Origin of the sequence: Streptomyces sp. L-9-10 (assembly GCF_004151105.1) — a bacterium.
In the GTDB taxonomy this organism is placed as follows: domain Bacteria; phylum Actinomycetota; class Actinomycetes; order Streptomycetales; family Streptomycetaceae; genus Streptomyces.
This window is the reverse complement of record NZ_PHRF01000027.1, coordinates 165936-273905: the sequence shown is the minus strand read 5'-3', so window position 1 is coordinate 273905 and position 107970 is coordinate 165936. Positions and strand designations below refer to the sequence as shown.

Below are 107970 nucleotides of genomic sequence, written 5' to 3'. Positions count from 1 at the left end.
ATCAGGCCGGATCAGGGGGTCTGGTGGAGGGGGTCCCTCCCGTGCCGTTCAGGCTACGGGGGAGGATCGCAAGGCGGAGGAGGGAGCCATGGCGGAGCATGGTGACCGACGACAACGCGGCGAGGCGCGGCCCGCCGCGGCAGCGGCTGATGTCACCGCGGGCACGCGAGCCCGGCATGATCCAAACGAGAGGCCCTAGGCCCCGGCCGCGTCCACGGCGTCGGCGACCGTGTGGAGGAACCGGGCATGCGCGCGGTGGCTGACCGGCGCTTCCGGGTTCCACGGCACGATCCGCGCCCGCTCCTCAAGTGCACGCCAGTGCGTGTTGCCCCGGAGTTCTTCGCGCGGCGCCGCGTTCGCCCGTACGTCGGCGAGCACGATGTCCGCTTCCAGCGCTGCCGCCTCGGCCCACTCGGCCGTACGCCAGTTGGCCCCGCCGCCCTCCGCGGGCTCGACCAGCGCCACCCCCAGCTCACTGACGGCCCGTAGATCGGGCCAGGTCAGCGGCCGGGCCAGATACGCCGTTTCCGGTCCCGCCGCCGAGAGAGCCAGCACCCGGGGCGCGCCGGGGCGGGCCGCCGCGGTACGCAGCCGGGACTCCGCGCGCTCCAGATCGGCCTCCGCGGGCCGCAGCGGCGTCCGCAGCGAGCGGGCCAGCGCGGTGAACCGGTCCCTGATCCCGTCGAGCGAGCGGTCCTTCCCCACGTCGAGAACGACGACGGGCACCTGCTCCTCCAGATGCTTGGCCGCCTCCGGGTCGATGCCGTACACCTGCCCGCCGCCATAGCTGACGGCGACGACGAGATCCGGCTCGGCCGCGACCAGTGCGTCCGGATCGAGGGCGCTGCCCGCGCCGAAGGAGCGCAGTTCGGCGAGGGGCAGTTCGCCCGCCTTCGCCGGATCGGGGGTGTCCCCGTCATGGTGGGATCCGAAGATCCCCAGGGGACGCAGACCGTGGTCCCAGAGGGTCGCGCCCGCCTGTATGTAGGCCACCACCCGCGTCGGGTGGGTTCGTGCCACGGTGAGATGGCCGCGGTCGTCAGTGAACTCCCAGCTGTTGCCCGGGTTCATGCCTCGCCTCGTTCCGCTCGTGTTGGTGCGGTGTCCTGGGCGCCGAATCCGTACGCGGGTTCGTACGGGCGCCACCCACTCTCTGCCCAGCACGGGGCGCGCGGACTCCCGCCGCGTGCCGGGCGTTCCCGGGTGGGCGGGACTTCGAGGACAGGCCCTACGGCTCGATCAGACCGGCCCGGATCGCGTAGCGCGTGAGCTCCAGCCGGTCCCGCAGCCCGAGTTTCTGGAGGAGGTTGGCGCGATGGCGCTCGACGGTCTTGGCGCTGATGACCAGGATCCCGGCGATCTCCTTGGACGTGTGTCCCTCGGCCACCAGCTTGAGGATCTCCTCCTCGCGGGGCGTGATCGCGCTGTCGGGGATGCCGTCGCCCTGCCGTACCCGGTCGAGGTAGTTACGGATCAGAGCGGTCACGGCCCCGGGGTAGAGGAACGGTTCGTCGCGCATCGCGGCCCGGCACGCCTCCACCAGGTCCCGGTCGGCGACGGACTTGAGGACGTAGCCGCTCGCCCCGGACTTCAACGCCTCGAAGAAATACTGCTCGTTGTCGTACATCGTCAGCATCAGGATGCGGGTCTCCGGCTGGAGCCCGGCGAGTTCGCGCGCCGCCTGGAGGCCGGTCAGCCGGGGCATCGCGATGTCCAGGATGGCCAGGTCGGGCCGGTGGGAGCGGGCCAACTCCACGGCTTCCGCGCCGTCGCCCGCCTCGGCGACGACCGTCAGATCCGGTTCGTTGTCGAGGATCAGCCGGACGCCCCGGCGGACCAGGGCGTGATCGTCCGCCAGGAGGATGCGGGTCTGGGTCGCCTCGGGCATGGTCAGTCGCTTCCTTTGATCTCGTCGCTCGTGGCGCTCCGGCCGCTGATGCCGCTGTCGCCGCCGCTTCCGCTGTCACTGCTGTTTCCGCTGCCCCCGGCGTTTCCGCCGCCTTCGGCGTCCCCGCTGTCGCGGGCGTCTTCGCCGATCGGCACGCGCAGCCGTACGTCCGTTCCGCCGCCGGGGGCACCGCTCCGCGCGCTGCCGCGCCCCACCGACAGCTCGGCGCCGATGAGCAGGGCCCGTTCGCGCATCCCGCGGATCCCCGCGCCCTCGGCCGCCGTACCGATCCCGTGTCCGTCGTCCCTGAGACGCAACTCCACCACCCCGGTGGTGCGCCGGAGCGTGAGATCCACGTGCCGCGCGTCGGCATGGCGCACGACATTGGTGAGACCCTCCTGCGCGACCCGGTAGAGCACCAGCTCGACATCCTCGCCCAGCCGGGGCAGCGCGCTGTCGAAGCCGCTCCGGACGGAGAGGCCGGAGTGCGTGGTGATCTCGCTGGTCAGTGCCTTCAGCGCGCTGATGAGCCCCAGTTCCTCCAGGACACCGGGGCGGAGCCGACGGGCTATCCGGCGGATCTCGTCCAGACTGCCCCGGGTCGTCTCCTGCACATGGCGCAGTTCGTCGCGCAGCGGTGCGGGCGCCCGGTCGGCGACGCGCTTCAACTCGAGCAGCACCGCCGTGAGGGTCTGGCCGATCTCGTCGTGCAACTCCTGCGCGATCCTTCGGCGTTCGGCCTCCTGGGCGGAGAGCGCGAGCCCGCTGCTGGCGGCGCGTTCGGCCTCCAGCCGGTCGAGCATGGTGTTGAACGTCTCGATCAGCCCGGCGATCTCGCCATGCCCCGAGACCGCGGGCCTGCGTCCGGGGCGCAGCAGATCGGTGGTGGTCATGGCCCGGGTGAGCCGTTGCAGCGGAGCGAGCCCGATCCGCAGCAGCGCGGCGTTGGCGACGAGCATGGCCACCAGCCCCAGGGCCATGATCAGCGCTTCCGTGAGCAGTACGGGGGCGGACACGGTGACGGGGCCGAGCAGGAGCAGGGCGGTGGCCGCGAACAGGACCGCGGCGTTGAGCAGAAAGATCCGCCAGAACAGGGACACGGAGCAGGGCCTCCTCGCAGTAGACGCCCTCCACTATCGCCCGCCCGGGGAGCGCGGTCCGACGGCCGCCACGGGCGGGCGCCCTCCATGGGGGCGTACGCCCGCGCGTCTACATGTCGGCCACCCCCGGATATGGGTGTCGGCTCCGATGGCGCCCTGGTGCCCGGACGGGTGATCGTGTGAGGGACCCGATGGGAAGGGAACTCGTGGCAGCCTTCGAAGAAGACCGACGACTCGGCGATCTCGCCACACGGCTGCGCCAGGACGACCCCCGGTTCGCGCGCGCCCTGGAGGCCGGCTCCCCCTGCCGTCCGCGTGAGTACCGGCACGGCGTCGCCTGGCTGCTGGTGGCCGTCGCGCTGGGCGGATTCGTCCTGGGTGTCGTCGTCGGTCACGGACTTCTCATCGCCGGCGGACTGGTGCTGGCCGGCGCGGCCGCCCATCTCTTCGACCCCGACCGGGGCCGCGTCCGGCAGGGCATCGCCCGCACTTCGCAATAGCCTTTTCCGTATCAGATTTCCTTTTCTTTCCCATAAGGGTCAATCAGCACATTTTATTTTACGTTAAAATGGCAAGCGGGTGACCGACGCTTCCTTGAGTGCCGGTGTGCCCATGGCAGTGATTCTGGGCGGACGGTCGGTCACGCGGGGCTTGAGGGGGCGGTTTCCATATGCGCGCTCCCCTGCCCGTTCGCCACGCCGGATCGACTGACGCCGCGTCGGTCCCGTCGCCGGTGCCCTTACCGGAGTTTCCCGCACCGTCGCCTTCCGTGACGGTGCTTCCGCACGGCGCATGACGCACGGCGCGTGACGCATGACGCGGAATCCCTGTCCGGTGGTGGGCGACGGACCGTCACGCCCGGCCGCCAGGTGGGCCCGTCCACGGGACCGCCGTGCCCGCACCCCCTCACATCACGCCCGTATGGAGCGTTCTCATGGAGCCCACAGCTCACGTCAGCAAAACCTCCCTGCCCGGGGTCGGTACCCGCTACGACCTCAGCACCGACGCGGGCAAGCATCTGTCGGTCGTCGTGCACCAGGACGGCCGCCGCATCCTCGCCTTCCACGATCCCGAGGACGACGACAACTGCCGGGACGCCGCGACGCTCGCCCCGCACGAGGCGACCGCGCTCTCCAAACTCCTGACGCCCGATCCCGTCGCGCATCTGCACCAGCACCTCGAAATCGATCTGCTCACCGAGCACATCCAGCTCACCAAACGGTCCCCGTACGTGGGCCGGACACTCGGCGCCACCCAGGTGCGGACCCGCACGGGCGCCTCGATCGTCGCCGTCCTGCGCCGCACCGACGCCTTTCCCTCACCCACCCCGGACTTCCGCTTCGCCCTGGGGGACACGCTCGTCGTCGTCGGCACCCGGGAAGGCGTGGACGCCGTCGCCGAACTGATCACCGGAGGATAAGCGCCCGTGCACGACACCACCGCTCTGCTCATCGAACTCGGGGCCATCATCCTGGGCCTCGGGATACTCGGCCGGCTCGCGGGCCGGGTGGGCTTCTCCGCCATTCCGCTCTATCTGCTCGCCGGGCTCGCCTTCGGCCAGGGCGGGCTGCTTCCGCTCAACGCGAGCGAGGAGTTCGTCGCCACCGGCGCGGAGATCGGCGTCATCCTGCTGCTGCTCCTGCTGGGGCTGGAGTACAGCGCCTCCGAACTCGTCTCCAACCTCAAGACCCAATACCCCTCCGGCATCGTCGACTTCGTGCTGAACGCCGTGCCGGGCGCCGCCGCCGCGCTGATCCTGGGCTGGGGTCCCGTCGCCGCGGTGGCCCTGGCCGGTGTCACCTGGATCTCCTCGTCCGGCGTGATCGCGAAAGTCCTCGGTGACCTCGGCCGGCTCGGCAACCGTGAAACACCGGTGATCCTGGGTGTCCTGGTCATCGAGGACCTCGCCATGGCCGTCTATCTGCCGCTTCTCACGGCGCTGCTCGCCGGACTCAGCCTCGCCGGCGGGAGCCTCACGCTGCTGATCTCGCTCGGCACGGTCGGCGCCGTCCTCTATCTGGCCCTGCGGCACGGCCGGCTGATCAGCCGTGCGGTCTCCTCCGACAACCCGGAGATGCTGCTCCTGGTCGTCCTCGGTCTCACGGTCCTGGTCGCCGGAGTCGCCCAGGAACTCCAAGTCTCCGCCGCCGTCGGCGCGTTCCTCGTCGGTATCGCGCTCTCCGGCGAGGTCGCCGAGGGCGCGCACAACCTGCTCGCCCCGCTGCGCGACCTGTTCGCCGCCGTCTTCTTCGTCTTCTTCGGTCTGAACACCGACCCGGCCGCCATTCCGCCGGTCCTCGTACCGGCACTGATCCTGGCGACCGTCACCACCCTGACGAAGATCGGCACCGGCTGGTACGCGGCCAAGCGGGCCGGGGTACGGACCGCCGGCCGCTGGCGCACCGGCGGCACGCTCGTGGCGCGCGGTGAGTTCTCCATCGTCATCGCCGGACTGGCGGTCGGCGTGGAGCCGCGGATCGGGCCGCTGGCCACCGCGTACGTACTCATCCTGGTGATCCTCGGCCCGCTGGCGGCGCGCTGGACGGAACCCCTGGCCCGCCGCCTGACCCGCAAGGCCGCCCCGGCCCCCGCCGGGCCCGTGCCGCCCGTCGCGGCTGCCTCGGCACCGTCGGAGACGTCCGCCTCACCCGTGGCGGAACCGCCCGCGACGGAAGCGAACGACACGGAAGCCACCGACCCGGCGCCCAGCCGCCCCTGAGCCCCGGCCGGTCCGCCTCTGGAGCGACGAAGGCGGGGCACGAGCGGCGCATTCCACCAGCGACGAGCACGGGGCACAGGACGCGCGCCCTGCGCCCTGTGCCCCTGCGCTGCCGGTCGGGTGTCCGGCGTGCTGTCGGACCCCGACGCCGGAATCCCGCCGAGACGCCGGCGGGCCCGGACCGGTGGCCCGAGCTGAAATCTACAGGACTGTAGAAGATTCCGGGAGTGCTCCTCGCGTGAGCGCGGGGCACTCCGGGCTCAGTAGCATGGACGACCTGCCCCCGTGCCGTGACGGCGCGGCAGGAGGGAGACATCGTGAGGGTGCACGGCAGTCCGGACGAGCGTCCCCGCCGGCGCGGCCAGGGCGAGCTGGAGGCCCAGGTACTCGCCGCGCTGCGGCAGGCGCCGGGGCCCGTCACGGCCGCCTGGGTGCAGGACCGGATCGGCGGGCAGCTCGCGTACACGACGGTCATGACCATCCTGACCCGGCTCCAGGCCAAGCGGGCGGTGACACGGGAGCGCGCGGGCCGTTCCTTCGAGTGGCGCGCGGCCTCGGACGAGGCGGGACTCGCCGCCCTCCGGATGCGCAAGGTGCTGGACGGGGAAGCGGACCGCGAGGCCGTGCTGGCGCGATTCGTCACCGCGCTCTCCCCGGACGACGAACGGCTGCTGCGCGACCTGCTCGTCCTCCCCGAGGACGGCCCGGAATCCGGGGACGGCCGGTCATCCGGATCCGGACCACGGGGCGGCTCCGGCGACACTCCCGGAAACGGGGCGGGGGGCTGACGGAATGGGGCTGTTCGTCTTCCTGCCGCTCGTCCTGCCGCTGACCGCACTGCCCATCGCGCGCCTGGCCGAGATCCATCTCCATCCCCGTGTCGCCACCCGGCTGCTCTCGGCACTGGCCGGCGTCCTGGCGCTGTGCAGCACCGTCTGTCTGGGGCTGCTGGTGGTGGTCGGTACGGCGCAGCTGCCGGGCAACCCCCTGCCCGACGGCTGGTCGGACCCGGAGGTCAGAGAGGCGGTCCCGTACGACGAGATAGCGGGCAAGGCGGCCATCGTCGCCCTGGCCGGGGTCGCCGTCAGCTGCACGGCCGCCGCCTGGCGCCATCATCGGGTGCGCCGCCGCGCGCAGCACGCGCTGGCCGGGCTGCCGGACGGTGAGCTCGCCGTACTGACCGACGACGCGCCGTACGCCTACGCGCTGCCCGGCCCCCGGGCCGCCGCAGGGCCCGCCGTCGGCCCCGGCGTCGCCGCGCCGGGGCGGATCGTGGTCTCCACGGCGATGCTCGCGTGCCTGGACGACCAGGAACGTACCGCCCTGATCGCACATGAACACGCGCATCTCAGCGGCCGGCACCACCGGTTCCTGCTGGCGGTACGGCTCGCCGCGCGGGCCAATCCGCTGCTGCGGCCCCTCAGGGCGGCGGTGGCGTACACCACCGAACGCTGGGCGGACGAGGAGGCGGCCCGCGCCACCGGCGAGCGCACGGTCGTGGCCCGCGCCATCGGCAAGGCCGCGCTGGTCTCCCGGGGCACCCCGACGCCGACTCTGGCCGGTTTCGCGGCGTCGGGACCGGGGCCGGGACCGGTACCGCGCAGGGTGGCCGCGCTGCTGGGGCCCGAGCCCTCGGCCGTCCGCTGGCCACCGATGTTCACCGCGGTGGGGCTGGCGGTCTGGGCGGCGGCTGCCGGAACGCTCGGCTCCGCCCTCTCCTCGGCGAACGCGACCGTCACGCTCTTCCTCGTGCTGAAGGCCGCCACACCCCTCTGACGGAGCGCCGCCACGCCTCTCGACGGAGCGCCGCCACGCCCCGGACGGTCTCAGGTCCGCGCGGGCTCCTCGGCCCCGGTTTCCGCCGCGGCCCCGGTCGCTTCACGGGCCTCGGCCGCCCGCGCGATATTGCGGGCCATCCCGCCGAACACCAGCGCGTGGAACGGCGAGACGCTCCACCAGTACGCGTGGCCCAGCAGCCCCTGCGGATGGAACACCGCCCGCTGCCGGAAGACCGTACGGTCCCGGTCGTCACGGTCCGCGCGCAGCTCCAGCCAGGCGAGCCCCGGCAGCCGCATCTCCGCGCGCAGCCGCAGCAGCCGGCCCGGCTCGATCTCCTCCACCCGCCAGAAGTCCAGCGAGTCACCGACCCGCAGCCGCGCGGCATCGCGTCTGCCCCGGCGCAGTCCGACCCCGCCGACGAACCGGTCGAGCCAACCTCGTACCGCCCAGGCGAGCGGGAACGAGTACCAGCCGTTGTCACCGCCGATGCCCTCGATGACGCGCCACAGCGAAGCGGCCGACGCGCGCACCGTCAGCTCGCGGCGGTCGGTGTAGAGGCTGCCGCCCGCCCAGTCGGGGTCGGTGGGCAGCGGATCGCTCGGCGCGCCCGGTACGGACGCGGACGACCAGCGGGTGGTCACCTGGGCGTCCTGGATACGCCGCAGGGCCAGTTCGACCGCGCGGTCGAAGGGGACGGGACCGCCCGGCGGATCGGGGAGGTACCGCGTGATGTCCCGTTCATGGCAGACGACCTCATGGCGCAGGGACTCCGTCAGCGGCCGGGCGATCGAACGGGGCACCGGCGTCACCAGACCGATCCAGTGGCTGGACAGCCTCGGTGTCAGGACGGGCACCGGAAGGATGAGCCGCCGGGGAAGCCCGGCCACGGCCGCGTACCGCCGCATCATGTCCCGGTACGTCAGCACGTCGGGGCCGCCGATGTCGAAGGCCCGGCAGACCTCGGCGGGCAGCAGGGCGCAGCCCACGAGAAGCCGCAGCACATCACGGACCGCGATCGGCTGGATGGATGTACGCACCCAGCTGGGCGTCACCATCACCGGCAGCCGCTCCGTCAGATAGCGCAGCATCTCGAAGGAGGCGGACCCCGAGCCGATGACGACAGCGGCGCGCAGCACCACGGTCGGCACTCCTGAGCCGAGGAGGATCCGGCCGACCTCGGCGCGCGACCGCAGATGCGGGGAGAGCTCACGCTCCGGGACCCCGGCCGGGGTGAGCCCGCCGAGATAGACGATGCGCCGTACGCCCGCGGCCTTGGCCCGCTCCGCGAAGATCCGGGCGGCCCCGCGGTCCGTGGCCGCGAAGTCCCGTCCCGTACCCAGCGCGTGCACCAGGTAGTACGCCACGTCGATGCCGTCCATGGCCGCCCGGACGGACCCGGGGTCGGTCACATCGCCGCGTACCACGTCGGTACGGCCGGCCCAGGGGTGATCACGCAGTTTGCCGGGCGACCGGGCCAGGCAGCGGACCGTGTGCCCCGCGTCCAGCAGTTCGGGCACCAGCCGGCCGCCGAGATATCCCGTGGCGCCGGTGACCAGACAGCGCGCCCGCCCGCCGGGCTCCGTCCCCGGTTCCGCCTGCTCCGAAGCGGCCGGGAGGTCCGGCCCGTCCGATGCCATGTGCCACACACCCCACTCCCAGGGTTTCCATTAGAGGTTCCTCAAGAGTGAGCCTGTGCCCGGAACGGACCGTCGGCAAGGCGACGGCACCTCGCGTGCTCATGCTCCTTCCGGCCGCACCGGCGGATCCGCCGGTGCCGGCAGAGGAGGCCCGAACAGCACCGCGCGCGCCACCCTCGGCGCGAAGAGCCCGCTGACCGGCCCGGTCAGCGCGCACGCGGCGCGGAACGCCGCTCCGACCACCGGATCGCCGGGGGCGCGGTCCACCACCCGTTGGACGTACCAGGCACCGGCACGGTCCGCCGGCCGCGTCCGCGCCGCGTTGCCGGTCGCCCCCGGCAGCTCCCTGTCCGCGCCGGCCGCGACGTCCCAGGCCTGCCGCGCGGCCCCGAGCACCGCCCGCTGTACGCGCCGGGTCGTCGGCGTACGGCGGGGATCGGCGAGCGCGTCGCGCAGCGCGAGCGCGCCGAGCGCGGCGACCGCCATCCCCTGCCCGTACACCGGATTGAAGGCGCACAGCGCGTCGCCCACGGCCAGGAACCCGGCCGGCCGGCGGCCGTGGAGGTCGTAGCGCCGCCGGACATTGGCCGTCGAGCGGAACGCGTGGACCGCCGAGTCCGGCCGGGCCTTCAACAGCCATTCGTGCAGCGCCGGATGGGGGAGCAGGGCCGCGAACTCGGTGAACGCGGCACCGTCCGAGGGCGGTTCGCTGCCGCGCAGCCCGGACAGCGTGACGAGATAGCGGCCGTTCTCGATGGGCAGGGCGACCGCGCCGCGCGGCTCGCCACGGCCCGGGACGAAGTAGTAACCGGGACAGTCCGTCTTCAGAGCGGTGGCTTCCGGTGCGTGATAGACCCTGGTCGCGTAGGCGAGTCCGGTGTCGAGCGTCTCCTCGTGAGCGGGCTCGGCGCCGATCCCGGCCAGCCATTCCGGCGCGTGGGTGGCGCGTCCCGACGCGTCCACGACCAGATCGGCGGCCAGTGACCGTACGTCGAGACGGCCGCCGGCCCCGCGCTCGCGCAGCCGTACGCCCCGGACGCGGGCCGCGTCGCCGATCAGGCCCACGACCTCCGTGCCCTCCTGAACCGTGATCCGCGGATCCGCCAGGACCCGGCGTCTGACGAGCCACTCCAGCACGGGCCGGGTGCCGGTGAGGAGATGGACGGTGGAGGGCGTACGCCGGTAGAAGCGTCCGTTCTGCCACTGCGCCAGGTCGCGCGGCATCCCGATCCGGGGCGCGCCGTGCTCCTGGAGTTCGGCCACGATCCCGGGAAGCAACTCCTCCAGCGCCCGCTGTCCGCCCTCCAGCAGGCCATGGATATGCCGGCTCTGCGGGACGCCGGCCCGGGGCTCCGGTCCTCCGGGCAGGCGATCGCGTTCGACGAGGGTCACCCGGTCCGCGTGGGCGCTGAGCGTCCGGGCCGTCAGCAGGGCCGCGATGCTTCCGCCGACGACCACGGCGTGGCGGGTCGGGCGGTCCGTCGAGCCGGCCGGTCCGTCCCCGCCGGCCGGGTCCGTCTCCACGTCCACCGCGTTCACCATGCCGGTCCCTCCGGGGCCATGCCGACGGGCCATGCCGACGCCAACGGGGCGGTCGGCGCCGCCGATCCGTGAGGGTTCAGTATTCCTGTGAGGTGATGCGCCGATCACGACGACTATGCGCCTTTTTCCACGCTTTCTCCGCCATGCGTCACCTCGGCAGGGGGCGTCCGGAAGTGCCGACCCGTCCGCCGGTCATTGCTTGCGGTACTGGTACGCCTCCGCCGCCGCGGCGGCCACCGCGTCCAGGTCGCCGCCGGCCGAGGCGGTGACCATCGCGGCCACCGCGCCCTCCACGAAGGGCGCGTCCACCAGCCGGGCACCCTCCGGCAGTTCGTCCCCCTCGGCGAGCAGCGACTTCACCGTCAGCACGGCACTGCCGAGATCCACCAGGATCGCGATACCCGCCCCCCGGTCCACCTCTGCGGCCGCCGCCACGATCAGCTCGGAGCTGGTGCCGAGCCCGCCGTCGGGGGTGCCGCCCGCCGCCGCCACCGGAGCGGTCGCACCGCCGCCCGCCAGCCCCCGCGCCAGCGCGGCGACGGCCACGGCGACCGGTCCGCTGTGCGACACCAGCACGATGCCCACCGGCGCCTCGATGCTCATTCCGCCGCCCCCGCCGTTTCCGCGAGCGCGCCGATCAGCAGGGCGGAGGACGTGGCCCCCGGATCTTGGTGCCCGATGCTCCGCTCGCCCAGATAGCTCGCCCTGCCCTTGCGCGCCTGGAGGGGGACGGTCGCCAGCGCTCCGTTGTCCGCCGCTTCCGCCGCCGCCGCGAACGAGGTGCCGAGCGCCTCGACCGCGGGCTCCAGCGCGTCCAGCATCGTCTTGTCACCGGCCTTCGCCCCGCCCAGCTGGGCCACCGCCGCCACCCCCGTACGCAGCGCCTCGGTCAGCTGCGCGGACGTCACCTCGCCGGCGTCGCCGAGTGCCTTGCCCGTACGCCTCAGCAGCGTCCCGTACAGCGGCCCGGACGCGCCGCCCACCGTGGAGATGAGCAGACGTCCCGCCAGCATCAGTACGGCGCCGGGCCCGGCCGGCTCCTCCTTCTCCAGAGCGGTCACGACCGCCCGGAAACCGCGCTGCATATTGCTGCCGTGGTCCGCGTCGCCGATGGCCGAGTCCAGCTCGGTGAGCCGGTCCGCCTCACGCTCCACCGCGGCCGCCGCCGCGGTCAGCCAGCCGCGGAAGAAGCCGGTGTCGAGCATCCGGCCGGGATTCTGATCGGTCACGTGATCTCCTCGCCCCGTGGGTCGTGCCCTGCCGACCCTGCTGTCCGTCCCTGCCGTACCGGGTTCCCCTCGGTGCTCAGCGGCCCCAGCGGAGCGCGGCGGTCTCGACCGGCGCGTCCCACAGCCGCAGGAGTTCCTCGTCCACCTGGCAGAGAGTCACCGAGCAGCCTGCCATGTCGAGCGAGGTCACATAGTTGCCGACGAGAGTACGGGCCACCGCCACACCCCGCTCGCCCAGCACCCGCTGCACCTCGGCGTTGAATCCGTACAGCTCCAGCAGCGGTGTGCCGCCCATGCCGTTGACCAGAACGATCACCGGGCCCGACGGCCGCAGATCCTCCAGCACCGCGTTCACGGCGAAGTCCGCGATCTCGTGCGACGTCATCATCGCGCGCCGCTCACGGCCGGGTTCGCCATGGATCCCGATACCCAGCTCCAGCTCGCCCTCGGGCAGGTCGAAGGTCGGACTGCCCTTGGCGGGCGTGCTGACGGCGGTCAGGGCGACACCGAAGCTCCGCGCGCTCTCGTTCACCCGCCGGCCGATCGCCTCGACCCGCTCCAGCGGCTGCCCCTCCTCGGCCGCGGCCCCCGCCAGCTTCTCGACGAACAACGTCGCGCCCGTACCGCGCCGCCCTGCCGTAAAGAGACTGTCGGTCACCGCCACATCGTCGTTGACCAGCACCTTCGCGATCTGTACGCCCTCGTCCTCGGCCAGCTCGGCGGCCATGTCGAAGTTCAGGACGTCCCCGGTGTAGTTCTTGACGATGAACAGCACCCCGGCGCCGCTGTCCACCGCCGCGGCGGCCCGCACCATCTGATCGGGCACCGGGGACGTGAAGACCTCACCGGGACAGGCGGCGGAGAGCATCCCGGGCCCGACGAACCCGGCGTGCAGCGGCTCATGCCCGGACCCGCCCCCGGAGACGAGCCCCACCTTCCCCGCCACGGGCGCGTCGCTCCGTACCACCACACGGTTGTCCACATCGACGGAGAGCTTGGGGTGCGCGGAGGCCAGACCCCGCAGAGCATCCGCGACGACCGTCTCCGGCACATTGATGAGCATCTTCATGGGTGACTCCTAGGTCGGCTGGCAGATCGGTGCGGCACGCCTCCTGATTCAGTATCGATCCAACGAGCCCGCGCGGCACGGTCTGTGGAATGACCACTCGTCCCCGGGCACGCGGCGGTAGGCTCGCGCGCGGGCCCACCGCTCCGTGCCGAACAGCGGCACTCCCGAGGTCAGTTCGGCTGCCGGCGGACCCGCTTCATCTCGCGGTCGATGGCCCAGGCGTCGGCGACCGGCCCGATGTGGCCGATCTTGTCGGGATTGATCACCGCCCGGACGGTCTGGATCTGTCCGTCGAGGACGTCGAGGACCAGGACATGGAGCACCTTGCCGTCCCGGTCGCGGAAGATCGCACCGGGCTGGCCGTTGACCTCGTGCGGCTCGAACGACACGTCGATCCGGATCAGCCAGGGGAAGACCGTGCCCAGCACCCGGGCCACGTTCTCCGCGCCCATGACGGCCCTGGCCAGCTGCGGGGCCTTCCCGCCGCCGTCCCCGACCATCCGCACATCGGCGGCCAGCAGCTCCCGCAGCCCGCCCACATCGCCGTCCTTGAGCGCGTCGAAGAAGCGCGTCGCCAGCTCCCGCCGCGCCTGGCGGTCCGCCGCGAACCGCGGCCGCCCGGCCTCCATGTGCCGCCGCGCCCGCACCAGCAGCTGTCTGCACGCCGCCTCGGAACGCCCCACCGCCTCGGCGATCTCGTCGAACCCGAAGGCGAACACCTCCCGCAGGACGAACACCGCCCGCTCCAGCGGGCTGAGCCGCTCCAGGAGCAGCAGCGCCGCCATCGACACCGAGTCGGCCAGCTCCACCGACCGCGCCGGATCCTCGTACGGGTCACTCAGCAGCGGCTCGGGAAACCACGGCCCGACATACTCCTCCCGCCGCACCCGCGCGGAACGCAGCACATCGATCGAGATCCGTGTCACCACGGCCGACAGAAAGGCCCTGGCCGACGTGGGCCGGGTCGCCGAGCCGTCGAAGCGCAGCCAGGTCTCCTGCACCGCGTCCTCGGCCTCACCCACACTGCCCAGAATCCGGTACGCGATCGAGAACAGCAGCGGCCTCAGCTCCGCGAACTCCTCGACCTTGCTCACGCCGTGTCCCCTTCCCTCGACATTCCCTCGAAGCGCCGATGCCGTTCAGTGGAGCTGTCCGGGCCGGTAGTCGCCGGCCGGCTGCCGCGTGATGATGTTCAGCCGGTTCACCGTGTTCATGAAGGAGACCAGGATCACCAGGGCGGTGAGCTGCTCCTCGTCGTAGTGCTCGGCGGCGGACGCCCACACCTCATCGCTGACCCCACCGGCCGCGTCCGCGACCCTGGTCCCCTCCTCCGCCAGCTCCAGCGCGGCACGCTCGGCGCCGGTGAAGACCGTGGCCTCCCGCCAGGCCGCGACCAGGTTCAGCCGCGGCGAGGTCTCGCCGGCGGCCGCGGCATCCTTGGTGTGCATGTCGATGCAGACGGCGCAGCCGTTGATCTGACTCACGCGAAGCGCCACCAGTTCCTGTGTGGCGGCCGGCAGCGGCGAGTCCTTGAGCGCCTTGCCGATCGACATGAAGTGCTTGACGGTCCTGCCCGCGGTCGGGTCGGCGAGGTAGTTCAGTCGCGCGTCCATGGTGTGCTCCTCCGTGGTCGTCTGTGGCTACACCCCTGAGACGAGGTGGCCCGACCCCCTGTGACACGGACGCGTGTGACCTGCGTCTCCTGGCCCGCTCGTACGCCGGCGTACGGCCGGGCGGGGCGGACCGCCCCGCCCGGCGGGCTGTGTCCCGCGGCTCCGACGCGTGGCCGTAGCCTGGTGACCGAATTGAGCAGGGGCACGACAAGCCCCCTGCGCGGGGATGGGGACGGGTGTGGGGTCGGGCGTGGCGCGTACGGCATGGGTTCGGTGGACGGCGTGGACGGCGGGGGTGCTGGCCCTTGTACTGCTGGCGGCCTGGATCTGGTGGCGGGAGAGCGACACCGGGAACCGCTGGCGGTTCGAGGAGACCATGAAGACCTTCTGCGGGGGCCTCCTGGCCCATGAGAAGAGCTCTCTGTTCGAGGGCCTTCAGCCGCACACGTCCCTGGCGAACGACCGTTCCGTCGCCCGGGACGCCCAGTACTGCCAGGTGAACCGGACGGAGGTGACCGTGGCGCTGCTCAGGGCCGAGGACAACGAGTTCAGGGACTGGGAGGAGGTCCTGCCGTCGTTCGGCGGCAGCCTGCTGCCCGTGTCGTTGACGGGTGGCTGGCGCGGGGCGGCCGACGGCGGTTCGGTCCGGGTCCTGCTCGGCTGCCGGGGAACCGACGACGTCGTCGCCGTCACGATCGGCTCGTACCTCTCCATGACCTCCTCCGAGGAGGACACGGAGCGCCGGGCGCGGAAGGACGGATGGCTCGACGGTGACCTGTACTGGGCGCGGTTCGCCACCGCGACGGCAGTCAAGGCTTCGGCGCGATGGGGCTGCGAGGCCGAGAAGGGCGACGCCGTCCGGTCGTTGCCCGCGGTCCGGGGCGATTCCACGTCGACGGCTGCGGCGAAGGGCACCTGCGCGGGCCTGCCGTTCGGCCGCGACGAGCGGCTGGACACGGTGTGGGAGACCGGGACCAGCGCCGCCGCCGTGTACGAGAGGTGCGAGGTAGGGGCCTACCACTACTTCGACGAGCGTTATGAGTTCACCGCCCGCTTCGGCCCGTACGCGTGGAAGGCGCGGGGCGATTCCCGTGGCGGGAGCCTGGTCGAGTCGCGCGAGGCGGCCGGGGCGGACGCGCGCGGACAGTGGGCCAGCGCCCGCTGTCCCGGTCATTCCGGGCGGGCCCTGTTCACGGGACACGTGCCGGTCGAGGCGGCCACCGTATGGCTGCCCGGCGAGAAGGGCGAGGAGACCTTCGGGCTGCCCGCGTTCCGGGAGTTCGCGGAGCGGTCGGCGAAGCGGCACGGCTGCACGGATCTGCGCCTGCCACCGGCCGGCTGAAGCGCTGTCGCGTGCCACCGCCGGCTGAAGCGCCGTGGCGATCCGCGCACGGTCCGGGGCGCGTACGTCGCGCCCCGGACCGGCAGGCATCAGAAGCGGGCGGCCGGAGCCGGGGGACGGGGCTCTACCCGTGTCGGCGCGGCATGCCGCACATGATCGCCAGGACGGGCCTCAGCGAACCTGGACGAAGACGGGGTTCGAGTAGAACCACAGGTCGTCCCAGGGGCTCTCCTTCCCGTCGGCGAGCGGCTCGGCCTCGTCCGTGCTCGTGCCGCGCACACGGGCGTAGAGGTCGCTCTCCACGTTCCGCAGGGTGTGCCGGATGACGTAGTCCTTCCCCTGCTTGCGCCAGTCGCGGGGGCCGAAGCGGGCGACGACCTTCGTGGTCGGGTTGGTGTCGGTGTCGAGGCTGGGACTCGGGCCGGTGATCTGACCCACGATCAGGTCGACACGCCGGACCTCCGGCCGGTCGCCGTTGGCGTTCTCGCCCTCCAGCGGCCGGAACTTGATCTCGATCTCGACGTCGGTGCGGTTGCGGCTGCTCACGGTGAGCGTCTCGCCGACGCCGGCGTCGCGACCGCGGTTGCTCGCGGTGACGTCGAGACTGGTGATCAGATCCCCGGTCCCGACCCAGATCCGCCCGTTGCGCAGTCCGTCCATGATGTCGGCGTAGTCCTGCCGGGCCAGCACATGGGTCTTGCTGTACTCGCCCGGCCAGAAGTCCGAGCCGCCGCGCGTCCAGTGCACGTGCGAGTCCGACGTCGCGGTGATCCACCAGCGCCGGCCCTCGCCGAGCAGCGCGTCCCAGAGCCCGCCGACGCGCGCCGTCATCTGGTCGAAGCCGCCGTGGGTGGGGTAGCTCCCGTAGCCGCCGCGCGCGCCGCCGTTGAGCGGGCCCGCCTGGTGGCCGGGAGCGCCCTCGAAGCCGACGTAGATCTCCGGTGCGGCGTTGTTGCCGTTGCGGAACTCCCGCGGGGTGTCCTGCCCGTAGACGCCGAGACCGGTCGCCGAGCGCGAGGCGTGGTGGGCGATGACCAGCGGCTTGCGCCGCATGTCCTTCGCGGCCTTCAGGAACTCGATCATCTTGGGCTCGGTGTCACGGCCGCTGTCGGTGGGGAACGCGTCGAACTTGGCGAAGCGGCTCTCCAGCTCGAACAGCTGCTGTGCCTCGTCACTGTGGTGAGGGATCATCAGCGTGTGGTGGTCCAGAGCCGGTGCGTCGAACTCCATCCCCCAGAACTGCAGGACCCCGGGCACGAGTACGCGTGAGCGCAGCAGGTCGGGGTAGGCCTGCTCCAGGTTCACCTTCGAGTGCGTCGGCCCGCCGTGGTCGGTGCACATCACCCAGCTCAGGCCGAAGTGCTTGGCCATGATGGCGTTGGTGACGATCGGGTAGACGGCGTCGGCGCCCTTGTGGAACGTAGGAGGGTTCGTCGAGGTGTCGAACTCGCCGCTGTACTCGGAGTGCACATGGTGATCGCCGGCCCGCCACGCGCGGCGGGAGTCGCCCGGCTTCCCGTGCTCGCGGTCGTCGTCGTCATGCGCCCACGCCTGGCCGGCGCCCACCAGCGGGCTCGCGGCCGCCAGTGTCGCCCCGACACCGGCGAACTTGACCAGTCGTCGCCGCGAGAGCGCCGCGGACTCGGGATCTTCGCTGTTTCTGTCCTTCACGATGGAGCCTCTCGTTCAACAGCTCTGCGGGGGGCGATCACTGAGTCTCGGAGAGCAAACCGAACGCGGCATGAACAAAGACCGGGAGTACGGCTAACAACGACCCCCGGACCCGGGGGCGCGGCGGTTGGGCGGCGCGCGGGGGTGACCGCGCCGGAACCGCGCCGGGGTCCGCCCGGCGCGCCGCCGCGATGCCGTCGCGTCTGGTACTAAACCTTTAAGTGGATTAGTGTTCGGGTTCTGGCCTTCGTACGGTCGATCACCCGCACGGGGTGGCGGCGGAGGCGCCGCCGGATCCGCCATGCCCGGGTGGAGCCGGAGGACAGCTGCGTTTGTTCCTCCGGAGGCGGGCTGTGGAAGAAGGAGCTCGTCTCTCGTGGCGTCCCACCGTCGTCCCAAGCAGTCGAACCACACGTACGCGACCGTTCTTTCGGTGACAGCCGCGGCGGCCGTCGCGGTGTCGACGCAGTCGGCCTCCGCCGACCCGCTGCCCGACCCGAACAAGAAGGGGGTGCAGGCGCAGATCGACCGCCTGTACGAGGAGGCGACCCAGGCCACCGAGAAGTACAACGGGGCGAAGGAGAAGGCCGACGGACTGCAGAAGCAGGTCGACGATCTCCAGGACGCCGCCGCCCGCAAGCAGGCGGACCTCAACGAGTTCCGCGACCACCTCGGCTCGGTGGCCACCGCGCAGTACCGCAGCGGTGGCCTCGACCCGTCGCTCCAGCTCTTCCTCTCGGCCGATCCCGACGCTTACCTGGACAAGGTGTCCGACCTCGACCGGCTCAGCGCACAACAGGCGGGCACGCTGGAGCGGTTCCTGGGACAGCAGCGCGAACTGAGCCAGCAGCGCAGCCAGGCCGCGACCAAGCTCCAGGACCTCAAGGACACCCGCAAGGAACTCGGCAGCAAGAAGAAGACGATCCAGGGCAAGCTGGCGGAGGCGCAGCGGCTCCTCAACACGCTGTCGGCCGAGGAACGGGAGGAGCGGGAAGCCGAGCAGGAACGGGCCAACCGGTCGAGCGACCGGGTCGACCTCGGCAACGAGGGCAGCGCGTCCCAGCGGACCGCCTCCGCGTTCAGCGCGGCCAAGAGCCGTGTCGGACTGCCGTACGTCTGGGGAGCGGCCGGGCCGAACTCCTTCGACTGTTCGGGGCTGACGTCGTGGGCGTTCCGTCAGGCGGGGGTGTCCATACCCCGCACCTCCCAGGCCCAGGCCAACGCCGGCACGCGCATCAACTCGCTGAGCGCCCTCAAGCCGGGCGATCTCATCATCATGCGCACCGACCTGAGCCATGTGGGCTTCTACGCGGGCAACGGCCAGATCCTGCATTCGCCCAAGCCGGGGGCCCAGGTGCGGTACGAGTCGATCGCGCGGAGCGGCATGCCGTTCATGTGGGGCGTACGCATCAGCTGAGAGCCTCCGCCCGCGTGACTCAGCCCAGTCCGGGAGGGCACGCGACGAGAAGGGGCAGCAGCGGTGTCATGACGGCGGTCACGGCCATGACACCGCGGAGTGCCGGGTGGGCGCACCGCTTCGGCGCCAGGATCCGCCGGAGCCGGACGAGTGCCGTAGGGCCGCCCGCGGACAGTGTGCCCCGGGGGGCGGCGCTTCCTGACGCCATTTCGAACATGGCGGTGGCCAGCACCCCGTGCGGGTACCTGCGCAGAGCCCGGTCGTCGGCGGCCATCTCCAGCAGGAGCGGTATCTGCTCACGGAGATGCCGCGCCAGCGGCAGTCCGCGAAAGACCGTCGCGAAGGACTGGGCCGCGACCAGCACCAGGTGGTGGCGGCAGGCGATATGAGCCCGTTCGTGTTCCACCACAGCGCCCAGTTGCGCCGTGGAGAGCAGTTCAACGGCCCTCGTGCTCAGGACGATCCTGGGGCGGCGGCCCGGCAGACAGTAAGCGGCCGGTACGCCGTGCTCGATCACCGTGGCACGCAGCCCCGCCGACGGGCGGCCGACCTTGTCCAGGATCCTGCGGTGACCGTTGCGTGCCCCGCGTGCGCGCAGCGCGTGGAAGGCGAAACTCGCCGCAAGGGCAGTCACCACCGTCGCCGAGGCCGCGATGCCGAGACGCTCCACCGTGCCCGTGCCGGGCGAATCGATCCCCAAGGCCACCCGGCACGAGTAGAGAATGCCGTGCAGGTGCGCCCTCGGGGTGGCGAGATGGAGCGCGACGAGGGCGACGCACAGGGAGAAGGAGACCGCGAACGCGGTCCACACCGTCGCGGCGAGCGCGGGGGACCGGTGTGTCCAGCCGCTCCGCAGCATCGCACGCGGGGCGACCCAGCCGACAGCGGCCGCGTAACCGATGAGGGCGGGAGCGGCGTTCATTCGGCGGGACGGCCGACGGTCCTGAGCGCCTCGCGCAACGCGGCCACTTCCTCGTCGGTCATCCGCTCGACGAAGTACGCGAGAGCGGCCGGCCGGTCCTGGCTGGCTCCCAACGCGTCCTCCATGAGGGCCGCGGAGTACGCCTCCCGGCTGCGCACCGGCGTGTAGAGCCAGGCGCGGCCCTGCTTCTCGCGGGTCAGCCACCCCTTGTTGTAGAGGATCGTGGCCACGGTCATCACGGTCGAATAGGCGGCCGGGCGGCGTGTGTTGATGTCGTCGACGACTTCACGGACCGTGGCGGGTCTGTCCCACTTCCACAGGCAGTCCAAGATCTCGGCTTCCAGCTCCCCCAGCCACCGCATGCCCCGTGTCCTCTCCGTCACCGCCTCCGTGCCAACGGACATGGTAGACGTCACCGATCAGCGTCGGAGACGTACAGGAGCCGTCATCGGCCGCCCCGACAGCCGCCGCCGCGGTGTGGTCAGGAGAGGATCGGGACGAGTCCGACGGCGAAGACGAGATAGAAGCCCGCGGCGGCGGAGAGGCGGGCGGGTGTGAGTCTGCGGGCGCGCATGGTCAGCAGCAGGTAGACGATCGCCGCCATGGTGATCAGCCCGGACCACAACAGCGCGCCGTCGAACATCCAGGTGGTGAACAGGAGGCCCAGGCCGCTCGGCACCGTCGCCTGGATCATCATGGCGCCGGAGATATTGGCCAGCGCGAGCTGTGTCTTGCCCTGCCGCACCCAGATGACCGCGTTCATGACCTCCGGGAGCTCCGTCGCGATGGGCGAGAGCAGGAGCGCCGTCACCGCGGACGACAGCCCGAGCATCGGGCCGATGGCGTCCAGCTGCCGCACGAACAGCTGCGACGCGAAGAAGATCACGGCGAGTGTGGCCAGGGTCTGGGCCGCCACCGCCCAGGTGGCCGGGGAGGCGGCCCCGGGCTGGAACTTCAGCGGCTCAAGCTCCTCGTCCACCCCGCCGTCCGCCTCCCGTCCGCCTCGCATCTCCCGCCAGAAGTACACGGCGTACGCGGCGAAGAACAGGAACCCCAGGGCGGGCTTGAAGGTGAAGGCGACCAGACCGAGCGCGACCTTCACGACGAAGATCGGCAGGAACCACTTCTGGTCCTTGGCCAGCCGCTTCATGTCCTTCGCGTCGCCCAGCGCCTCGCCGTCCCGGCCGCTCGGCGGCACACCGGTGCCGGCCTGGACCTGCCGGCGTTCCCCGCGGCGCTTGAGGAGAAGCATCATGCCGGTGACGCCGTAGGCGATGGTGGACAACGCGAGGGGGCCTCCCATCGCCGCCCCGACACCGATGTCCTTGGCCTCCTCGGTGGCGCCGGTGGTCACCGCCACCAGGGTGACCACCGACTCGGGCAGGGCGGTGCCGAAGGCGGCCAGGATCGTGCCGACCGCCATCTTCCCGACGTTCAGGCGTGCGCCCAGCCACTCCACCGCGTTGACGAACCACTCACAGGAGAGATAGATCGCCACCGCGCTCACGATGAGCAGTACGAAATGGATCACGGGTATCGTCCGGCTTTCCCGCCCGGCGGGGGCTTCGAGGACGATCGGCACGAGGAGCGGCGGAACGGCTTCGACCCCGCCGGCGCGCTGTTGTACGTCGTCGGCATCGGGCCGAAGGTCTCGCCCGCCCGCATCCTCACCAGAGACGGGCCCGGTCACCGGGAACCCGGGAGTTCCCGTGTGTCGACGACCGGTGGGGTGGTGTCACGCGGGGTGTTCGGCGCAGAGGCAGCCCACGCCCTTCTCGATCCACTCCTGGCCGTCCCAGTGCGGATGGCGCTCGATCATCAGCGCCGAGATCTCGGCGGCGATCGTCTCCTCACCGGCCGCGGAGTCGCGCCGGAGCCACGTCTCGTCCCGCAGGAGCCGCAGGTAGTCGCGTACGTCCGCGAGCAGCCGGGGGCCGCCGACCTCGCCGTGGCCGGGCACCACGATCCCCGCGCCCTCGGCCGCCAGCCGCCGCATCACACTCAGCCAGCGGGTGCCCGAGACGTCGGTGTCATACGGCGGGAACCACGGGAAGATGGCGAACTGACCGGCCTCCACGAGGTCCCCCGTGAACAGGACATCCGCGTCCGGCACCCTGACCACCTGGTCGCCCCTGCTGTGCGCCCGGCCGGTGGCGCGCAGCTGTACCACCCGGCCCCCCAGGTCCAGATCGTATGACTCGTCGTAGACGACGTCCGGCTGTGCCAGTGCCACTCCCTCCAGCCGGCGCGCGACCGACTCGCCGAGTCCCCTGAACATGTCGAGATAGCCGGGGCCTTTCACCTTCAGATCCTCGGCCTGGGCCCGGTTGACCAGGAACGTCGCCTCACCGGCGAAGACCTGCGCACCGAACGCGTGCTCGGGATGAAAGTGGGTCGTGGTCAAGAAAAGCCGACGCCCTCTGGCATAGCCGGCGGCGAACTCCAGCACCTTTTCCGCGTTGCCGGGCCCCATCCCCGTCTCGACGACCAGCACGGCGTCCCGGCCGCCGACGACGCCGATGTTCGGTACGAGCTGGGCCCGCCGATTCGGGATGACCATCAGGTCATGGGCCAGTTCCCGCACGTCCGTGATGTGGACGGCGGGGTCCGGAATGGTGTGTTCAGCCATCGTGGGCTCCTTGGGCTCGCTGACGGTCGCGCGTGGTCCCAGTCCAGCGTGGGGGTGCCGGAGGCGTCCAACACCGGTTCCGTCTCCCCGATACCGCGCGGGTATCGTCGCTGCTGATGGACTTGCGGACGCTGCGCTACTTCGTGACGGTCGCCGAAGAGCTGCACTTCGGCCGGGCCGCCGCGCGCCTTCACATGACCCAGCCACCGCTGAGCCGGGCCATCCAGCGGCTGGAGACCGACCTCGGCTGCGCCCTGCTGATCCGCTCGCCCACCGGTGTCGCGCTCACCACCGCCGGGGCCGTGCTCCATGAGGAGGCACGCACCCTGCTGGACCGGGCCGAACACGTACGTGCGCGTGTGACGGCCGCCGCGGGCGCCGCCACCCTCACCGTCGGCACCCTCGCCGACAGCGCCGAGCAGGCCGGCACACGACTGGCCGCGGCGTACCGGCAACGCCATCCCGCCGTCCGCGTCCGGATCCGCGAGACCGACCTGGCCGACCCGACCGCCGGACTGCGGGCCGGTCTCGTGGACGTGGCCCTGACCCGGGCACCCTTCGACGACACCGGCATCACCGTCCGCGTCCTGCGCTCCGATCCCGTCGGTGTGGTCCTGCGCACCGACGATCCGCTCGCCGGCCGCGAGAGCCTGCGCCGGGACGAACTGGCGGACCGGCGCTGGTTCCGGCTGCCCGAAGGAACCGATCCCGCCTGGCAGGCATTCTGGAGCGGCCCCCCGGCCGCCCGGCGAGGCGACGGCCCGGTCGTGCGGACCGCCCAGGAATGCCTGCAGTCCATCCTGTGGGACGGCACCGTCGGCCTGGCACCGCTCGGCCACACCTTTCCCGAGGGCCTCACCTCCGTCCCTCTGACCGACATGCCGTCCAGCGACCTCGTCATCGCCTGGAACAGCACCGGCACCAGCCCGCTCATCCGCTCCTTCGTCCGTGTCGCGGCAGCCGTCTACGGGCCGGCCGCGACCTGAGAGGATGGCGCGGACCGCAACAGAAGGAGGGGGATGAACATGCTCGTGCTCGTCTTGTCGGGTGTCCTCGTACTCGCCGTCGGAGGGTGCGTCTGTGTCGTATGGGCGGCGCGGGGCGGCCCGCGCTGGGTGCGCGTGGTGGCCGCCGCGACCCGGGCGGCGGGCGAGCTCGTGAGCCGGGCGGGGCGCGGGAACCGGACGATCCGGAGTTCGAGCTCGGACGAATAGGCTCTGTCCCACCGGAGTCCGGCGGCCCTGGTGCGCTCGTCCCCGTCGGTGTGGGACGCACCTTGCCGGCGGTGCCGGCCGGGCCGGCCAAGGCGTTCCTCAGGGAGCGCCGACCGCCGCGCCGACTTCGCGCCCGGCGTTCACGCGGACGAACGGGGTGCGGTCGCCTGCTGGGGCGAGGGGTCGAGGCGGATGACGATCCCTTTGGACGTGGGGGTGTTGCTGATCTCCGCCACGCTGTCCAGGGGCACCAGCACATTCGTCTCCGGGTAGTACGCGGCGGCGCACCCCCGGGCCGTCGGGTACGCGACGAGGCGGAAACCGTCCGCGCGCCGCTCGACGCTGTCGTGCCACACCCCGACGAGATCGACCTGAGCGCCGTCGGTGAGCCCGAGTGCCCGGATGTCGGCCGGGTTGACGAGCACGACGCGTCTGGATCCGTGGATTCCGCGATAGCGGTCGTTCAGCGTGTACGGGATGGTGTTCCACTGGTCGTGGGAGCGCAGGGTCTGGAGGAGCAGATGCCCGTCGGGGACGTGCGGCATCCGGAACTCGTTCGAGGTGAAGATCGCCTTGCCGCTCGGGGTCGGGAACACCCCTTCGTTCACCGGGTTGGGGAGGACGAACCCGCCGGGCTTGACCACGCGTTCGTTGAAGTTCTCGAACCCCGGTACGACACGGGCGATCCGCTGCCGGATGAGGTGGTAATCCGCCTCGAACCCGTCCCAGGGCACGTCCACCGTGTCGCCGAGGGTACGCCGGGCGAGCTGGCTCAGGATGGCCACCTCGCTGAGCAGCGTGCTGGAGGCGGGTTCGAGGTGCCCGTACGAGGCGTGCACCTGACTCATCGAGTCCTCGACCGTGACGAACTGCTCGCCGCCCGCCTGCCTGTCCTTCTCACTCCGGCCCAACGTCGGGAGAATGAGCGCGATCTCCCCGCAGACCGTGTGTGAGCGGTTCAGCTTGGTCGAGATGTGCGCCGTGAGCCGGCAGCGGCGCATGGCGCGCTCCGTGACCCCGCTGTCGGGCGTCGCCCGTACGAAGTTGCCGGCCAGACCGAGAAAGATCCTGGCGCGGCCGTCGAGCATGGCCCGGATGGAATTCACCGTGTCCCAGCCGTGCTTGGCCGGCGGGGTGAACGAGAATTCGCGGCCCAGCGCGTCCATGAACTCCTTCGGCATCTGCTCCCAGATGCCCATGGTGCGGTCTCCCTGGACATTGCTGTGCCCGCGCACCGGGCACACGCCCGCGCGGGGGGTGCCGATATTCCCGCGCAGCATCAGGAAGTTGACGATCTCCCGGATCGTGGGGACGCCGTACTTCTGCTGGGTCAGGCCCATCGCCCAGCAGACGACGATCCGTTCGCTGCCCAGTACCAGGTCGCGCAATTGCTCGATCTCCGCGCGTGCCAGTCCGGTGGCCGTGTGGACGTCCTTCCACGACAACTGCCGGAGATGAGCGGCGAACTCGGTGAAGCCGCTGGTGTGGTTCTCGATGAACTCGTGGTCGAGCACCGTACCCGGACGGGCGTCCTCGGCCTCGAGCAGCAGCAGATTCAGCGCCTGGAAGAGGGCGAGATCGCCCCCGACCCGGATATGGAGGAACTGATCGGCGATCTGTGTGCCCCGGCCGATCACACCGCGCGGGCTCTGCGGGTACTTGAACCGGATCAGACCGGCCTCGTACAGCGGATTCACCGCGACGATGCGCCCGCCGTTGCGCTTGGTCTCCTCCAGCGCGGTGAGCATGCGCGGGTGATTGCTGCCCGGGTTCTGGCCCACCAGGAACACCAGGTCCGAGTGGTGGATGTCCCGGAGGCTCACATCCCCCTTGCCGATGCCCAGGGTCTCCTTCAGCGCGGCACCGCTCGACTCGTGGCACATGTTGGAACAGTCGGGCAGATTATTGGTCCCGAAGGCCCGCGCGAACAGCTGGAGCACGAACGCCGCCTCGTTGCCGGCCCTCCCCGAGGTGTAGAACACGGCCTCGTCCGGGGAGTTCAGCTGTCGCAGCTCATCGGCGAGCAGATCCAGTGCCTCGCTCCAGGTCACCGGTTCGTAGTGGTCGGAGCCGGCGCGCTTCACCATGGGCTCGGTGAGCCGGCCCTGCTGGTTGAGCCACTGATCCGACTTCCCGGCCAGCTCACTGATCGAGTACCGCTCGAAGAACGGGGCGGTGATCCGGCGCGACGTGGCCTCGTCGTTGACGTGTTTGGCGCCGTTCTCGCAGTACTCGTTCCGCTTGCGGTGCCCCGGCCCGGGATCCGGCCAGGCGCAGCCCGGACAGTCGAACCCCTGGGTCTGGTTGATGTTCAGCAGGGTCAGGGCGGTGCGCCGCGGCGAGGTCTGCTCCAGCGAGTACTCCATCGCGTGCACCACCGCGGGCACACCCGTCGCCCAGGTCTTCGGTGGCGTGACGCGCGGCTTGTCACCGCCGGGGTCGTCGACCGGTGGTTTCCTCGGCACAAGTCTCAGCCTTTCGCTCGCTACGCACATCGGGTCCACGCCCACATCGGGTCCACGCCCACATCAGGTCCACGCCCATATCGGGTCCACGCGCACATCAGGTGCGCACGCACATCAGGTCCACGCGCACATCGGGTCCACGCACACTCAGCCCGTGGGCCAGGTGGGAACCCGTGGCGATTCCTCGGCGGGATCCGGCCGTACCCGTCCGGACCGGACCTCGCCCCGCCAGCTGCCGGTCTCCCGTCCGTGCGCCTCGATGAACTCCTTGAAGGACTCCATCCCCCGGTGGACCCGGCGCCGCGCGAGGTGGAGGGCGCTTCCGGTCTTCTCGATCACTCCGCACGCTTCGAGGTCGAGCCGCAGGCTGACCCGCGTACGCTCGGGGCCGAGGGACTCGAAGGTGACCGTGCCCTCGTGCCGGGGCTCGGTCAGCGTGCGCCAGGTCAGATACTCGTCGGGTCGCTGCTCGACGATCTCCACATCGAACTCATGGGTGACCGCACCGGATCGGGTGACCCAGTGCGCCAGCGTGCGCTGGGGCTGATCGATGCGCTCCACCCCTTCCAGGAAGCGGGGGAAGCTCTCGAACTGCGTCCACTGGTTGTAGGCGATCCGGACGGGAACATCGACGTCGATCGACTTCTCGATCATGTTCATACTGACCTTCTCCGTAAGGTTTTTCCATTAGATAACGGGATATATCGGCACGCATGTCGTCGGCGGCACCAGGCCAGGCCACGGTCCCTCCGCGGGTCCCTCCGCGATCCCTCCGTGGACCTTCCGCGGGCCGGCCGCTCCGTCCGGCGCGGCGGGCTTGCGCTGAGCGCCTCGGGCGAATAGACCCTTGTTTCTCAGGGGGAACGAGGGGGCCCGTTCATGACCGCAGGGGATCCGCACAGCCGTATTCCGGCGTATCCGGGCGTTGAACGTTTTGTCGACGCGTTCGACAAACTGGTGGTGCAGCCGCGACGCAGCCGCAGCAGAGTGCCGGTCGTCCTGCTCAGCGAGCCGGGCGGCGGCGACGCGGGACGCCGGATCGTGGCGGGGCTCCGCTCACGGATGCGCGGCCGCAGCGAGGTGCTGGCTCCGCACGCGTACATCCCGCGGATCCCGGACGGAGCCGACCGGCCGCCGCTCGAACTCTTCGAGCATCTGACCCTCCAGCTCGCCGAGACCATGCCGCCCGGTACCGGTGAACTCCGGCCGCACAGCTACCGGTTGCTGCGCTCCGTCGTCACCGCGCCGGCCATCGAGGGGCTCATGGAGCGCCGCCACGCCGAGCTGCGCAACCACTGCTACGCGGAGCACCGCAACTGGTCCCGTACCGCACAGAGCCTGTGGTGGCTCGGCGGCCGTGACCAGGCCAGCGGCGGCACACTGCTCGAACTGCTGTGGAACTTCATCGCGGGCCCGCTCTTCCAGCGGCTGCCGCGCGCCGTCTTCGGCTGGCGCGCCAACCGCCGCATGCTCGGACGGGCCCGCAGCCGCAGCTGGTACGCGGAGTGGGTGCGCCGCCAGCACGGCAGCCCGCCCACCGACTTCTTCCGCTCCGCGCTCGACCTCGTACACGGCGAGCCCGCCCAGGAGCCGGAGCGCATGGACCGGGTGCTCATGCACGCCCTGCTCGCCGACCTCGACCAGGCGTGCCGGGCCCGTCTCCTCAACCCCTGGCGGCGGCGCCGCACCTCCCGGTTCGTGCTGCTCTTCGACGAGGCCGGGCCGGCCGACTCGCGCGCCCAGCGGTTTCTGCGTGAACTCCGCTCCGCCATGGAGGACCTGCGCTGTACCTCGGTCTTCGCGGTGGCGGGCGGCGTACGCTCGCTGGCCTCGCGCATCCCCGACATCGATGCGACGGGGCTCGCCCACGCCGGTGCCGAGCTGATCAATATCGAGCGGCGCGGGATGACGCCGGGGCAGCCGACCGGCATCGTCGTGCCGGTGGACGAGGGGCCCGAGGACGACCAGGCCGCGGTGTACTGGCTCGGCCGCTGGCCCACACTGGTCACACCGTCCCCGCGCTGGGGTCCGGGCGCCGAGGTGGCGGGAGTGCTGGGCATCGGAGCGCTCGCGCTGACACTGGCGGCCGGTCTCGTCCTCGTACCGGACTTCGCGAGCCGCGAGGCGGACGACCCCTGCCAGGGCTCCACCTTCCTCGGCACGGACGGACAGTGCGTCGGCGTCGCGGACGGCGCGTCCGGCTTCGGCGGGGCCCCCGGTGAGCAGGCCGTACGGGCAGTCCTCCAGCAGATCGAGCGGCAGAACGAGGAGGCCGACTCGGCGCTCGCGGGCCGGCCGGCCGACGATCCGCGCCCCGGTCGCCGTACCGTCGTCTACTTCGGCCCGCTCACCGGCGGCGAGGACGCCGAGGACCCGGTGCGCGGCGGCACCCTGGCCGAGCTGCGCGGCATCGCACTGGCACAGCGGCACATCAACGCCCAGGCGCTGCGGTCCGGCGAGCGTGTCCCGCTGCGGGTGCTCGCCGCCAACGCGGGCGACCGTTTCAAGGACGCCCCCGCCGTCGCCGACCGGATCGCCGAGCTCGCCGCGCGTGATCCGTCCATCGCGGGCGTGGTGGGCTTCGGGCAGAGCCGCCGCAACACGTACGACGCGATACGTACCCTCGACGCGGCGGGCATCCCGATGATCGGTACCTCGGGCACCGCCGACGAACTGCTCCGCCAGGGCGAGCACTACTACCAGATGGCGCCCACCGACGCGCGGGCCGCCGAGCTGATGGCGGAGTTCGCCTCGAACGCCGGGATGACCGCGGGCGGACGCACCGCACGCCGGGTGGCGCTCGTCGCCGACGCGACCGACGCCTACAGCAACAGTCTCGCCGGGGCCTTCCGCGCCTCGTACGGGCCGGGGCGCACCGACGTACTCCTCTACACCCCCACCGACGCGCCGGAGCCGGGAGCGGTGCCCGGCGCGCTGGGCGGTCGGTCCGTACCGACCGTGGAGGACCTGGCCCGCGAGGTCTGCCGGTCCGTACGGGAGGAGCCGAGGACCGCGGTGGTGTGGTCCGCGCGGGGCAGCCAGTTGCAGCTGTTCCTCGCCGAGATCGCCCGGCTCTCCGGCGACTGCCCGGAGATCAGTGTGCTCGGCGGCGACGATGTCACCACGGCGCTGACCGAGGACCGGCGCCTCTTGGACGACTTCAAGGGCCTCACCCTCTTCTACGCCTCGCACGGTTATGCCCCCGCGCAGGCGGAACGGAGCCCGGAGGCCGCCGCCTTCCTCACCGCGTACGACCGTGCGTACGGCCGCGACCACAGCGCCGCGACGCGAGCCATGCGCGGGGACGGCCATGTCGCCCTCGCCTGGGACGCGTTGCGCTATCTCGCCGAAGGCGTCGACCAGGCCTGGCGGACCACCGGCGGACGTGACGACCGGCTGGACCGCACACTGCTGCAAGGTGTGCTCTATCAAGGCCTTGGCGACGGCGGCTTCGACGGGGCCACCGGCAGGATCGACGCCCATGGCGCGGCGGGCGGGGGACGGCTGACGGACGACAAACTGCTCGCGGTGTTGCGCGGCACCGGTGACGAGCCGGTGACCGAGCTGCTGTGCGGCACGGTGGCGCGCGGCGACCGGCGCACGGCCTGGGGGCCGGAGGGCAAGGAGCATTCCTGCCCGTAACCGGCCCCCGGCTCGTATCCGGTCCCCGGCCCAAGACCCCCGCGGTCAACGGCTCGCGGCTCGGCGAGCGCAGTGCAGAGCGGACAGATCGACGGCGTCGGCCATCGCCTGCATCCCCTTGTCGTTCGGATGGAGGTGGTCGCCGCCGTCGAAGAACGGCATGATCCGCTGCTGGTCGTAGGGGTTGCGCGTGACCCTGTCGAAGTCCGTCACCGCGTCGAACGCGCCGCTGTTCCTGATCCAGTCGTTGACCCCCTGGCGTACGGCCTCGCTCTCGGCGTCGTATTCGTACCAGCCCTTGAACGGCATGACGGTCGCCCCGACGACACACTTCCCCGCGGCGTGCACCCGCTCGATGATCTGCCGGTATCCGGCGGTCAGATCGTCCACCGTGACACCGGAGTGCGCCTTGATGTCGTTGATGCCCTCGAACAGGAAGACCGTGCTGACCCCGGGGAGGGAGAGCACATCACGCTCCAGCCGGTTCAGCGCCGACTCCCCGGCCCCGTCCGCGAGCACCTTGTTGCCCGAGATGCCCTCGTTCGCGACCCCCTTCACCGGGCTGCCGGGCGCGGCCAGGAGCCGCTGGGACAGATAGTCGGGCCAGCGGCGGTTCCGGTCCGTGGAGGAAGCCCATCCGTCGGTGATGGAGTCCCCGAGGGTCACCACCGCGCCGGTCCTCGCGGACGTCTCCACACTGACGGCGTCCAGCCAGTACCAGGAGCCCATCGGATCGGTCCAGTTGGCCGCGCCCTCCTCCGCGGCGTGATCACCGGCGGCGGCGTAGTTGGTCTGCATGGCCATGCCGTGACCGGTCGTCGGCCCCCGCGCACCGGTCACATACAGACTCACGACGAGATCGCTTCCGGCGGCCAGTCTCCCCGGCAGGGCATCACTGAGCACGGTCGCACCGGCCGGTACGGTGACGGACGCGGCCCCGCCGAACGTCAGCCGCCGGTTGGAGCCGCGGACCAGCTCGGCCCCCTGCTTCCGCAGCCCCGCGTAGGCGCTCGCGAAGGTGACCGGGTGGTCACCGAAGGCGTTGGAGAGCCGGATACGCGGGTCCGTACCGCCGACGCTGGTGCGGACGATCAGCCGGTAGCTGCGGTCGGCGGGGCCGGCGCCCTGCCGCTCCGCACTGGCGCCCCAGGTGACCACGGTGTGCGTGCTCTGTCCGGCGGCGTGCGCGGCCTGGGCCGACTGCGCCGCCCGCGCCGCCGGGACGGCGGTCGGCGCGCCGCAGACCGCCATGACCAGCGCGCACACGACACCCACCGCGCGGCGCCCGGACGCGGACCGTACCCACCGGCCCCCCGCGCGCGCCGCGGCGGCCCTCATCCGAGGTTCCGCAGGGTGACGGACTCACCGGGATCGAGGCTGATCTCGCGCGTCGTGCCTCCGGCGGCGACGGTCGTGCGACGGCCGCCCACGCTCTTCAGCGTCGCGCGGGTGACCTGGCCGTTCTTCCAGCTGACGTCGGCGATGAAGCCGCCCCGTACGCCCACGCCGGACACCGAACCGGAGGCCGCCCAGGCGGCGGGCAGCGCGGGCAGCAGCTCGACGTGCCCCGGCCGCGAGTAGACCAGCATCTCGATGATCGAGGCGGCGGTGCCGAAGTTCGCGTCGATCTGGAAGATGCCACGCCCCTGCTCGACCTCGTAGATGTCGAAGAGGTTCATCGCGCTGCCGTTGCTGCCGTTGGCCGACGGCTTCAGATTGGTGACGACGAGCCGGTACGCCTTCTCGGCGTCCTTCAGCCGGGCCCAGCACAGGCCGCGCCAGGCGTTGGCCCAGCCGAAGCTGTTCATCCCGCGCGCGTCGAGAAGCGCCGTCGCGCCGTCGACGATGTCCTTCGGCGTCGATCCGTCGGGGCGGATCCTGTCGCCGGGGAAGAGCCCGATGAGCGGCGAGAGATGGCGGTGTGTGGTCTCGCCGAGGTTGTCGGGCGACATCCACTCCTCCAGCCAGCCCGTCTTCGGGCTGACCACGGGCAGATACAGCCGCTCCCGCAGCCGGTCGACGGTCCTGCCGTAGCCGGTGTCCCGGCCGAGGATCTCGGTCGCCGCCCGGTAGTTGGCGAACAGGGTCCACACCACCTCCTGCGCGTAGGTGATGCCCTTGGCGTCCTGCGGACCGTGCTCGGGCGACCAGTCGCTGTCGGCAATCAGGACCTCGCGCGAGGCTCCTGACGCGTCGGTGACGGTCGTGGTGAGCAGGCGGGCCTCCCAGAACTCCACCGCGCCCTTGAGGAGGGGGTAGATCTTGCCGAGATACGCGCGGTCCTGGGTGTACTCGTAGTGCTCGAACAGGTTCTGGCAGAGCCAGGCGTTGCCGGCCGGATGCCACCACCAGCCGCTGCCGCCATAGGGGTTGGTGGAGAAGGCGACCGTCCAGCCGGCGATCTTGCCACTGGAGTTGCGGAACCTGTTGGCCGGGTCGTTGAACAGCCTCTGCGTGACCTCCGTCCAGGAGGGCACCTGCGCGAGGCAGTAGTCGGCGAAGGCGTCGAAGCAGTCGGACAGACCCGCCCGGTCGGCCAGCCAGTAGTTCATCTGGACGTTGATGTCGGTGTGGTAGTCGCCCATCCAGTCCGGGTCGTTGCCGTCCAGCCACAGGCCCTGGAGGTTGAGCGGCAGGCTTCCCCGTGATCCGGAGATCATCAGGTAGCGGCCGAACTGGAGGTAGGCGGCTTCGAGTTCCGGGTCGGGGACGTTGTCCCGGTCGCGTGCGCGCACCCGCTCCCATGTGTCGAGCTCACGCTGTGCGGCGGAAGAGGCGCCGAGGTCGATGCCGAGCTGTCCGAACACCGCCCGGAAGTCGGCGACATGGGTACGCAGCAGACTGGTCGCCGAGTGGCCGGCCGCGTCGAGGACCTTGGTCCTGGCCAGCCGTTCCGGTTCCAGGGACGGGTCGCGGAAACCCGCGGCGGCGTCGGGCGCGTAGTTGGTGCCACCGCTGACGACGACGGTGAGGTCCCGGCAGCCGCTGAAGGTGATCGACGTACCGCGCACCCGGACCGTACCGGTGCTGCTGTGGGCGGTGACGGCCGCGCCGTACTTCAGGCCATTGGCGAAGGAGGCGCCGAACGACGCGTAGCGCCGGGCGCTGTCGGCGGTGGTGGACTCGCCGTGTGTGCCGGCGAGGGAGAGGGTGCCGGTGTACGCGCCGCCGCCCTGCTGGGAGAAGTGCAGGACGATGGCGTCGTCGGGACGGCTGGCGAAGATCTGCCGCCGGTAGGTGACACCGGAGAGTTCGTACGAGGTGGTGATCAGGCCCTGGGCGAGGTCGAGGGTGCGGCGGTAGTCGTGTACGCGGCCCAGGTCGTGGTCGGGGAGGGCGACGGTGAGTTCGGCGAGCAGGGTGAACGAGCCGAAGTCATCACGCCCGTAAGGGAATTGGCCGTCGCTCTGGAGTGTGTCGTTGAGACCACCGGTCCACAGCGTGGCGTCGGTGATCAGCAGGAGTTCGGCGGCCGGATCGTTGCTCGCGAGCGCCCCGAGGCGTCCGTTCCCGACCGGGAGCCCCTGCTCGATCATCGAGCCGGCGGAGCCGGGAGCCTGCCACCACAGCTGGTTCCTCGCGGCGTCGGCCGGGGACAGCAGGGGCGACTCGGTGGGACGGAGCGGGGCCGCCGAGGCGGAGAAGGCGGGCAGGGCACCGAGCGCGGTGGCCGCGCCGGCGGCGGTGAGCGCGAGGAAGCCCCTGCGGCTGTGGCGGTTGTCGGGGGAGGGGGTGTGCGGGATGTCCACGGGGTGCACTCCATATCCGGGGAAACGCGCAGGCGGGAACGGCGGCTGCGGACCGCCGGTGTGACGTCGGGGGATCACTCGGTGGGCGTGCGGGGCCGGTCGGGGCACCGCCGGGAGCCCGGTACGGGGCCCGGTACGGGGCCCGGGTCGGGTCACCGGGCCCCGCGGGGGTACGTCAGGAGCGCGGTACGTCGATCCTGTCGAGGTCGGGCGCGTATCCGCCGCCGCTGTCGAACGTGATGGTGTTGGAGCCCGCCTTCAGGGCCAGCTGGACGCTGACGGTCTTGGCGGTGCCCCAGTCACCGGTGGAGGGGAACTTCAGACTGCTTCCGTTACCGCTGTTGGAGGAGACGGTCACCGAGCGCGCGTCGCCGCTGACGTAGCCGACCCGGACGGTGTAGATCCCGTCCTTCTTCACGGTGATGCCGTTGAACGTCAGCTTGCCACCGGTGTAGAGGTTGCCGACCTTCTGGCCACCGGAGCAGGCGTCGCATCCGGCGAGGGAGGCGTTGCCCGTCAGGGTGTTCGCCGCGGACTCCGCCTCGTAACCGGTGGTGGGCAGCGCCTCGCCGCCGGGCTTGACGGTGAACAGACGCGAGCCGTGTGCGGGCAGGGCCGCGGTGATCCTGTTCGTGTGGCGCCCGAGGTTCTCCTTGTTCCACAGGTCGCGCACGGAGGCGTTGCCGGTGAAGCCGAAGGATGCCCAGTGGGCGGTGACGGAGGCCGGCGAGTCGCCGAGGTTGAACAGGGCGACGGTGTAACTGCCGTCGGGGTTCCGGGTGCCCCAGACCTGCTGGTCGCCCATCGGGGTGACCGGACGCGCCACGGGCGAGTCGCTCTGGTCGACGGCGATGACCTCGCGGTTGGTCAGCAGCGAGATACCGTAACTGTCCAGCCTGGTGAGGTCGTCACCGGTGTACAGGGGCGACTTGCTGATGGCCCACAGGGTCATATAGCTCTGCCGCTCGGCCTTGGTGAGACCGTCCATCTCCCCGTTGCCGACATCGATCGCGTCGAAGTCGTTCCAGCCTCCGGGGCCCGCCTTGTCGCTCCACGCGGGGGCGTCGTCCCACCGGTCGTTGACCGAGTTCTCCCAGGTGACGAGGGTGTTGCAGTAGCACTCGATGTCGGTGTCGATGCGCCAGCCGTTGGAGTGGCGCTTCCAGTCGGCGGCGTGGCCGATGTCGAGCGACCAGGAGAGCTGGAGGTGGATGGGGCGCCCGGTGGCGGCGATGGCCTTCTGCCAGGCGGCGACATCGGCGACGTTGTCGTAGTTGTCACCGGACTTGAACGAGCCGGGGCCCACGCCGTCCAGCTTGAGGAAGTCGTAGCCCCAGTCGGCGAACAGCCGGGCCTGCGAGTCGATGTACTTCTGCGCGCACGGGTCGGCGAAGTCGATCTTGTAGGAGCTGTCCCAGCCGTTGGTGGTCCGCAGGTCCGGGTGGACGATATCGGCGGTGGTGCAGCCGGGGGCGTTCCAGATCGGCACCTCGCCGTCGCCGTACGCCTCCTTCTCCAGGCCGACGGGCAGATAGATACCCGCCTTGAGGCCCTTGGCATGGATGTGGTCCGCGACCGGCTTCATGCCACGGGGGAACCGGACCGGGTCGTGCGTCTGCCGCCCGTACGCGTCGAACCCGGGCTTCCAGTCGTTGTCGCGCCACCAGCCGGCGTCGATGTTGACGCGGTCGTAGCCGTACTTCTTGAGCTTGGCTGCGAGGGCGTCCGTCTGCTTCAGGACGTTGGCCTCGGTGAGATAGCTGTAATCGCCGTCCGGGTTCAGCCCCGGGTACTTGGAGGACTGCATGCTCCAACTGGACCAGCCCATATAGGGCTTGGCGGCGATGTCGGCGGCCTCGGCGGAGGCGGCGGCGCCCGCCGTGGTCGCGGCGGCGGACGAGGCCGCCGCGACCCGGGCCGGAGCCGTGGCCTCGGCGGCGGGAACGGCCGTGGCGAGACCGGCGGTGACGGCCAGGACCAGCATGGCTCTCATGGTCCGGCGCGCGGAGCCGGTCCGGGCTGCCGGCGGGGCGGGGTACGAGGATGACCGCATGGGGTCGCACCTCCAGTTGTCGGGTCACGGGGGATCGCGCGGGTGGAACCGGGCAGGGGACGTGCGTTCCTGACGGTGGTGGCCGGCCGGCCGCTCGCGGTGACGCTCGTACGAGCGGTGCGGCGGTACGCGGGCCGGTGGTACGCGATGGCGGTGGTACGTGGGCCGGCGGTACGAGCGGGGCGGCGGCGCGAGCGGGGCGGCGGCTCAGCCCTTGCCCGAGCCGATGGTGAGCCCGCTGATGAACTGGCGCTGGAGCGCGAAGTAGACCAGCAGGGTCGGGATCGCGGTCAGCAGGGCGCCCGCCGCGATGAGGTTCGGATTGGTGAAGTACTGGCCCTGAAGATTGGCGAGGGCCGAGGTGATCGGACGCTTGTCACCGGTCTCGATCAGCGCGAGGGACCAGAAGAAGTCGTTGTAGATCCAGATGGATTCCAGCGTGGCCAGCGCCGCGAACGCCGGGCGGCACAGCGGCAGCACGATCTGGAAGAACTGGCGCCACACCGGAGCGCCGTCAACGAGAGCGGCTTCGAAGATCTCCTTCGGGATCGTCTTCATGTAGTTGCTGAGCACGAAGGTGCAGAAGCCGCACTGGTAGGCGATGTGGATGAAGATGATGCCCCAGAGCGAGTTGTAGACGAGCAGGGAATCACTCATCCACCCCGGCAGCGGTACCAGCAGATACAGCCGGTACAGCGGCGTGATCAGCACCTGGGCGGGGATGAGGTTCCCCGCGGTGAAGAGGATCAGCAGCGCGATGTTCCAGCGGAAGTCGAACCGCGACACGAAGAAGGCCACCGCCGCGGCGAACAGCAGGGTGCCGAGGACCGCCGGAATGGTGATGAGTACCGAGTTCCAGAAGAAGCGCGGCATCCCGGACTGGCTCCAGGCGTCCGCGAAGTTCCCCAGACCGATACTGCGCGGCCAGGACAGATAGCCGTGCTTCGTGGTGTCGGAGTAGGGCCGCAGGGAGGTGTAGACGGCCCACAGCAGCGGCACGAGCCACAGCAGCGCGATGCCGCCGAGCATGAGGTGCCGTCCGGTCTGCCGCTTCGGCCCCCGGGGAGCCCCGGCGGTACGGGGGAGCGGGGTGCGCGACCGGGGGGCCGGCGGCGTGACGGTCGCGGTCACTGGTCCTCCTTGCGGAAGGTCTGGAAGAGGAACGCCCCGATCGCCGCGAGGGAGACGAGGAGCAGGATGACCGCGAGGGCGGAACCGTATCCGATATGGCTGGACTCACCGATGATGTTGTCGGTGATGAGCAGGGACAGCAGTTCCATGCCGGGCTTGCTGCCGGTACCGCCGCCGAGTACGTAGACGATGTCGAAGGCGCGCAGGGACTCCATGACGGTGACGACCAGGACGATGATGTTGACCGGCTTCATGGCCGGCAGCACCACCCGCAGGAAGGTCTGGCGTCCATTGGCACCGTCGAGCGCGGCGGCCTCCTTCAGGGCGGGGTCGAAGCCCTTGAGCCCCGCCAGGTAGAGAATCATGATGTAGCCGGCGTGCCGCCAGCCGGAAGCGACCAGTACGGCCCAGAGATTGAGGTTCGGGTCGCCCAGCCAGTCGATGTGGTGGCCGGGCGATACGGCGCCGATCACCCCGTTCAGCAGCCCGTTGTCCGGGTTGTAGATGATCTCCCACATGAAGCCGACGACCGCCAGGGACAGCACCATCGGCATGAAGATGGCCGTCTGGTAGATCCGGGTGAAGCGGATCTTCCGGTCCAGCTGGTAGGCGAGGAAGACACCGAACGGCGCGGGCAGCAGCACCGTGAACAGCAGCCAGATCACGTTGTGCCGCACGGCCGGCCAGAACGGCGGGTAATTGGTGAAGATCTGGAGGTAGTTGTCCAGACCGACCCAGTGGACGTCGGCCAGGTAGAGGCCGTCCCAGCTGGTGAAGGACAGACCGATGGAGGCCAGCGCCGGCAGCCACACGAAGACCAGCAGGGCGATCAGCGGGATGCCGACGACCACCGTCAGGAAGAGGCGGTCACCAGGACCGAGCCGGCGAGGACGGGGGTGTGCGCGCGACGGGGACCGGCGCGCGGTACGCACGGAGGACATGGTGGAACCTCTCCGGTGGGATCAGGCCGTGAAGAAGCGCGAGCGCTGCGACTCGATCTTCTTCAGCAGGGCCGAACCGTCGTCCGGGTGGTTCAGCCACTCGGTGAAGCCGGGCTGGACCACGGTGGAGATGAATCCCGGGTCGCTGTCGCGGTCCCCGAACTGGGTGATGTGCTTGGCGTCCGCGATGAGCTGGGCGGACTTCTTCTGGAGCGCGTTGTACGAGCCGGTGTCGGCGCCGGAGTTGACGGCGACATTGCTCGGGTCGACGCCCATGTAGAGGTTCTCGGCCTTGGCCCCACCGAGGAATTCGAGGAACTTCCGCGCGGCGTCCGGGTTCTTCGGCCTGCGGCTGAGCATGAAGCCGTCGGTGGGCGCCTCGACCGTGTCCTGACCGTATGCCGGGTCGATCTCCGGGAACGGGAAGAAGTCGATGTCGGAGCGCAGGGATTCATCGGTGATCTGCTGGCCGAGGAAGAGACCGATGATCGCCATGCCGGACTTCTTGTCGAGCAGCGACTGCGCGGCGTCCTGCCACGAACGGCCGCCCGCGCCCTTCTGGTAGTGCGGGGTGAGCTCGCGCCACAGGTCGATGGTCCTGGCGGTGCGCTTGTCGGTCCAGGCGACCTGGCCCCGCATCAGGGACATGTGGAAGTCATAGCCGTTGGCACGCAGGTTGAGATAGTCGAAGGCGCCGAGGATGCTCCAGGTGTCGCCGCCGCCGTAGCCGGAGGCGATGGGGGAGAGGCCGTCCTTCCTCATCCGCTTCGCCAGCGCGGTGAACTGGCTCCACGTCACGGGGATCTCGTAGCCGTACTGCTGGAAGACGCTCTTGCGGTAGAAGACGGCCCACGGGTAGTTGTAGAGCGGGACGAAGTAGTACTTCCCGTCCTCCCCCTTGGACAGCTGCTTGGCGGCGTCGCTGTAACCGGCGCCTATCGTCTCCCACACGTCGTCGATGGGGCTGGCGAGGCGCTTCTTGGCGAAGTACTGCATGCGGTAGCCGGCGAACCAGGTGAAGACATCGTCAGGGGTGCCCTGGAGATAGGTGGAGATGCTCTTCTGGAACGTGTCGTGGTCGACGGTGTTCGTCTTGACCGTGAGCTTGCTGTCCTTCGCGAAGGCGTCCGTCACCGCGGCGTAGGCCTTCTTCGGTGTGGCGTCCGCGCCGTTCGAGCCGAAGGTCACCGTCTTCGGGTCGGACGCGGCCCCTCCGCCGCAGGCGGCGAGGGCGGGCATGGCCAGGGCTGCGGCCCCGGCACCGAACAGCCCCTGGACCACCCTTCTGCGGTGTGGACCCACGGAGGTCCGGGGGGTGCGGCTCTGCAGCGTCATCGCTACTCCTATTGCGTGTCTGATCCGATGAAGGACTGGATCGCGGTGGCCGCGGCCCCGCGCGCCCACTCCTCGAAGGGCAGCGGACGTGTCATCACGTCGCACTGCGCGGCGGTGCCGAACGCGGACGCGGTGAACGCGTCGCGGATGCCCTCGGCGAACAGGTCGTACGCGGCCAGGCCCTCGCCGGAGATGATCACGCGTTCCGGACCGAGGACATTGACCACCGAGCCGATGGCCCTGCCGATGGCCTCGCCGGCCCGCGCGTAGACCCCACGGACCCCGGGGTCGCCGCCGCGGGCCAGTTCCAGCGCCTCGGCCGCGGTGCTCACGGGCCTGCCCGTGGCCTCCCGGACTCCGCGCAGGATCGCCGGGTCCGCGGCGATGGCCTCGACGCATCCGTTGTTGCCGCAGTGGCACGGCGGGCCGAGCGGGTCGATGGACAGATGTCCGATCTCGCCGGCCACACCGTGGGCGCCCGACACCACCCGTCCATGCACCACCAGACCACAGCCGATACCGGCGCCCACGGTCACCAGGGCGAAGTCGGAGAGCCCGACCCCTGCCCCGAACCACTGCTCGGCGACGGTCAGCGCCCGTACGTCGTTGTCGACCGTGACCGGCAGACCGGTCGCGGTTCCGACGATCTCGGCGAGCGGGATGTCCCGCCAGTCCAGGAAGGGCGAGTAGCGCACCACACCGTCCGCGCGGTCCACATCACCCGAGACGGCGACGCCCAGCCCCCGCACCCGCACACCGAAACCATCGGCCTCCAGGAGCAGTTCCCGCACCAGCGCGGTGAGGGCGGGGAGCACCGCCCCCGGCTCACGGTCCGTGAGCCGTACGTGCCGGGCGACCCGGATACGGCAGCACAGGTCGGCCAGGACGGCGATGATCTCGTCGCCCGTCACCTTGATCCCGATGAACAGCGCCCTGCCCGCGTCGACCCGCACCAGGTTCGCCGGACGTCCGAGCGCGGGCGGCGCGCCCTCGTCCACCCCTTCGACCAGATACCCGACCTCCATCAGCGGGCGCACCGCCTTGGTGACCGCGGCCGGGGACAGCCGGGCCCGCCGCGCGATCTCGGTCCGGGTGAGCGGGCCGTGGGACAGCACGGTCGTGAAGACCAGGGAAGCGGCCGGCGTCGTCGCCGGGACCGCCTCATGGGGAGTGGTTGAGCGCATGGCCGGAAAGCTAGGGTGATTCTTTTCTGCTGTCAATGAAAGAAGCAGACATCGCATGAAGAACCTTCTACAGGCAGCTTCAGCCTGTAAAAGAGAGATCTGATGCAGGTGTTGACAGTCGATCGAAGGAGAGGTTGGCTGCTCACCTCTCCTGTGGCGCTATTTGAACGCGAGGATCAATGTCTCTGATCTCCTTCGCCCCGGCCTCCGGGGTCTGGCTGCTCTCCACCGCGCGCACGTCGTACGCGCTGCGGATCGATGACACGGGAGCGCCCTGCCACCTCGCGTGGGGACCACGGCTGACCCTCGCGGCGGCCGCGGAACTCGTACCTCCTCCGGCCGTGGAGATCAGCAGCTTCGAGGGCCGACCGGCGGCCGGCGAGGAGCTGCCCGTCGACGGAGGGGCGCGCTACGGAGCGCCCTCCCTGCGGGTACGGTTCGCCGACGGCACCCGCGCCTTCGAGTGGCGGTACGTGTGCCACCGCACCAGCGAACCGGCCCCGGGAACCGCCGAGTTGGCGCTGGAGTTCCGCGACCGCCACTACCCGCTCGCGGTCACCCTGCACTACCGCGTCCACGAGGACGCCGATGTCGTCGAGCGCTGGACCGTGCTGCGCAACACCGGCGGGCAGCCGCTCACGCTGGCCCGCGCCGACTCCGCGGCCTGGACGCTGCCGCCGCGCGACGACTACCGGATCAGCCATGTCACCGGACAGTGGTCGGCGGAGGGCGTGCTCCACCGGGAGCCCGTACCGCACGGCGAGACCGTGCTCACCAGCAGGCGCGGCATCACCAGCCACCACGCCAACCCCTGGCTGATGCTGGACGCCGGAGACGCCACCGAGGACCGGGGCGAGGTGTGGAGCGCGGCCCTGGCCTGGAGCGGAAGCTGGCACGTCACCGTGCAGCGCACCCCCGACGGACGTACGGCCTTCACCGGCGGAGCCGGACACGACGGGGTGTCACTCCCGCTCGGGCCCGGCGAGGAGTACGTGACCCCGCGCTACGCGGCCCTGTACACGGACGGCGGCTTCGGCGCGGCCAGCCGCGCCTGGCACGCGTACATCCTGGCCCATGTGCTGCCGCACCCCGAGGAATCGCGCCCCGTACTGTTCAACTCCTGGGAGGCCACCGGCTTCGCGGTCGACGAGGCGGGACAGAAGGCGCTGGCGGCGCGGGCCGCGGAGCTCGGAGTGGAGCTCTACGTCGTCGACGACGGCTGGTACGGCGGGCGCCGCGACGACACGGCCGGACTCGGCGACTGGGTGCCGGCGGCCCGGGGCTTCCCCAACGGGCTCACCCCGCTGATCGAGGAGGTCCACCGGCTCGGTATGCGCTTCGGCCTGTGGGTGGAGCCCGAAATGGTCAACCCGGACAGCGACCTCTACCGCGCGCACCCGGACTGGGTACTGCACTTCCCGCACCGCACCCGCACCCGGCTGCGCAACCAGCTGGTGCTGAACTTCGCCCGGGACGACGTCGCCGAGTGGGCATACGGCTGGCTGACGCGGCTGGTCGCGGAGAACGGGATCGACTTCCTCAAGTGGGACATGAACCGCGCCTTCAGCGAGGCCGGCTGGCCCGGTCGCGAGGGCGGCGAGGACGTGTTGTGGACGCGGTACACCCACCACCTGTACGAGGTCATCGACCGGCTGCGCGCGGACCACCCGGGGCTGCGGATCGAGACGTGCAGTGGCGGCGGGGGCCGTGTCGACCTGGCCATCCTCTCCCGTACGGACCAGGCGTGGCCGTCCGACAACACCGACGCGGCGGACCGCGTCCTGATCCAGCACGGTTTCGGCCAGATCTACCCGGCACGGACGATGGCGGCCTGGGTGACGGACGTGCCCAACCAGCTCACCGGCCGCTCGGTGCCGTTGCGTTACCGCTTCCATGTCGCGATGGCGGGGGTGCTGGCGGTGGGCGGCGATCTCGCGCGCTGGACGGCGGCGGAACGCGCCGAGGGCGCCAAGTGGGTGGCGGAGTACAAGAAGGTCCGCCATATCGTGCAGCACGGCACCCTGCACCGGCTGCGCGGTCCCGTCGACGACGCGCCGTCCGCCGTGCAGTACACCACCACGGACCGGCGGGAGGCGTTCGTGCTGGTCTGGCAGCGGGCACCGCGCCACGGCACCCCGCGCCCCGCCCTCAGGCTGGCGGGGCTGGACCCCGCCGCACGCTACCGGGACGCCCGTACCGGCGCCGTCCATCACGCGTCGGTCCTCACCGGGTACGGGATCGTGCCCGAACTGCCGGCCGGGGACTGGGCGAGCACGTCCCTGCATCTGATCAGGGTGGACGAGGAGGCGTAGGCGAGGCGGAGATGGGCCTCGGGCGGCACCGCGTCAGGCGCTGTCCGAGGCGGCCTTCGGGTGGTCCGCGGCCCATGAGGCCAGGATGCGCAGCCCGTCGTGGGAGGGGGTGCCCACCTCGGCGGTCCAGATGACGAGCTGCTGGTCGGGGTCGGTGCTCGCGGTCAGGGTGTCCCAGTCGAGGGTGAGGTCGCCGGCGACGGGGTGATGGAGCGTCTTGGTGCCCACACTCAGCGCGGCGACGTGGTGGGCGGCCCACCACTCGCGGAACTGCGGGTCCTGGACCGACAGTTCGCCGACCAGCTCCGTAAGGCGCGGGTCGTCGGGATACGTGGCGGCTTCCATGCGCAACTGGGCCGCGCAGGTGCGCGCGACGGTCTCCCAGTCGCTGTACAGCGTCCTCATGGCGGGGTCGGTGAAGACCAGCCGCACGTAATTGCGGTGCCTTTCCGGAATCCGGCCGAAATCGGTGACCAGAGCGGCGGCGAGCGCATTCCACGCGAGAACGTCCATACGGCGGCCCATGACAATCGCCGGAGTCGCGGTGAGGTCGTCGAGAAGCCGCTGCAATTGCGGCTGGACTTTCTGCAGTGCGCGCCGCCGGGGCCGCTTCTGGTCTTTTCCCGCCAGCCCGAAGAGATAGTCGCGCTGGTCGTCGTCGAGATGCAGCACACGGGCGAGGGCGGCCAGTACGGGCGCGGACGCCTGGATGCGTCCCTGCTCCAGACGGGTGTAGAAGTCGGTGCTGATCGCGGCCAGCTGGGCCACCTCTTCCCGGCGCAGGCCGGGCACCCGCCGGAGTGAGCCGCTGTCGGGCAGCCCCACTGTGCGGGGGCTGAGCCCGGCGCGCCGGGCCCGGAGGAACTCCCCCAGCTCATTAAGGTGTGCGTCGCGGTTCATGCGCACCAGTGTCCCACCGGCCGGCCCTCCTGTGAGGGGGACAGTTTCCTCCCAGGATGAATGCGTCCCGGGGAGGAAATTCTCCCCTTTGCGGGTGGGTGTGGGAATGCCACTCTGCACGATGTGGCCGGTGCGCGAAGAAGATCGCACGGCCGCGTGGAACCGCCGATCAGCCGACCGCGGCGGCCTTTCTCTCTCCCGTCCGCGGTGGCACAGCACGACGCAAGGAGCGACCGGCATGGAAAAGTTGCCGCAGAGGCCCTCGGCCAAGGGGCCGGACGAGATGTTCACCGGTGACGTGTGGTTCGACGTCATCTACGCCGGCCAGGAGCCGTCCCGTATGCGGGCGAACACGGTACGTTTCGCGCCCAGCGCCCGTACCGCCTGGCACACGCACGCCGTGGGGCAGACGCTGTACGTCACCGACGGCGTCGGGCTGGTGCGGTCCCGCGGCGGTGAGGTCGTGGTGATGCGGCCGGGAGACACCGTCCACACCCCGCCCGGCGAGTGGCACTGGCACGGCGCCGCTCCGGACCACTTCATGACGCATATCGCGCTGTGGGAGGGCCGCGGCGACGACAGCCCGGAAACCCAGTGGGGCGAGCACGTCACCGACGACGAATACCGCGGCGCGACCGGCTGACCACCGAGATCGCGCCCCACCGAAACCAACGAACCGCCATCACCTCATCACCAGGGAAGGTGCCTCATGCGAGCCACGTTCATGTACGGACCCGGCGATGTGCGCGTCGAGGACGCGCCCGACCCCGTTCTGCGGCAGCCCACCGATGCGGTCGTGCGTATCGTGCGCGCCTGTATCTGCGGCAGTGACCTGCACCCGTATCACAACATCCCGGCCTCCGAGCAGGGAACGCCGATGGGACACGAGTTCCTCGGCGTCGTCGAGGAACTCGGTTCCGACGTCGCCGGGTTGAGGCGGGGCGATCTCGTCGTGGCCCCCTTCGCGTTCGCCGACAACACCTGTGACTTCTGCCGTGAGGGCCTCCAGACCTCCTGCCGCCACGGCGGGTTCTGGGCCGCGGGCGGTGTGGGCGGCGGCCAGGCGGAGGCGATCCGCGTCCCGCAGGCCCAGGGCACGCTGGTGAAGCTGCCCGTGGGCGAGGACTCCGCCCTGCTGCCGTCCCTGCTGACCCTGTCCGACGTGTACGGCACCGGATACCACGCGGCGAAGATGGCCCGTGTGAACCCACGCACCACGGTGACCGTGATCGGCGACGGCGCCGTCGGGCTGATGGCCGTGCTGTCGGCCAAGCGTCTGGGCGCCGAACGGATCATCCTCATGGGCCGGCACAAGGACCGCACCGACCTCGGACGCGACTTCGGCGCCACCGACGTGGTCGCCGAGCGCGGTGAGGAGGGCATCGCGAAGGTACGGGAGCTCACCGGCGGCGACGGCACCCACACGGTGCTGGAGGCTGTCGGCTACATGAACGCGTACGAGATGGCGGTCGGCGTGGTGCGTCCCGGCGGTGTGATCAGCCGCGTCGGTGTGCCGCAGTACGAGGACGCCCCGGTCGGCTTCGGCAGCCTGTTCGGGCCCAACATCACGCTCAACGGCGGCCCCGCTCCGGTGCGCGCCTACATCGACGAACTGCTGCCCGGCGTCCTCGACGGCGAGGTCGAGCCGGGCCGTGTCTTCGACCGCACCATCGGCCTGGACGAGGTGCCCGAGGGGTACCGGGCCATGGACGACCGCGAGGCACTGAAGGTACTCGTCCGCCCCTGACCGCGTCCGGCATCCCCGGCCGCGTCCGGCGTGCGGGACGGCGCCCGACGTGTGTGACGCACGACGGGGGCCGCCCGGCGCGCGGCCGGACAGCCCCCCGGATCTCCATCGGGCTACGGGACCCTGTCCCGGTGGTCAGCAGTAGAGGTTGCCGCCCGGCGTGGTCCCGAGGATCGAGACGAAGCGCTGGTAGGCGTCGACGCGGCTCTGCACCTGTCCGGGGTTGCCCCCGTTGCACTCGATGCTGCCGTTGATGCTGCGGATCGTCTCGCCGAACCCGCGCTGGTTGACCATGGCGTTGTGCGGGGTCATCGTGCCGGGGCCGGACTGGGTGTTCCAGTACCAGAGGGCGGTCTTCCAGGCCACGGCCGAGTCGTTCTGCACGAGCCAGGGGTTGTTGAGCAGGTCGATGCCCAGCGCGTCCCCGGCCGCCTTGTAGTTGAAGTTCCAGCTCAGCTGGATCGGGCCGCGGCCGTAGTACGCAGCCTGGCCCGCCGGGCAGCCGTAGGGCTGGCCCCAGTCGCAGTAATGCGGGTAGTTGGCGGTGTTCTGCTCCACGACATGGACCAGGCCGCCGGTCTCGTGGTTGACGTTCGCGAGGAAGGCGGCCGCCTCCTGGCGCTGGACCGTCTCGCTGCCGGTCTTCGCGAAGGCCGGGTAGGCGCCGAGGGCGGCGGTCAGACCGCTGTACGTGTAGAAGGGGTTCCGGCCGGGGAACATCTGGTTGAACTGGGCCTCGGAGACGACGAATCCGCCCGGACTCGGGTTGCCGCCGCCGGTGGCCGGAGCGGACCACTTCTGGTTCGCGGCGCCGGTGCAGGTCCAGATCTGCAAGCGGGTCCCGTTGGCCGGGTTGTTGCCGGTGACGTCGAGGCACTTGTCGGCCGCGATGCTCACGATGTCCCGCGCGGCGGACACGGCCCACCGCTGATTGGCGGCGCCGGTGCAGTCCCACAGCTGGAGCACGGCCCCGTTGGCGGTCGAATTGCCGGTGACGTCCAGACACTTGCCGAGGGCCCGGATGGTGCCGTCCGAACCGACGTTCCACTGCTGGGCGCCGGAGCCGTTGCAGTCGTAGAGCTGCACGGCGGTGCCATTGGCGCTCGACGCGCCCGCCACGTCGACACACTTGCCCGCCAGCCCGCTGATCTGGCCGGTGGCGGCCGCGGCGGGAGAGGCGGGGAGCACGCTGAGCAGTCCCACGACGAGGGAGCCGACGGCCGCGTACGCCGCCCTGCGGGTCATGGAGGCGTACCGCCGGGCGGCCACGCGTCTCCACTGAATTCTCATGCCCATGTCATACCTTTCGCGAGACTCACACCAGTGGGGGAGTTGACAAGGGAGTTCAATACTTGATTCAAGGTGTGAGTGAAGCCCGCGTCAAGGGCTTGGTATGGACCAATCGCGGGCCGTGGGGGCGACGCGGCAACGAGCCGGACGGCGGGCTGACCCGGATGCGGGCGCGTTATCTTGCTCGGGCAGGGGGCCGTCTCGTCAGCCCAACAGGGCTTCACAGCGATGGAGTTGAACATGGGCACACAGGACGCGCGGAACGCGCACGGCGCGCAGGACACGGCCGGGAGACTGCGGATGATCAGCGACGAGGTGTCGGACCGTTTCTACGAACGGGCCGACGTGGTGCGGACGTTGGTCGTGACGCTGTTGGCCGGACAGCACTCGTTGGTGCTCGGACCGCCCGGAACGGCGAAGTCCGAGATGACCCGGGAGCTCACGGGCAGGATCGAGGGGGCGTCCTACTGGGAGATCCTCCTGTCCAAGTTCACCGCGCCGACAAGGATGTTCGGCCCCATCGACGTCGCCGCGCTGGCCCGGGGTGAGTACCGTCAGGTCTACGACGGCCGCGCCACGACCGCGCATGTCGCCTTCATCGACGAGATCTTCAAGTGCTCCACGGCGGCCCTGAACGAGACGCTGGGCTACCTCAACGAGCGGATCTACCACCCCGAGAGCGGCGGCGAGCCGATCCGCTGCCCCCTGATCGGGGCCATCACGGCGAGCAACGAACTGCCCGGCGGAGAGGTTTCGGCCGCGATCTACGACCGGCTGCTGGTGCGGATCGAGGTCGGGTACCTGGCGGACCCCTCGAACTTCGCCGCGCTGGTCCGCTCCGCCGTCAGCCGCCCGGTGGCACCGACACGGACCACCATCGAGCTGACCGCGTTGCGGCACGCCGTGACCGAAGCCGTCCCGGCCGTGGACGTCCCCGACACGATCGTGGACGCGGTGTGTACGCTGCGGGCCGCCCTGCGCCGCAAGGAACTCGTCGCCTCCGACCGCCGCTGGCGGCAGGCGGTGGGCCTGCTCCAGGCATCCGCGTATCTCGACGGCCGCCCGGCGGTCGCCGAGACCGACCTGTCGGTGCTGACTCACGTGCTGTGGGATTCCCCGGCCGAACGCCCGACCGTCGAACGCGAGGTACTGCACCTGGTCAACCCCGACGCCAAGGAGGCGCTCGACCTGGCCGACGCCATCGAGGAACTGGAGGCCCAGCTCGATGCCATGGCCGGGCAGTCCCGCGAGGCGCTGAGCGAGTGGGTCATCAAGAAGGCCCACAACAAGCTCGCCATGGCGGGGAAGCGGCTGGAGAAGCTGCGTGAGGAGGCCGCCGGTGCCGGCCGCTCCACCGCCGCGATCGACCGCGTCACGGGCCGCCAGCGCGCCGTCCGCGCCCGCGTTCTCACCGAGGCCCTCGGCGTGGACGCGAGCATGGTGCAGGCGCAGCTCTGAACGCCGGGGGGATCGGGAGCATGGGCAGGACACCGAACCGGCTCGACGAGATGGCGAGCGGGGCCGGGAAGTGGCTGGGCCTGTCCGCCGCTCCCGAGCGGCACACCGCGGCCGTGGTCGCGGACCGGTTCGAACAGATCACGTGGCGCGACACCTACGAGCAGTCGGCCGGACTGCGCGAGCTGGCCGAGGAGCTGAACGAGCGCTACGAGTACGCCACCGACCTCCTGACCGACGCGTTCATGGCCGCCTACAAGGTCGGCCCGCGGTTGCGCGAGCGCACGGAGATGGACCACTCGCGGCTGGTCAACCACCAGGTCATCACCTCGCTGGTGGAGTCACCGGAGTTCGCCGAGCTGCGCCGGGAGACCGCAGGCGACCCCTACGCCGCCGCCATGGCCGTGCTCGCCCAGGCCGCCGCGCTGCGCCGGACGCTGGAGCGCTCCCAGGACGCCCAGGAACAGGCCGAGCAGACGAAGAAGGCCCAGCAGGCCGCCGAGGGCGCGGCGGCCGCGGTGGGCGAGGCGCTCCAGCGGGCCGCGGACGAGGCCGGTGAGGACGGCACCGTGCAGGCCCCGGCCGCCGATGCCGTCCAACAGGCGATCGAGGCCGCCGAGGCCGCCGAGGCCGCCGACGCCGCTGCGCGGCAGGCCGCCCAGGACGCCGCGCAGGCCCTCGCGGCGGCGGCCCCCGGTATCCGTGCCGGCGCGCGGAACGCGGCGGCGAAGGCCGCCGAGGGCGCGCGGCAGGAGACCGCGCTGATGCGGGCCTGGGGCGTTGGTCCCGGCGAGCTGGAGCGGATGCCGTTCGACCGGCGCGCGCTGCTCGCCGAGCGGCTGCGCACCAGCCGTCTCGCACAGTGGGCCGAGCTGATCGGCCGATTCCGGCAGATGGCCGACGGTGAGCGCGCCCGCAAGGTGGAGAACGCCGCCGGGGAGCTGGTTGGCGTCACGCTCGGCAATGACCTCTCCCGCCTGATCCCCTCCGAGCTGGCCAACCTCGGCCTGCCCGAGCTGCGTGCGGTGTTCGCCGCGCGCTACGCCGCCGGGGAGCTGATGCTCTACGACAGCCAGGGAGAGCAGAGCACCGGCCAGGGCGCCATCATCGCGTGCGTGGACACCTCGCACTCCATGTACGAGGCGGGGCCCGGCGGAGTCACCCGCGAGGCATGGGCCAAGGCGTGCGCCCTGGCGCTGCTGGATCAGGCCCGCCACGCCAGGCGTGACTTCGCCGGCATCCTGTTCTCCGCCGCCGACAAGATCCAGGTCTTCCGCTTCCCGGCCGGCCGGGAAGCGGACATCGTCGAAGTGCTCCACTTCGCGGAGACGTTCCTCGGCGGCGGCACCAGCTACCAGACACCACTGACAGCGGCCGCCGAACTGCTGGCGGAGGAGCTCAACGACGACGCCGGCCCGCGCGGCGACATCGTGATGATCACCGACGACGAATGCGGCGTCACCGAGGAATGGATGCGCGGCTGGAACGACGCCAAGCACCTGCTGGGCTTCCGTGTCTTCGGCGTGGCCGTCGGTGCCCCGCGCGCCGCCGAAGCCGGCTCGGTCCTGGACGCCCTGTGCGACAACCTCCGCTCCATCGAGGACCTCACCGACGTCCAAGCCGCCGCCGACCTCTTCCGGGTGCTCTGACCGCCCGGCTGACGGATCGAAACGGCGAAGTCCCGCCCACCGGAGGCGGGCGGGACTCCTCGTATCTGCCGGGAACCCTAGAAGCCGGTGCCGAGCCCCTCGACCACGTAGGCACACTCCGTGTACGTGTAGCCCGGTTCGATCTTGGTCGTGTCCGTACCGGTCGAGGCGGAGCCGCCCGTGGACTTGTGCAGGAAGTACGTGGTGCCCGCGGGCAGGCTGATCGTCTTGCTGGGGTAGTTCTCACCGCCCTGACAGGCGCTGACCGACGCGGCCACGGAGCTCTGGTACCGCCTGCACCCGTCGCACGCCTTGAGTTTGACGCTGCCGGTGACCGGGCCCGTGTAGAGGATCTCGACCTCTTCGGGGCTGTCGTTGCTGATGGTGACGGTGATGCTGCCGCCGGAGGCCGTCGTGGGCAGACGCTTGCCCGCGGCGGGCTCGTCCTGGGCTATCTCCGCGGCTATGGCGATCTTCTGCGCACGGGCCCGGTTCCTGTCCTTCTTGTACGTGCCGGCGAAGTCGTCCATCGTCTTCCGCGCCTCGTCGAACTTGCCGTCCTTGTACTGGTCCACGCCGCACGCGTACATACCGGCCTGGACATGCCGCTTCGCCTTCGCCGCGTCCTTGCCGAGGGCGGCGGACACGCCCGCCGCGTCGCCCGGCAGGGCCTTGGCCTGGTCGGCGAGGGTGCGCATCGTCTCGTTGGCCGCGCACGGTTCGCCGCCCTTCAGGTCCTTGGCGACCTTGTCGATCGCGGAGCTGACGGCCGGTTCGACCCGCGCGGCCTGCGGGGAGCGGGGGAAGGTGGTCAGCAGCTCGTAGAGGTGGCCGCCGGTCTCCGCACCGCCCGTGACGCTGCCGAGGCCGGGCAGCCCGCACTCGTAGAGCGAGGTGGCGAGCCGGTCGTCGGGCCAGTTGACCAGCGAGCCGAGCTCCTTCGCGCCGATGGTGTCCGGCACCGACCGCAGATAGTTCAGCGGCGCGATCGCCTCGCAGTACTTCCGCTCGTCGTACGGAGCGCCGATCGTCGTGTAGTACGCGTTCAGCCGCTCGGGAACGCGTTGGGCGGCCCGGGAGTCGGCGTGGTCCTCGCGGAGGCCGCGGTAGACGGCCAGCGCCTCGCTGTAGTCGGGCTCGGCCGCCTTGAACGGCTTGCTCGTGGCGGTCCGCACGAGCTGGTCGGCCCGGCCGAGGCGGTCGAGAAGCATCTGCTGCGTGGCCTCCTCGCGCGCTCCGTCGTAGAGGACCACTCCTCCGACCGGTGCGGCGAGCAGCACGAGACCGAGCAGTACGGCGACGGGCGACCGCGGCGGCCAGGCTAGCGGGGTGCGCAGCCCGCCGGCCGCGCCGTGAGCGGCCGCGAGGGCCAGGAAGACGAGGTAGGCGGTGAGCACCCCACCGGGGACACCGTCCGGCTCCGCGGGAAGGGCGATCACCAGCAGGACACCGGTCACGATCACACACACGGCCGTGGCGAGCCACCGGCGCATGAGGGCGTAACCGAGCCCGAGGCCCGTGAGGTTGAGCAGGGCCACCGCGACGGCCCGCACCGGGTCCGCGGGACCGGGCGGCGGAGGCGGTGCGGCCGGCGGCTGGGCGGGCGGCGGAGGCACCACGAACCCCCCGGATCCCCCGAACCCCCCGGTCCCGCTTCCGGCTCCGCCGAACCCCCCGGTTCCGCCTCCGGGGTCCCCGGACCCCCCGGTCCCATTTCCGGTCCCACCGAACCCTCCGGCCCCGGTGTTACCTCTGTCCCCGCCTTGTTGATCCCAGGACATCTGGCCCCCCAATCGGTCGGACGCGACAAACGCGCCCGTTACCGAATTCTAGTGGCCAACTGCCCTTCCCTACATACCGATTGAGGCGCCCCCGGCCGATCGCCCGGACCGCGGCGCGGGAGCCCCCGGGCCTGCCTTCGCCGACGGAGCCGGGCCTTCTTCAGGCCGACGCGGTGACGGCGCGGTTCGCCGGCCCTTCGCGCGTACCCGCCTCCCGCGTGCGGAGTTCCTGCGTACAGCATTTCACCCCGCCGCCGGCCTTCCGGAATTCCGAGAGATCCACCGGGACCGGACGGTATCCGCGGTCCGCCACCGCCGCGATGAGCCCGGCGGCGTCCTGGGCGATGACCACATGGTGCCCGTCCGACACGGAATTGAGCCCGAAACACTTGGCGTCCTGCGCCGTCGCGATCACCGCGTCGGGAAAGAGGGTTTCCAGCACGCGCCTGCTCCCCGGTGAGAACGCGCCCGGATAGTAGGCGACATTGTGGTCGTCGAGCGCGAACAACGCCGTATCCAGATGGTAGAAGAGCGGGTCGACAAGGCGCAGGCTGACCGTGGGCACACCGAAGAACTCCTGGGCCTCCTGGTGTGCCTGCGGCAGCGTACGGAATCCCGTCCCGGCGAGGAGCAGTCCTCCCACCGGTGTGAAGTCGCCCTCTCCCTCGCAGATATGGACAGCGCTGCCCACCTCGAATCCGGCGCTTTCGAACCATGCCCGGTAGTGGCCGGATTCCGGCTGCCGCTCCGGTGCGAGAAAGTGCGCCCCGAACGCCCTGCCGTCGAACACCAGCGCGGAATTGGCGGCGAACACCATGTCCGGCAGACCGGCGACGGGCGTTACGGTCTCCACGTCATGGCCCAGATCCCGGTACACGGAGACGAGGGATTCCCATTGCCGGAGAGCCAGCGCGGTATCCACCGGTTCCTCCGATGTCATCCAGGGGTTGATGGCATAGCGGACCTCGAAATACTCCGGCGGGCACACCAGAAAACGGCGTTTCCTCGCTGTCCGTCGCTCTCTCATGAACGGCCCTTTCCTGGAACCGGCGACATGAGCACCAGAATATGGAGACCCGGGACACGCGAACAAGAGAGGAATGTTGCGCGGGACCGCAACTCTGTTGCGTGTGAAGGCGCGAGAGCGGCTACTCGTTAATCCGCGATCCGGGAGAAGCGCCCCGAGCCCGCCTCGGGACTGGTCGGCAGCAGATGGGACAGCACCACGAAGCTGTGCGTCTCCTTCACGAACGATTCCGCACGGATCCGTTCGAGGACATCCTCGAAGTGCTCGACGTCGAGCGCCCTGATATGGAGGATCGCGTCGGCGCGACCGGTCACGGTGACGGCCGACTGGATCTCGGGGTGGTTCCGTACGACCTCCGCCAGCCGCTTGGGCGGCGCGGCCCCCTCGCAGAACACCTCCACGTACGCCTCGGTGTGCCAGCCCAGCGCCGCCGGTGTGACCACCGTGGTGAAACCGGTGATCACCTCTTCCTGCCGCAGCCGGTCCACCCGGCGCTTCACCGCGGGCGCCGACAACCCGATGGACAGACCGATCTCCTTGAAACTCGCCCTGGCGTCGGCGATCAGCGCTGTGAGGATCTTGCGATCGAGGTCATCCAGGACAGTTCCGTGACGGCGCATCAGGAATCCCCTCCACTCGGGCGCACGCGCTGTCGCGCGGCCGTAGTGACGATCTTCACGCATCACCACGACGGCGTCAGCGGTGCACCCGGCCGCGCCGGAGCCCACCGTACGATCCGGGCCACTTCGTGCCCTGTGGGCCCATTCGTGCGGCGGAGGGCGGCCACCGTTCAGCTCCCTGCCACCGGAAGGACACGGCCGATCAGCACAGTGCAGCGGACACGGACATCCAGTACATGGAGTGCGCATGAGTACGGCAGACAGCAAGAAGAATCTGGACAGACGGGCGCTGCTTCAGGCCGCGCTCGTCGTACCCGCCGCGGGCGTCGCGGCCACGGCGCTCGACACCGCACCGGCGCGTGCGGCGACAGCGACGGCGGCGGCCACGGCAGGGGGCGGCGGCGGCCGGTTCGACGCCGACACCCCCCGGTTCGCGCTGGCCGTCCTTCCGGACACCCAGTACCTCTTCGACGCCGACAGCTCCGACCCGGCCCCGCTGCGCGAGACGTTCCGGTATCTCGTCTCCGAGCGCGGCGAATCCAACATCGCGTTCATGACGCACCTCGGTGACGTCACGGAACACGGCACCGGGGAAGAGATCGAACTCGCCGCCGACACCTTCCGTACCCTCCACGGCAAGGTGCCCTACAGCGTCCTCGCGGGCAATCACGACATCAACGGGTCGACGGACGACCAGCGTGGCGACAGCGCGTATCTCAAGTCCTTCGGACCGAAGCGCTACTCCTCCATGCCGACCTTCGGCGGTGCCTCGCCCGACGGCTACAACAGCTACCACGTGCTGCGCGCGGCAGGCCGCGAGTGGCTGATCCTCGCGCTGGACTGGCGGGTGTCGGACAGCGGGCTGCGCTGGGCACAGGGCGTGCTCGACAAGCACCCGTCGCTGCCCGCCGTGCTGACCACCCACGACCTCGCCTGGGCGGACGACGACGGCGCGGCCCAGCTGTCGGACAACGGCAAGCGGCTGTGGGACGGCATCGTCCGCGGCAACGACCAGATCTTCCTGGCCCTGGGCGGTCACTACTGGCCGCCGGGCCGCACCGTACTGACCAACGACGCCGGTCATGACGTACACGTCCAGATCACCAACTACCAGGACCGCTACTACGGCGGCGCCGGGATGATCCGGCTGTACGGCTTCGATCTGGCCCGCGGGGTCATCGACGTCGAGACGTTCTCCCCGTGGTTCCTCTCCCGCGATCCGGCGAAGCGGACACCCCTGGAGGCCGAGACCATCGAACTGTCCGGCCCGGTCGACCGGTTCAGCCTGGACATCGACTTCACCGAGCGGTTCGCGGGCTTCGCCCCGGCCGCACCGCCCGCCCCGCGGCCCGCCTCCGCCGTGATGCCGCGCGGCACCGTGGCCTACTGGCGGTTCGACTCCTCCGGCCTGCCGGACGCCGGCCGGGCGGGCAAGCCCGTGACGGACGGCAGGGTCGCCCGTGACCTGACCGGCAACGGAAACGATCTGACGGTGCGTCGGCTCCACGCGAGCGGCGCCGACGCGCTGACCTGGTCGGCCGAGCACCACCTCGGCCAGCCGGCCCACGCGAGCCTGCGCTTCGACGGAGGCAAGGCCCCGGACCGGGGCGCGGTCCTCACCACCGCGGCGGGCGCCCCGCTCAACAGCGCCACCTTCACCTCGGGTTACACCATCGAGACCTTCATCAAGCTCCCTGAGCCGTTCGACGGTGATCACGCCTGGATGGGGATCCTCAGCTGGGAGGGGCGCAACGGCGACGCGGGCAAGACCACCGGCTGGTCGCCCGACGAGCCGACGTGCAGCCTCAATCTCTCCCCCGAGCGATTCCTCCAGTTCGTCGTCTACCCGCAGCGCCAGGACGCCGACCCCACCTCCTGGAGCCACGCCGTCCCGGTGGGCCGCTGGATGCATATCGCCCTCGTCAACGACGGCCGCCGTACGGTGATGTACGTCGACGGCTCGAAGATCGCGCGGAACCCGGCCCAGAAGTCGACCGGTATCGCCACGCTGGGCAAGCCCTTCGTCATCGGGGCCACCCAGTTCGACGAGCTGTTCGGCCAGGGCTTCTACGGCTGGATCGGTGACACCCGCATCGTCAGCCGGGCGCTCGCGCCCAAGGACTTCCTGACACCGTTCGCGTGACGAGTGGGCCGGGTGGCGGCGGCGGGCTCATGTCCGCCGCCACCCGGCCGTCCTCTTGGCCGGTACCCGGTCGTCTCAGAGCCGGCCGATGAGGCGCGGCTGCGGGCGAAGTATGCGGCGACGTCCTGCGCGTAGCAGTACCCGTCGGCCGGTTCGAAGACCGGATGGGTTCTGCCGGGGCGTCCGCCACCGGTGTGGGCGAGTCGGTAGGCCTCGCCGGGCACGCTCGCTCCTCGCGGGGCGGTCAGCGTCGGCAGAACGGCACCGGCGACTGGTTCTCGACGTAACGCGCCGCGACATAGCCGGGCCGTGCGTCCCCGAGCAGGTACCACAGGGTGTTGCCGTCCACGTTCTCGCCCCTGACCTTGCAGAAGAGGGGGATGACCGTGCCGGGCCGCAGGCCGCCCAGATAGGCGGAGCGGGAGGTCGGCTCCTCACGGATGCTCAGGGTGATCCGCGAGACGACCTTGCCCCTGGGCTCTCCCACGGGCACCTTCGCCGCCCGCGGCGCCGGGGCACCGTCCGCCGCGGACGAGGCGGCGGGGGACCAGGCGGCGCCGGCGGGTGTCGCGGCCAGGGGCCCGGCCCAGGCGATCACGAGTACGGCGAGAGCCGAGGCGACGCGGCGCCCCGTGCGCATTCTGGACACGGTGTTCTCTTTCCCCTGTGGGACGTTGGCTCCTCCTTATGGCACGTGGGACGGGACGACCGCCAGACCGGCCGGGATTCCTCACCCGAACGGGGCGGTGTGCTCGTTGTGTTCGGTGGCGCGGCCGGCAACGGCCTCCGACCGCGCGCGTGGTGGAACCGTGGACGGGTCAGCCGTTGACCAGAGCGATGTACCGGTCCCAGTCCCAGAGCGGGCCCGGGTCGGTGTGCGTGGCGCCGGGTACCTCGCTGTGGGCGATGATGTGTTCCCGTGTCCCGGGAATGCCGTATCTGGCGCAGACGGCGGCGGTCAGCGCCGCGGACGACGCGTACATCGCGTCCGTGAAGTACTCCGGCCTGTCCACCCAGCCCTCGTGCTCGATGCCGATGCTGCGGGTGTTGTAGTCCCAGTTGCCCGCGTGCCAGGCGACATCCTTCTCCCGTACGAACTGCCCGATGTAGCCGTCGGCCGAGGCGACCATGTAGTGCGCGGAGACCTTCTTGGCCGGGTCCTGGAAGATCTTCATCGCGTCGGGGAAGCTCTCCTGCGTCACATGGATGACGACGAAGTCGACCTGATACGTGGTCGGACGGGCGGCCACCGTGTAGTTGGAGGCGCTGGCCGGGATCCAGTGGGTGGGCGGATAGGCGTCGGAGGCGCGCGGTCCGGCGCCGGGAGCGCTCCGCTCGCCCGGGGCACGCCGTTCGCCGGCGGCCCGTGCGGTGGAGGCGGAGATCGTGGCGAGTCCCAGCGCGGCGGCGCCGAGACCGGCTCCGGAGCGCAGTAAGGCGCGGCGGGACTGTGTGGGGACGTGGGCTTCCATGGTGTCTCCCGAAGTGCGTGGCCCGGAAGGGGTGACGCGCGTAGTGCGGTTCCATGCTGAAGCTTCCACATGGCCATGCCAATAACCGCCCGGCAAAGAAAGAAAACGGCTCTCGGTCTGGACCTCTGGCATACGCGACGCACCCCAGGGGCGGTTCGGCGCACCGGCCCCGTCCCTCATCCTGTCCGGCGCCGGGGTTCGCGCATAGGGCGCCACGCCTCGGCGGTGACGCGGGTGTAATACTCACCCCATGGTTTCGCGAGTTACGCGTGTGGGTGACGGGGTGGCCGGTGCGACGGTCTCGATCAGGCGGGCGACCGCGCGGGACGCCCGGCGGCTCACCCGGCTCGTCCGGGGCTCCCGCGCCTACGAGGGTCCGTACGCGCCGATGATCGCCGGGTACCGGGTCGGCCCCGACTACATCGAGACCCACCGGGTCTTCGTGGCCGTGGCGACCGGAGCTGTGGCGACCGGACAGGCCGCGGGCAACGCCGAGGCCGACGCCGACGCCGCGCGTACCGATGAGCGGCTGCTCGGTTTCTACGCGCTCGTCCTCGATCCGCCGGAGCTCGATCTGATGTTCGTCGCGGACGTGGCTCAGGGGCTCGGTATCGGCCGCCGGCTCGTCGAGCACATGACGGACGAGGCGCGTGGCGCCGGGCTCGACGCCGTCCGTGTCGTCTCCCATCCGCCCGCCGAGGGTTTCTACCGCAGTGTGGGCGCCCGTCGCACCGGCACCGTCGCCGCGAACCCGCCGGCCGTGATGTGGGACCGGCCCGAACTGGAGATCCCTATTCCGGCCGTCGGGGTCGCGGTCGCGGACCGTAGGGGGAGTGGCGGAGCGCTGCTCTCTTAGCGGAGAACCGCTTTCGCGACGGAGCGGCGGTCTCCTGACGGAGCGGTGCTCTCGGGGTGGAGCGCCGCACGCGGCCGACCGGGGACCGCGCGTTCGGCGCGGTCCCCGGTCGCCTGGGCCCCGGGGCCCAGGTGCTACTTGTCGAGCAGGTTGTTCATCCGCGTGATCTCGGCGCTCTGGGACGTGATGATGGCGTCGGCCATCTCCTTGGCGCTCGGGTCGGCCCCGGCCGACTTCTCGGTCCTGGCCATCTCGACCGCGCCCTCGTGATGCTTGACCATCAGCTTCAGGAACGCGGTGTCGAACGCCGGGCCCGACGCCTTCTCCAGCGTGGACATGTCGCCCTCGGCCATCATCCCGGGCATCGAGTGCCCCGCGGCCGAGTGATCCGCGCTCCCCTGTGTGGGCACCTGCGCGCCCCAGGAAGTGAGCCAGCCGGACAGGGTCCTGATCTCCGGGTCCTGGGCCTTCTTGATCTCGGCGGCGAGCTTCTTCACCTCCGCCGAGGAGGCCCGGGTGGCGGCGAGGTCGGCCATCTCCACCGCCTGCTGGTGATGCGGGATCATGTCCGTCGCGAAGGACACGTCCGCGGTGTTGTGCGCCGAGCCCGCCGCCGCCGAAGCCGAGGCGGACACGGACGTCGAGGCGCTGGAGGACGGGCTTCCGTTGTCCCCGCCGCAGGCGGCGAGGGTGAGCGCGGCGGCGGTCACGGCCGCGGCGGTGGCGGCCGTACGGGCCGTGTGACGGTACGAGGTCATGGTGGAACGACTCCTGTGCGTGGTGGGGGAGACGAGGGCATACCGGAGGCGGCCACCGGCCCGGCGAACCGATCGACGCGATCGACATGAATCGACGCGCATCGACGTGATCGGCTCGGCAGCGGGCGACGGCCGCGGGAGCGGCGCCTATATACGCAGGAGTTGGAGTTCGCTCAACGAGGGAGGAGCCCGGTCGCCCGTCGCCGTCCCGGGCGCCTGTCGAAGCGCGACGGGCACGTCGAGCGGGCCGGAGGGCAGAGCGGCGGCGAGCGAGGTCGGCAGCGCGGGGCCGGCACCGACCCCGGCGGCGGCGCAGGTGGCATCCGCGTGGTCCAGATGCCCGCCGCCCCCGTGCTCCTGATGCGCGCAGTCCCCGTCCACCGCGCCGGCGGCCATGGCATGACTGGAGGGCGCGGGTACGGAGGGCGCGGGTGCGGAAGCCGATCCCGGGCCCATGGCGGACGCCGGAGCGGACGAGGCCGCAGCGGACGCGGCGTGCGCTTCCGCCGTGGGAACGGGCGACAGCCCGTGCATCGCCAGCAGACCGGTCATCACCGCGGTCACCAGCAGCAGAAGAAGAACCCGCGGCCCAGTGGGCCGGGTCCTGCCACGTGGCGACCATCGCTTCATAGGATCATCGTAGACAATGCGTGGCGTCCAACATGGCGCGGCCCGGCCGTGAGGGAGTGACCTCTTCCGTCCGCCGGTCAATGACCGGCCGTCGGCGCTAGTGCGGCCGACCCGCCGGCGCCTGTGCGGCGGACCGTCGGATACGGGGTCACCGGGGCCGGGCGTTCCTCTTCTCCCTGGACAGCAGCCACAGCAGATAGAGACCGCCGAGGGCGCCGGTGACCAGCCCCACCGGGATCTGGAAGGGGGACAGGAGCCGTTGGGCCAGCAGATCGGCGGTGGCGAGGATCAGCGCGCCCGTGAGCATGGCCGAGCCGATCGGGGCGCCCGGGGCCCGGGTGATTCTGCGGGCCAGTTGAGGGGCCGCCAGCGCCAGGAAGCCGATCGGGCCGGCGACGGCGATGGCCGCGCCCGCCAGGGCGATCCCCAGCAGCAGGCCGAGCGCCCGGACGCGCGCGATGTCCACCCCGAGGGCGCCCGCCGTGTCGTCCCCCATCTCCATGAGCCGCAGCGGCCGGCCCACGGCCAGGGTCGCCACGGCGAGTACGGGCAGCGCGAGCGCCAGCGGAGTGACCTGCGGCCAGGAGACGGCGTTGAGGCTGCCGAACGTCCAGGCCTTGGCGCTCTCCGCGGACTCCAGATCGGCGCGGGTGATGAGGAAGTCGTTGACCGACGCCAGCATCGCGCCCACGGCGATACCGGCGAGCACCAGCCGGTTGCCCGAGACACCGCGTGACGCGGTGAACGCGTACACGACCACCGCCGTCACCAGCCCGCCGAGCACCGAGCCCGCGCCGACACCGAGCCCGGCCGTACCCCCGCCGGCCAGGATGACGACGAGCGCGCCACTGGTGGAGCCGGTGGTGAACCCGATGACGTCCGGGCTGCCGAGGGGGTTGCGCGACAGACTCTGGAACAGCGCCCCGGACAGCCCGAGGGCCGCGCCCACCAGCAGCGCGGCACAGACGCGCGGCAGCCGCTGGCCGACGATGATGAACCGGTCCGTCCCCGATCCGCCGCCGGCGAGTACGTCGAGGATCCGGCCCGTGTCGATCCGGTACGTACCGGTGAACACGCTGAGCGCCCACACCACCGCGCACCCCAGCAGCAGAACGGCCGCCACGACGGCGGTACGGCCCGAGTAGCGCAGGGTGAGTGCGCCGGGAAGCCGCAGCACGCGCGTCGGGGCGGCGGGACGGTACGGGGTGTTCACGCCGCGACCTCCTTGCGCCTGACGACGAGCCAGAGCAGCGCGGGGGCCCCGACGAACGCGGTGACGATCCCGACCTCGATCTCGCCCGGCGGGGCGATCACCCGTCCCGCGATATCACTGACGAGCAGCAGGATGGCGCCGCCGGGCAGCGCGAAGAGGAGCAGCGGACGCAGGTCGGGGCCGAGGACCAGCCGCAGCACATGCGGAACGACGAGACCGACGAACGCGATCGGCCCCGCGGCGGCGGTCGCCGCGCCGCAGAGCAGCATGATGGAGAGGAAACCGGCCGCGCGTACCCAGGGGACCCTGAGGCCGAGAGCCGCCCCGGTCTCGTCCCCCAGCGCGAGCGCGTTCAGGGACGGGCCGAGCGCCAGCGCGATCAGCGTGCCGGCCACGACGAAGGGGGCCGCGGCGGTGAGCGCTTCCGTACCCCGGTTCTCCAGCGCCCCCACCACCCAGAAGCGGTAGGAGTCGAAGGCCGTGGTGTTGAACATGGTGATGATGCCCGTACAGGCGCCGAGACTCGCGGACAGCGCCGCCCCCGCCAGGACGAGCCGGGTGTGGTGGTGGCTACGGGTGGCGCCCGAGGTGAGGGTGTAGACGACCAGCGCGGCCAGGACCGCTCCGGCGAAGGCGAACCAGATGTATCCGGAGACGCCGGTGACATGGAACGCGGCGATGGCGATCACGACCGCGAAGGAGGCGCCCGCGTTGACACCTACGATGCCCGGCTCGGCGAGCGGGTTGCGGGTGATGGCCTGCATCACGACCCCGGCCAGCGCCAGCGCGGCACCGACGACCACCGCGAGAGCGGTACGCGGCATCCTCAACTGCCGGACGATGATGGCCTCCGGGCTTCCGTCGTCATGGAGCAGCACCCGCCCCACGGTCCCCAGGGGGATGCCCCGCGCGCCGACGCCCAGGCTGATCAGTACGAGCAGGACGACGAGCGCGAGACAGACGACCAGAGCGGCGAGGTGTTTTCCGCGCCGGAGCCCCCCGGCCCGTCGGCGCGCGCTCGGCGGGCCGGCTGTTCGCCGCCCGTCGGGGCGCTGCTCGTCGTCGACCGGGGCCGCCTGCTCCGCTTTCACGGGAACAGCTTGCACGGACCCCGCTTTTCCGGAACCCGCACCTCCGGATATGTGATCCATCGCATGACCGTCATACCTACTCATCCGCACTTAGGGAAGCCTAAGCTAATGCCTCGTGTACCGCTTCCGTGATCTCCCTCTCACCCGTCTCGTCAGTGGCGCAGCCGTAGCCGGCGCCCTGCTGCTCAGCGGCTGTTCCACCAATTCGACCGACGCGTCGGGCGACGGCGCGACGTCCGCCGCGCCGGCCACACCGGCCGGGTCGGCCCACACGGCGCCCCGCTCCGTGCCCAAGGGCATGGGCAGCGGGAAACCGGACGGGCAATTCCCGCGCACCGTCAGCCACTTCGAAGGCAAGACCACTCTTGAGGCCGCACCGGAGAAGGTCGTGGTGATCTCCACGGGGCAGGCCGACGCGCTGCTCACGCTCGGTACGGTGCCGGCGGGTTCGACCCGCGGGGACGGGGCGGAGCTCGTACCCGGGTATCTGAAGGACGACTTCCCGAAGGACGCCGGGCAACTGGCGAAGGTCGTGGACGTGGGCTCGCGGGTCGACCCGAACCTGGAGACCATCGCGAACATCAAGCCGGATCTGATCCTGATGAACATCGCGGGCAAGAACGCCAAGACCCTCTACACCGCGCTGACCGAGCTGGCGCCCACCATCGCCACCCAGGGCACGGGGCTGTACTGGAAGCAGGACTTCCTGCTCGTCGCCGACGGGCTCGGCAAGACCGAGCAGGCGCGGACGTACCTCGACGACTTCCACGCCGACGCCGAGAAGCTCGGCAAGCGCCTCGACAAGCCGGTGACCGTGTCCTTCCTGCGGCTGAACGGCGACCGGCTGCGGGTCTTCGGCGTGCCCTCGTTCACCGGGAGCATCGCCGAGGACGCCGGGCTCGGCCGTCCCAAGAGCCAGCAGTTCGACAAGACCTCCCAGAACATCAGCAACGAGCAGCTGGACCGGGCCGATGCCGACTGGCTGTTCTACGGAGTCCAGGGCCCCGCGTCCAAGGTGTCCGCGCTGACGAAGGCACCGCTCTGGCCGACCCTGTCCGCCGTCGCGGGCAGGACGGCGGTCCCGGTCGATGACGACGTCTTCTATCTCAACACCGGGCCCGCGGCGGCCCGCGATGTCCTCGCGGTGCTCGACAAGCACCTGGCCCCGGCCGCCTGAGCGCCGCTGTCCTGTCCGCAGAAGCGTCTTGTCCGCAGAGGCGTCCTGTCCGGAGAAGCGTCCTGTCCGAAAGAAGCCCTGCCCGCCGGTCTCCACCGGCGGGCAGGGCTTCTTCGTATGCGCCGCCCGCCCGGAGCGGGCCGGTCGTCAGCCCACGAAGATCTCGGTCACGGACCAGATCGCGAGGCCGAGCATGCACAGACCGCCGATGCGCTGGACGGTCTTGAGGGGGACGCGCGTGGCGATGAACCGGCCGGCGAGCAGAGCCAGCGCGGAGACGGACATGAGCGCGGCGGCCGAACCGATGGCGGTGGACCAAGTGCCGTTGCTGGCCGCGAGGTTGGCGGTGGTGATCTGGGTGAGGTCGCCCCACTCGCTGATGAAGACGGCCATGAAGGCGGTGGAGTAGACGGGCCAGAAGCCCGTGACGGTCTTCGTCTCGCCGTCCTCGTCCTCGTCGTCGCCTCCACCGCGCAGCAGCATGAAGGCGCCGAACGCGAAGAGTGCGGCGGAGACGAGCTTGACGATCCAGCCGGGCAGGAGCCCGATCAGACTGCCCGCGCCGACGGCGATGGCGACATGCACGAGGAACGCCGTCGAGGTGCCGAACCATACATAGAGCGGGCGCATGCGCGTCCCCATGGCAAGGGACGCGAACATGGTCTTGTCGGGGAGCTCCGCAAGGAAGATCAGCCCGAAGGCGGTGACGATCGCCAGGGGGTCGAGATGCATTCCGGGTGGCTTTCTCTGAGGGCCGGGCCCGGATCTTCGCGAAGCCCCGTACGGAGCCAGGAGGACACTCGGCCCGGCACGACGGTGGTGCCCACACAGCGTGGACACCGTCAATGCCTGACCGAAGGTCTCGCCCGCCCACCGGATCAGTGGGCCCGGCCACCGGGAACCCGGGGGTTCCAGTGTGTCGACGACCGGTTCGCGGGGCTACTCCCCTTCGCAGCACCCCACACTACCTCACCCGTACGGAGGAGCCCAGGCCGCCACAGGCCAGGGCCCGCAAGGCCCCTGCCGGGGGCCCTGCGCCGACCGTACGTACGCCCGGTCCGGGGTCGTGTACTCCGGACGGCTCTGTCCGGTGGCCCGCTTTCGGAGCCTGTCGTGTAGTGGGAGCTGCGACCGCGATCGGGCGGGCGCTGCGCTGCCCCTGGGGCGGCCCTGAGCTGGAGGAGACTTGTATGAGGATCAACACCAGGACAGCAGCCGCGCTGGCCGCGGCCGCACTCTGCGCCGGGGTGGTCGCCGGTTGCTCCGACAGCGGGAGCGGATCGGCCTCCAAGGAAGAGCCCGCGGACTTCGCGGCGGCCTCCACCTCCCCGTCCTCGTCCGTGACGAGCTCCCCGTCGGTCAACCCGTCCGAGGAACTGGGCAAGGTATCCGTCAAGACCGGACCCTTCGGAAAGATCCTGGTCAACGGCAAGGGCCATACGCTCTACCTCTTCGAGGCGGACAAGGCGAAGAAGTCCACGTGCACCGGCGACTGCGTGGCGGACTGGCCGCCCGCGCTCGTCACCGGAACCCCGCAGGCAGGCGCCGGTGTCAAGGCGAATCTGCTGACCACCACCACGCGCAGCGACGGGACCAAGCAGGCCATGTACAACGGCCACCCGCTCTACACGTTCAGGGAAGACACCAAGCCCGGCGAGACCAAGGGCCAGGACCTGACCGAGTTCGGCGCCAAGTGGTTCGTCGTCAGCCCCGAGGGCAAGGCCATCACCACCCCGCCGCAGAGCGCGAGCCCCAGCGCGAGCACCAGCCCGAGCACGAGCGTCAGCCCGAGCGCCAGCGTCAGCCCGAGCGCGAGCTGACGCTCGGTCCCACCGCTCGGTCCCACGTTCCCGCACCGGCGGTTCCACGTCCCCGCACCGGCCCGAACACTCGGAGAGGCCATGCCGCCCATACACCGTACGCGCCGGGTGCAGCAAGTCGCCGGGCGCCCTCGACCCCGGGAAGCCGGCCGCCGAGGGCGCGTACGGCCCGCCCCCGCCGGCCACGCGGACGTGGCGGGCGGGGGCGTTCGTGTACGGCGGATCCCGGCCGGGTCAGCGCCCGGAGCCGCGCCTGCCGCCCAGGCCCGTGTCGGTCTGATCGGTGTCGTACTCGATCTGTTCCTTGCGGACCTCGGTGGAGACCTCCTTCTGCTCGGTCACCTTCTCCGTCTCCATGCGCACGCGCTCGACCGGGACGGACTCCTTGCGGATGACAGGCTGTTCGGCGTGCAGGGTCACCTCGGTCTGAGCCTCCCCGATACGGGAGCTGCGGACGCCGGACCGGTCCTCGGGCGCGATCGCCTCGTGGATGACCCGGACCTCCTCATGGCTGAGCGGTACGGAGGTGGTCACGTTCTCGGTCACCACGACCTTGCGCAGCCGGGCGTGGCCCACCTCGTGTTCCTCGGTGCTGACGTGCAGCTGCTCCTCGGACCGGATCAGTTCCTCGCCGTACCGTTCCTTGTCCTCGCCGGGCATCGAGCCGCGCACCCCGGCCATGGGCCGTGCCGCGCCGGCGGTGGTGCCGGCACCCGGCCGCGCGCCGGCAGCCGTCCCGGCCCCCGTCCGCCCCGTGCCGGAGGCCGCGCCCGTGGCCGTGCCGGAGGTCGTGCCCCTGCCCGCGGCGGTGTCCGAGGCCATGCCCAGACCGGCTCCCGTGGCGGTCAGACCGTAGTGCTTGTAGAGCTGCTTCTCCTGACTGGGGTCCAGATGCTCGTCCGCGTCCAGCCGCGGAGCCTCCTTGACGGTCTCCTTCGCGTACGGGACGTGGATGTCCTCACCCGCGCGGCGGGCGCCGGACAGCGGGACGAGGCTTTCCTTCATGCCGAACAGACCGGTCTTCACGGTGACCCACTCCGGGCGGCCCGAGCGGTCGCCCACATAGACCTGGCCGACGTTGCCGATCTTGTCGCCGTCCTTGTCGTATATGGCCAAACCGTTGAGCCTGCTGGGGTTGTCGAACACGCCATCGGCTGACATCAGCGATCACTCCTCGCGTGGGGGAAGCGCGTCTGCGGGATAGGCCCCTCACGGTCAGGCGCGCACGACTCCATCGCGCATCCGTCCGGGACCCGGGGCAACCGGGGCGGCGTGCCGGCATGGCGAGGACCTGGCCACGGGTGCCTGTCGGACCAGCGTTCACGGTGGTCGGTGCGGTGGCGGGGCCATCCGGCGCTATCCGCCATTCGGGTGAATCCGATAAGGGGCCGACCGGCCCCGGCCGTTCCGCCGGGTCATCGGCGACCCTGGAAAGTGCGCGGCGGTGCCCCGACCGCCGGAGCGGACGGATTCCGAGGGACCGGACGTACGGAGAGCGCGAGCATGTCTGTCGAACGCATCGGCCTCGTGGTGCACCGGGGCCGCGCCGCGGCCGTCGAGGCGGCGAGCGCCGTCCACGCCTGGGGCCGGGCGCACGGGATCCCCTGCACGGAGATCGATGTGTGGAACGTGCACGAACCGCGCCACGGAGGCCAGGAGGAGGCGACCGCGGCCGGCCATCCCGACCTCGTACTGACCCTCGGCGGCGACGGCACGTTCCTGCGCGGAGCCCGGATCGCCGCCAAGAACGACGCGGCGGTGCTCGGGGTCGATCTGGGCCGGGTCGGATTCCTGACCGAGGTCCCGGCGGAGAAGGTCACGCAGGCACTGGACGCCGTCCACGAGGGGCGTGCCGAGATCGAGGAGCGGATGACGCTCACGATGCGGACGTCGCGCGTGCCGCAGATGCCGACCGTCATGGAAGCGCTGCTGCGCTCCAGCCAGGTGCCGTCGCTGCCGCCACCCCACGTCCGGCCGGACACCGAGGAGGGCGACGGCTGGGGGGTGGCGCTGGACATCGTCGCCGTCAACGACGTCGTACTGGAGAAGCTCGTCCGGGACCGGCAGGTCAGCCTCGGGGTCTATATCGCGGGACGCCTTCTCGCCGCGTACTCCGCGGACGCGCTCATCGTGGCCTCCCCGACCGGGTCGACGGCCTACAGCTTCGCGGCCGGAGGCCCGGTGCTCTCCCCGCACATGGACGCCGTGGTCTTCACGCCCGTGGCCGCGCACATGACGTTCGACCGCACGGTCGTGGCGGCGCCCGACGAATCGGTGGCCCTGCGGGTACTGCCCCACTCCGGTGAGGTGGCGCTGAGCATCGACGGTCAGTTGCGCGGGGTGCTCGGGCCGGGCGACTGGGTCGGTGTGTACGGCGCCAAGTACCGGCTGCGCCTGGTCCGGTTGGGCCCGACCGACTTCTACACCCGGCTGCGCGCCCGCTTCCGGCTCACCGACGCGCCCGCGACGGCCGCGGACGGCGAATCGGCCCCGCTGTTCCGCCCCAACACCCCGGTCCCGGACGACCTGGCCCATCTGCGCCTGCCACCACCGCCCTCGGACTGACGCTTCACGGGGTGCGGAACGGGTACGCGACGACGCGTCCGTGGAGAGACGGGCGCGGGAGGTGGGAGCCGGAGCGAGGCCGAGGACGCCGGGGAGGCCGGTATGCCGAGCGCGGGAAGGCGAGGGTGACGAGGGCGTGACGAGACAGGGCAACGACGGCCACGGCCGGCACGAGACGGTGGAGGAGCGTGCGGACCGCCTCTGGGGCGAACTGCTCCAGGAACTGCGCGTGGCGCAGACGGGCGTGCAGATTCTGTTCGGATTCCTGCTCACCGTCGTCTTCCAGTCGCGGTTCACCGAACTGTCGGACACCGACAGGGCCATCTACACCAGCACGGTGATGCTCGGCGCGGCGGCGGTCGGCGCGCTGATCGGGCCGGTGTCGTTCCACCGGCTTCTGACGGGACGGCGGTTGAAGCCGAGGATGGTGGTCTGGGCCTCTCGGCTGACCGTCGTCGGGCTGGTACTGCTCTTCTGCACGATGGCCTCGGCCCTGCTGCTCATCCTGCGGCTGGCGGTGGACCACACCCTCGCCCTCTGGCTGGTCGGGGTGATGGCCGGGTGGTTCGTCGTGTGCTGGGGTGTGCTCCCCGCGTTGGCCCGTCACGCGGCGCGCTCGGAGAGCGGAGCGGGCGGGCCGGGCGGCGGACGTACGGAGGGGTGATCGCGGGCCGCACCCCCCGGCGGAGGCGCCGGAGCCTCGGAGGCTGAGCCCGTGCGAAGGCCGGCGGTTCACCCGTACGGCCCCGCTCAACCCGTTCCGGGCCGGGAGAAGACGGCATGATCAAGACGTTGCTCCAGGCATCCGGGGCGCCGGGGCGTGGTCCCGGGGCCCGACCCGAACGGGAACGGGACACATATGGCGACGCGCGCGGCACTGTTCGACGTCGACGGAACACTCGTCGACACCAACCACCTTCATGTGACCGCCTGGTGGGAGGCGTTCCGCCAGGCCGGGCACACGGTGCCGATGTCGGCGATCCACCGGGCGATCGGCATCGGCTCCGGCGATCTGATCGCGCATCTGCTCGGCGACGAGCGCGACCGTGGCCAGGACGCGCGGATCAGCGCCGCGCACACCACGCTGTACGGGACCTGCCTGGACCGGCTGCCCGCCTTCGAGGGGGCGGGCGATCTGTTGCGGTCGCTCGCCGACCGCGGCTGGCGGATCGTGCTCGCGACCTCGGCGGGCGAGGCCGAGATCACCGCGCTGCGCGGGGCGATCGACGCCGACGACGTCATCCTCGGGACGGCGGGCGCGGACGGCGTACCGGCGGGCCGGCCGGCCCCCGACCCGGTCGGCCCGGCACTGGAGCTGGCCGGGGTGCCGGCGGAACGGGCGGTGTTCGTCGGCGACTCGGTGTGGGACATGGAGGCGGCGACACGAGCCGGTGTCCGCCCCGTCGCCCTGCTGTCGGGCGGCATTCCGCGCGCGGCCCTGGAGTCCGGCGGGGCGGTGGAGGTGTACGAGGATCCGACCGATCTGCTGGCTCGCCTCGACACCAGTCTGTTCGCCGCGCTGGACGGCGGCTGAGCCCGGCTCACAGGCAGACCGCCGGGCCCGGCTCGCACGCAGGCCGCCGGGCCCGGCCGCCGCGGTCCGGCTCTCCCGTACGTACAGCGGGCGCCGTTCAGCCCGGGTCCGGGGCCCGGCGGGTCCGTGTCCACTCGCGCAGCCCCTCGGCCGGCCAGGTGTTGACGACCCGGTCGGCGGGCACGTCGCACTCCTCCGCCCGCGCGCAGCCCAGGAGTTGCCAGTCGAGCTGCCCCGGCGCGTGCGCGTCCGTGTCGATGGCGAAGAAGACCCCGGCCGCCACCGCCCGGCGCAGCAGCCGGCGGGGCGGGTCGAGCCGTTCGGGCCTGCTGTTGATCTCCACCGCGGTGCCCGATTCGGCGCACGCCTCGAACACCGCGTCCGCGTCGAACGCCGACTCCGGCCGGCTGCCGCCCGATCCGCGATCCCGCCGGCTCCGTCCGATGACCAGCCGCCCCGTGCAGTGACCCAGCACATCGGTCAGCGGATTGCGTACGGCGGCGACCATGCGCCGGGTCATCGGGGCGGCGTCCATGCGCAGCTTCGAGTGGACGGACGCCACCACCAGATCGAGCCGGTCGAGCAGTTCCGGCTCCTGGTCGAGCGAGCCGTCCGGCAGGATGTCGCACTCGATGCCGGTCAACAGCCGGAACGGCGCCCACCGCTCGTTCAGCTCCGCGATCACATCGAGCTGTTCGCGCAGCCGCCCGGCCGTCAGCCCCCGGGCCACGGTCAGGGTGGGGGAGTGGTCCGTGAGCACGGCCCACTCATGACCGAGCGCGGCCGCCGTCCCCCCCATCTCCTCGATGGGACTGCCGCCGTCCGACCAGTCGGAGTGCAGATGGCAGTCACCGCGCAGCGCCGCGCGCAGTGTGTGTCCACGCTCCGCGAGCGGCCCGGCGGCCTCCTGCTCCAGCCGCGCCAGATACTCCGGAACGGAGCCCTTCACCACGGCTTCCACGACCTGCGACGTCTTGGGACCGATGCCGCGTACCCGGCCGAGCGTGCCCGCCTCGGCGCGTCGCGCGACCTCCTCGGCGGGCATGCCCGCCACCACCGCCGAGGCGGTACGGAACGCGCGCACCCGATAGGTCTCGGCCCGCGAGCGCTCCAGCAGAAAGGCGATCCTGTCGAGAGCCTCCACCGGATCCATGGCGCCCCCAGTGTGTCGGTGGCCTGTCGGCGGGCTTCCGGTCCGGCGGCGAGGTCCCGCCGCCGGGTTCGCGCCGCCGGGGATTCGCTCCGTCGGCGGGTGTCCGGTCCATTGTCCGCGCGCGGGTCGCGCCGCGCATGGCGAGGCCCCGCGGACGGGGGATGCCGCGGGGCCTCGCACTGCGCGAGGAGTACGTCGGGGTGGCCGCCCCACCGGGGCGGCCCGCCCGCTCCGTACCTCCTCGACTCTTCACACCACCTGTGCCGCGGGGAGTCCGGCCGACGCGCCCCTGGCGGGCGAGCAGTCGTCCGGTCCATGCCTCATGGCCGGGTCACCGTCGTCCGGGCCGCCGAGTGTTGGCGGTGAAGTCCGGACGGCGTCCGGCGTGGCGGCGGGGCGGTGTGTGGGGAGCGGTCGGTCAGTTTCCAGCGGTACGACGCTTGCGCGCGGCCCACATGATGCCCGCTCCGGCGACCAGTACGACGGCGGCCGCACCGGCGATGAGCGGGGTGGAGCTGGAGGAACCCGTCTCGGCGAGGTCGTCCCCGGCCGGGCTCGGCTGCGACGACGGAACCGCGGGCGCCGAGCTGTCGGCCTCGTCCGTGGGCGTGACCGTCGACGAAGGCGTCGGCTTGGGCGCCTCGGTGGTGGGCGTCGCCTCCGAAGGCGTCGGCGTCGGCTTCGGGGTCCCCGAGGACGGCGGCTGGGTGGGCTCCTCGCAGACCGGAGCGGTCTTCGTCTCGTCCTTCGAGAACTGGTCGCCGTCGGCGGCCACCACGACGAGACGAACGCTCAGCTCGCTCTTGTGCTCGGGAAGGTCGAGCTTCTTGTGGAAGTCGTTCTTGAAATTCTCCGTGGGCAGCAGGTCCTTGCCGTCCACGGTGACCGTCACCGTGTTCTTGTCGCTGTTGCCGTAGGCGGTCAGGTCGAGGCTGACCTCGGAGCAGGTCACCGACCACGTCGGCGTGTGCGCGGACGCGGGGACGGCCGACAGGCCGACACCGAGCGCACTTGCCGTGGCGACGGTTATGAGGGCGCTTCTGCGCCGCCATGATCCGCTGAATAGAGTCACAAAATCCTCCGCGATAACCGCGCCGCCCACGATGACGGCGCGCGCGCACAGTACCGCCATTCGCACCGGTCCCCTCAACCGCCCCATCCAACTCTCGCTCTCCGCGCACCCCATGGACCTGCTGAGACGTCGGAAAGTAGTCCGCCGGGCGGGCTCGGGCGGCGGGGGCGTGGCCACTGATCACATCCGGCCGCCCGGCCGGATCTCGCCGTCCTCGCTGATGACGCCCATGATTGCGGGGCCAGGAGGGAACGGAGGACGGTGTCCGTGCCCGAATACACCTCGGCTCATTGCGGTCCGGGCAAAAACTCCGTCAATATTCCGGCGGCAGTTTCCCGTTGCTCCGCGAACGAGCGATTCACGCCAGAACGGTGGCCGGGAGAGGCGCGGCACCGCCCCGCCCTTTCCCGGTCCGGTATATCGGCCGGTCTTAAGGGCTGTCCCGGCGCGGCAGCGCTTCCCGTACCCATTGGCACGCGTCCCGTCCCCATTGCCAGGTGGCGGCCAGCCGGGGGTATCGCTCACGCGTTTCGCGAGAGGCGCGGTCCAGCTCCTCCATCAGCCGCTTGGAACGGTTCTCCATGTCCAGCTCGTCCAGGATCCGGTCGATCTCCGCGAGCAGCGCGCCATGGAGCTGCCACTGACGAGGGTGCCGCTGGACGCCTTCCAACAGCAGCCCCGCCAGCCGTTCCCGGCTCGCGTTCGCCGCTTCCAGATCCTCAGTGAGCCGTGCCTCGGCGGTCTCCGCGCTCTGGCTGACCTCCGTGGTGACCAGTACGGCGAAGCTCACGACGGCGTCGGCGACCCGGGCCAGCAACTCCTGGAGCGCGGTCCCCACCTCCTGCGGGAACAGCGGTTCCTCCGTACGCTCCTTGGCGAGGTCGGTCAGTGTCCTGGCCAGTACGCGCAGCACGACCGTGCAGATCTCCAGGGTGTCGAGACCGGTACGCAGCACCACGCGGTGCAGCAGCCCTTCCTTGACCCGGGGGTTGAGCCGGACGCTGTCCTCGGCCTGCCGGAGATCCGCGTCCACCTCGCTGATGTCGTGGTCGAGACGGCGCGCCTCGTGCAGCCGGTCGGCGGCGCGCTCCACCGGAGTGGTCTCCGTCAGCCCCTCCCCGATGCGCAGCAGCAACTGGCGCATACGGCGGGAGAGATCCTCGATGGACTGGCCGGCGGTACGGACCCACACCGGCGGTACGAACAGGAAGTTGAACAGCAGCCCCACCACCGCGCCGATCAGCGTCTCCAGCACCCGGTCCCAGGCGGTCGACGCCACCCGTGTCACCCCGAGGACGAGCATCGCGCTGATCGCGACCTCCGGCACGAACTCGTCCACCCGGACCAGCCGTCCGACGATCAGCGAGGCCACGATGATCAGCCCCAGGCTCCACCAGGTCAGCCCGACCAGCACACTGAAGCCGCTGGCCACCAGCACCCCGGCGACGACGGAGTTCACCCTGCGGATGCCGGTGGTGAGGGTCGAGTAGAGCGTGACCTGGACGACGAGCAGCGCCGTCAGGGGAGCGGTCAGCGGCGCCGGCTCGTCGCTCAGCCACAGGGCGACCACGTAGGCGATCGTCGCGGCGGCGGCCGACCGCATCGTCTGTACCAGGATCGGCTGCGGGCGCCGTCCCTTCACCAGCTCGGCCACCGGCTCTCCCACGGCGTTTCGGACAAGACGCACGACCTCACCCTTCCCCCGCCGGGCCCGCTCGGCTCGCCCAACTCGTCCGGACCGCCCGGGAGGGAAACCCGCCGACGCCCCGGGCAGGGCCAAGGGGCCGACGCCGGGACCGCCCCGCTCGCGCACAGCGGTGCCCACGGCAGCCCGCGATTCATTCATCCGTCCGAGTGCCCCCGCACGCGTTACCCGGCTACGGCCCGAGGGTTGATCAGGTCCTTCCCGACACCACGGAGGCTCCGCGGAGGAGCGGCAAGCCGGAACGGTGGCGCGCGAGCGGCTCGGTGCGCGGCCGGCCGAGCGGTTCGGGGCCTTCCTGGTGCAGACCCCGCGGCCGCTCTCGCGTACCCTGAATCAGCTCCGTACGAACATGCTCACCGACCGGTGGGCGGTGCGCGGACGGGCACTCTCACCACCCCGGCCCGCACCCGGTGGAACCGGCCGACGCGGTACGCCGGAGGAGCAGCCGGGACCGGCGGCGCCACGCTCCGGCCACCTGCGGTGATGCGGGACGGGGAATGATGAGGTAGACACCTTCCCAGCGGGTCGATCGGCATTCGGGCCGCGCGGCCGCTCGACTCTCCGAACGGTTGTGCATGCCTTCTTCACCGTCCCGTCAGGATCCGTCGCAGGAACCGAGCACGGGGGCCGCGCCGAACGCGCGTCCGCAGCATCACGACATCTTCCTCGAACCGCGCTACACCGTGGAACTGCCACCGCTGCCCGACGGCGAGGGGGAGGACGAGCCTTCCATGGACAGCGTGTTCGACCGTCCGGCGGCCCGCCGCCGCACGCCCACCCCGCGCCGCGGATAGCCGGGGACGAGGCGCGGCGGACCGCCCCGACGGGCCGGGTGACACCGGATCATCACCCGGCCTGCCGGCCGTCCGCCCAGACGATCCCGTAGTACTTCAACTGCTCGTCCTCCGAGACGAGCCGCATCCCGACCGCTGTCATGACGCGCTGGGACGCGGTGTTCTCGTGGTCGGTGTCGCCCTGGACACGGGTGATACCGCTGGTCCGCGCGAATCGCAGCAGTTCGCGCAGGGCCTCGGAGGCGTATCCCCTGCCGTGCTCCGACGGGATCAGGCCGTAGCCGATCGTGACGGTGAGGTTCTCGTCCGGGGCGCCGTGGAAACCGAGCCCGCCTATGGCGTATCCGTCCTCGCGACGGCGGATCTCGTACGGGCCGAAGGGCTGGGGATCACCGGTGATCGCACAGGTCGTCAGATAGCGTCTGGCCCCCACCATGTCGCCGTCGGCGGGATACCCGGGCGCCCAGCGGTCCCCGTCCGCCGGTTCGGCCGCGGCCACCCGCTCGGCCTCCAGAACATTCAACGGATGAAGCACGAGCCGCTCAGTCACAAGATCGTCCATGACACGGAGACGTATCACGCGCCGCGGTGGCACCACACGTGTTTCATCCGATGTGCATGCCCCGTGCGCCGCCACGTAGGGCGTCCGCCCCTCCGTATGACCCTGACGGCCGGTCCCAGGGCGTCAAGATCGCGTCAAGGTCCGCGCGGCCGGCGGCAGGGCCGCGTCAAGACCCCCGGCGGCCCGGGTTCCCGGAGGCCGCCGAGGGAAGATCCAAGTCGAGGGCCGTTGCTGCGGTCCTGAATCCGGCGGCCGGACCGGTGGGGTCCGGCGTCCGAGGCATGACGGCGAGGTGGACCATGAGATTCCCGCTTCGCGACCGCATCGCACTGGGCGCGGCGCTGATCGCCCCTCTCGCGGTCGCCCTGTTGCTGCTGCCGCTCCGTTCGGGCATGGCGAGCGCCGATCTGGCGCTGATCCTCGTCGTGGTCGTCGTGGCGGTCGCCGCCATGGGCAACCGCGTCGCCGGCGCGGTGGCCGCGCTGTCGGCGGCCCTGTGGTTCGACTTCTTCCTGGCCCGGCCGTTCGAACGGTTCAGCATCACCGGCGCGAACGACATCGAGACCGCGGTGCTGCTGCTGGCGGTGGGGCTCGCCGTGTCGCAACTGGCCGCCCACGCGAGACGGCTGCATGTCATGACGGTGGTGGACGCCGGGCTGCTCGGCCGGATCCATGACACCGCACGGCTCGCGCAGTCCACCGGCTCGCCCGACGCCGTGGTCGACCAGGTGAGCCGGCATCTCGTGGAGATCCTGAGGCTGCGCGGTTGCCGGTTCGAGTACGGCAGTCTCCTCGGCCATCCGGCGCGGCTGGAGCAGGACGGCACGCTGACCGTGGACCGCAAGCCGTGGGACATCGAACACCTCGGCTGGCCGGAGGGCGACATCGAGCTGCGGGCCTCGGGCGGCGGGCACTACGTGGGGCGGTTCATGCTCCGGCCCAACCCCGGCCTCGTACCGTCCAAGCAGGTGCGGCTGGTGGCGGTGACCCTCGCCGATGACGCCGGGGCCGCTCTCGACACCGTGGGTCCGGCCCTGAACGCCGGCTGAGGCCCGGCGGCCCGGCGGCCGGTGGCCCAGGCTGGGCGACGACTCAGCGCAGGGGGAAGGACGCGCCGCGTTCCGCGTCGGGCCGGGGGCCGAAGATCCGGCGCTCGCTCTCCTGGATCGGTACGTCGTTGATGCTGGCCTCCCGGCGCGACATCAGGCCGTTCCCGTCGAACTCCCACAGCTCGTTGCCGTACGAACGCCACCACCGGCCGTCCGCGTCATGGCTCTCGTACTGGAAGCGCACCGCGATGCGATCGCCCTCGAAGGCCCACAGGTCCTTGCGCAGCGCGTACTCCAGCTCGCGTTCCCACTTCCGCGTGAGCAGTTCGACGATGGCGTCCCGGCCGGTGACGAACGTGTCCCGGTTACGCCACCGCGAGTCCTCGGTGTAGGCGAGCGAGACCTTGTGCGGATCGCGGGTGTTCCACGCGTCCTCGGCGGCCTGGACCTTCTGCTTCGCCGTATCGAGGGTGAACGGCGGCAGGGGCGGACGGGTGCTCATCACGGGCTCCTTCTGGCGCGGAGTGGTGGGGACGGGTGCGGACCGGTATCGGTGCGGACCACGAGGGAGAACCAGCGTTCTCCGCTCTCGTTGCTACGCTAGAGAACGATGGTTCTCCGGTCAAGGAACGAAGGGGCGAGGAACGGGTGGGGAGCGTGGCGAGGATGGACGGTGCGGCCGCCAGGGAACAGGCGCTGGACGCGGCGGAGCGGCTGTTCTACGCCCGCGGTGTCCAGAGCGTCGGCATGGACGACATCCGCGGCGCGTCCGGGGTCTCGCTCAAGCGGCTCTACCAGCTCTTCCCCGCCAAGGACCAGCTGGTCGAGGCGTACCTCGCGCGGCGCGACCTCGTGTGGCGCCGCCGACTGGCCGACCGGGTGGAGCGCCACCGGGATCCCGAGGAACGGATCCTGGCGGTCTTCGACCATCTGCACGCGTGGTTCGGCGAGCCGGACTTCCGCGGCTGCGCCTGGATCAACGCGTACGGCGAACTCGGCGCCACCTCACCCCGGGTCGCGGCGCAGGCGCGGGCGCACAAGCTGGCCTTCAAGCGGTATCTGGCCGGTCTGGTGGCCGACGCGGAACTTCCCCCGGACACGGCCGATCAGCTCCAACTCCTGGCCGAGGGCGCCATGGTGACCGCCGCGATACAGGACACCGCGGAACCGGCGCTGCGGGCGCGGGAGGCCGCCGTCCTGCTGGTGCGGACCGCGCGCTGACGAGCCCTCCGCCGAGGAGACGCTCCGGGGCGCGGACGGGCTGGTCATTCCTCCGCGTCGCGGACCAGGAGCGCGATCTGTACCCGGTTCTCGACCGCCAGCTTGGCGAACAGGCCGCCGGTGTGTGCCTTGACGGTCGCGATGCTGATATGCAGCCTCCGGGCGATCTCCGGGTTCCCCAGCCCGTCCGCGATGGCCCGAGCGGTTTCGAGTTCCCGTTCGGTCAGTGTGGACAGCTGTTTCCGCGCGGCTTCGCGCGATGAGCCGCGAGCGTGAGAGGACCGCGGACCGGTGGCCGCGGCGATCACCCGCGCCGCGGCCGCCGCAGACAGCACGGGGTCGCCGACCGCGACGGTCCGCACCGCGTCGAGAATCCGCTGCGGTGGGGTGTCCTTGAGGACGAACCCGAGTGCTCCGGCGCGCAGCGCGCCCAGCACCAGATCGTCGGAGTCGAATGTGGTCAGCATGAGCACCCGGGGCGGCGTCGGCCGGGTGAGAAGCTCCCGGGTCGCGCTGAGACCGTCACGGCCGGGCATCCGCACGTCCATCAGCACGACGTCCGGCCGCTGTTCGGCCACCACGGTGAGAGCGGCGTCCCCGTCGGCCGCCTCCCCGACGACGGTCAGGTCCGGTTCGCCGCCGATGACGAGCCGCAGCGCCATCCGTACCAACTGGTCGTCGTCGACGATGACGACACGCACCGGCTCCTGTTCGCTGTCCACTCATGCTCTCTTTTCGTGGGTGGGGTCCGGCCAGGGCAGTCGCGCGGTGAGGACGTAGCCGTCCTCGGGTGTGGGGTGATGGCTGAGTTCGCCGCCGGCGAGGCCGACTCGTTCGGTGAGCCCGAGCAGGCCGAATCCCGACGCCGGTGGTCGTGCGGTTTGCGTGGCGGCCGGGGAGTTGCGGACGCTGACGTGGAGTGTGTCGCCGGCCGTTCCTTCGACGGTGATGTGTATGCGTGCGCCTGGAGCGTGTTTGGCGGCGTTGGTCAGTCCTTCTTGGACGACCCGGTAGCAGGTCCGTCCGACGGTGTCGGACGGTGTTCCCGTCACGGTGGTGGTGAGCGCGACGTCCAGTCCGGACGTGCGGGCGTCGGACACCAGGCCGGGGATGCGATCGAGGGAGGGCTGCGGTGGTTCCGGGCAGCCCGGGTCGGCCCGGAGCACACCGAGGACATCCCGTAGTTCTTCCAGCGCTTGGTGGGAGCCCTCGGCGATGCCGCGGACCAGCACGCGGCTCTCCTCGGCCCTGAGGTCGCCGCGGTGATCCAGCACTCCGGCCTGCAGGGCGACCAGGGAGATCCGGTGCGCGAGCACGTCATGCATCTCGCGGGCGATCCGGTTGCGTTCCAGGGCCCGTGCCTGCGCCGCTCGTGCGGCCTGTTCCCGTTCCGCGCTCTCCGCCCGGTCCCGCAAGGACAGCACTTCGACACGCCGCGCGCCGACGGCCATGCCCACGGCCACCGCGATGCCCGCGGTCAGCGTCGGCAACGTCAGCTGGAACCACCACGTGCCGGGCGCGCTCTGGACCGGGTAGAACCCGACAGCCAACTGTGACGCGGTCACGTAGGCCAGCACGACGACCCCGGTCTCCACCGGACGACGACGCGTGGAGACCGAGCCCAGCGCCACCAGCGCGGCGCCGGTGGCGAGTGCCGACGCGGTCGAGGCGATCGCGATCGTCATGGCGACGGTGAGAGGGAACCGCCGCCGCCACAGAAGCGCCGTCAGACAGCCGAAAGCCACCAGCGGATCACCGATGAGGAACCAGGAGCCCGTTTCCGCCGCCTGCCACCGCAGCAGCACACCGGTGGAGAGCCAGAGCGGTATGCCCACGGCCACGGCCGCCGCCAGTCGCCAGGTCTGCTGCCACCACCCGAGCCGTGGCGCGACGTCGATGTTCACCCGGTCATTATCGCGAAACCACGCGGCCGGTGAATCGGACCGCGGGCCAATTCGCCCTGGACCGGAGTCGAATCGCCGCTTGGCCCGGGGTCGAAGACGGTACGAGCCGCCGGGCCGATGTGCCGGCCGCGTCGCACGAACAGACTCCTTCACGTGCCGGGACAACCGGACATGAGGCCGAGCGGGCCGGTCGTTCCGGGGGAATCCGCGGCCGGGAAACGGCCTGACACGATCCGGCGCCCCGTGCGCCCTCCAGGAGGACACCAGATGCACCCGACCCTGTCCCTCGCTCTCGCCGCCACCACACTGGCGGCGACCATGACGGGAGTACCGGCGGCAGCGACGCCGTCCACACCGCGGTGGGGCCCGTGCCCGGAGGAGACCGCCTCGCTCCCTCTCGAGTGCTCGACGCTCGAAGTCCCCCTGGACTACCGGGATCCGGACGGCAGGAAGATCGAGATCGCGATCTCCCGGCTGCCGAGCGCGAAACCGTCCCAGCGCCGCGGCGTGCTGCTGACGAATCCGGGCGGCCCCGGCGCCGCGGGACTCGGCTACCCGGCCGTTCTCGCCGCCTCCGGGCTGCCACAGGAGGTGCGGGACTCCTACGACGTGATCGGCTTCGACCCGCGTGGCGTCGGCCGCAGCGCGCCGGTGACCTGCGATCTGACGGAGGACCAGATGGCGCGCGGCAACTTCCCGCCGTACGCGCACACCGCGGCCGATGTCGCGCGGTCGGCCGGGAACGCGCGGACCATCGCCGAGCAGTGCGCCACCTCACGGACGGCGGGGACGCTGCCGCACATCACCACCGCGAACACCGCGCGCGACATGGACCGGATCCGGGCGGCGCTGGGCGAGCCGAAGCTGTCGTACCTCGGTGCCTCCTACGGCACCTACCTCGGTGCGGTGTACACGGCGATGTTCCCGGAGCGCGGCGACCGGATCGTGCTCGACAGCAACCTGGGCCCCGGCGGTTACGACGTCACGGCCATGCGGATGTTCGCCCGTGGGCTGGAGGACCGGTTCCCGGACTTCGCGGCGTTCGCCGTCGCGCACCCCGAGTACGGTCTGGGCACCACACCGCAGCAGGTCACCGCGGAGTTCTTCGATCTCGCGGAGCGGTTGGAGGCGAACCCGGTCCAGGGCGTCGACGGGACGCTGTTCCGCGGGATCACGCTCGACCACCTCTTCAGCGATGTGACCATGCGCCGGCTGGCTGAGATCTGGCAGGCGCTCGACACGGACGGGCCGCTGCCGCCCGGTCAGCCGCTGACCCCGCCGGGCAGCCTCACATCCAGCCGTTACCACGTCATCTGCGGTGATTCGCAGTGGCCGGAGACGGTCCGGAAGTATCAGAAGGACGTCGCGGTCGACCGGCTGAACTACCCGATGCTGGGCGGGTCCACGGCCAATATCGGACCGTGCGCGTTCTGGCCGGACGAGCGGGTCGAGCAGCCGGTGCGCATCGGTGACCGGGGACCGTCGAACATCCTCATGGTGCAGAACGAGCGTGACCCGGGAACGCCGCTGGCCGGCGCCCGGAAGCTGAGGCGGGCCCTCGGGGAACGGGCCGTGATGGTGACCGCCGACCAGGGCGGGCACGGTGTCTATCTCTTCGGCCGCAACATGTGCGCGAACGACGCGGTGACGGCATTCCTGACCACCGGACAGCGCCCGCCCCAGGACCTCGCCTGCGCGGCCGGGCCGAAGGGATGACGGGAACGGGACCGGAGACGACAGCCGGCTGCCCGGCGGCGGGGTGGGCCGAGCCGCTCCACGGCCTTCGCCGGCAGCGCCCGCACCCTCATCCGCTACCGCGAAACCCGCCCCTGCGGATGACCTGTCAGCGGCGCCCCACCGGCCCGGGGCGCTCCTCCGGCAGCCGGCCCGCCGCGAGGGCCGCGGCGAGCGTGGCGTGGTCGGCCGCGTTGCGGTCGGCGTAACGCAGCGCGAAGTCGGCCATGGCGCGGTCGAAGGCGTCGGAGCCACCGAGGTAGTGCGCGATCGCGATCCGGTCGCCGGACCGGGCGTGCGCGCGGGCCAGCGCCGCGCCGCACAGCCGCGCGTAGTCGTGCAGCAGGGGCGGCGACATGTCCTCGACGACGAGGGAGCCCTTCATGTCACGCAGCTGACGCCAGTAGAAGTGCCGGCCCTCGGGCCCGGTCACCCACCCGAGGAAGATGTCGCTCGCCGCCTGGAGCAGCCGCTGTCCCGCCACCACCCGGTGGCCCTGGTGCGGGTAGACGCTCTGCTGCAGATGGGGTTCGAGTACGGACCGTTCCGCCTCCCTGATCTGGAGGAACAGCGGATCCCCGGCGTGCCGGCCCTCCAGCAGCACGATGTAGCAGCGGGTCCCGACGCTGCTGACGCCCACGACCTTGCGGGCCGCGTCGATGAAGCGGAACCGGTCGAGGAGTGTGCGCCGCTCCTCCGGGAGTGTGCTCCGGTAGCCGATGAAGATCCGGCGGAGCACGGCCATGTCGAGCCGGCTCACCGGTTCGAGCAGGGGCGGGTCGGGGGTGATCCTGCGCTGCCCGTCCGGCGCGTCGGTGAGCATGTCCAGCGTCCGCAGCCCGATGCGCTCCCCGGCGCGCGCCAGCTGCGACTCGACCCGCTTGCGGTGTTCCGCACGCATGAGCGGAAGGATGTCCTCGGCGTCGAGACGCTCGTACCAGACATCGAGTTCACCGCGGGCGGACAGCCGCCGCATCGACGTCCGGTAGGCGGCGGACGCGGTGTGTACGGCCTGCCGGGTGTGGGCCTCGGAGTGGCCGTTCTCGCCGGCGGCGACCGCGATGCTCGCGGCGAGCCGCTTCACATCCCACTCGAAGGGGCCGGGAAGCGTCTCGTCGAAGTCGTTGAGGTCGAAGAGCAGCGCGCGCTCGGGCGAGGCGAACACACCGAAGTTCAGCAGATGGGCGTCCCCGCAGAGCTGGACGGTGAGTCCCGTGCGGGGCTGGGTGGCCAGATCCGCGGCCATCACGGCGGCGGCGCCGCGCAGAAAGGCGAACGGGGAGGCGGCCATGCGCTCGTAGCGCAGCGGCAGCAGTTCGGGGACGCGGTTGGCGGTCTGGCGCGCCAGCACGGTGAGCGGATCGAGCCGGTCGGCGGCGGGTATCCACAGACCGTGCGAGGAGCGGGACGCCTCTTTGCGTGCGGCCCGGCCGCGCTCCGCCCGGTCCGCGGGAGTGGTCATCACGGCCCCGCTCCCTCCGCTGGTCGGTGACGCCGTATCGCCGGTGAGCACGAGCATCGCGTTCCGGGGCCGGGGGAGCCCGGCGTGACGGCCATTCGGGTGGTTTTCATACGGGAATACACCGCGACGGCGGACAGCGGAGCATTCTCGGATTACGGCGTGTCGGCCATCGACGCGTGCCATGCTCGATAAGCGCCCTCAACCCCACGCGACAACGCAACACAGCACGTTCACAGGGCGATTCGGGGAGGTCGGATGGATCCGGTCCGGAAATCCACAGACACGTCGCCGGCCGGTACGGGCCGGTCGCCCGCGCGAACGGGACCACCACCCGCCGACGCGCGCCCCTCGCCCGCGGGGACGGGTCCGCCGTCCGCCGGGACGGGCCGGTCCCCCGGGGATACGCCACCGGCGCAGGACCGCACGGGCCAGACGCGCAGGGCACGGCGCCGCGAGCGGCTGCTCACGACCGCCACCGAACTGTTCACCACACGCGGTTACCCGGCCACGTCCATCGAGCGGATCTGTGTCACCGCGCGGGTCTCCATCCGCGCGTTCTACGAGGAGTTCGAGGGGCGCGAGGCGCTGCTGATCGCGCTGCACAACGATGTCGCCCGTTCGGGCATGGAAGCCGCCCTGACCGTCCTCAGCGATCCCGCGGCGGAGTCCGCCGACACCCGTGCCAGGATCACGGCCCTGACCCGCGCCTACGTGGACGCCGTCACCGCCGATCCCGCGGCCACCCGGATCGCCTTCATCGAGGTCATCGGCGCCGGACGCGCGGTGGAGGAGCACCGGCTGCTCTGGCGCGGCCTGTGGACCGATTTCCTGATCGGGGAAGCCGAGCGCGCCGTGGAGCGCGGCGAGGCCGTACGGCGCGATTACGCGCTCGCCATGGTCGCCCTCATCGGGGCGGTCAACGAACTGGTCGGGCACTGGGCCCGTAACACCGACGCTTTCTCGCCGCCGATGCTGGCCGACGAACTGGTCCACCACGCTCTCGCCGTCCTCGGTCTCTCCGTCCGCCCCGGCGCACCCGGACTTCCCACGGACGGCGCGGTCGGCGAGGACGGCGAAGACCGTGCGGACGGTGTGGACGGCGTGGGCAGTGTGGGCAGTGTGGGCAGTGTGGACGGCACGCGCAGCGGCCTGGCGGACGAAGGGAAATGACGCGATGACCGGACTCTGGCACCAGGTCCTGCGCACCATGTCCCAGCCGGGCGCGTCCCCCGACGACGATCTGCTCGCCCGGGCGGCGGCGGACATCGCGCTGCGTGAACACCCTCATCCGCCCGCCGACGCCCAGGTGGTGCTGGAGATCGCCCGCAACGAGTTCGCCGCCGTCCTCACGGTCGGGCAGGCACGGACGGCCCTGGACCGCGCGCGCCGGACGGCGAAGGACGGACCGGGCCGGTGAGCGTACGGAGCGGCGGTGGGCCGGCGGCGAGCGAGGCGGCCACGCGGCGCGCCGGACCCGCGCTGAACAGGCACCGCGTGAGCCTCGGCGCGTACGCCGCGCTCCCGGACGGATAGCCTGTGACCACGATGAACCGTTTGACGACACCCTGGGGCGAGTTCGGCCTCACCCGATTCCCCGAGCATCCCCGCGACACGCTGCGCGCGTGGGACGCCGCCGACGAGTATCTGCTGCGGCACCTCGCGGGAGCCGACACGGGGCAGGGGGACGCAGGACGGCCGGGCGCCGCGCCGGCGGACACGGGCCAGGCGGACACGGGCCAGGCGTACGCGGGCCAGGCGGACACGGGCCCGGCGGGCGACGCGCCGGAAGGCACCGAACCGACGGACCTGTCGGGCACGGTGGTCGTCGTCGGGGACCGCTGGGGCGCCCTGACCACGGTGCTCGCCGCGCGCCGGCTCGAACAACTCGTCGCGGACCCGCTCGTCCAGATCACCGACTCGTATCTCACCCAGCAGGCGACCCGTGCCAATCTGCGCCGCGCCGGAGTCGGCGGTGATTCCGTACGGCTGCTCTCGGCCAGGGACACCCCGCCGGAACGCGTCGACGTGCTGCTGATCCGCGTCCCCAAGAGCCTGGCGCTGCTGGAGGACCAACTGCACCGTCTCGCCACGGCGGTGCATCAGGGGACCGTGGTCATCGGCACGGGACGGGTCACCGAGATCCACACCTCCACACTGAAGCTGTTCGAGCAGATCCTCGGCCCGACCAGGACCTCGCTCGCGGTCAGAAAGGCACGGCTGATCCTCGGCACGGCCGCGCCGGGGCGTACCCGCACCGCCAGCCCCTGGCCGCACAGCTACGCGCTGCCGGAAGGGCTCGGAACCGTATCGGGCCGTACGGTCGTCAACCACGCGGGGATCTTCTGCGCCGAGCGGCTCGACATCGGTACGCGCTTCCTGCTGCGCAATCTGCCCCGGCGCCACGGCCCCGAGCACGTGGTCGACCTCGGCTGCGGCAACGGTGTCGTGGGCACGGCCATGGCGCTGGAGAACCCGGCGGCCCGGGTGACCTTCATCGATGAGTCCTTCTCGGCGGTGGCCTCGGCCGAGGCCACCTTCCGCAAGAACGTCGACGCCGGGACAGCGGCCGAGTTCGTCCTCGGCGACAGCATGACGGACGTACCGGCGGGGACGGTCGATCTCGTGCTGAACAACCCGCCGTTCCACACGCATCAGGCGACCACCGACGCGACGGCCTGGCGGATGTTCACCGGGTCACGCGCCGCGCTGCGGCCCGGCGGCGAGCTGTGGGTCGTCGGCAACCGCCACCTCGGCTACCACACCAAGCTGCGGCGGCTCTTCGGCAACTGCGAGACCGTGACCAGTGATCCGAAGTTCGTCATCCTGCGGGCCGTCAAGCGCTGAGCCGGCTGTAGACGTCGGCCCGGCCACCGGGCCTTTTGGGGCTTCCTCCAGGCGCCTCGCAAACGCGCTGGATGATTGACGTGAGAATTGTATGTGCGAGCGAATACGGCCTATCTTGTCGCACATGCAGTCCTACACCATCGGTCAGGCGGCCAGGCTTCTCGGGGTGAGCCCCGACACCGCGCGCCGCTGGGCCGACGCGGGCCGGGTCGCGACCCATCGCGACGAGGGCGGGCGCCGGCTCATCGACGGCCGCGCGCTCGCGGCGTTCTCCATCGAGCTCGCGCAGAACGACACGGGCGAGGAGGACATCTCGTACACCTCGGCCCGTAACGCGTTTCCCGGCATCGTCACCGCCGTGAAGCTCGGCGATGTCGCCGCCCAGGTGGAGATCCAGGCCGGTCCGCACCGGCTGGTCTCCCTGCTGACCCGGGAAGCCGTCGAGGAACTGGGTCTTGAGGTTGGCGTACAGGCCACCGCCCGCGTGAAGTCCACCAGCGTGCACATCGACCGCACGTGACCCGCGCGGTTCCCGAGGCGTCGTGGCGCGCGCCGTGCCGCCGCCGTTCCCCGGGCCCTCGCGGCCCGCTGGCCTTCCGTGCCGCGTTCCGTACCGCTTTTCGTGCCGCTTTTCGTACCGCCCCGAGGCGTCGCCCGTCCCCGGCGCTCCTGTCACTGTCCGCTCGCGTGCCCATACCGGGCCCGTACCGCCAAGGAGTCCACCCTCATGTCTCTCGCCCTCACCCGGCGCCGTGCCGCGACCGTGCTCATGACCGCCGCCCTGCTCGTGCCGCTGGCCGCCTGCGGCGGTGAAAGCGACAGCGAGAAGGACTCCGACGCGGGCTCCACCGCCGAGGCGTCGGCGAGCGGCGCCCACGCGGCGGATCTGACCGTGCTGGCCGCCTCTTCGCTGACCGATGTGTTCAAGACGGCGGGCGCCGCCTACGAGAAGGCGCACCCGGGCACGAAGGTGACGTTCTCCTTCGCCGGTTCGCAGGAGCTGGCCGCCCAGGTCAAGCAGGGCGCTCCGGCCGACGCGCTGGTCACCGCCGACACGAAGACGATGGACGGTCTCCGCGGCGACACCGGCTCCCCGAAGATCATCGCCAAGAACCGGCTGGTGATCGCCACCGGCGAGGGCAACCCGGACCGCATCGAGAACCTGAAGGACCTCGCCGACCCCGAGCTGAAGGTCGTCCTGGCCGCGCCCGAGGTGCCCGTCGGCCGCTACAGCAAGCAGGTCCTGGACGCGCAGAAGATCGTGGTCAAGCCGGTCTCGCAGGAGCCGAACGTGCGCGCCGTGCTGAGCAAGGTCGAGCTGGGCGAGGCCGACGCGGGCATCGTCTACAAGACCGACGCCGAGTCCGCGACCGGCAAGGTCGACGCCGTCGCCATCCCCGACGCGCAGAACGCCATCGCCGACTACCCCGCCGCCACCCTCAAGACCTCTCAGCACACGGAGGCCGCCGCCGCGTTCGTCAGCTGGCTCAGCGGGCCCGAGGCGCAGAAGATCCTCCAGGACGCCGGGTTCCAGAAGCCGTAGCCCCCCAGCGACTCCACCTCCCAGGACCCCCGATGAGACGCATGCGCGCCCGAGGCACCGGCGCTCCCGTCGCGCTGGCGCTTCCCGCGCTGCTCGCGATCGCGTTTCTGCTGCTGCCCCTGCTCGGCATTCTCGTCCGTACACCCTGGGGTGATCTGGGGACGCATCTCACCACTCCTGGTGTGGTGGAGGCGCTGCGGCTGTCGCTGCTGGTCTCCTTCTGGGCGCTCGGTCTCTCCCTGATGCTCGGGGTGCCTCTGGCCTGGCTGCTGGCCCGGGTGAGGTTCCCGGGCAAGACGCTGGTACGCGCGCTGGTCCTGCTGCCGATGGTGCTGCCGCCCACGGTCGGCGGGGTCGCGCTGCTGCTCGGCTTCGGCCGGCGGGGGCTGCTCGGGCCGTGGCTGGAGGGCTCCTTCGGCATCACCCTGCCGTTCCACACCTCGGGCGCGGTGATCGCCGCGACGTTCGTGGCGATGCCGTTCCTCATCATCAGCCTCGAAGGCACCCTCGCCGGAATGCGGCCCGCCTACGAGGAGACCGCCGCGTCCCTGGGCGCCTCGCCGGTACGGGTGTTCCTCACCGTCACCCTGCCCATGGTCGCCCCGGGGCTCGCCGCGGGCGCCGCGCTGACCTGGGCGCGCGCCCTCGGCGAGTTCGGCGCCACGATCACCTTCGCGGGCAACCTCCCCGGCACCACCCAGACGCTTCCGCTCCAGGTCTATCTGCTGCTCCAGGACTCGCCCGAGGCCGCGACCTCGGTCTCCCTGCTGCTGCTCGCCATCGCGATGGGCGTACTGATCGCCCTGCGGGGACGCTGGACGGGCGTGACGGCCGACCGCGTACCTGGCCGTGCCTCGTCGCCGCCGGACGACACCGACGCGCCTTCCGCACCGTCCGGATCCGCCGGACCGGACGACACCGCCCTCACGCCGGGCACGTCCCCGGCCCCGGCTGGGCGTTGGCCGCTGCACGCGGAGGTCACCGGATTCAACCAGCTCGTTCTGGACGCCGAGCCCGGCACGACCATCGCCGTCGTCGGCCCCAACGGCGCCGGCAAGACGACACTGCTGCGCGCCCTCCTCGGCCTGACCCCGCGCGCCCACGCCGCACTCCGTCTCGGCGACCGCGATGTCACCGCCCTCCCGCCGCACCGCCGCGGTGTCGCCTGGGTCCCGCAGGACGGCGCGCTCTTCCCCCATCTCACCGCGCTCGCCAACACCGCGTACGGCCTGCGCGCCCATGGCGTCCCCCGTGCCGAGGCCCGCCGCAGCGCGGGGGAGTGGCTCGACCGGCTCGGTGTCGGGCAACTCGCCCACCGCAAGCCGCATCAGCTCTCCGGCGGCCAGGCGCAGCGGGTCGCGCTGGCCCGCGCGCTCGCCGCCCGGCCCCGGCTGCTGCTTCTCGACGAGCCGCTCGCCGCGCTCGACCAGACCACCCGCGCGCGGGTGCGGCACACCCTGCGCGGCCATCTCGACGGCTTCGGCGGGGTCTGTCTGATCGTCACCCACGACCCGGTCGAGGCCGTCTCACTGGCCGACCGGGTCCTCGTGCTCGACGACGGCAGGGTCCTCCAGGACGCCCCGCCCGCCGAGGTGACCCGCAACCCGCGCTCGCCGTGGGTCGCCCGGATGCTCGGGCGCAACGCCTGGGCAGGCAGGTCGGGGCCCGCCGGGTTCGAACTCGCCGCCGGCGGACGGCTGATCGTCGCCGAGCCGCCCGCCGAGGGCGCGGCGGCCCTCGCGATCATCGCCCCCGAGGCCGTCTCCGTACACCGTGAGCGCCCCGCCGGCAGCCCGCGCAACGTCTGGCGGGGGACGGTACGCGAGATCACCGCGCTCGGCAGCAGGCTGCGCGTACTGATCACCTCGGACGAGGCCCCCGATCTGGTCGCCGAGATCACGCCGCAGTCCGCCGCCGAGCTCGGCCTGGCCGACGGCGTATCCGTATGGACCAGTGTCAAGGCCACCGAGGTCACCCTCGTCGCCCTGTGAGACCGGGCCCGCCGGGGAGGTCCCGCCGGCGGCGCGGGCCTGACAGGGTGAGTACGCGGACCGAGCAGGGGAGCGAGCGATGTTGCTGCGTCAGCTGGAGTATCTGGTCGCACTCGCCAGAGAACGGCACTTCGCCCGTGCCGCGGCGGCCTGTTACGTGTCGCAGCCCTCGCTGTCCGCGGCGATCCGCAAACTGGAGCACGAACTGGACGTGCCCATCGTCCAGCGAGGTCGCCGCTTCGAAGGGCTGACCCCCGAGGGCGAACGGGTGCTGCTCTGGGCACACCGCATCCTCGCCGAGCGCGACGCCCTGCGCCATGAACTCTCCGCGATGCGCGACGGTCTGGCCGGCACCCTGCGGCTGGGCGCCATCCCCACCGCCCTGACCGCCGCCTCACTGCTCACCACCCCGTTCGTGGAACGGCATCCCCGGGCCCGGGTCTCGCTCGACTCCCTCTCCTCCCGCGAGATCGCCCAGCGGCTGGCCGAGTTCGAACTGGACATCGCGCTCACCTATCTCGACGACGACAGCCTCGGCCACGTCCGCAGGAGTCCGCTGTACGAGGAGCGCTATCTGCTGCTCACCCCGCACGGCGGATCGATGACGGGCCGCCCGGTCGCCCGCTGGGCGGAGATCGCCGGGCTGCCGCTCTGCCTGCTCTCCCCGCAGATGCGCAACCGCCGGATCATGGACGAGTACTTCGCCGCCGAGGGCGTCACCGCCGTGACCCCCGCCATCGAGACGGACTCCGTCGCCGGTCTGTACGCGCATCTCGCGGCCGGTCACTGGTCGAGCGTCATCTCCCACGCCTGGCTGCACATGTTCGGAGTTCCCGACGGGATGCGGGTGATCCCGCTCGAACACCCGGCGCACGGACCGCGTGTGGGCCTGGTCATCGCCGACCGCAGCCCCGAACCCGTGCTGGCCAGAGCCCTGTTGGAGATAGCCAGGGAGGCGGGCGTACGGGAGGCGCTGGACCGGCTCCTGGACACCTATCTGAGTCCGGCGACCCCGTCGGGAGATCCGGGATAGCCGTTTCCTATCCCGACATAGAAGCATTCATTTTGACCATGACCTGGCGGTGCAGGAGTGTTGAAGACATCTTCCCGCAGCGATGAATGAGGAGCCGCAGTCATGGCAAAGGTGCTGTGTGTGCTGTACGACGACCCGGTCGACGGATACCCCAAGACCTACGCTCGCGACGACCTCCCGCGTATCGACCACTACCCGGGCGGCCAGACCACCCCCACTCCGCAGGGCATCGACTTCACCCCCGGGCAGCTCCTCGGCAGTGTCTCCGGTGAGCTGGGTCTGCGTACGTTCCTGGAGTCCCGCGGCCACACCCTCGTCGTCACCTCGGACAAGGACCGGGAGGGGTCGGTCTTCGACCAGGAACTGGTCGACGCCGATGTGGTCATCTCGCAGCCGTTCTGGCCCGCCTACCTGACGGCGGAGCGCATCGCCAAGGCCGAGAACCTGAAGCTCGCCATCACGGCGGGCATCGGCTCCGACCACGTCGACCTCGACGCCGCCATCGCCAAGGGCATCACCGTCGCCGAGGTCACGTACTGCAACAGCATCAGCGTCGCCGAGCACGTCGTGATGATGACGCTGTCGCTCGTACGGAACTACCTGCCCTCGCACCAGTGGGTCCTGGACGGCGGCTGGAACATCGCGGACTGCGTCGCCCGCTCGTACGACCTGGAGGGCATGCAGGTCGGCACCGTGGCCGCGGGCCGGATCGGGCTCGCCGTCCTGCGCAGGCTGGCGCCCTTCGACGTCGGGCTGCACTACACCGACCGTCACCGGCTGCCCGAGTCCGTCGAGCAGGAGCTGGGGCTCACCTGGCACGAGAGCGCGGCCGACATGGTCCCGCACTGCGACGTGGTGACGATCAACGCGCCCCTGCACCCCGAGACGGAGGGGCTCTTCGGCGACGAGCTGCTCGCCACCATGAAGCGCGGCGCCTACCTCATCAACACCGCCCGCGCGAAGATCGCCGACCGTGACGCCATCGACCGCGCGCTGCGCAGCGGCCAGCTCGCCGGTTACGCGGGCGACGTGTGGTACCCGCAGCCCGCGCCGGCCGACCACCCGTGGCGGACCATGCCGCACCACGGCATGACCCCGCACATCTCCGGCTCCTCGCTCTCCGCCCAGGCCCGCTATGCCGCCGGGACCCGGGAGATCCTGGAGTCCTTCTTCGCGGACACCCCGCTGCGCGACGAGTATCTGATCGTCGACAAGGGGGCGCTGGCCGGGGTCGGGGCCCACTCGTACTCCGTGAAGAACACCTGACCGGGACTCCGACCGGGGCTCCGACCGGGACTCTGATCGAGATACCTGATCAGGCGCTTGATCAGGACATCTGATCCGGTGTCATAGCTCTGCGGTACAAAGCCATCTGACGTCGATTCAGCCGCTCACGGCCCACGCTCCAGGCCGGGGCGGCTGTGTCGCGTCCGCTCACCCGTTCGGCACACTGGTGCCGTGTCCACACTTCCTCACCAGGTACAACAGGGCCTTCCGACCGGCCATATGGTCGTCTGCGGCGACGACACCCTGGCCCACCGGCTGGCGAGCGAGCTGCGCGACGTCTATGGCGAACGGGTGACGCTCGTCGTCCCGCCGGTACGCCCCTCCCGCCTCCCGCCCGCTCCGCTGGCCGGTCTGGGCCGGGCCTCGGCGTTCTTCGGTCGGATGTCCGCGGCCATGGCCCGTACGGCCGCGACGCTCCCGGAACCGGCGGGGGAGGGGACCAGGAGACCGGACGGTCCGCGTCTCCTCGAAGCGGCGGAACTCGACGAGGACGTCCTCGTCGACGCCGGAGTGGAGGAGGCGGCGGCGCTCGCCCTCGTCCATGACGACGACGACATCAACATCCGGGTCGCGCTCGCCGCCCGCCGGCTCAACCCCCAGCTGCGGCTGGTCATCCGGCTCTACAACCGCAAGCTCGGCCAGCATCTGGAGGAACTGCTCGACCAGGCGGCGGCCGTCGCCCTCCCCGGTCTCGACCGGGCGGCCCTGGACGCCACCACCACCGTCCTCTCGGACGCCGACACCGCCGCCCCCGCACTGGCCGCCACCGCCGTCGCGGGGACGAGCAAGGTGGTACGGGCCGACGGCCTGCTGCTGCGGGCCGTGGAGCGCAACCCGCCGGGGCCCGGCGAGGTCGCCGACCCGGGGCTGTGCACCCTCGCCCTGCTCTCCGCCACCACCAACGACCCGGCCGGGGCGGAGGGTTCGGACAACAGCGGCCAGGACGGCCCGCGACTGCTGCCCGACGACGCGAGCGCCGCCGCCGCCACCGGACGCGGCACGGTCGTGCTGGAAGCCGTCTCGCACGCCGCGCCCGACCTGCCGCCGCGCAGGCTCACGGGCCGCGGCGCCCCGCTCGCCTCACTGTTCTCGCGCCGGCTGCGGTGGTCCTTCGCCGGGATCATCGCCGCCGTACTCGCCCTCGCGGTCGTGTCGTCGCTGGTCACCGGGGCTCATCCGCTGGGCGCGATGTACCTCACGCTGCTCGACCTCTTCGCCATCGGCGATCCCGCCGTGGGCGAGCCCGCGCCCCGGCAGGTCATGCAGCTCCTCGCCATGGTCACCGGAGTCCTGATGCTGCCCGTGGTGCTCGCGGCGGTCCTGGAGGCGCTCGGCACGTTCCGTACGGCATCGGCGCTGCGCCGGCCGCCGCGCGGCATCTCCGGTCATGTCGTACTCCTCGGACTCGGCAAGATCGGCAGCCGGGTGCTCGTACGCCTGCGTGAGCTGGGCATCCCCGTGGTGTGCGTGGAGGAGGACCCCGACGCGCGGGGGATCGCGCTCGCCCGCGGCCTGCGCGTGCCGACCGTCCTGGGAGACGTGACCCAGGAGGGGGTGCTGGAGGCGGCCAAGATCGAGCGGGCGCACGCCCTGCTCGCCCTCACCAGCGTCGACACCACCAATCTCGAGGCCGCGCTGTACGCGCGCTCCGTCGCCCCCGATCTGCGGGTGGCGCTGAGGCTGTACGACGACGACTTCGCGACCGCCGTCTACCGCACCCTGCGCGCGGCGCACCCCGGTGCGCTCACCCGCAGCCGCAGCGTCTCCACCCTGGCGGCCCCCGCCTTCGCCATCGCCATGATGGGGCGCCAGATCCTCGGGGCGATCCCGGTGGAACGCAAGGTGCTGCTGATGGCCGCCATCGATGTGGCGGGTCATCCGCGGCTGGAGGGCCGTACGGTCGCGGAGGTGTTCCGGCCGGGCGCCTGGCGGGTCATCGCGCTGGACACCGCCGCGCCCGGGGACCGGGTGCCCGATCTCGCCGACACCCGGCTCGATCACGAGGAGCGGCGGCCGGCCGGGCTGGTCTGGGATCTGCACCCCGGCTATGTGCTGCACCCCCGGGACCGGGTGGTGCTGGCGGCGACCCGCAGGGGCCTGGCGGAGCTGCTCGGGCGGCGGTCCGCCTCCCGGACCCGCCCGGCGGGGTGATCCCGGTCGCCGCGGCTGTGGAGCGGCCTTCCGCCGCGGCGCACCGGGGATGCGGCGGGGCCCGGCGGGCACGAGAATGGCGAACACCGGATGAACGAGGAGGCGGCATGAACGCAGAGTCCACGGCGCAACCGGAGCCCGAGAGCGTGACCCCCGACCGGCTGTTGCACACCGGCGCGTGCGACCAGGTCACGGCCGAAGATCTCGCGCTCGCCTCCGGCCGCGATCTCACCCCGGAGAACATCGAATGGGCCAGGCGCCGACTGGCCGAGAGGGGCCGCGCGGCCATCGAGGAGCAGCTGCCCTAGCCGTACCGCGGCTGCCGTGGCGCGACCGCGACAGCCGCCGCGTCCCCGACCACGCGCCTCGCGCACCGAGCGCGCCCCGCCGAGCGGCGGGGCGCGCTTCTCCGTGCGGCCGGCCGGGCGTCGCCTCCGTCGCGGCGGCCTCGGGGAACCGCCGTGCACGACAAGGGACTTGTGCGGTCAGCGTGGTTGGCGCAGTCCCGCGACGAGGAGTGCGACCAGTCCGCGTGCGTCGTAGTCGGGATCGCTGTCGGCGCCGACGCAGAGGTTTCCGATGCCGTGCATGAGCTGGAGGGCGTCGAGGCCGGAGCGGATCTCACCGGCGGCGACAGCGGCGTCGAGGAGTTCGGCGCACACCGGCACGAGGCGGTCGAGGAAGTAGGCGTGCAGCGTCTCGAAGCGGGCGTTGTCGGTCCGCAGCGCCGCGGCGAGGCCGTGCTTGGTGACCAGGAAGTCGACGAAGAGGTCGACCCACCGTCCGAGTGCGGCGTGCGGTGTCGGGCCGGCCGCCAGCAGGACAGGCCCGGCTTCGGCGCAGGCGTCGACCTGGTGGCGGTAGACGGCGATGACGAGGTCCGCCCGGGTGGGGAAGTGGCGGTAGATCGTGCCCATCCCGACGCCGGCCTTGGCCGCGATATCGCGCACCGGGGCTTCCACACCCGAGGTGACGAAGACCGTGGCGGCCGCCTCCAGCAGGGTCTGGCGGTTGCGCCGGGCGTCCTTGCGCTGGGATCCGGCCGCGCTTCCCGTGCTCCCGCTCCGGCCGCTGTCGTTCACCGCGACGCTCCTTCCGTGAGGTACACCAAGCGGAACGATGATCCGTATCGCGAATGGAGCGGCGTTCCGTTTCGCCCATGATGGCAGACCCGGGGCCGGGTGCCCGGCGCCGGTGATCGCATCGATGATCGCCGGGGCCGTAGCCCCGCCGATCGCATCCGTAAGCTCGCGTCCTCCCGCTCGTCACCGAACTCGCCTACGCTCCCCCTCGATTGACATGCCCAAGACATGCGCAACGGGAGGAACAAGGGATATGGCAAAGCTCCTTCGCACCATGGTGACGGCCGGTGCCGTCGCCGTGCTCGCCTTCGCCACCACGTCGGCCGCCGCCGCCGACACGGGCACGCTGCCGTACCCCTCCACCACCGGGGTCGGTGTCCACAACGCGTACGAGAAGGCGACCTTCCCGTACTTCGCGGACGCGCTGGACTCCGGAGCCGGGATGCTCGAACTCGACGTATGGACCAATGTGTTCGGCGCCTCCTGGCGCGTGTCCCACAGCAATCCGCTGGGCAATGACAACAACTGCGCCAACGCCACCACGGTGAGCCAGCTGCGCACCAACGCGAAGGACCGCGATCTGGCCGGCTGCCTGACCGACCTCAAGACCTGGCACGACGCCCACCAGGGCCACCGGCCCATCGTCATCAAGATCGAGATGAAGGACGGCTTCCAGGGGCAGGCCGGCCGTGGCCCCGCCGCCCTCGACGCGCTGCTCAACAGCAAGCTCGGCGACGCGCTCTACCGCCCCGCCGACCTGGTGGGCGACCGCGGCGACCTCGACCAGGCCGCCCAGGCCGGCGCCTGGCCGACGCGCGCGCAGATGGCCGGCAAGTTCATCGTCGAGCTGATCCCCGGCACGGTGGAGGAGCAGAATCCGCTCGACACCCTGTGGACCGACCGTGAGTACGCCACCTATCTGCGTGACCTCAAGGCGGCGGGCCGGCTGGGCGAGGCCGCGGCCTTCCCCGCCGTCCACAAGGCCACCGCCGGTGATCCGCGCACCCGCTACACGGACGCGACGATCAGGCCCTGGTTCGTGTTCTTCGACGGCGATGCCTCCGCCTACGCGGCCGGCACCATCGACACCGCCTGGTACGCGCAGCGGAACTACTTCCTGCTGATGACGGACGCCCACAACGTCCCGCCGGCCATCGACGGCTCCAACCCCACCGAGCAGCAGGCCCGCGACCGGCTGACGCTGCTGGCCCAGCGGAACGCCAGCCTGATCTCGGCCGACTGGCGCGCGCTGCCGACGGTGCTCGCGACCGTCGTCCCGCGCGGCTGAGGAACCCCGCGCGGCCGAGGCGCCCGGCGCGCCCGAGGCGCCCGGCGCGGAGCATCCCACGGGGAGCCGCACACGTCCCGGGGCCGGTACCGCTCACCGGCCCCGGGGCTCGCTGCCCGGCCGGGCCGACGCCCGGTCACACAGCCGCGTCCGTCCCGCGCGGCCGGCCGTGCTCCGTCACGTCGTGCGCCGCGAGGACCGTCTCGACCGTGTCCGCCTCCGTCGCGGACTTGTCCTCGCGGTAGCGGACCACCCGGGCGAAGCGCAGCGTCACGCCCGCCGGGTAGCGGGACGAGCGCTGGAGACCGTCGTACGCGATCTCGACCACCAGGTCAGGACGTACGGTCACGGTGAAGCCGTCGTCACGGACCGCCAGTTCCCGCAGACGTTCCGTCTGCCACTCCAGCATCTGGTCCGTCAGCCCCTTGAACGTCTTGCCGAGCATCGCGAACGAACCGTCCGGCCGGCGCGCGCCCAGATGCAGGTTGGAGAGTCTGCCGGTGCGCCTGCCGTGTCCCCACTCCGCGGCGAGCACCACGAGATCCAGGGTGTGCACCGGTTTCACCTTCAGCCAGCCCGCCCCGCGCCGGCACGCGCTGTAGGGGGTGTCGAGCGCCTTGACCACCACACCCTCATGGCCCCGGGCCAGGGTGTCGCGCAGGAACGCCTCGGCGGCCCGCGCCTCCTCCCGGGCCGCGCCGGTGACCACGAGCCGCCGTACCCGCATCGGCTCGGGGACCAGCCGTGCCAGCGCCTCGTGCCGCTCCGCGCACGGCAGTTCCAGCACGTCCTCGCCCCCGGCGGCGAGGATGTCGAAGAAGACCGGTGACAGCGGAACGGCCGCGGCGGCGGACTGTACGTCCATCCGCGAGCCGACCCGGCTCGCGATCTCCTGGAACGGCCTCGGCCTGCCCTCCGCGTCCAGCGCGATGACCTCCCCGTCCAGGACGAAGCGGTCGCCCGGCAGCTCCAGCGCGATCGCGGTCACCTCGGGCAGCCGGTCCGTGATGTCGTCGAGCGTGCGCGTGAAGATCCGTACCGTCGGCCCGTCGCGGTGCACCTGCACCCGGATGCCGTCCAGTTTCTCCTCGATGGCGCACTCCCCGAGCCGGTCCATCGCCTCCGCGACGCTCGCCGCGCTCTGCGCGAGCATCGGCAGTACGGGCCGCCCCACCGTGAGCAGGAACTCCTCGAGCACCCGCGGCCCCTCCGCCAGCAGCCGCTCCGCCACCCTCTGGAGGGAACCCGCCAGCATCACCGCCCGGCGCACCGCGGCGGGCCGCGCGCCCGAGGTCTCCGCCAGCGCCTCGACGGCGACGGCGTCCAGCGCGCCCTGGCGCACCTCGCCGGAGACCAGCCCCACCAGGAAGCGCTGCTCCTCCTCGGTGGCCGCGCCCAGCAGTTCCTGGACCAGCCGCCGTCGCTCGCCCTGTGCGCCGCGGCCCGCCACGGCGGCGAGGGCGGTGAAGGCGGCATCGACCCGGTGCACGGTCAGCAGCGCGCGGTCCGCCGGCGGGGGCGGGTCCTTCAGCGCGTTCCAGCCGACTCCGATCCTGCCCTGCGGCAGCCGCCCGGCCAGATACGGGATGACGATGGGCACGTCCTCGGGTCCCGCCGTACGGAACAGTCCGGCCAGCAGGGAGATCTTCCGGGAGCGCGCCGAGGTCTCGGCGACCTCCCGGGAGACATGCGCGAGCGGTGCCAACAGCATGCTGCCATCGTGCTACGCCGCGCGCGGGTCCGCCCGTCCTGGCCGGATACCCGTCCGCATACCCGCCGTACCCGCCCGCGCGCGAGCCCGGCAGGGCCGGATCGAACGTCCGTCCCCGCCCGGCCGCGGTGGCGGCCGCCACCGCGGCACATTCTCCGGGCAATGGCCGGGCTCGGCCCCGACACCCGTCCCGCCCCGTACACACTCCAGGACGGTGCGGCCATACTGGACGGGCCGGGGAGGGCGCAGCGAGGTGACGGGGGCGACAGCACGCGATGGCGGACACCAGGCTGATCCAAGGCCGCTACCGGCTGCTCGACCGGATCGGGCGCGGGGGGATGGGCGAGGTGTGGCGGGCCCGCGACGAATCGCTCGGCAGGCACGTCGCGGTCAAGTGCCTCAAGCCGCTGGGCCCGCAGCAGGACCAGTCCTTCACCCGGATCATGCGGGAGCGGTTCCGCAGGGAGGCGCGGGTCGCCGCCGCCCTCCAGCACCGGGGCGTCACCGTCGTCCATGACTTCGGCGAGGACGACGGCGTGCTCTATCTCGTGATGGAACTGCTCGACGGACGCAACCTCAGCCAGCTGCTGGAGGACAACCAGCAGCATCCGCTGCCGGTGCCCCATGTCGTCGACATCGCCGAGCAGGTCGCGGACGCCCTCGCGTACACCCATGGCCAGGGCATCGTCCACCGGGACCTGAAGCCCGCCAACATCATGCGGCTCTCCGACGGCACGGTGAAGATCTGCGACTTCGGCATCGCGCGGCTCGGCCATGACATCGGCTTCACCTCGCGGCTGACCGGCACGGGCATCGCGATGGGCACCCCGCACTACATGTCGCCCGAGCAGATCGGCGCCGGCCAGGTCGACCACCGCAGCGACCTCTACTCGCTGGGCTGTGTGCTGTACGAGATCGCCACCGGCGCCCCGCCGTTCGACCTGGGCGACACCTGGGCGGTCCTGGTCGGCCACCGTGACACGATCCCGGAGCCGCCGCGCAAGCACCGGTCGGAGCTGCCGGAGTTCTTCGACCGGCTCGTCCTCGATCTGCTGGCCAAGACACCGGAGGAGCGGCCCGCCGACGCGGGGGATCTGCGGCGCAGGATCGGCGCCGCGCGTACGGCCCAGGGCCCGGCGGGCACGGTCCCGGGGAGCACGGCGCCCGGGTACACGGGCCCGGTCAGTACGGGCCCGGTGAGCACAGGGCCGCACACACCCCCGGCGTTCCCCGCGCGGGACGAAGGTCCCGCGCCCTACGGTCCTGGCGGCTCGGGGCCGCCGTCGGGCGGTTCCCGGCTGCCGTCCTGGGCCCGCTCCATGACCACCGGTCACAAGGCGACCGGTGTGTCCGTGCTGCGGCCCACCCCGCCCGACCACTCCGCGGGCCTCACCGGCGAGTGGACCCGGCCGGCCGATCCGCGCGCCACCACCGGAACGTACCCGGCCGCGGCGCGGCCCACCCCGTCCCCCGAGCAGCTCGCGGTCCTCGTCAGCCGGCACAACGCCGGTCTGAGCCTCGGCCGGCTAGGCCGCTGGGAGGAGGCGGGCGAGGTGCACCGCGCGGTCGCCGCGGAACGCGAGCACGCCCTCGGCCCCGACCATCCCGACACCCTCGCCAGCCGGTACGAGGTCGGGTTCACGCTCAGCAGGACCGGGCGTGCGGCGGACGCGCTGCGCGAGTTCACCCGCGTCGCGGAGGGGCGGGCCCGCGCGCTCGGCCAGGACCATCCGGAGACGCTGGCCGCCCGCCAGGAGACGGCGTTCGCGCTGGGGCAGCTCGGCCGGCATTTCGAGGCCCATGACGTGTTCGCCGCGGTGCTCGCCTCGCGCGAGCGCACCATGGGCCCCGACCATCCGGACACCCTGCGCTGCCGCCACAACCTGGCGTACAACCTCAGCCGTCTCGGCCGCCTGGAGGACGCCTACCGGCTGGCCCACTCGGTCGCCGTGGCGCGCGCCCGGGTGCTCGGCGCCGACCATCCCGACACGCTGGTCAGCCAGTACGAGGTGGGTTATGCGCTGGGGCGGCTCGGCCGCTGGCCGGAGGCGCTGGGCGCCTACCGTGAGGTGGCCGCCGTCCGCGCCCGCGCGCTGGGCCCCGACCACCCCGACACACTCTCCGCGCGCTACGAGATCGGTATCAGCCTGGGACGGCTGGGCCGCAGCGAGGAGGCCCTCGATCTGTACCGCGGGCTCGTCGCCGACCGGAGCCGTGTCCAGGGGCCGCTGCATCCGGAGACCCTCCGGGCCCGGCACGGCTTCGGGGTCAACCTGGGCCGCCTCGCCCGCTGGGACGAGGCGCTCGCGGAGGCCCGTGAGGTGTGCGCGGCCCGGGAACAGGTCCTCGGCGCCGACCACCCCGACACCCTCGTCAGCCGCCGGGAGATCGCCGTCGGCCTGGGCTGGCTGGAGCGCTGGCCCGAGGCCCTGACCGTCTACCGCAGGGTCGCGGAGGCCCGGGACCGGGTCCTGGGCCCCGTCCACCCGGAGACCCTGGCGGCCAGGAACGACGAGGCGCACTGCCTGGAACAGCTGGGACGGGGAGCGGAGGCGGTGGAGCTGTACCGCCAGGTCGCCGCGTTGCGCCAGCAGCACGGCACCAGGGGCCGCTGAGCGCGCGTCCCCGCTGTCGGCGCCCCCGTCGCCGGCCCCGGAACCCTGACGCGCACATCCCGCCGGGCCCGCGTGTCTCGTACCACGCGGTCATCGTCCGGAGGCGGTCACCACCGTCAGTCCTCCGACACCACCCAGCCGGCCGCCTCGATGCGCGCCGCGTCCTTCCGACGCGCCTCGTCGAAGACCGGGCTCCCGCCGTCATCGATCCGCAGCCCGTCCACGTACGCGCCGCGTCCCACGTACAGCCGGTCCGTCGTGTACCGCCAGCGCAGCCGCACCGCCGTATCGCGCCAGTCCGCCAGGTCCGCGGTCAGCCGGTGCCAGACGCGCCCCGACCAGCCCGTGGCCGTACCCGCCGGGTGCGCCAGCGGCTCCTGCCCGGCGCGTACGGTCGTGAAGGGCACCGGCCGCCAGCTCGTCCCGGCGTCGGCCGACGCCTCCAGGAACAGTCCGTCCGCGTCCGGCTCGGTGTCCCACCACAGCGAACAGCGCAGCACCCCGGCGCGGGCCGTGACCGGGGGCAGGGTCAGCGTGGCCGTCGTGGCGCCCGCCATGCCGGAGAACCACGCGGTTCGGCCATGCGCGGGCCGCACCGCGACGGCGCGTGCCATCCGGTCGGCCGTCGCGACGCGCGGCGCGCTGCCGGACCGCCAGCTCCGTACGGGGTGCACCGAGTTGCCGAGCACGATCAGGAAGGAGTCGGTCGTCGGGTCGAGGACGAGACTGGTGCCGGTGAACCCGGTGTGGCCCGCCGTGCCCGGGGTGGCCATCGCGCCCATGTACCAGTGCTGGTAGAGCTCGAAGCCCAGTCCGTGGGCGTCGCCGGGGAAGCCGGAGTTGAAGTCGGTGAACATCAGCTCCACGGACTCGGGCCGCAGGATCCGGGCCCGGCCGTACGCGCCGCCGTTCAGCAGCGTACGGGCGAGGATCGCCAGGTCCCAGGCGGGGGAGAAGACCCCGGCGTGGCCCGCGACCCCGCCGAGGCTGTAGGCGTTCTCGTCGTGCACCTCGCCCCACACCAGCCCCCGGTCGAGCCCGGACCACGGCCGGCGCGCGTCCTCGGTGGCGGCGATCTTCGGTCTCCAGGAGGCGGGCGGGTTGTAGCGCGTGCGGTGCATCGAGAGCGGAGCGGTGATCTCGTCGCGGAGCAGGGTGTCCAGCGTGTGACCGGTGATCCGCTCCAGGATCAGCTGGAGCGAGATCAGATTGAGGTCCGAGTACAGATAGGCCGTACCGGGCGGGCTCACCGGGGCCTCGTCCCACAGCAGCTGGAGCTTGCCCTCGTACGTCGGCGCCGTATAGAGCGGGACCCAGGCGCGGAAGCCGGACGTGTGCGTGAGCAGCTGGCGCACGGTCACGTCCTGCTTGCCCGCCCGCCCGAACTCCGGGAGATACGTGGTGACGCGGGCCGTCAGCTCCAGTGCTCCGCGCTCGATCTGCTGGACGGCGAGGATCGAGGTGAACAGCTTGGAGAGGGAGGCGAGATCGAAGACCGTGTCCTCGGCCATCGCGATCCGCCGCTCCGGCGGCAGCTCCACTCCGGTGTCGGTCTTCTCGTCGTAGGCCGCGTAGCGCACGGCCGCACCGAGCGGCCGGTGCAGGGCGACCGTCCCCCCGCGCCCGGCGAGCAGCACCGCGCCCGCGTACCAGGGATGTGCGGGGGAGGGACCGAGGAAGGCCGTCGCCTCGTCGACCAGCCGGTCCAGCTGGCCGGGGAGGAGGCCGGCCCGCTCGGCGGAGCCGTGCCGCAGCGTCGTCCGCGCCCTGCCACCGGACCCACCACGCGGTCCCGCCGCGGCGGCGCGGGCCGCGCCGTCGGCGAACGGGATCGGTGCCACGGCGAGGGCCCCGCCCAGGGCCAGTATCCCGCCGCCCAGCCTGCGCCGGCTCAGAGGCCGCGCGCCGCGCCGTCCACCGTCCCCCGCACTGTTCCGCGCGCCGCGCCGTCCGCCGGCCCCCGCGCCGCCCTCCGTACCGCTCGCTCCCTGTCCGTCCGCCCGGTCCTCCGCCACTTGGCAGCCCTCCCCTGAACGTCGTCTCCTGGGATCTCACCGTCAGGACCTCTTACCACAGCGGAACTGACACCGCATCACGGGTGACGGCACGGGGCCACCGTACGGCGCCGTCACCGAGCGCACCACCAGCACCTCTGGCAGCGTGAGGCGCATGAGGACGAGCATCGGCATCAGGTCACTGGTGTCCCAGTGGACCGTGGTGGTGCCGCTGGTCGCGGTGGTCGCGCTGGTCCTCAGCTGGGGGCGCAGCCTGCCGGGCTTCGCGGTCGCGCTCGTCGCCCTCTGTCTCGCGGGCGCCGTGCTCGCCGCCGTGCACCACGCCGAGGTCGTCGCCCACCGGGTGGGGGAGCCCTTCGGCTCGCTCGTCCTCGCCGTCGCGGTCACGGTCATCGAGGTGGCGCTCATCGTCACGCTGATGATCGACGGCGGCGACAGGACCGCCTCCCTCGCCCGTGACACGGTCTTCGCCGCCGTCATGATCACCTGCAACGGCATTCTCGGGCTCTGCCTGCTGGTCGGCGCCGTACGCAGCAGGGTCGCCGTCTTCAACGCGGAGGGCACCGGTACCGCGCTGGCCACCGTCGCCACCCTGGCCACACTGACGCTGGTGATCCCGACGTTCACCACCAGCAAGCCGGGCCCCGAGTTCTCGCCCGCGCAACTGGCCTTCGCCGCGGTCGCCTCGCTCGTCCTGTACGGGCTCTTCGTCGCCGTACAGACCGTCCGTCACCGCGACTACTTTCTGCCCGTCACCCAGGAGGGGGATGTGCGGGAGGAGGACGCGCACGCGCCGCTGCCCACCCGCTCCGCGACCGTCCTGAGCCTGGTGATGCTGGTCGTGGCACTGATCGCCGTCGTCGGGGACGCGAAGGCGGTGTCCCCGACCATCGAGTCGGGTGTGGAGTCGGCCGGACTGCCACAGGCCGTGGTCGGTGTGGTCATCGCGCTGCTGGTGCTGCTGCCCGAGACGCTCGCCGCCGTGCGCGCCGCCCGCCGCGAGCGCGTGCAGACCAGCCTCAATCTGGCGCTCGGCTCCGCCATAGCGAGCATCGGTCTGACGATCCCGGCCATCGCGGTCGCCACGATCTGGCTGAGCGGGCCGCTGGTGCTCGGGCTGGGCGCCATCCATATGGTGCTGCTGGCGCTGACCGTGGTGGTGGGCGCCCTGACCGTCGCTCCGGGCCGGGCCACGCTGCTCCAGGGCGGCGTGCATCTGGGGATCTTCGCCGCGTTCGTCTTCCTCGCCATCAGCCCATGACCCGGACGGGACCCGGCGGATCCGGTGGGGGGCCGGGGGCGGTCCGGGGGATTGACCCGGACCGCGGCGGCCCGGAGGATCGCGCCATGAACGCCGAGGACCACACCGCGCCGGAACCCGACGACCCCCTGCGGGAGTTGCTCGACAGCACCGTCGACGGCGTGGTGCGCCGTACCGCGGCCCGGGTGCCCGACCGCGTGGCCGTACGGTACGCGGACCGCACCTGGACCTACGCGGAGCTGGACGCGGCCGTCTCCACCGCCGCCGCCGAGCTGCGCGGCCACGGTCTCGCGGACGGCGACCGGGTGGCGTCCTACGGCCACAACTCGGACGTCTATCTGATCGCCTATCTCGCCTGCGCGCGGGCCGGGCTCGTCCACGTACCGGTCAATCAGCACCTCACCGGCGACGACCTCGGCTATCTCGTGCGGCAGTCGGGCAGCGCGCTCGTCCTCGCGGATCCGGGCCTCGCCGGGCGGATCCCCGGCGACGTTCCGGTACGCGCGCTGCGGGACACCGACGACTCGCTGCTCGCCGCACTGGCCGCGCCGAGGCCGTACGAACGCGCCGGCGACCCCGGCGAGCTGTCCCAGCTGCTCTACACCTCGGGCACCACCGCGCTGCCCAAGGGCGCCATGATGACGCACCGCGCCCAGGTGCACGCGTACGCCAGCTCCATCACCGCCCTGGACCTGCGGGAGAGCGACCGGCCGGTCCACTCGCTGCCGCTCTACCACTCCGCCCAGATGCATGTCTTCCTGCTGCCGTATCTCGCGGTCGGCGCGGAGAACACGATCCTGGACGCACCGGACGCGGAGACGATCTTCACACTCGTCGGCGCGGGCCGTGCGGACAGCCTCTTCGCGCCGCCCACCGTATGGATCGGCCTCTCGCAGCACCCCGAGTTCACCACGCGCGACCTGACCGCGCTGCGCAAGGCGTACTACGGCGCCTCGGTCATGCCGGTGCCCGTACTGGAACGGCTGCGCGCCCGGCTGCCCTCGCTCGCCTTCTACAACTGCTTCGGACAGAGCGAGATCGGCCCCCTCGCCACGGTCCTCGGACCCGGCGAGCACGAGGGCCGGATGGACTCCTGCGGCAGGCCCGTCCGGCATGTCGAGGCACGGGTCGTCGACGAGAGCGGCGAGGACGTTCCGGACGGTACGGCGGGCGAGGTCGTCTACCGGTCGCCGCAGCTCTGCGCGGGGTACTGGGACAAGCCGGAGGAGACGGCGGAGGCGTTCCGCGACGGCTGGTTCCACTCCGGGGACCTCGCCGTGCGGGACGCGGAGGGCTACTACACGGTCGTGGACCGGGTGAAGGACGTCATCAACTCCGGCGGGGTGCTGGTCGCGTCCCGGCAGGTCGAGGACGCTCTCTACACCCATCCCGGCGTCGCCGAGGCCGCGGTCGTCGGACTGCCGGACGACCGCTGGATCGAGGCCGTCACCGCCGTTGTCGTCCCGCGCGGCGAGGTCACCGAGGCCGAACTCCTCGCCCACGCACGCGAGAAGCTCGCCCACTTCAAGGCGCCGAAGCGGATCGTGTTCGTGGCGGCGCTGCCGCGCAACGCCAGCGGGAAGATCCTCAAGCGTGAGCTGCGGGACCGTCTCAGCCGGTCCTGAGGCACCGCGCGGGACCGGGGCCGGGCCTGGCGGCCGGAACCGGGGGCCGGAACCAGGGGCCGGGACCGGTCGGGGCCCGGCCCCCGGGCTCAGCGGGGCCTGAGGTCCACGATCCGTTTGATCTTGCCCACCGAGCGCTCCAGCGTCTCCGGATCGACGACCTCCACCGCCACCGAGACCCCCACCCCGTCCTTGACCGCCGTGGCGATCGCCCGCACCGCGTCCGCGCGCTGCGCGGAGGTCGCGTCCGCGCGGGCCTCGGCCCGTACCGTCAGCGCGTCCATCCGGCCCTCGCGCGTCAGCCGGAGCTGGAAGTGCGGGGCCACCCCCGGCGTGCGCAGTACGATCTCCTCGATCTGGGTGGGGAAGAGGTTCACCCCGCGCAGGATCACCATGTCGTCGGACCGGCCCGTGATCTTCTCCATCCGGCGGAAGACCCGGGCCGTACCGGGCAGCAGCCGGGTGAGATCCCGGGTCCGGTAGCGGATCACCGGCATCGCCTCCTTGGTGAGCGAGGTGAAGACCAACTCGCCCTCCGCGCCGTCCGGCAGCACCTCCCCGGTGAACGGATCGACCACTTCCGGATAGAAGTGGTCCTCCCAGATGTGCAGGCCGTCCTTCGTCTCCACACACTCCTGGGCGACCCCCGGGCCCATCACCTCCGACAGCCCGTAGATGTCGACCGCGTCGATCGCGAACCGCTCCTCGATCTCACGCCGCATCTCCTCCGTCCAGGGCTCGGCGCCGAAGATGCCCACCTGGAGGGAGGTCGTACGGGGATCCACACCCTGGCGCTCGAACTCGTCGAGCAGCGTCAGCATGTACGACGGCGTCACCATGATGATCTCGGGGCGGAAGTCCTGGATCAGCTGGACCTGCCGGGCGGTCATGCCCCCGGACGCCGGGATCACCGTGCAGCCGAGCCGCTCGGCGCCGTAGTGCGCGCCGAGTCCGCCGGTGAAGAGGCCGTAGCCGTAGGCCACATGGACCTTGTGCCCGGGGCGGCCACCCGCCGCCCGGATCGAGCGGGCCACCACATCGGCCCAGGTGTCCAGATCCCGCTGGGTGTATCCGACGACGGTCGGCCGGCCCGTGGTGCCGCTGGAGGCGTGGACGCGCCGCACCTCCGACTGGTCCACGGCGAACATCCCGAACGGATAGTTGTCCCGCAGATCGGCCTTGACGGTGAACGGGAAGCGCGCCAGATCGGCGAGCGAGCGGCAGTCCTCGGGACGCAGCCCCGCCCGGTCGAAGGCCAGCCGGTAGTGGCCGACGTTGTCGTAGGCGTGCCGCAGTGTGGCGCGCAGCCGTTCCAGTTGCAGCACGGCCAGCTCCTCGCGGCTGAGCTGTTCCGCCGCGTCCAGCAGAGATGTCATGGGCGCTCTCCCGGTCCCTCGGACAGTGCGGTCCGATCGACCGATCATTCGGTTGATCGTCCCGGGATCAGTAATTCAGGAGTGCCGGTGAGCGTCAAGAGCCGCGACACGGCCCGCGCGGCGACTCCCCGCCCACAGGCCCGCCCCACCCGGCCCGGTCTCGCGGAGGTGCGCGCGGAGATCAACCGCGTCGATCACGCGCTCGTACGGGCGATCGTGCGGGCGGCCGAGGAGCGCGCCGCGCCGTTCTGTGGCGGTGTGCCGCCGGCCTCGGTGGTCCCGGCGGGCGGTGAACTGCCCCTGGAAACACCGCATATGACGGCACCGCACCGCGCCCTCGGCTCCGTCCGCCGGCCATGACCCGTCCCGCGGGGACCCCGCGGCGCGGCCTGTCCGGGACCGGCGCCGGTCGATAGGGTGGCCCCGGGACGACGCAGTGGGAGGAGCAGGACGTGGCTGAGAGCACCACCACCCATAAGCCGCTTTCGGGCTGGGACAAGCCGGAACTCGATCTGAGCAACGCGGACTGGCAGTCGAGCAGCCGGGGCACGGGCGACGTCCAGATCGCCTTCGTCGAAGGGTTCATCGCCATGCGCAACAGCGGCCGGCCGGAGAGCCCGTCGCTGATCTTCAGCCCGGCCGAGTGGCGGGCCTTCGTGATCAACGCGCGCGACGGGGAGTTCGACCTCACCTGACGGAACGGAGCCGGCGCGGGCGGCGCCGCCGGCGGAGCGCGTCCCGGCTGACAGAGCGTGGGCGGCCGGCTCCGGTGAAGTGGTACGACCCCGTACCATGGTGGGATGTCCTTTCTCCGCCGCCGCAGCGCCGCCACACCCGCGGGCCCGGACTTCGATGTCCTGGCCATGGACCCGGGTGACTGGCCCGGCAATCTGGGGGCGGGACTGCTGCCCGCGCCCGATGGCAGCTGCCAGGGTGTCTTCCTCCGGTACGACCTGTTCGGTGGTCGTGGCCCCGCGATGATCATCGGCAATCTGCCCGCGGGGTCGCCCGCCCGCGAGCTGGCCGACGGGCAGATCCCGTTCGAGGTGGCGCAGCTGCTCCTGGCGCTGGAGAACGAGGAGCCGGTCGAGGTGACCGGGGCCGAGGACATTCCGGTGATGCAGGGGGACAACCTCCTGATCGTGCGCCGGCTCAAGCTCTCGGAAAGCCGGATCTCCTGCGTGCAGTTCGACCGCAGCGACGATGTGCTGGTCACCATCGCCAGCTGGGACCGGCCCATCACGGACGATCTCTACGCACTGCTGAAGCCGCTGCCCGCGGAGCTGTTCCAGCAGGGCTGAGTCAGCGGCGGAGCGGAGCCGGGCCAGGAACCGATCGCTCCCGCACGGTGTGGATCACGGGTCGGGACCGGCCGTGATCCACACCGCGCGGGAGCGAAATTGTCATGTCCCTTGCCCTTTCAGTCATCGGACTTTTACCGTGCCTGCCATGACCCCTGGGATGAGCCGCAGAACCACGATCAAGTCCGCGCTCGGGGTAACGGGCGCGCTGACGCTGGGTATTCCGGCAATATCCGGAGCCGCAGCCGCCGTTAACCCCTCCGATGAATTGACGCTCAGGTACCACACACCCGCCGCCGACTGGGAGCGCGAGTCGCTGCCCATCGGCAGCGGCGCGCTCGGCGCGAGCGTGTTCGGCACCCTCGCCACCGAGCGCCTCACCCTCAATGAGAAGACCCTGTGGACCGGCGGCCCCGGGGCCGCCGGATACGACCACGGCAACTGGACCCAGCCCCGGCCCGGAGTCCTCGCCTCCGTACAGCAGCGCCTGGACACCGAGGGCAAGCTCTCGCCGGAAGCCGTCGCCGCCGAACTCGGCCAGCCGAAGCACGGCTTCGGCGCGTTCCAGGTACTGGGCGATCTGGAGCTGGCCGTACCGGGCGCCCCGTCGGCCCCCGACGGCTCCTACCGCCGCACCCTCGATCTCGCGTCCGCGCTCGCCGCCGTCACGTACACCCACCAAGGCGTCGCGTACACACGGGAGTTCTTCGCCTCCTACCCCGGCAAGGTCATCGTCGGCCGGTTCTCCGCCAACCAGCCGGGAAAGATCGGCTTCACGCTCCGCTACACCTCGCCGCGCACCGACTTCACCGCCACGGCGAGCGGCGGCCGGCTCACGGTCAAGGGCGCGCTCCAGGACAACGGGATGCGGTTCGAGACCCAGATCCGGGTACGGACCGACGGCGGCCGGGTCACCGCCGGGGCGAACGGCACCCTCACCGTCACCGGCGCCAACAGCGCCTGGTTCGTCCTCGCCGCCGGTACCGACTACGCCGACACCTACCCGCGCTACCGGGGCGCCGACCCGCACGCAGCGGTCACCGGCGCGGTCGACGCGGCCGCCCGCCGCTCGTACGACGCCCTGCGCACCGCCCATGTGAACGACCACAGCGCCCTCTTCGGCCGGGTCACCCTCGACATCGGCCAGCAACTCCCCGACCTGCCCACCAACCAGCTGCTGACGCAGTACACGGGGAGCGGCAGCGCCGCCGACCGGGCGCTCGAAGCGCTGTTCTTCCAGTACGGCCGCTATCTGCTGATCGCCTCCTCGCGGGCCGGCTCCCTGCCCGCGAACCTCCAGGGCGTATGGAACAACGTCACCAACCCGCCTTGGTCGGCGGACTATCACGTCAACATCAACCTCCAGATGAACTACTGGCTCGCCGAGGTCACCAACCTCGCCGAGACCACGGCTCCCTACGACCGCTATGTCGAGGCGATGCGCGCGCCCGGCCGGGTGAGCGCGCGGGAGATCTTCGGCTCGGCCGGCTGGGTCGTGCAGAACGAGACCAACCCGTTCGGCTTCACGGGCGTGCACGACTGGGCCACCGCGTTCTGGTTCCCGGAGGCCGCGGCCTGGCTCACCCAGCAGCTCTACGACCACTACCGGTTCAACGGCTCCACCGGCTATCTCCGCTCCACCGCCTACCCGGTGATGAAGGAGGCCGCGGAGTTCTGGCTCGTCAATCTCCGCACCGACCCGCGCGACGGGAAGCTCGTCGTCACGCCCAGCTACTCACCGGAGCACGGGGACTTCACGGCGGGCGCGGCGATGTCCCAGCAGATCGTGTACGACCTGTTCACCAACACCCTGGAGGCCGCCAGAACCCTGGGGGACGCGCCCGACTTCCGTGCCCGGCTGGAGACCGCCCTCCGCGATC

Annotated in this window: 93 protein-coding genes and 1 pseudogene (1 of these 94 cut by a window edge); 45 read left to right on the top strand and 49 right to left on the bottom strand. The window is 71.5% G+C overall.

Annotated elements, in window-relative coordinates:
* Positions 1 to 195 precede the first annotated feature (195 nt).
* From CU044_RS07395 to CU044_RS07385, 3 genes are all read right to left on the bottom strand, one after another.
* Positions 196 to 1071, bottom strand: coding sequence for an ABC transporter substrate-binding protein (locus tag CU044_RS07395; RefSeq protein WP_129767637.1), 876 nt, complete (start codon positions 1069 to 1071; stop codon positions 196 to 198).
* Between the two features lie 157 nt (positions 1072 to 1228).
* Entirely contained in the window at positions 1229 to 1888 is a 660-nt protein-coding gene (locus tag CU044_RS07390) for a response regulator transcription factor (protein ID WP_129767636.1), read from the bottom strand.
* A gap of 2 nt (positions 1889 to 1890) precedes the next feature.
* Positions 1891 to 2988: a HAMP domain-containing sensor histidine kinase gene (locus CU044_RS07385; protein WP_129767635.1), complete on the bottom strand. Its 1098-nt coding sequence runs from the start codon at positions 2986 to 2988 to the stop codon at positions 1891 to 1893.
* 206 nt (positions 2989 to 3194) lie between these two features.
* On the opposite strand from CU044_RS07385, the gene CU044_RS07380 reads away from it, so the two are divergent.
* From CU044_RS07380 to CU044_RS07360, 5 genes are all read left to right on the top strand, one after another.
* On the top strand, positions 3195 to 3488 hold the full coding sequence (locus tag CU044_RS07380) for a DUF3040 domain-containing protein (RefSeq protein ID WP_240045405.1): 294 nt from the start codon (positions 3195 to 3197) through the stop codon (positions 3486 to 3488).
* A 434-nt stretch (positions 3489 to 3922) separates the two neighbouring features.
* Positions 3923 to 4408 (top strand): TrkA C-terminal domain-containing protein, encoded by a 486-nt coding sequence (locus tag CU044_RS07375; protein ID WP_129767633.1) that lies wholly within the window; start codon positions 3923 to 3925, stop codon positions 4406 to 4408.
* A gap of 6 nt (positions 4409 to 4414) precedes the next feature.
* Positions 4415 to 5707: a cation:proton antiporter gene (locus CU044_RS07370; protein WP_129767632.1), complete on the top strand. Its 1293-nt coding sequence runs from the start codon at positions 4415 to 4417 to the stop codon at positions 5705 to 5707.
* Positions 5708 to 6021: 314 nt separating this feature from the next.
* Entirely contained in the window at positions 6022 to 6495 is a 474-nt protein-coding gene (locus CU044_RS07365) for a BlaI/MecI/CopY family transcriptional regulator (RefSeq protein ID WP_129767758.1), read from the top strand.
* A gap of 4 nt (positions 6496 to 6499) precedes the next feature.
* A complete protein-coding gene (locus CU044_RS07360; RefSeq protein ID WP_129767631.1) occupies positions 6500 to 7483 on the top strand; it encodes a M56 family metallopeptidase in 984 nt (327 codons plus the stop codon).
* Positions 7484 to 7533: 50 nt separating this feature from the next.
* Here CU044_RS07360 and CU044_RS07355 read toward each other — a convergent pair whose 3' ends face one another.
* From CU044_RS07355 to CU044_RS07325, 7 genes are all read right to left on the bottom strand, one after another.
* On the bottom strand, positions 7534 to 9123 hold the full coding sequence (locus CU044_RS07355) for an SDR family oxidoreductase (protein ID WP_129767630.1): 1590 nt from the start codon (positions 9121 to 9123) through the stop codon (positions 7534 to 7536).
* Positions 9124 to 9222: 99 nt separating this feature from the next.
* Entirely contained in the window at positions 9223 to 10665 is a 1443-nt protein-coding gene (locus tag CU044_RS07350; protein ID WP_129767629.1) for an FAD-dependent monooxygenase, read from the bottom strand.
* 192 nt (positions 10666 to 10857) lie between these two features.
* Positions 10858 to 11268, bottom strand: coding sequence for a PTS fructose transporter subunit IIA (locus tag CU044_RS07345; RefSeq protein ID WP_129767628.1), 411 nt, complete (start codon positions 11266 to 11268; stop codon positions 10858 to 10860).
* A complete protein-coding gene (dhaL, locus tag CU044_RS07340; protein ID WP_129767757.1) occupies positions 11265 to 11870 on the bottom strand; it encodes a dihydroxyacetone kinase subunit DhaL in 606 nt (201 codons plus the stop codon). Before dhaL ends, CU044_RS07345 begins: the two co-directional genes overlap by 4 nt.
* Before the next feature lie 100 nt (positions 11871 to 11970).
* Complete coding sequence (dhaK, locus tag CU044_RS07335; RefSeq protein WP_129767627.1) at positions 11971 to 12963, bottom strand: dihydroxyacetone kinase subunit DhaK; 993 nt, start codon at positions 12961 to 12963, stop codon at positions 11971 to 11973.
* 170 nt (positions 12964 to 13133) lie between these two features.
* On the bottom strand, positions 13134 to 14057 hold the full coding sequence (locus CU044_RS07330) for an RNA polymerase sigma-70 factor (protein ID WP_129767626.1): 924 nt from the start codon (positions 14055 to 14057) through the stop codon (positions 13134 to 13136).
* A gap of 45 nt (positions 14058 to 14102) precedes the next feature.
* A complete protein-coding gene (locus tag CU044_RS07325; protein ID WP_129767625.1) occupies positions 14103 to 14576 on the bottom strand; it encodes a carboxymuconolactone decarboxylase family protein in 474 nt (157 codons plus the stop codon).
* 295 nt (positions 14577 to 14871) lie between these two features.
* On the opposite strand from CU044_RS07325, the gene CU044_RS07320 reads away from it, so the two are divergent.
* A complete protein-coding gene (locus tag CU044_RS07320) occupies positions 14872 to 15918 on the top strand; it encodes a hypothetical protein (protein WP_129767624.1) in 1047 nt (348 codons plus the stop codon).
* Positions 15919 to 16089: 171 nt separating this feature from the next.
* Here CU044_RS07320 and CU044_RS07315 read toward each other — a convergent pair whose 3' ends face one another.
* A complete protein-coding gene (locus CU044_RS07315; RefSeq protein ID WP_129767623.1) occupies positions 16090 to 17589 on the bottom strand; it encodes a phosphoesterase in 1500 nt (499 codons plus the stop codon).
* Between the two features lie 376 nt (positions 17590 to 17965).
* On the opposite strand from CU044_RS07315, the gene CU044_RS07310 reads away from it, so the two are divergent.
* Entirely contained in the window at positions 17966 to 19006 is a 1041-nt protein-coding gene (locus tag CU044_RS07310; RefSeq protein WP_129767622.1) for an NlpC/P60 family protein, read from the top strand.
* Between the two features lie 19 nt (positions 19007 to 19025).
* Here the strand turns inward: CU044_RS07310 and CU044_RS07305 are convergent, their stop codons facing one another.
* The 4 genes from CU044_RS07305 to CU044_RS07290 form a co-directional block, all read right to left on the bottom strand.
* Complete coding sequence (locus CU044_RS07305) at positions 19026 to 19928, bottom strand: M56 family metallopeptidase (RefSeq protein ID WP_129767621.1); 903 nt, start codon at positions 19926 to 19928, stop codon at positions 19026 to 19028.
* Positions 19925 to 20290 (bottom strand): BlaI/MecI/CopY family transcriptional regulator, encoded by a 366-nt coding sequence (locus tag CU044_RS07300; protein ID WP_129767620.1) that lies wholly within the window; start codon positions 20288 to 20290, stop codon positions 19925 to 19927. Before CU044_RS07300 ends, CU044_RS07305 begins: the two co-directional genes overlap by 4 nt.
* A gap of 119 nt (positions 20291 to 20409) precedes the next feature.
* Entirely contained in the window at positions 20410 to 21459 is a 1050-nt protein-coding gene (locus CU044_RS07295; protein ID WP_129767619.1) for a sodium:calcium antiporter, read from the bottom strand.
* A gap of 204 nt (positions 21460 to 21663) precedes the next feature.
* Positions 21664 to 22557 carry an MBL fold metallo-hydrolase gene (locus CU044_RS07290; protein ID WP_129767618.1) on the bottom strand — a complete coding sequence of 298 codons (894 nt, stop codon included), beginning with the start codon at positions 22555 to 22557 and terminating at the stop codon, positions 21664 to 21666.
* Positions 22558 to 22673: 116 nt separating this feature from the next.
* On the opposite strand from CU044_RS07290, the gene CU044_RS07285 reads away from it, so the two are divergent.
* A complete protein-coding gene (locus CU044_RS07285) occupies positions 22674 to 23543 on the top strand; it encodes a LysR substrate-binding domain-containing protein (protein ID WP_129767617.1) in 870 nt (289 codons plus the stop codon).
* A gap of 39 nt (positions 23544 to 23582) precedes the next feature.
* On the top strand, positions 23583 to 23771 hold the full coding sequence (locus CU044_RS07280) for a hypothetical protein (protein ID WP_129767616.1): 189 nt from the start codon (positions 23583 to 23585) through the stop codon (positions 23769 to 23771).
* A 140-nt stretch (positions 23772 to 23911) separates the two neighbouring features.
* On the opposite strand, the gene CU044_RS07275 is transcribed toward CU044_RS07280, so the two are convergent.
* The gene (locus CU044_RS07275; protein WP_275670178.1) at positions 23912 to 26236 is read right to left on the bottom strand and encodes an FdhF/YdeP family oxidoreductase; all 2325 of its coding nucleotides are present in this window, start codon (positions 26234 to 26236) and stop codon (positions 23912 to 23914) included.
* Positions 26237 to 26383: 147 nt separating this feature from the next.
* The gene (locus CU044_RS07270; protein ID WP_129767614.1) at positions 26384 to 26896 is read right to left on the bottom strand and encodes an SRPBCC family protein; all 513 of its coding nucleotides are present in this window, start codon (positions 26894 to 26896) and stop codon (positions 26384 to 26386) included.
* Positions 26897 to 27115: 219 nt separating this feature from the next.
* Here CU044_RS07270 and CU044_RS07265 point away from each other — a divergent pair, with 219 nt between their 5' ends.
* Positions 27116 to 29878: an ABC transporter substrate-binding protein gene (locus CU044_RS07265; protein ID WP_240045404.1), complete on the top strand. Its 2763-nt coding sequence runs from the start codon at positions 27116 to 27118 to the stop codon at positions 29876 to 29878.
* 45 nt (positions 29879 to 29923) lie between these two features.
* Here the strand turns inward: CU044_RS07265 and CU044_RS07260 are convergent, their stop codons facing one another.
* From CU044_RS07260 to CU044_RS07230, 7 genes are all read right to left on the bottom strand, one after another.
* On the bottom strand, positions 29924 to 31216 hold the full coding sequence (locus tag CU044_RS07260) for an SGNH/GDSL hydrolase family protein (protein ID WP_129767613.1): 1293 nt from the start codon (positions 31214 to 31216) through the stop codon (positions 29924 to 29926).
* A complete protein-coding gene (locus tag CU044_RS07255) occupies positions 31213 to 33627 on the bottom strand; it encodes a glycoside hydrolase N-terminal domain-containing protein (RefSeq protein WP_129767612.1) in 2415 nt (804 codons plus the stop codon). Before CU044_RS07255 ends, CU044_RS07260 begins: the two co-directional genes overlap by 4 nt.
* A gap of 175 nt (positions 33628 to 33802) precedes the next feature.
* Positions 33803 to 35620 carry a carbohydrate-binding protein gene (locus CU044_RS07250; protein ID WP_165371809.1) on the bottom strand — a complete coding sequence of 606 codons (1818 nt, stop codon included), beginning with the start codon at positions 35618 to 35620 and terminating at the stop codon, positions 33803 to 33805.
* A gap of 267 nt (positions 35621 to 35887) precedes the next feature.
* Positions 35888 to 36709, bottom strand: coding sequence for a carbohydrate ABC transporter permease (locus CU044_RS07245; protein ID WP_129767755.1), 822 nt, complete (start codon positions 36707 to 36709; stop codon positions 35888 to 35890).
* 98 nt (positions 36710 to 36807) lie between these two features.
* Positions 36808 to 37752, bottom strand: coding sequence for a sugar ABC transporter permease (locus tag CU044_RS07240; RefSeq protein WP_129767610.1), 945 nt, complete (start codon positions 37750 to 37752; stop codon positions 36808 to 36810).
* A gap of 21 nt (positions 37753 to 37773) precedes the next feature.
* Positions 37774 to 39087: an ABC transporter substrate-binding protein gene (locus CU044_RS07235; protein ID WP_129767609.1), complete on the bottom strand. Its 1314-nt coding sequence runs from the start codon at positions 39085 to 39087 to the stop codon at positions 37774 to 37776.
* 8 nt (positions 39088 to 39095) lie between these two features.
* Positions 39096 to 40271: an ROK family transcriptional regulator gene (locus CU044_RS07230; protein WP_129767608.1), complete on the bottom strand. Its 1176-nt coding sequence runs from the start codon at positions 40269 to 40271 to the stop codon at positions 39096 to 39098.
* A gap of 179 nt (positions 40272 to 40450) precedes the next feature.
* Between CU044_RS07230 and CU044_RS07225 the strand changes: the two genes are divergently transcribed.
* Positions 40451 to 42583, top strand: a complete 2133-nt coding sequence (locus tag CU044_RS07225; RefSeq protein ID WP_129767607.1) for an alpha-galactosidase — start codon at positions 40451 to 40453, stop codon at positions 42581 to 42583.
* 33 nt (positions 42584 to 42616) lie between these two features.
* On the opposite strand, the gene CU044_RS07220 is transcribed toward CU044_RS07225, so the two are convergent.
* Positions 42617 to 43483: a helix-turn-helix transcriptional regulator gene (locus CU044_RS07220; RefSeq protein ID WP_129767606.1), complete on the bottom strand. Its 867-nt coding sequence runs from the start codon at positions 43481 to 43483 to the stop codon at positions 42617 to 42619.
* Between the two features lie 238 nt (positions 43484 to 43721).
* On the opposite strand from CU044_RS07220, the gene CU044_RS07215 reads away from it, so the two are divergent.
* Both CU044_RS07215 and CU044_RS07210 read left to right on the top strand, forming a co-directional pair.
* Positions 43722 to 44126 (top strand): cupin domain-containing protein, encoded by a 405-nt coding sequence (locus CU044_RS07215; RefSeq protein WP_129767605.1) that lies wholly within the window; start codon positions 43722 to 43724, stop codon positions 44124 to 44126.
* Positions 44127 to 44192: 66 nt separating this feature from the next.
* Complete coding sequence (locus tag CU044_RS07210) at positions 44193 to 45230, top strand: alcohol dehydrogenase catalytic domain-containing protein (RefSeq protein WP_129767604.1); 1038 nt, start codon at positions 44193 to 44195, stop codon at positions 45228 to 45230.
* Between the two features lie 135 nt (positions 45231 to 45365).
* On the opposite strand, the gene CU044_RS07205 is transcribed toward CU044_RS07210, so the two are convergent.
* A complete protein-coding gene (locus CU044_RS07205) occupies positions 45366 to 46475 on the bottom strand; it encodes a glycoside hydrolase family 19 protein (protein ID WP_129767754.1) in 1110 nt (369 codons plus the stop codon).
* Positions 46476 to 46760: 285 nt separating this feature from the next.
* On the opposite strand from CU044_RS07205, the gene CU044_RS07200 reads away from it, so the two are divergent.
* The gene (locus tag CU044_RS07200; RefSeq protein WP_129767603.1) at positions 46761 to 47978 is read left to right on the top strand and encodes an AAA family ATPase; all 1218 of its coding nucleotides are present in this window, start codon (positions 46761 to 46763) and stop codon (positions 47976 to 47978) included.
* A 20-nt stretch (positions 47979 to 47998) separates the two neighbouring features.
* Positions 47999 to 49624 carry a VWA domain-containing protein gene (locus CU044_RS07195; RefSeq protein ID WP_129767602.1) on the top strand — a complete coding sequence of 542 codons (1626 nt, stop codon included), beginning with the start codon at positions 47999 to 48001 and terminating at the stop codon, positions 49622 to 49624.
* 77 nt (positions 49625 to 49701) lie between these two features.
* Here the strand turns inward: CU044_RS07195 and CU044_RS07190 are convergent, their stop codons facing one another.
* The 3 genes from CU044_RS07190 to CU044_RS07180 form a co-directional block, all read right to left on the bottom strand.
* Entirely contained in the window at positions 49702 to 51243 is a 1542-nt protein-coding gene (locus tag CU044_RS07190; RefSeq protein WP_240045403.1) for a hypothetical protein, read from the bottom strand.
* Between the two features lie 322 nt (positions 51244 to 51565).
* Positions 51566 to 52432, bottom strand: coding sequence for a dimethylargininase (gene ddaH, locus CU044_RS07185; RefSeq protein WP_129767601.1), 867 nt, complete (start codon positions 52430 to 52432; stop codon positions 51566 to 51568).
* 128 nt (positions 52433 to 52560) lie between these two features.
* Positions 52561 to 53052, bottom strand: a complete 492-nt coding sequence (locus CU044_RS07180; RefSeq protein WP_129767600.1) for an Lrp/AsnC family transcriptional regulator — start codon at positions 53050 to 53052, stop codon at positions 52561 to 52563.
* A gap of 247 nt (positions 53053 to 53299) precedes the next feature.
* On the opposite strand from CU044_RS07180, the gene CU044_RS07175 reads away from it, so the two are divergent.
* Positions 53300 to 55195: a LamG-like jellyroll fold domain-containing protein gene (locus tag CU044_RS07175; RefSeq protein ID WP_129767599.1), complete on the top strand. Its 1896-nt coding sequence runs from the start codon at positions 53300 to 53302 to the stop codon at positions 55193 to 55195.
* Positions 55196 to 55439: 244 nt separating this feature from the next.
* Here the strand turns inward: CU044_RS07175 and CU044_RS07170 are convergent, their stop codons facing one another.
* Together CU044_RS07170 and CU044_RS07165 are read right to left on the bottom strand one after the other, a co-directional pair.
* Positions 55440 to 55844 (bottom strand): SH3 domain-containing protein, encoded by a 405-nt coding sequence (locus tag CU044_RS07170; RefSeq protein WP_129767598.1) that lies wholly within the window; start codon positions 55842 to 55844, stop codon positions 55440 to 55442.
* Between the two features lie 169 nt (positions 55845 to 56013).
* Positions 56014 to 56667 (bottom strand): N-acetylmuramoyl-L-alanine amidase, encoded by a 654-nt coding sequence (locus CU044_RS07165; protein ID WP_129767597.1) that lies wholly within the window; start codon positions 56665 to 56667, stop codon positions 56014 to 56016.
* Between the two features lie 250 nt (positions 56668 to 56917).
* Here CU044_RS07165 and CU044_RS07160 point away from each other — a divergent pair, with 250 nt between their 5' ends.
* Complete coding sequence (locus tag CU044_RS07160) at positions 56918 to 57523, top strand: GNAT family N-acetyltransferase (protein ID WP_129767596.1); 606 nt, start codon at positions 56918 to 56920, stop codon at positions 57521 to 57523.
* Positions 57524 to 57657: 134 nt separating this feature from the next.
* Here CU044_RS07160 and CU044_RS07155 read toward each other — a convergent pair whose 3' ends face one another.
* From CU044_RS07155 to CU044_RS07140, 4 genes are all read right to left on the bottom strand, one after another.
* Positions 57658 to 58281, bottom strand: coding sequence for a DUF305 domain-containing protein (locus CU044_RS07155; protein ID WP_129767595.1), 624 nt, complete (start codon positions 58279 to 58281; stop codon positions 57658 to 57660).
* A gap of 147 nt (positions 58282 to 58428) precedes the next feature.
* Complete coding sequence (locus CU044_RS07150; RefSeq protein WP_129767594.1) at positions 58429 to 58911, bottom strand: DUF6153 family protein; 483 nt, start codon at positions 58909 to 58911, stop codon at positions 58429 to 58431.
* A 148-nt stretch (positions 58912 to 59059) separates the two neighbouring features.
* Positions 59060 to 60124, bottom strand: coding sequence for an iron chelate uptake ABC transporter family permease subunit (locus CU044_RS07145; RefSeq protein WP_205124056.1), 1065 nt, complete (start codon positions 60122 to 60124; stop codon positions 59060 to 59062).
* Complete coding sequence (locus tag CU044_RS07140) at positions 60121 to 61215, bottom strand: iron chelate uptake ABC transporter family permease subunit (RefSeq protein ID WP_205124055.1); 1095 nt, start codon at positions 61213 to 61215, stop codon at positions 60121 to 60123. Before CU044_RS07140 ends, CU044_RS07145 begins: the two co-directional genes overlap by 4 nt.
* Positions 61216 to 61330: 115 nt before the next feature.
* On the opposite strand from CU044_RS07140, the gene CU044_RS07135 reads away from it, so the two are divergent.
* Positions 61331 to 62392, top strand: coding sequence for an iron-siderophore ABC transporter substrate-binding protein (locus CU044_RS07135; protein ID WP_129767591.1), 1062 nt, complete (start codon positions 61331 to 61333; stop codon positions 62390 to 62392).
* 147 nt (positions 62393 to 62539) lie between these two features.
* Here CU044_RS07135 and CU044_RS07130 read toward each other — a convergent pair whose 3' ends face one another.
* Positions 62540 to 63124 carry a TMEM165/GDT1 family protein gene (locus CU044_RS07130; protein WP_129767590.1) on the bottom strand — a complete coding sequence of 195 codons (585 nt, stop codon included), beginning with the start codon at positions 63122 to 63124 and terminating at the stop codon, positions 62540 to 62542.
* A 458-nt stretch (positions 63125 to 63582) separates the two neighbouring features.
* On the opposite strand from CU044_RS07130, the gene CU044_RS07125 reads away from it, so the two are divergent.
* Complete coding sequence (locus CU044_RS07125) at positions 63583 to 64212, top strand: hypothetical protein (protein WP_129767589.1); 630 nt, start codon at positions 63583 to 63585, stop codon at positions 64210 to 64212.
* Positions 64213 to 64446: 234 nt separating this feature from the next.
* Here the strand turns inward: CU044_RS07125 and CU044_RS07120 are convergent, their stop codons facing one another.
* Positions 64447 to 65373, bottom strand: a complete 927-nt coding sequence (locus CU044_RS07120) for a PRC and DUF2382 domain-containing protein (RefSeq protein ID WP_240045402.1) — start codon at positions 65371 to 65373, stop codon at positions 64447 to 64449.
* Between the two features lie 342 nt (positions 65374 to 65715).
* On the opposite strand from CU044_RS07120, the gene CU044_RS07115 reads away from it, so the two are divergent.
* The 3 genes from CU044_RS07115 (at position 65716) to CU044_RS07105 (ending at position 68311) form a co-directional block, all read left to right on the top strand.
* Positions 65716 to 66777: an NAD(+)/NADH kinase gene (locus CU044_RS07115; RefSeq protein ID WP_129767587.1), complete on the top strand. Its 1062-nt coding sequence runs from the start codon at positions 65716 to 65718 to the stop codon at positions 66775 to 66777.
* Between the two features lie 136 nt (positions 66778 to 66913).
* The gene (locus CU044_RS07110; RefSeq protein ID WP_129767586.1) at positions 66914 to 67441 is read left to right on the top strand and encodes a DUF6328 family protein; all 528 of its coding nucleotides are present in this window, start codon (positions 66914 to 66916) and stop codon (positions 67439 to 67441) included.
* Positions 67442 to 67636: 195 nt separating this feature from the next.
* Positions 67637 to 68311 carry an HAD family hydrolase gene (locus CU044_RS07105; protein WP_129767585.1) on the top strand — a complete coding sequence of 225 codons (675 nt, stop codon included), beginning with the start codon at positions 67637 to 67639 and terminating at the stop codon, positions 68309 to 68311.
* A gap of 97 nt (positions 68312 to 68408) precedes the next feature.
* On the opposite strand, the gene CU044_RS07100 is transcribed toward CU044_RS07105, so the two are convergent.
* The 3 genes from CU044_RS07100 to CU044_RS07090 all read right to left on the bottom strand — a co-directional run bounded on the left by CU044_RS07100 (position 68409) and on the right by CU044_RS07090 (position 72139).
* A complete protein-coding gene (locus CU044_RS07100; protein WP_129767584.1) occupies positions 68409 to 69464 on the bottom strand; it encodes a PHP domain-containing protein in 1056 nt (351 codons plus the stop codon).
* A gap of 418 nt (positions 69465 to 69882) precedes the next feature.
* Positions 69883 to 70536 (bottom strand): LAETG motif-containing sortase-dependent surface protein, encoded by a 654-nt coding sequence (locus CU044_RS07095; RefSeq protein WP_165371808.1) that lies wholly within the window; start codon positions 70534 to 70536, stop codon positions 69883 to 69885.
* 430 nt (positions 70537 to 70966) lie between these two features.
* Positions 70967 to 72139 (bottom strand): aromatic acid exporter family protein, encoded by a 1173-nt coding sequence (locus CU044_RS07090; RefSeq protein ID WP_129767752.1) that lies wholly within the window; start codon positions 72137 to 72139, stop codon positions 70967 to 70969.
* A gap of 677 nt (positions 72140 to 72816) precedes the next feature.
* Here CU044_RS07090 and CU044_RS07085 point away from each other — a divergent pair.
* The gene (locus tag CU044_RS07085; RefSeq protein WP_129767582.1) at positions 72817 to 73035 is read left to right on the top strand and encodes a hypothetical protein; all 219 of its coding nucleotides are present in this window, start codon (positions 72817 to 72819) and stop codon (positions 73033 to 73035) included.
* Positions 73036 to 73087: 52 nt separating this feature from the next.
* On the opposite strand, the gene CU044_RS07080 is transcribed toward CU044_RS07085, so the two are convergent.
* Complete coding sequence (locus CU044_RS07080; protein WP_129767581.1) at positions 73088 to 73597, bottom strand: GNAT family N-acetyltransferase; 510 nt, start codon at positions 73595 to 73597, stop codon at positions 73088 to 73090.
* A 299-nt stretch (positions 73598 to 73896) separates the two neighbouring features.
* Between CU044_RS07080 and CU044_RS07075 the strand changes: the two genes are divergently transcribed.
* On the top strand, positions 73897 to 74646 hold the full coding sequence (locus tag CU044_RS07075; protein ID WP_129767580.1) for a DUF4118 domain-containing protein: 750 nt from the start codon (positions 73897 to 73899) through the stop codon (positions 74644 to 74646).
* Positions 74647 to 74689: 43 nt separating this feature from the next.
* Here CU044_RS07075 and CU044_RS07070 read toward each other — a convergent pair whose 3' ends face one another.
* Entirely contained in the window at positions 74690 to 75148 is a 459-nt protein-coding gene (locus CU044_RS07070) for a nuclear transport factor 2 family protein (RefSeq protein WP_129767579.1), read from the bottom strand.
* A 164-nt stretch (positions 75149 to 75312) separates the two neighbouring features.
* Between CU044_RS07070 and CU044_RS07065 the strand changes: the two genes are divergently transcribed.
* The gene (locus tag CU044_RS07065) at positions 75313 to 75867 is read left to right on the top strand and encodes a TetR/AcrR family transcriptional regulator (protein WP_129767751.1); all 555 of its coding nucleotides are present in this window, start codon (positions 75313 to 75315) and stop codon (positions 75865 to 75867) included.
* Positions 75868 to 75911: 44 nt separating this feature from the next.
* On the opposite strand, the gene CU044_RS07060 is transcribed toward CU044_RS07065, so the two are convergent.
* Positions 75912 to 76589 carry a response regulator transcription factor gene (locus CU044_RS07060; RefSeq protein WP_129767578.1) on the bottom strand — a complete coding sequence of 226 codons (678 nt, stop codon included), beginning with the start codon at positions 76587 to 76589 and terminating at the stop codon, positions 75912 to 75914.
* On the bottom strand, positions 76590 to 77771 hold the full coding sequence (locus CU044_RS07055; RefSeq protein ID WP_129767577.1) for a histidine kinase: 1182 nt from the start codon (positions 77769 to 77771) through the stop codon (positions 76590 to 76592).
* A gap of 267 nt (positions 77772 to 78038) precedes the next feature.
* Between CU044_RS07055 and CU044_RS07050 the strand changes: the two genes are divergently transcribed.
* Positions 78039 to 79487, top strand: coding sequence for an alpha/beta hydrolase (locus CU044_RS07050; protein ID WP_129767576.1), 1449 nt, complete (start codon positions 78039 to 78041; stop codon positions 79485 to 79487).
* A 127-nt stretch (positions 79488 to 79614) separates the two neighbouring features.
* On the opposite strand, the gene CU044_RS07045 is transcribed toward CU044_RS07050, so the two are convergent.
* Positions 79615 to 80967: a DUF2252 domain-containing protein gene (locus tag CU044_RS07045; protein ID WP_129767575.1), complete on the bottom strand. Its 1353-nt coding sequence runs from the start codon at positions 80965 to 80967 to the stop codon at positions 79615 to 79617.
* A 255-nt stretch (positions 80968 to 81222) separates the two neighbouring features.
* On the opposite strand from CU044_RS07045, the gene CU044_RS07040 reads away from it, so the two are divergent.
* From CU044_RS07040 to CU044_RS06995, 10 genes are all read left to right on the top strand, one after another.
* Positions 81223 to 82137, top strand: coding sequence for a TetR/AcrR family transcriptional regulator (locus CU044_RS07040; RefSeq protein WP_129767574.1), 915 nt, complete (start codon positions 81223 to 81225; stop codon positions 82135 to 82137).
* A gap of 4 nt (positions 82138 to 82141) precedes the next feature.
* On the top strand, positions 82142 to 82384 hold the full coding sequence (locus CU044_RS07035; protein ID WP_129767573.1) for a hypothetical protein: 243 nt from the start codon (positions 82142 to 82144) through the stop codon (positions 82382 to 82384).
* Positions 82385 to 82512: 128 nt separating this feature from the next.
* The gene (locus CU044_RS07030) at positions 82513 to 83811 is read left to right on the top strand and encodes a methyltransferase (RefSeq protein ID WP_240045401.1); all 1299 of its coding nucleotides are present in this window, start codon (positions 82513 to 82515) and stop codon (positions 83809 to 83811) included.
* A gap of 124 nt (positions 83812 to 83935) precedes the next feature.
* Complete coding sequence (locus CU044_RS07025) at positions 83936 to 84331, top strand: helix-turn-helix transcriptional regulator (RefSeq protein ID WP_129767572.1); 396 nt, start codon at positions 83936 to 83938, stop codon at positions 84329 to 84331.
* Positions 84332 to 84538: 207 nt separating this feature from the next.
* A complete protein-coding gene (gene modA / locus CU044_RS07020; RefSeq protein ID WP_129767571.1) occupies positions 84539 to 85354 on the top strand; it encodes a molybdate ABC transporter substrate-binding protein in 816 nt (271 codons plus the stop codon).
* A gap of 32 nt (positions 85355 to 85386) precedes the next feature.
* A complete protein-coding gene (locus CU044_RS07015; RefSeq protein ID WP_129767570.1) occupies positions 85387 to 87345 on the top strand; it encodes an ABC transporter permease in 1959 nt (652 codons plus the stop codon).
* Positions 87346 to 87424: 79 nt separating this feature from the next.
* Entirely contained in the window at positions 87425 to 88378 is a 954-nt protein-coding gene (locus tag CU044_RS07010; protein WP_129767569.1) for a LysR family transcriptional regulator, read from the top strand.
* 102 nt (positions 88379 to 88480) lie between these two features.
* Entirely contained in the window at positions 88481 to 89644 is a 1164-nt protein-coding gene (locus CU044_RS07005; protein ID WP_129767568.1) for an NAD-dependent formate dehydrogenase, read from the top strand.
* Between the two features lie 240 nt (positions 89645 to 89884).
* Entirely contained in the window at positions 89885 to 91816 is a 1932-nt protein-coding gene (locus tag CU044_RS07000) for an NAD(P)-binding protein (RefSeq protein WP_129767749.1), read from the top strand.
* A gap of 107 nt (positions 91817 to 91923) precedes the next feature.
* The gene (locus CU044_RS06995; RefSeq protein WP_129767567.1) at positions 91924 to 92124 is read left to right on the top strand and encodes a hypothetical protein; all 201 of its coding nucleotides are present in this window, start codon (positions 91924 to 91926) and stop codon (positions 92122 to 92124) included.
* Positions 92125 to 92301: 177 nt separating this feature from the next.
* On the opposite strand, the gene CU044_RS06990 is transcribed toward CU044_RS06995, so the two are convergent.
* On the bottom strand, positions 92302 to 92898 hold the full coding sequence (locus CU044_RS06990) for a TetR/AcrR family transcriptional regulator (protein ID WP_129767566.1): 597 nt from the start codon (positions 92896 to 92898) through the stop codon (positions 92302 to 92304).
* Positions 92899 to 93151: 253 nt separating this feature from the next.
* Between CU044_RS06990 and CU044_RS06985 the strand changes: the two genes are divergently transcribed.
* On the top strand, positions 93152 to 94186 hold the full coding sequence (locus CU044_RS06985; protein WP_129767565.1) for a phosphatidylinositol-specific phospholipase C domain-containing protein: 1035 nt from the start codon (positions 93152 to 93154) through the stop codon (positions 94184 to 94186).
* Positions 94187 to 94322: 136 nt separating this feature from the next.
* On the opposite strand, the gene CU044_RS06980 is transcribed toward CU044_RS06985, so the two are convergent.
* Positions 94323 to 95897 carry an ATP-dependent DNA ligase gene (locus CU044_RS06980; protein ID WP_129767564.1) on the bottom strand — a complete coding sequence of 525 codons (1575 nt, stop codon included), beginning with the start codon at positions 95895 to 95897 and terminating at the stop codon, positions 94323 to 94325.
* A 108-nt stretch (positions 95898 to 96005) separates the two neighbouring features.
* Here CU044_RS06980 and CU044_RS39400 point away from each other — a divergent pair.
* Both CU044_RS39400 and CU044_RS06970 read left to right on the top strand, forming a co-directional pair.
* Positions 96006 to 96191 (top strand): annotated as a pseudogene (locus tag CU044_RS39400) (DUF2236 domain-containing protein); the annotation flags it as partial.
* Positions 96173 to 98512, top strand: coding sequence for a tetratricopeptide repeat-containing serine/threonine-protein kinase (locus CU044_RS06970; protein WP_129767563.1), 2340 nt, complete (start codon positions 96173 to 96175; stop codon positions 98510 to 98512). The pseudogene CU044_RS39400 and the gene CU044_RS06970, both read left to right, overlap by 19 nt.
* A gap of 116 nt (positions 98513 to 98628) precedes the next feature.
* On the opposite strand, the gene CU044_RS06965 is transcribed toward CU044_RS06970, so the two are convergent.
* On the bottom strand, positions 98629 to 100407 hold the full coding sequence (locus CU044_RS06965; RefSeq protein ID WP_240045422.1) for a serine hydrolase domain-containing protein: 1779 nt from the start codon (positions 100405 to 100407) through the stop codon (positions 98629 to 98631).
* A 274-nt stretch (positions 100408 to 100681) separates the two neighbouring features.
* On the opposite strand from CU044_RS06965, the gene CU044_RS06960 reads away from it, so the two are divergent.
* Both CU044_RS06960 and CU044_RS06955 read left to right on the top strand, forming a co-directional pair.
* Complete coding sequence (locus tag CU044_RS06960; protein WP_129767561.1) at positions 100682 to 101788, top strand: ionic transporter y4hA; 1107 nt, start codon at positions 100682 to 100684, stop codon at positions 101786 to 101788.
* Positions 101789 to 101874: 86 nt separating this feature from the next.
* Positions 101875 to 103413: a fatty acyl-CoA synthetase gene (locus tag CU044_RS06955; RefSeq protein WP_129767560.1), complete on the top strand. Its 1539-nt coding sequence runs from the start codon at positions 101875 to 101877 to the stop codon at positions 103411 to 103413.
* A gap of 89 nt (positions 103414 to 103502) precedes the next feature.
* Here the strand turns inward: CU044_RS06955 and paaK are convergent, their stop codons facing one another.
* The gene (gene paaK / locus CU044_RS06950) at positions 103503 to 104789 is read right to left on the bottom strand and encodes a phenylacetate--CoA ligase PaaK (RefSeq protein WP_129767559.1); all 1287 of its coding nucleotides are present in this window, start codon (positions 104787 to 104789) and stop codon (positions 103503 to 103505) included.
* A gap of 87 nt (positions 104790 to 104876) precedes the next feature.
* Here paaK and CU044_RS06945 point away from each other — a divergent pair, with 87 nt between their 5' ends.
* The 4 genes from CU044_RS06945 to CU044_RS06930 all read left to right on the top strand — a co-directional run.
* Positions 104877 to 105149 (top strand): hypothetical protein, encoded by a 273-nt coding sequence (locus CU044_RS06945; RefSeq protein WP_129767558.1) that lies wholly within the window; start codon positions 104877 to 104879, stop codon positions 105147 to 105149.
* A gap of 92 nt (positions 105150 to 105241) precedes the next feature.
* On the top strand, positions 105242 to 105484 hold the full coding sequence (locus CU044_RS06940) for a DUF397 domain-containing protein (RefSeq protein ID WP_129767557.1): 243 nt from the start codon (positions 105242 to 105244) through the stop codon (positions 105482 to 105484).
* Between the two features lie 105 nt (positions 105485 to 105589).
* The gene (locus tag CU044_RS06935) at positions 105590 to 106090 is read left to right on the top strand and encodes a hypothetical protein (RefSeq protein ID WP_030353882.1); all 501 of its coding nucleotides are present in this window, start codon (positions 105590 to 105592) and stop codon (positions 106088 to 106090) included.
* Between the two features lie 148 nt (positions 106091 to 106238).
* On the top strand, positions 106239 to 107970 hold the 5' portion of the coding sequence (locus tag CU044_RS06930; RefSeq protein ID WP_129767556.1) for a glycoside hydrolase family 95 protein. 617 nt of this gene lie beyond the right edge of the window; only the first 1732 of its 2349 coding nucleotides appear in the window; its start codon is at positions 106239 to 106241; its stop codon lies beyond the right edge, outside the window.

Bases quoted from the DNA above. Each gene is read 5' to 3' on its own strand.
- CU044_RS07395 (WP_129767637.1), bottom strand. From the start codon at position 1,071: ATGAACCCGGGCAACAGCTGGGAGTTCACTGACGACCGCGGCCATCTC.
- CU044_RS07390 (WP_129767636.1), bottom strand. From the start codon at position 1,888: ATGCCCGAGGCGACCCAGACCCGCATCCTCCTGGCGGACGATCACGCC.
- CU044_RS07375 (WP_129767633.1), top strand. From the start codon at position 3,923: ATGGAGCCCACAGCTCACGTCAGCAAAACCTCCCTGCCCGGGGTCGGT.
- CU044_RS07360 (WP_129767631.1), top strand. From the start codon at position 6,500: ATGGGGCTGTTCGTCTTCCTGCCGCTCGTCCTGCCGCTGACCGCACTG.
- CU044_RS07355 (WP_129767630.1), bottom strand. From the start codon at position 9,123: ATGGCATCGGACGGGCCGGACCTCCCGGCCGCTTCGGAGCAGGCGGAA.
- CU044_RS07350 (WP_129767629.1), bottom strand. From the start codon at position 10,665: ATGGTGAACGCGGTGGACGTGGAGACGGACCCGGCCGGCGGGGACGGA.
- CU044_RS07345 (WP_129767628.1), bottom strand. From the start codon at position 11,268: ATGAGCATCGAGGCGCCGGTGGGCATCGTGCTGGTGTCGCACAGCGGA.
- dhaL (WP_129767757.1), bottom strand. From the start codon at position 11,870: ATGCTCGACACCGGCTTCTTCCGCGGCTGGCTGACCGCGGCGGCGGCC.
- dhaK (WP_129767627.1), bottom strand. From the start codon at position 12,963: ATGAAGATGCTCATCAATGTGCCGGAGACGGTCGTCGCGGATGCTCTG.
- CU044_RS07325 (WP_129767625.1), bottom strand. From the start codon at position 14,576: ATGGACGCGCGACTGAACTACCTCGCCGACCCGACCGCGGGCAGGACC.
- CU044_RS07305 (WP_129767621.1), bottom strand. From the start codon at position 19,928: ATGAACGCCGCTCCCGCCCTCATCGGTTACGCGGCCGCTGTCGGCTGG.
- CU044_RS07300 (WP_129767620.1), bottom strand. From the start codon at position 20,290: ATGCGGTGGCTGGGGGAGCTGGAAGCCGAGATCTTGGACTGCCTGTGG.
- CU044_RS07290 (WP_129767618.1), bottom strand. From the start codon at position 22,557: ATGGCTGAACACACCATTCCGGACCCCGCCGTCCACATCACGGACGTG.
- CU044_RS07285 (WP_129767617.1), top strand. From the start codon at position 22,674: ATGGACTTGCGGACGCTGCGCTACTTCGTGACGGTCGCCGAAGAGCTG.
- CU044_RS07280 (WP_129767616.1), top strand. From the start codon at position 23,583: ATGCTCGTGCTCGTCTTGTCGGGTGTCCTCGTACTCGCCGTCGGAGGG.
- CU044_RS07270 (WP_129767614.1), bottom strand. From the start codon at position 26,896: ATGAACATGATCGAGAAGTCGATCGACGTCGATGTTCCCGTCCGGATC.
- CU044_RS07265 (WP_240045404.1), top strand. From the start codon at position 27,116: ATGACCGCAGGGGATCCGCACAGCCGTATTCCGGCGTATCCGGGCGTT.
- CU044_RS07260 (WP_129767613.1), bottom strand. From the start codon at position 31,216: ATGAGGGCCGCCGCGGCGCGCGCGGGGGGCCGGTGGGTACGGTCCGCG.
- CU044_RS07250 (WP_165371809.1), bottom strand. From the start codon at position 35,620: ATGAGAGCCATGCTGGTCCTGGCCGTCACCGCCGGTCTCGCCACGGCC.
- CU044_RS07245 (WP_129767755.1), bottom strand. From the start codon at position 36,709: ATGCTCGGCGGCATCGCGCTGCTGTGGCTCGTGCCGCTGCTGTGGGCC.
- CU044_RS07240 (WP_129767610.1), bottom strand. From the start codon at position 37,752: ATGTCCTCCGTGCGTACCGCGCGCCGGTCCCCGTCGCGCGCACACCCC.
- CU044_RS07235 (WP_129767609.1), bottom strand. From the start codon at position 39,087: ATGACGCTGCAGAGCCGCACCCCCCGGACCTCCGTGGGTCCACACCGC.
- CU044_RS07230 (WP_129767608.1), bottom strand. From the start codon at position 40,271: ATGCGCTCAACCACTCCCCATGAGGCGGTCCCGGCGACGACGCCGGCC.
- CU044_RS07225 (WP_129767607.1), top strand. From the start codon at position 40,451: ATGTCTCTGATCTCCTTCGCCCCGGCCTCCGGGGTCTGGCTGCTCTCC.
- CU044_RS07220 (WP_129767606.1), bottom strand. From the start codon at position 43,483: ATGAACCGCGACGCACACCTTAATGAGCTGGGGGAGTTCCTCCGGGCC.
- CU044_RS07215 (WP_129767605.1), top strand. From the start codon at position 43,722: ATGGAAAAGTTGCCGCAGAGGCCCTCGGCCAAGGGGCCGGACGAGATG.
- CU044_RS07210 (WP_129767604.1), top strand. From the start codon at position 44,193: ATGCGAGCCACGTTCATGTACGGACCCGGCGATGTGCGCGTCGAGGAC.
- CU044_RS07205 (WP_129767754.1), bottom strand. From the start codon at position 46,475: ATGACCCGCAGGGCGGCGTACGCGGCCGTCGGCTCCCTCGTCGTGGGA.
- CU044_RS07200 (WP_129767603.1), top strand. From the start codon at position 46,761: ATGGGCACACAGGACGCGCGGAACGCGCACGGCGCGCAGGACACGGCC.
- CU044_RS07195 (WP_129767602.1), top strand. From the start codon at position 47,999: ATGGGCAGGACACCGAACCGGCTCGACGAGATGGCGAGCGGGGCCGGG.
- ddaH (WP_129767601.1), bottom strand. From the start codon at position 52,432: ATGAGAGAGCGACGGACAGCGAGGAAACGCCGTTTTCTGGTGTGCCCG.
- CU044_RS07180 (WP_129767600.1), bottom strand. From the start codon at position 53,052: ATGCGCCGTCACGGAACTGTCCTGGATGACCTCGATCGCAAGATCCTC.
- CU044_RS07175 (WP_129767599.1), top strand. From the start codon at position 53,300: ATGAGTACGGCAGACAGCAAGAAGAATCTGGACAGACGGGCGCTGCTT.
- CU044_RS07165 (WP_129767597.1), bottom strand. From the start codon at position 56,667: ATGGAAGCCCACGTCCCCACACAGTCCCGCCGCGCCTTACTGCGCTCC.
- CU044_RS07160 (WP_129767596.1), top strand. From the start codon at position 56,918: ATGGTTTCGCGAGTTACGCGTGTGGGTGACGGGGTGGCCGGTGCGACG.
- CU044_RS07155 (WP_129767595.1), bottom strand. From the start codon at position 58,281: ATGACCTCGTACCGTCACACGGCCCGTACGGCCGCCACCGCCGCGGCC.
- CU044_RS07150 (WP_129767594.1), bottom strand. From the start codon at position 58,911: ATGAAGCGATGGTCGCCACGTGGCAGGACCCGGCCCACTGGGCCGCGG.
- CU044_RS07130 (WP_129767590.1), bottom strand. From the start codon at position 63,124: ATGCATCTCGACCCCCTGGCGATCGTCACCGCCTTCGGGCTGATCTTC.
- CU044_RS07125 (WP_129767589.1), top strand. From the start codon at position 63,583: ATGAGGATCAACACCAGGACAGCAGCCGCGCTGGCCGCGGCCGCACTC.
- CU044_RS07120 (WP_240045402.1), bottom strand. From the start codon at position 65,373: ATGTCAGCCGATGGCGTGTTCGACAACCCCAGCAGGCTCAACGGTTTG.
- CU044_RS07115 (WP_129767587.1), top strand. From the start codon at position 65,716: ATGTCTGTCGAACGCATCGGCCTCGTGGTGCACCGGGGCCGCGCCGCG.
- CU044_RS07105 (WP_129767585.1), top strand. From the start codon at position 67,637: ATGGCGACGCGCGCGGCACTGTTCGACGTCGACGGAACACTCGTCGAC.
- CU044_RS07100 (WP_129767584.1), bottom strand. From the start codon at position 69,464: ATGGATCCGGTGGAGGCTCTCGACAGGATCGCCTTTCTGCTGGAGCGC.
- CU044_RS07090 (WP_129767752.1), bottom strand. From the start codon at position 72,139: ATGCGGTCGGCCGCCGCCGCGACGATCGCCTACGTGGTCGCCCTGTGG.
- CU044_RS07085 (WP_129767582.1), top strand. From the start codon at position 72,817: ATGCCTTCTTCACCGTCCCGTCAGGATCCGTCGCAGGAACCGAGCACG.
- CU044_RS07080 (WP_129767581.1), bottom strand. From the start codon at position 73,597: ATGGACGATCTTGTGACTGAGCGGCTCGTGCTTCATCCGTTGAATGTT.
- CU044_RS07075 (WP_129767580.1), top strand. From the start codon at position 73,897: ATGAGATTCCCGCTTCGCGACCGCATCGCACTGGGCGCGGCGCTGATC.
- CU044_RS07070 (WP_129767579.1), bottom strand. From the start codon at position 75,148: ATGAGCACCCGTCCGCCCCTGCCGCCGTTCACCCTCGATACGGCGAAG.
- CU044_RS07065 (WP_129767751.1), top strand. From the start codon at position 75,313: ATGGACGGTGCGGCCGCCAGGGAACAGGCGCTGGACGCGGCGGAGCGG.
- CU044_RS07050 (WP_129767576.1), top strand. From the start codon at position 78,039: ATGCACCCGACCCTGTCCCTCGCTCTCGCCGCCACCACACTGGCGGCG.
- CU044_RS07045 (WP_129767575.1), bottom strand. From the start codon at position 80,967: ATGACCACTCCCGCGGACCGGGCGGAGCGCGGCCGGGCCGCACGCAAA.
- CU044_RS07040 (WP_129767574.1), top strand. From the start codon at position 81,223: ATGGATCCGGTCCGGAAATCCACAGACACGTCGCCGGCCGGTACGGGC.
- CU044_RS07035 (WP_129767573.1), top strand. From the start codon at position 82,142: ATGACCGGACTCTGGCACCAGGTCCTGCGCACCATGTCCCAGCCGGGC.
- CU044_RS07030 (WP_240045401.1), top strand. From the start codon at position 82,513: ATGAACCGTTTGACGACACCCTGGGGCGAGTTCGGCCTCACCCGATTC.
- CU044_RS07025 (WP_129767572.1), top strand. From the start codon at position 83,936: ATGCAGTCCTACACCATCGGTCAGGCGGCCAGGCTTCTCGGGGTGAGC.
- modA (WP_129767571.1), top strand. From the start codon at position 84,539: ATGTCTCTCGCCCTCACCCGGCGCCGTGCCGCGACCGTGCTCATGACC.
- CU044_RS07015 (WP_129767570.1), top strand. From the start codon at position 85,387: ATGAGACGCATGCGCGCCCGAGGCACCGGCGCTCCCGTCGCGCTGGCG.
- CU044_RS07010 (WP_129767569.1), top strand. From the start codon at position 87,425: ATGTTGCTGCGTCAGCTGGAGTATCTGGTCGCACTCGCCAGAGAACGG.
- CU044_RS07005 (WP_129767568.1), top strand. From the start codon at position 88,481: ATGGCAAAGGTGCTGTGTGTGCTGTACGACGACCCGGTCGACGGATAC.
- CU044_RS07000 (WP_129767749.1), top strand. From the start codon at position 89,885: ATGGTCGTCTGCGGCGACGACACCCTGGCCCACCGGCTGGCGAGCGAG.
- CU044_RS06995 (WP_129767567.1), top strand. From the start codon at position 91,924: ATGAACGCAGAGTCCACGGCGCAACCGGAGCCCGAGAGCGTGACCCCC.
- CU044_RS06985 (WP_129767565.1), top strand. From the start codon at position 93,152: ATGGCAAAGCTCCTTCGCACCATGGTGACGGCCGGTGCCGTCGCCGTG.
- CU044_RS06980 (WP_129767564.1), bottom strand. From the start codon at position 95,897: ATGCTGTTGGCACCGCTCGCGCATGTCTCCCGGGAGGTCGCCGAGACC.
- CU044_RS06970 (WP_129767563.1), top strand. From the start codon at position 96,173: ATGGCGGACACCAGGCTGATCCAAGGCCGCTACCGGCTGCTCGACCGG.
- CU044_RS06960 (WP_129767561.1), top strand. From the start codon at position 100,682: ATGAGGACGAGCATCGGCATCAGGTCACTGGTGTCCCAGTGGACCGTG.
- CU044_RS06955 (WP_129767560.1), top strand. From the start codon at position 101,875: ATGAACGCCGAGGACCACACCGCGCCGGAACCCGACGACCCCCTGCGG.
- paaK (WP_129767559.1), bottom strand. From the start codon at position 104,789: ATGACATCTCTGCTGGACGCGGCGGAACAGCTCAGCCGCGAGGAGCTG.
- CU044_RS06935 (WP_030353882.1), top strand. From the start codon at position 105,590: ATGTCCTTTCTCCGCCGCCGCAGCGCCGCCACACCCGCGGGCCCGGAC.